Here is a 93,983-nt window from a genome sequence, read left to right on the forward strand (position 1 = left end):
AACGGCGGGGGCAACGGCGGCCAGGGCGGCTTCAACGGCGGCAACGGCGGCTGGCCGGGCGGCGGTTCGGGCAAGGGCCCGGGCGGCGGCAACGGTCACCGCGAGCGCGGCACGGGCGCCAACCCCGACACCGCCAACCCCGACACCGGCAACCCCGGCAGCGGCGAGGATCCCGGCGCCTTCGGCCCGGGCGGCGCGGGCGGCCCCGGAGCGGGCGGCATGGGCGGCGCGGGCGGCATGGGCGGTCTGCTCGGCGGCACCAAGGTGAGCGAGGAGGCCTCCGCCCTGCTCAAGGAGAACGCCGACCAGTACACCTGGGCGGCCGCCACCAGCGGCTCGCAGAACGCCGCCAGCTACCAACTCGCCACCGGGAAGCCGGTGATGGCCCTCGGCGGCTTCAACGGCACCGACCCCTCGCTCAGCCTGGCCGGCTTCCAGAAGTACGTCCAGGAGGGCAAGGTGCACTGGTTCATCGCCGGCGGCTCCCACCGCGGCTTCGGCGGGGCCGAGAGCGGACGGGGCGACACCGGGGAGAAGGAGTCGGAGACCTCCCAGATCGAGAGCTGGGTGACGAGCCACTTCACCGCGAAGACGGTCGGCTCCACCACCTTCTACGACCTGACGGCCCCGACGTCCTGACCGTCCGACCTCCTGACCGTCCCACCCCAGGGGGCGCACCGCAGCCGGCGGTGCGCCCCCTTCGCGTTGCCCCTGGCCAGCTCCCGCCGGCCCCCGTCAGCTCCCGTCAGGCGGACGGGCAGTGCGTCCCGGCGGCGGGCAGCGTGCCGTCCACCAGGAACGCGGCCACCGCGTCCCGCACGCACCCGCTCTTGTCGTAGCCGGTGTGCCCGTCGCCGTCCCGGGTGAGCAGGACGGCGTCGGCGAGGGCGGAGGCCATCCGCTGCGCCCACGGGTACGGCGTGACCGGGTCGGCGGTGGAGCCGACCACCAGGATCGGGGCGCTGCCCTCGGCCCGGATCCGGGCGGGCCGTTCGGCGGTGCGGTACGGCCAGGAGCGGCAGTCCGGGGCGAACAGCGCCGCCGAGGTGTCGTGCCGGCTCATCAGCGGGGCGCGGGCGGCGAGTTCGGCGCGGTCGGTGCGCAGGTCCCCGGCGCCGGGGGCCATCAGGGCGTCCGCGCAGCTGATGGCGACGAAGGCGTCCGCCGCGGTGGAGTATCCGCCGTCCTCGGCGCGGCCGTTGGCGCCGTCGGCGAGGGCGAGCAGTTCGGCGGCGTCGCCGCGGGTGATCGCCGGGTCGAGGGCCTGGCGCAGCCGCTCCCAGGAGCGGTGGCCGTCGTAGAGGGTGTCGAGGGTGCCGTTCCAGGCCAGGGTGGCGGTGAGGCGGCGGCCGTCGGCGGCGGGCAGCGGGTGCGCGCGCAGGCCGTCCAGGAAGTCGGCGAGCCGCTGCGGGGCGGCGGCGCGGTCGCGGCCGAGCGGGCAGCCGTCGCGGCCCGCGCAGTCGGCGGCGAAGTCCCGCAGCGCGGTCTCGGTGGCGGCGGCGGCCTCGACGTTCATCCGGACCGGGTCGAGGCTGCGCTCGAAGGCGCCGTCCAGGGCGAGGCGGCCGGTGCGGGCGGGGAACTCCTCGGCGTAGAGGGCGCCCAGGTAGGTGCCGTAGGAGCTGCCGAGGAAGTCGAGCCGCCGTTCGCCCAGGGCGCCGCGCAGCACGTCCAGGTCGCGGGCGGTGTCGCGGGTGGAGAGGTGGGGCAGCAGCGTGGCGTACCGGGCCTGGCAGGCGTCGGCGAGCACCCGGCCGCGGTCGTAGCCGGGGTCGTCGGTGCTGGTCCACTCGTCCCGGGTGCGGTCGTCGAGGCAGTGCACGGGGGTGGTGCGGCCGGCGCCGCGCGGGTCGAAGCCGACCAGGTCGAAGTGGTCGGAGAGGGTGCCGCGGTAGTCCTCCCAGCCCCAGACGACCCGGTCCACGCCGGAGTTGCCCGGCCCGCCGGGGTTGAGCACCAGTGCCCCGATCCGCCGGTCGGCCTCGGTGGCGCGGATCCGGGAGACGGCGACGTCGATCGTCTCGCCGCCCGGATCGGCGTAGTCCAGCGGGACCTTGAGTCCGGTGCACTGCGCGACCGGCTCCCCGGCCGGGCGCTCGGGCCGGTCCGGGCAGTCCTTCCAGTCCAGCGGCTGGAGGTACAGGGCCGCGAGCGCGGGGGCGGCCGTGCCGGGCACCAGGTCCTGGGGCCCGGCCGCGGCCGCGGTGCCGGGCCGGCGGGCGCCCGGGTCCGACGGCCCGGTGCAGCCCGCGGCGAGCACGAGGAGGGCGACGGTGAGCAGGGCGCGGAGCGGGCGCCGTGGGTTCGACGAGTGCACCGCCCACGAATACCACCCGGCGCCCGCTGCCGTCACACCAGCACCTGCCGTAACGATTCCTCAGCCGCCGCACTGCTGCAGCATGGCCTGCTTGTCGGCCGCGGTGACGGGGAGCTGGTACTTCAGGGAGACCTGGGCGAAGCGGACGGCGTAGGAGCAGCGGACGGCGGTGTTGGCGGGGAGCCAGGTGGCCGGGCCGGAGTCGCCCTTGGAGCCGTTCTGCGAGCCGTCGGCGGGGATCAGGTTGAGCGGGTCGTTGGCGATCTGGACGCGCTTGGCCTTGTCCCACTTGGCGGCGCCCAGCTGCCAGTCGTAGGACAGCGGCATCACGTGGTCGATCTGGATCTTCGTGGCCTGCTGCTTGGTCCACTGGACGTTCTTGCCGGTGTACGGGTCGTAGATGGTCATCGCGGTGACGACGCAGTTCGATCCGTCCTTGCGCTCGACGGCGGTGCCGTCGCGGGCGAGCAGGTCGTTGCGGGTGTCGCAGTTGTTGTGGCCGAGCGGGACGCCGTCGACGTTGTCCGTCCAGGCGGGGCCGAACTCGTTGCGGTCGTAGCCGTCCTTGGGGCCGGCGGCGGCGGTGGCGACCTTGGCTATCACGTCCCGGCCCGCCTTCTGCTCCTCCGGCGTGGTCAGCGGGGCCAGGCCGGGCTTGGTGCCGTCCGGGTTCTGCAGCGGGCTGGTGCCCAGGCCCCCGGCGGGCGCGGCGGAGTCGCCGCTCTTGTGGTCACGGCCGCCGAGCAGCCAGCCGGCCAGCGCGAGCGCGCATATCAGGAACACGGTGGCGGCGGACAGGGCGGTGCGGCGGGCGGGCACGGATAACTCCCGGGATCTGGGGCGGGTTGACGGCGAACCAGCAGATCAGCCACCCCGAGAGCAGGTCAAGGCGACGCCACGCGAACCCCGCCGACCATGTCGAAGCTCACACCCCGGGCGTCAGCCGCCGATGGCGGACATCGGGCGGTCGGGCCGGACGAAGCCGGCGGAGTTGACGGCGTGTCCGGGCCCCTTCCCGGCCACCGAGGCCCGCCAGGCCGCCTCGATCCGGTCGTCGTCGGCACCGCCGCGCAGCAGCGCGCGCAGATCGGACTCCTCCGTCGCGAACAGGCAGTTGCGCAACTGACCGTCGGCGGTGAGCCGGACCCGGTCGCAGCCCCCGCAGAACGGGCGGGTCACGGAGGCGATCACCCCGATGACGGCGTCCGTGCCCGCGACCCGCCACTCCTCCGCCGGGGCGTTGCCCCGCCGCCCCACGGGCAGCAGGTCGAAGCGCTCCCCGAGCCGCTCCAGGACCTCCGCGGCGGTGACCATCGCCGAACGGTCCCAGGCGCCCTGCGCGTCCAACGGCATCGACTCGATGAACCGCATCCGGTACCCGTGCTCCACCGCGAAGGCCGCCAGCTCCGGGATCTCGTCCTCGTTCACCCCGCGCACCGGCACCGCGTTCACCTTCACCGGCCCCAGCCCCGCCGCCCGCGCCGCCGCCAGGCCCGCGAACACGTCCGCGATCCGGTCCCGCCGCGTGATCCGCGCGAACCGCTCCGGGCGCAGCGTGTCGAGGCTGACGTTCACCCGCTCCAGCCCCGCCGCCCGCAGCGCCACCGCCGTGCGGGCCAGCCCGATCCCGTTCGTCGTCAGCGACACCTCCGGCCCCAGCGCGGCGATCCGCCCCACCAGTTCCGGCAGGCCCCGCCGCAACAGCGGCTCCCCGCCGGTCAGCCGCACCGAGGCGATCCCCAGCCGCCCGACCGCGATCCGCACCAGCCGCACCACCTCGTCGTCGCCCAGCGTCTGCGCCCTCGGCAGCCAGTCCAGGCCCTCGGCCGGCATGCAGTAGGTGCAGCGCAGGTTGCAGCGGTCGGTCAGCGAGACCCGCAGGTCGGTGTGGACCCGGCCGAAACGGTCCAGCAGCGGGCGCGGTGCGGTGTTCATCGACCCAGTACAGGGGCCGGCGGGCCGCAGGACCAGCGGCCGAACCGCCGGGGGGCGGCCACCACCTGCGGGTTCCCCTTGTGCATTCGTACAACTGTGGGTTCGTACGGCTGCGCGGCGGCGGCACCGGCGGGCAGGCTGGGCCCATGCAGACCACCGAAGACCCGACCGGGCCCGTTGCCGCGCTGGTGCTCGCCGCCGGGGGCGGGCGACGCCTCGGCGGGCGGCCCAAGGCCCTGATCCGGTACGCGGGCCGCCCGCTGGTCGAGCACGCGGTGGCGGTGGTGCGGGCGGGCGGCTGCGCGGACGTCACGGTGGTGCTGGGCGCGGCCGGCGAACGCGTCCGCTCGACGGCGCACCTGCCGGGCTGCCGGCTGGTGGCCAACCCGGACTGGGCGGGCGGCATGGGCTCCTCGCTGCGCGCCGGGCTGGCCGCGCTGGCGCCGGAGGTGTCGGCGGTGCTGGTGATGCTGGTGGACACCCCGGGCGTCACCGCGGCCGCGGTGGCCCGACTGCTGGCCGCGCACCGGGCCGGCGCGGAACTGGCCGCGGCGGCCTACGGAGGACGGCGCGGGCACCCGGTGCTGATCGGCGCCCGGCACTTCGCGGAGGCGGCCGCCGGCGCGTCCGGCGACGCCGGGGCCCGCACCCTGCTGGCCGCGCACCCGGGCGCGGTCACGCTGGTCGAGTGCGCCGACGTCGCCGTCCCGGACGACCTGGACACCCCCGCCGACCTGGCCCGCTGGTCCGCCGGCTGACCGCACCCCGCCGACCGGGGTGTCCGAAGCACCCGTGGTGGGAACCGGCCGGGCGCACACCCCTGATCCGACCCTGAGGATTGCCCCATTCCGTGCCAAGGACCCAACGTTTCGGGGAGCATGGAAACCGTTCCACCACCCGACTCGAACGGACGGAGCCCGCGATGGCCGGACTGCCCGAAGACTTCACCGGACACGACCCCGCGAGGCCAGGGCACGGGGCGGGCGGTGGCGCCCGGGCGATCCGCTGCCCCGCCTGCCGCCGCGAGCACCTCTACGAGCCGCCGTCGCTGCCCTGTCCGTGCGGCGCCTCGCTGAAGGTGCCGCTGCTGCGCGGCGGGGTGCCGGTGCAGGTGCGGTTCCGCTCCTGGGAGGACTCCTGGCTGAGCATGCGCTGTCCGCACTGCGGCCGCTCCGACCAGTGGCCGCAGCCCGAGTTCACCTGCAACTGCGGCGCCACCGTCCGGCTGCCGGTGGACCGCACCACCCGGCTCGGCGGCGGCACGGCCGGCCCGCTCGCCACCCCCGGCCCGCAGTCCTCCCGCCCGTACCCGGCCCACCCGATGGGCGCCCCGGTGCCCGCCCCGCCCGGCGGCTCCGGCGGCCAGCCCAAGCCCTTCCGCCACCGCGCGCCGTTCCGCCCGCACCCGGTGCGCACCTCGCAGGACGCGGTCTTCACCGCCGCCCGCTACCTGGAGTGGCTCGGTTTCGACGACCTGGAGCTGACCGAGGCCCAGGAGCGCGACGGGGTGACCCTGCTGGGCAGCCGGATGGTCGCCCAGGTGGACACCTGGACCGAGCCGGCCGACGTGAAGTCGGTCGAGTGCCTGTGGCTGCAGACCCTGCACGCCGAGGAGATGGCCGCCGCCATGTTCACCCTGGCCGGCTACTCGCACCAGGCCACCGTGCGCGGCGAACAGCTGCTGGTCGCCCTGTTCAGCCTGGACCTGGCGGGGGTGCCGCAGCCCGCCAACGGCGCCGCCGAGGCCCTGATGGAAACCGGCTGGACGTCCTGACCGACCGGAGGCCGCCGGGGCGCGTCCGCCAGGGCGTGCCTTGTGGATCAGGCCAGGCCCTAGATCATTTCCCCCGCGAATGCAAGAACCTCCGCTCGTGATCTGGTGCACAAGCTCACCCCCGTGTTGAATTGCCGCCACAGCGCGGGCCCTTGCGCTGCCGTCGCCGTGCCGCCGACAGTCGACGGCGGCGACGCCGGGCAGGGCCGCGCCCCGCTGGATGGCGCACACAAGGAGGTGGCGTTGTCAGAGCACGGATGGGGCCCGAACGGCCCGAACGGGCGGGGGCGGGCGGCAGCGGAGGAGCCGGGCGACACCGTGTGGCGACTGAGGTCCCGGGGGTGCTGGCAGGAGGCGGCCGAACTGCTGCGCCCGGCCGCCGAACAGGACCCGACAGCGGCCCTGGCACGGGCCGAACTCCTCATCGAGCAGTGCCTGTTCACCGCCGCGCAGTGGACCCAGGCGGAACAGGCGCTGCGCCTCGCGGAGGCCGTGGTGGCCAGCACCGAACAGCGCGCGGCCGCGGCCTGCGCCCGCGGCTTCCTGGCGTACGTGGCCAGCGTGCTCGGCCCCCGGGACCGACTGGACGAGGCACAGGCCGCGCTCGGACGCACCTCGGCACTGCTGCCGCCGGACGCGCCGGGCCGCCCGCTGCTGGACTTCCGGCGCGGACTGGTCGCCGAGAACCTGCTGCGCGACCGCGGCGCCGCCTGGATCGCCTACCGCCGGGCGCACGACGGCGCGGGCGAACGCGGGGACGAACTGCTGCGCTCGTACACCTGGCGCCACCTGGCGGCACTGGCCCTGGCCCGCGGGGACCGCGACCACGCCCGCGAGGGCTTCGACGCCTCGCTGCGGCTGCGCGAGCAACTCGGCTTCACGGTGGGGGTGGCGCCGGCGCTCGCGGCGCTCGCCGAGGTGTCCGAGCCGGCCGAGGCCGCCCGGCTGCGCGCCGAGGCGGCCCGGCTCGTCCACGCCCTGGGCGGCGTGCCGGTCTGGCTCGCGCGCCAGTTGGGCACCACCCGCACGCCGGGGCCTGCCCCGGAAGGGGCCCGCACGCCGGGGCTCCCCCCGGACGGGGCCCACACGCCGGGGCCTCCCCCGGACGGGCGCATCACCCGCGAGACCTGGGGGACGATCAGCTAAGGTGAGCCTAACCTGGCCGGGGTGAGCAGTACCCCGGCCGGGTTCGCCTTGCCGTTCCCCGGGCACCGCCATGCCCCGGTCCGGCCGGGCCCGGGCGGACCACCACCCCGACCGGGCACCGCCGGGCGGTCCATGGGCGGTCCCCGGTCGACCCGATGGGGCCCGCCCATGACCGCGAGCAGCACCCGGCCCGGCCCCACGCCGTGCGCCCCCCGCACCACCGAGGCGCACGCCCTCACTCCCACGCCGCCCGCCGACGCCCCCGGCGCGACCTCGTACCACCGGCTCACCGCGCTCGCCCCCGTCCTGCGGGTGCGCTGCGCCCCGCCCCGCCGCGGCGACGGCTGGATCCCCGCCGCCGACCTGACCACCCGGCCCGAGGCGGTCCGCGAGCTGATCGCCCACGACGCCCGGCAGGGCCTGGCCCGCTACGGGCGGCCGCTGCGCCCGGACGTGGCGGCCGGATTCGGCCTGCACCGCGTCGTGTGGCCGCTCTCGCTGCTGTTCACGCTGCCGTGGTTCCTGGAGCGCCGGGTCCTGCTGCTCGGCCCGGAGGACGTCTCGGTGCGCCGCGGTGCCGACCGGGTGGAGCTGACGGTCCGCCCGGAGGCGTTCGCCTGTCTGCCCGACGACCCGGCGGGCGGCGTGCCGCAGGCCCGTACGGTGCCGGACGCGAACGCGTTGGCCACCGAACTGCGGTGCGCGCTGGGCGGGTTCCTGGAACCGGTGCTGGCCGCCTTCCGGCCCGAGGTGCGGCGCGGGCCACGGGTGCTGTGGGCGATGGCCACGGACGCGGCGGTGGAGGGGCTCTGGTACGCCGGCGGGCTGCTCGGGGAGCAGGAGCGGGCACGCGCCGAGCTGTCCGCGCTGCTGGAGCCCCCGCAGGCGGGCGGCGCGGCGGCGGCACCGGCGTGCGCGCCCGGCGTGACCGGCGGCCCCGCTCCGGCCCCGTCGCCCTTCACCCCGGGTGCCGGTTTCGCCGTGCCGGCGGCCGGGTGCGGGGATGCTTCGGGCACCGACCGGGCCCGGGCCAGCTGCTGCCTCGTGTACACCGCCCAACCGGAGGACATCTGCGGCGGCTGCCCCCGCGTCATGCGGGGTTGACGAAAACACGTGCGAGGCCGGATCCGGAAAGCCCGGAATTCCGGGAATAACCCGCTTCAAATGCATAAGAAAATGCGATTGTCGCGGGGTCAGAAATCCCTCTACTCAGCGCATTGGCACCGAATCGGCCATTCCCCCGCCGAGCATCCGCCATGATGGTCCCCGCCATCACGACGCAGGAACGCGACGCAGGAAAGCGAGGCTGGTTCCGGCGATGAAATTGTCCGACATACCGCTCGGCTGGGCCGTCACCGGAGGTGCGGGGCTGCTGGTCAGCGCGCTCCTGGTGGCCCTGGTCCGGAGCCGGGGATCCGCCGCCGCCGGAGGGCCGGATTCCTGGGAACGTTCCGAGGAACGGCGCCGCCGCAAGGAATCCCTGTACGGCGGCGCCTCGTACACGCTGCTGTTCTGCTGCGCCGGTGTCGCCGCCGCGCTGTCCTTCCACGGGCTGGTCGGCTTCGGGGTGCAGAACCTCGGGCTGTCCGGCGGCTGGGAGTACCTCGTGCCGTTCGGCCTCGACGGCGCCGCGATGTTCTGCTCGGTGCTCGCCGTCCGCGAGGCCAGCCACGGCGACGCCGCGCTCGGCTCCCGGCTGCTGGTCTGGCTGTTCGCCGGCGCCTCGGCCTGGTTCAACTGGGTGCACGCCCCGCGCGGCTTCGGCCACGCCGGCGCCCCGCAGTTCTTCTCCGGCATGTCCCTCTCGGCGGCCATCCTGTTCGACCGGGCGCTCAAGCAGACCCGCCGGGCCGCGCTGCGCGAGCAGGGACTCGTCCCCCGCCCGCTGCCGCAGATCCGCATCGTGCGCTGGCTGCGCGCCCCGCGCGAGACCTACGCGGCCTGGTCGCTGATGCTCCTGGAAGGCGTCCGCAGCCTCGACGAGGCGGTGGACGAGGTCCGCGAGGACAAGCGGGAGAGGGCCGTGGAGCGGGAGCGCCGCAGGCTGGCCGGCCGCCGCGAGCGGGCGGAGATCCGGGCGATCAGCCGCAGCAACAGCGCCTGGCGCGGTCGCGGCGGCGGCGCACGGCAGTTGGAGTCCGGTTCGGAACCCGCCATAGCCGGCGGGCCCGCGGCGGAGCGGCCCGCCGGGCCGCGCGAGGTCGAGGCCGCCGAGGGCGCGGTGGTGCCCGCCGAGGGCACGGTGGCGCAGCCGGGCCTGCCCGCCCGCCCGGAGCGGCGCACCATCGACCTGACCGTCGACGAGGACACCGTGACGCTGCCCCGGCTGGACTCGCTGGAGCGCAAACTGAAGGACCTGGAGCAGCAGTTCGGGTGACCGGACCTAGGTTGCGGGCGTGCCGCTGAGCTCGAACCACATCCGCTTGCCGGAGCCGCGCGGCTCCACGCCCCAGGCGTCCGCCAGCGCCTCGACGAGCATCAGCCCGCGCCCGGAGGAGGCCTGCTCCCCCGGGGTCCGGCGGGTCGGCCACAGGTCCGACTCGTCCTCCACCTCGACCCGCAGCCGGGCCCGGCCGCCGTCCGAGGCCGGCTCCCGGTAGAGCCGGGCGGTGAACATGGCGTCCCGGTCGGTGTGCCGGATGGCGTTGGTGACCAGTTCGGAGGAGAGCAGTTCGGCGGTGTCGATGAACTCGGCGACGCCCCAGCGGCGCAGCGCGTCGCGCAGTTCGGCCCGGACCTCGGAGATCCGCGCCAGGTCGGCCTGGCCGATCCGGCGGCGCAGCTGCTGGGCGGCCAGGCCGCCGGCCGGACCGTCCCAGCGCAGGAGCAGCAGCGCTATGTCGTCCTCGCGCTCGCTGGAGTCGGCGGCCTGGGAGGCGATCCGGTCGGCCAGGTCCTCCAGCGGGTCGCGGGCCGCCTCCTCGGCGGGCGGCAGCGGACGGGCGAGCGCCCGGGTGAGCCGGGCGATGCCCTCGTCCAGGTCCATGCCGCGCGCCTCGACCAGGCCGTCGGTACAGAGCAGCACCGTCTCGCCCGGGTCCAGGCTGAACCGGGTGACCCGGTACTCCTGGTCCGGGTCGATGCCCAGCGGCAGCCCGCCGGCCACCGGCACCACGGCGGCGGTGCCGTCCGCCCGGCGCACCACCGGGTCGAGGTGGCCGGCCCGGACGGCGTAGACCACGCCGTAGTCCACGTTGACCTCGGCGTAGGCGCAGGTCGCGAAGTGGTCGGTGTCCAGATCGGCGAGGAAGCGGGAGGCGCGGGCCATCACCGCGGCCGGCGGGTGCCCCTCGGCCGCGTAGGCGCGCAGCGCGATCCGCAGCTGGCCCATGATCCCGGCGGCGTGCACGTCGTGGCCCTGGACGTCCCCGATCACCAGGCCGACGTGCCCGCCCGGCAGCGGCACCACGTCGTACCAGTCACCGCCGATCTGCAGGCCGGAGCCGGCCGCCAGGTAGCGCACGGCGGTCGTCACCCCCGGCACCGACGGCACGGTGCGCGGCAGCATCACCCGCTGGAGGCCGGCCGCCAGTTCGTGCTCGGCGTCGTGCAGCCGGGCCCTGGCCAGGGACTGGGCGACCAGCCCGCCCAGGGTGGACAGCAGGGTGCGCTCGTCCGCGTCCAGCTCGCGCTCGTCGTCGAAGCTGACCACGCAGACGCCGATCGCCCGCCCGCTGGCCACCAGCGGCAGGAACGCCCAGGAGCCGCGCCCGGTACGGCTGGTCGGCTCCCAGACCTCGGGGTAGGACGCGCGGAACTCCTCGCGGGTCGGGATGAACACCGGCGCCCGGTGGCGCACCGCCTCGGCGGCCGGGTGCCCGGCCGGCAGCACCGTGCGGTCCCAGACCGCCAGCGCCTCGGTCCGGTAGCCGGAGGCGCCGAGCACCTGCGCCCGGCCGGCCTCGAAGGAGGCCAGCACCAGGCCGTCCGGCGGCAGTCCGGGCAGCGGCAGTCCGGTGAACACCCGGGCCACGTCGCGGACGGTGACGGCTTCGGAGAGGGCGCGGGCCGCCTCCTTGATGAACCGGGAGCGCTCCTCGCGCAGCAGGGCCATCCGGTCGGCGCGGTCGCGCTTGTGCAGTTCGACGGTGGCGTCCCAGACGAAGCCCACCATCCGCGAGGCCCGGCCGAAGGCGTCCGCGAGCACCCGGCCGCGGAAGCGCACCGCGCGCATGGTGCCGTTGGGCCCGACGGTGCGGTAGTAGGCGCCGCACTGGCCCAGTTCGGCCACCGCGCGCTCGACCCGGCGGCGTACCACCGGCGCGTCCTCGGGGTGCAGCAGGGCCAGGAAGGAACCGGCGGTGCGGTCGAAGCGGCCCTGGTCCATGCTGTCCAGGCCGATGATCGCGCAGGCCCGGTGGTCGCCCTCCAGGACGTCGCGGCGGATGTCCCAGTCGAAGGAGCCGATGCCGTTGGCGGCCATCGCGGGCTCCAGCCAGTCCGGCATGGTGTCCGCGGAGGCGGGCGGCAGGCTGCCGGGGAGCACCGTCGCCAGCCGTCCGGCGGCGAGCGCGGGCGCCGGACGCGGCACGGGCCGGCGCACCGCCTGCGCGGGCGGCTTCGCCCGGCCCGGCCCGGCCGCGGTGGGGCCGGCGGGGGGCTGGTCGACCGTCACGGGAGCGGGACCGGCGGGGTTCGGACCGGTGGTGTGGGTGGAGGCTGCCTGCTGCGGTTCGGCGGTGGGCGCACCGGATGGAAGCGCCGGCCCCGGCGACTCGGGCTCAGTGGGCATGCTGCTCCTGCCGCTGCCGTGGCGGACCGCGCCGACCGTCCGGACGGGCCGCGTGGCGGTGTGATGGGTGGTGCTGGATCGGACGGTGTCGACGGGCGGGGTCGGTCGAGGTTCGGTCTCCCCGCTGCTTCCCGCACGTGGACACACATTCCCACCATCCTGTCCAATGTTGGGCCGAGCGGCAATGGTAACGGGCCGGAAATCTTCCGCTCCGCCTTCTGTTCTGGGCATGCTTCGAAGGCGAATGAATCGACGGCGAACGGTGCGGCGGGCCGCGTACCCCCACATGCCCCGCGCCCCGAGCGCCCCGGGCCCGTGCTCCGCGCTCCGCGCCCCGCGAGCGGCCGGGCTCAGGGCAGGGCGAGCTCGAACCAGGTGACCTTGCCGTCGCCCCGAAGCTGCACGCCCCACGCGTCCGCGAGCGACTCCACCAGCAGCAGGCCGCGCCCCGAGGTCGCGTACTCGGCGTCCGGATCGCGGCGCCGGCCGGGCAGCCGGGTCGTGCCGTCCTGCACCTCGATCCGCAGCCGGTGGTCCGACCCGAGCACCGCGTCGAACACCGCGCCCTTGCCGGTGTGCAGCAGCGCGTTGGTCACCAGCTCGGAGGAGAGCAGTTCGGCGGTGTCCGACAGCTCCGGCACCCCCCAGTGGCTGAGCGCCGTCCGCAGCCGCCGGCGGACCGAGCCGACCGCGACCAGGTCGGCCGGGTCGAGCGTCAGGTGCAGCCGGCGGTGCAGGGCGCAGCCGGGGGCCGAGGTGCCCGGCAGGGTCGTCCCGGTGCCGCCGGCCGCGCCCGGGGCGGGCCCGGACCGGTAGGCGTCACCCGAACTCGTCCGCTGCCGCGGGAATCGCGACTGACCGTCCATCAACACATGCCCCCGCCCTCGAATCCGAGCCCCCGCCTCCGGATCCCCCGCCGGCCGGGTGGCCCCCACGTTCTGACCACCCATCCTCATGCCCAGTTGACGGCGTTTGCAACAGTGTGCGTCCGATCACGTGGGGTGAAAGGGGCACGGGGAGGTTCACGTGATCCAACTGCCCGCGCCGGACAGGTTTGCGAAGCGCAGAGCCTGTTTTCGAGTCCGCCCCCGCCCGATCCCGCGCACACCCGGCGCCCGGGCGCCGGCCCGCGCCGCCCTCCCACTCCCCGTCGCACCCCGCCGCGCGCCGGGCCCCGTCCTGCTCCGCGCGCCCGGCGCACCCCGGCCGCGCGCCCTCCCCTCCAGGGCTCCGCCCCCGCCCCTCCAGGGCTCCGCCCCCGCCGCTCCGGGGCTTCACCCCCGCCACGCGCCCGGCGGGCCGAACCCCTGCGGACCGGCAACGCTGGACACGGCGGCCCGGTCCGGGTTCAATGGCCCGAGATGTTTGAACGACGTTCTAACATCGCCCCCGAAAGCCGACCCCCTCCCCCGGCGACCGCGAGCGAGGAACCGTGCGACTGACCCCCACCGAGCGGGACCGGCTGCTGATCTTCACAGCAGCCGAACTGGCCCGCGCCCGCCGCGCCCGGGGCGTACGCCTCAACATCCCCGAGGCCACCGCCCTGATCGCAGACACCGTCTGCGAGGCCGCCCGCGACGGCCGGCGCCTGGCCGAGGCCATCGAGGCCGGCCGCAGCGTGCTCACCGCCGCCGACGTGCTGCCCGGCGTGCCGGACGTCGTCACCGTCGTCCAGGTCGAGGCCGTCTTCGACGACGGCACCCGCCTGGCCGTCGTCAACGACCCGTTCCGGGGCGCCGGCTCGCTCGGCGACGAGGCCCCCGGCGGCGCGCTGATCGGCGACGGCGCCGGCTACGACCCGGTCGAGGAGACGGTGCTGCTGCCCGTCCACAACACCTCCCAGGTGCCGATCTCGGTCACCTCGCACTTCCACTTCTTCGAGGCCAACCCGCGCCTCGCCTTCGACCGCGCCGCCGCCTACGGCACCCACCTGGCCGTCCCGGCCGGCTCCTCGGTGCGCTTCGACCCGGGCGCCACCGTCCAGGTCGGCCTGGTGCCGATCGGCGGCGAGCGCGTCGCGATCGGCTTCGCCGGCCTGGTCGACGGCCCGCTGGACGCGCCCGGCGCGAAGGAGGCCGCCCTGGCCAAGGCCCGCGCGACCGGCTACCTGACCACCTTCGACGACGCGGAGGTGCCGTCATGACGTCCATCACCCCCCACGACTACATCTCGGTGCACGGCCCCCGGGCCGGCGACCGGATCCGGCTCGGCGACTCCGGCCTGATCGTCCGCGTCGAGTCCGACTCCCAGGCCCCCGGCGAGGAGTTCCTGGCCGGCTTCGGCAAGACCGCCCGCGACGGACTGCACCTCAAGGCCGCCGCCGTCCGCGACACCTGCGACGTGGTGATCAGCAACGTCCTGGTGATCGACGCCATCCAGGGCATCCGCAAGACCTCGATCGGCCTGATCGGCGGCCGGATCGCCTCGATCGGCCGCGCCGGCAACCCCGACACCCTCGACGGCGTGGACGTCGTCGTCGGCACCGGCACCACCATCGTCTCCGGCGAGGGCATGATCGCCACCGCCGGCTCCATCGACACCCACGTCCACCTGCTCTCGCCGCGGATCATGGAGGCCTCCCTCGCCTCCGGCGTCACCACGATCATCGGCCAGGAGTTCGGCCCGGTCTGGGGCGTCGGCGTCAACTCCCCCTGGGCCCTGCGCCACGCCTTCAACGCCTTCGACGCCTGGCCCGTCAACATCGGCTTCCTGGGCCGCGGTTCGTCCTCCGACGCGGCCCCGCTCGTCGAGGCCCTGGCCGAGGGCGGCGCCTCCGGCTTCAAGGTCCACGAGGACATGGGCGCCCACACCCGCGCCCTGGACACCGCGCTGCGCGTCGCCGAGGAGTACGACGTCCAGGTCGCCCTGCACACCGACGGCCTGAACGAGTGCCTGTCGGTGGAGGACACGCTCAAGGTGCTGGAGGGGCGGACGATCCACGCCTTCCACATCGAGGGCTGCGGCGGCGGACACGTCCCCAACGTGCTGAAGATGGCGGGCGTGCCCAACGTCATCGGCTCCTCCACCAACCCCACCCTGCCGTTCGGCCGCGACGCGCTCGGCGAGCACTTCGACATGATCGTCTCCGCCCACGACCTCAAGACCGACCTGCCCGGCGACGCCGCCATGGCCCGCGACCGCATCCGCGCCGGCACCATGGGCGCCGAGGACGTCCTGCACGACCTCGGCGTCATCGGCATCACCTCCTCCGACGCCCAGGGCATGGGCCGCGCCGGCGAGACCGTCCGCCGCACCTTCGCCATGGCCGGCAAGATGAAGGCCGAACTCGGCCCCCTGGACGGTGGCTACGGCACCACCGAGAGCGGCGACGACAACGAGCGCGTCCTGCGCTACATCGCCAAGCTCACCATCAACCCCGCCATCGCCCACGGTCTCTCCCACGAGGTCGGCTCCATCGAGGTCGGCAAACTCGCCGACATCGTGCTGTGGCGCCCCGACCACTTCGGTGCCAAGCCGCAGCTGGTCCTGAAGGCCGGCTTCCCCGCCTACGGCGTGGTCGGCGACCCCAACGCCTCCACCGACACCTGCGAACCCCTCGTCCTCGGACCGCAGTTCGGCGCCCACGGCGCCACCGCCGCCGACATCTCGGTCGCCTTCGTCGCCCAGGCCGCCGCCGACGGCGCCTACCTCGACCGCCCCGCCGACGGGCTGCCCACCCGCCGCCGCCGCGTCGGCGTCCGCAACACCCGCGGCATCGGCCCGCGCGACATGGTCCGCAACGCCCGGGTCGGCCGCGTCGACGTCACCCAGACCGGCCTGGTCTCGCTGGACGGCGAACCGCTGCGCTCCGAACCCGCGGACAGCGTCTCGCTCAGCCGCCTCTACTTCCTCTGACACTTCCGCCGAACGCCTCCGCCGAACGCCTCCCCCTAGGACTCCCGGATGACCACCCCCACGCCCGCCTCCCTCGGCTACCGGATGCCCGCCGAGTGGCACCCGCACGACCGCACCTGGATGGCCTTCCCCACCGCCAACCCCACCTTCGACACCCCCGAGAACCTGCACGCGGGCCGCGAGGCCTGGGCCGCCGTCGCCAACACCATCGTCCGGTACGAGCCGGTCACCCTGGTCGTCAACACCGGCGAGACCGCGGACGCCCGCCGGTACGTCTCCGAGCAGGTCGAGATCGTCGAGCGCCCGCTCGACGACGCCTGGATGCGCGACATCGGCCCGTCCTTCCTGATCGACGGCAAGGGCTCGCTGGCCGCCACCGACTGGATCTTCAACGGCTGGGGCGCCCAGTCCTGGGCCCGCTGGGACCACGACCAGCACATCGCCGAGCACATCAGCGAACTGACGGGCGTCCAGCGCTTCGCCTCCCGGCTGATCAACGAGGGCGGCGGCATCCACGTCGACGGCGAGGGCACCGTCCTGGTCACCGAGACCGTCCAACTCGGCGAGGGCCGCAACGCGGACTGGACCAAGGAGGAGGTCGAGGCCGAGCTGCACGCCTTCCTCGGCACCACCAAGGCGATCTGGCTGCCGCGCGGACTCACCCGCGACTACGACGAGTTCGGCACCCGCGGGCACATCGACATCGTCGCCTCCTTCGTGCGCCCCGGCGTCGTCGTCGCCCACGTCCAGCCGGACCCCGCCCACCCGGACCACGCGGTCTGCCAGGAGCTCGTCGCCATCCTGCGCGCCGCCACCGACGCCCGGGGCCGGGCGCTGGAGGTCGTCGAACTGGCCGCCCCCACCGTCCTGCTGGACGAGGACGGCGAACCGGTCGACTACTCCTACATCAACCACTACGTGGCCAACGGCGCCGTGATCCTGTGCGCCTTCGACGACCCGCGCGACCAGGAGGCCGCCGCCGTCCTCGGCCGCGCCTACCCGGGCCGCACCGTCGAACTCGTCGACGCCCGCGAGATCTTCGCCAACGGCGGCGGCATCCACTGCATCACGCAGCAGCAGCCGAAGTCCGTCTGATCCCAGGCCACTTGAGGTACCTGGGCCACCTTGGGCACCTGGGCCACCCGGCTGCCGGGGCGGGGGCACCTCCCCCGCCCCGGCAGCCTTCCGACCTCCGCACCACCGAGGGAGCGCACCGCACATGGCCGACCCCCGCCCGCGCCGGCCGGCGCGCCCCCGCGAGGAGGTCTTCGCCACCGCCCGGGCCGCGATCGCCGAACACGGGCTCGCCAAACTCACCATGGCCGGGCTCGGCAAACAGCTCCAGATGAGCGCCGGACACCTGCTCTACTACTTCGGCAGCAAGGACCAGCTGCTGCTGGAAACCCTCCGCTGGAGCGAGGACCAGCTCGGGGCCCGGCGCCGCGACGCCCTCGCCGACCGCTCGCGCGACCCCTGGCAGCGGCTCGACGCCTACCTGCGCCTCTACCTGCCCGACGGGGCGGGCGATCCGCGCTGGATCCTGTGGGTCGAGGTGTGGGGGCGCTCCCCCGCCAGCGCCGAGATCCGCCAGGGGCAACAGGAGATCGAGGCGCCCTGGCAGGCCGACCTGGTCGCCCTCATCGAGGAGGGCACCGCCACCGGCCACTTCACCCCCGGGCCCGCCGCCGACCGGGCCACCCAGATCCGCGCCCTCCTCGACGGCCTGGCCGTCCCCCTCGCCATCGGCCTCCCCGGCACCCACCGCCCCGCCGCCCTCACCCAGGCCACCGCCGTCACCGCGATCCTCCTGCGCACCTGACCAGGGGCTGCGGCGGCGAGGGAGAAAATATACCGACCGGTCTATAGATTTCCCTCGGTGACGCGACGGCGCGATGCGCGCGCGTGATGCGTGGCGTGTGGGGCGCGTGGCGTGTGGGGCGCGTGAGTGCGCGCGGTGCACAGGAAGTCGGCCCGGTCGACTTCCTGCGCGATCCACTCCCGTCGGCGCGGTCGGCGCGGTCGCGACCAGGGAAAAATATGTCGGTCGGTCTACATATTCACTACCCGCAAGCGCGAGCAGCGCGCGAGAAGTCGGGCCCGCCGACTTCTCGCGCGGCCGGGAAATCTGTCGGTCGGTCTACATATTTCGCCGCGGGAGGGGCCCGGATCAGGCTAGGGCTTGCTCAGGTAGGTGAGGACGGCGCGGACGCGGCGGTCGGTGTCGTCGTCGTCGGTCATGCCGCCCTCACCGTCGTCCTGCCGATCGCCCTCATCGGCGTCAACCGATCCCGGGCGTCTGCCCGCCCTGGTACGCCGCGGTGCAGGTCGTCTGGGTGCTGCCCGCCCTCCGGGCCGCAGTCACCGTCCGCGGCTCCGCGCCGCGCGCCGCCTTCCCCCCGGGTGCGCCGAACGGGTGCGCTGACCGGGTGCGCTGACCGGGTGTCGGGCGCGGCACCGGCGGGCCGGCGGCGCTCCAGCCGCCCCGCGGTCGTCATGCGGTCGTCATTCGGTCCAGACGGCGGCGGCCGTGCGGTCGTCGGCGTAGCCCTTGGCACGGACCTGGACCTGGCGGAGGAAGTCGACGGTGCCGGGCGGGTGCGGGTGGGCCCAGTGGGTGGACAGGAAGTGGGCGACGGCCGGCTCGTCGGCGATCGGGCTGGCCAGGCCGGGGGTGCAGAGCAGCAGCACGTCGCCCGGGGTGGCGGGGACCAGCCGGAAGCGGAACGGCCTCGGCTCCTCCGGCGGCTGCCGGCCGTCCGGGTGGTGCAGCAGGCGGGCCGCGTAGGCGTCGATCCAGTGGCCGGAGCGCAGCAGGTAGAGCCCGCCCGGGCCGACCCCGAAGGCCGCCCGGTGGCCGACCGCCGGGTCGAGCGACAGCAGCAGGCAGTGCAGCGAGGCCGGGGACGGCGTGCCGTCCTCCTCGTTCCCGGGCACGAGCGCGCGCAGCGGGGCGACGGCGCCGGTGGCGAGCCGCTGGAGGCCGTAGCGCAGCCGGTCCCGGGCGCCGTCGCGCAGGTCGGCGGCCAGGCCCTCGCGGCTGCGGCCGACCGCGGCGGCCAGATGGCGGCAGGCCTCGCGGGTGCTGGTGGCGACGGCCCCCGGGGCGAGCGCCTCGTCCGCGGCGGTGCCGGTCCGGTCGATGCCGGCGAGCACGGCGAGCAGCAGCCCGTCCGGGCCGTCCCCGAACCTGGTGATCAGCAGCGCGTCCCGCCGCGACTCGCCCCGGTAGCGGGCGGAGTCGCCGCGGACGGAGACGGCGCGCAGAACGGACGGGCCGTACTGGGCGCCCTCCAGGACGGTGTCCGGCACGAGCGCCCCGAGGACGCCCGGGTCCGCCTCCGGGACGGCGGTCGGCTCCGGCCCGTAGGTCGGCGGGCGCTCGCCGATGTGCGGCACGGTGGGGGCGCCGTCGGAGAGCGGCGAGCGGACGGCCGGGCGCGGGTCGGGGACGGTGGCGTCGGGTTCCTCGGTGGCCTCGGCTTCGGGCTCGGGCTCGGGCTCGGGTTCCTCAGTGGCGGCCTCCGGTTCGGCCTCGGGTTGCGGTTCGGGTTCCGGTTCCGGTTCCGGTTGCGGCGCGGGCTCGGGGGCGGGCTTGTCCAGGGAGACCGGTGTGGGGAGGGTGTTGGCTTCGCTTTCCTGGACGTCAGGGGCGAAGACCCGCTCCTCGTCCGCCCGCTGGGGTCCGATGACGCCGATCGCGGTGTCGAACCAGTCGTCGATGCTGTCCCGTTCCAGCACCTCGGCCGCTGCCGGCACCACTGCCGACTCCGGCTCCGGCTCCGCTGCCGACTCCGACGCCGGCTCCACGCCCAGCACCGGCTCCACGCCCAGCACCGGCCCCGCGTCCAGCACCGACTCCGGTTCGGCCGTGCGCTGCTGGCCGATGAGGCCGACCGCCGTGTCGAACCAGTCGTCGACGCTGCCGTCGCCGGGGTCCGCGTGCGGGGTGTCGGGGAGGGTGCCCGCCGGGCCGTCGTAGACCGTGTCCCACCAGCCGTCGTCCGGCCGGTGCGACTGTGCGGGGGCACCCTGCTTGCTCATCTGGCGGCTCCTGGTCGGTCCGTGGTCGCGCCGCCCCCGGCGGGGCCGGACTCGACGTCATTGTCTCCAAGTGCAACGACGCTGTCCGGGTTTCGGCGACAACCGGTCAGCGCCGGGCCGTTCCCGGCCACCGCGCCCACCTCGGGTTTCACCGGGGAATCCGGCCCCGCGTCCACCCCCGGGTTCACCCCCGCGTTCGGTCCCGTTCCGTCCGTGCTTGCCGGATGTGCCCGGAGCAGGGCGTTTCCGGGGTGTTCGGGTCCGGGAGCGGCCGAAAATGGGGGTGGAGGAGGGGCATCGCTTCACTCGTTCGGCTGATTAAATGTGCGCATGACCGCGTCGGCCCCCAGCTCACCTCGACCGGGGAGGGCCGCACCGGCGGGCCGCCCGGTGGGTGTGCTGTGGGTCCTGCTGCTGGTCGCGCTGCTCACGACGCTGCCGTGCGCCGGTCAGTCGAAGGCGGTCGGCGCGCACGCCGCTCCGACGCCGACCACCGTCACCGCCGCCGTCACCGCCGTCACCGTCACGACGGTCGCCAGTCACGTCCCGCACGCCGGCCCCGCCGCCAAGGCCTCCGACCAGCGCCAGCGCGCCGGGGAGCAGCGGCACTGGACGTGGTGCACCGCCGACGGCGGGCAGCCGCGCCGTGACAACGGCTGCTCCAGCCACCCGTACTGCGCGCAGGACGCCCAGCTGCCGAACCCGCCGCCGCATCCGCAGCCGGCCGCGTCACCGCTCGCTCCGGCAGCCGAGGCGCTGCCCAGGGTGGTGCCCGCCGGGCTGCTGGACGGTCCGCATCCGGCACCCGATCTACACGAGCTGCAAGTACACCGGTCCTGAGCGGAACCCACCGCCCGGCATCCGCCGGCGGATCCGCCCCTCCCCTTCTTTCAGCTGACCGCCGCGCCTCCAGCAGTGCGCGGCGGGGACAAGGACAACCACCATGGGTTCCGCCTCGAAGCAGTCCAGCAAGCAGTCCGGCAAGCCCGGCCCGACCGACCGCCGCGCCCGGATAGCCGAGCTGCGCGCCGGCGAGCAGCGCCGCGACCGCCGCAACAAGGTCATCGCCTCGGTCGCGGCCGGTGTGCTGGTGATCGGCGCGATCGCCACCGGCACCTGGATCGTCATGGACGCCAACCAGAGCAAGAAGAAGGAGCAGGCCGCCGCCAACGCGGACATCCCGGGCGTGCAGACCTTCGGCGAGCTGAGCCGCACCCACGTCAAGGACAAGGTCAGCTACCCGATGACCCCGCCGGTCGGCGGCGACCACAACGCGATCTGGCTGGACTGCATGGGCCACGTCTACGACCAGCCGGTCGAGAACGAGCGCGCCGTCCACTCGCTGGAGCACGGCGCGGTCTGGGTGACGTACAACGGCAAGGCGACGCCGGACGACATCAAGACCCTGTCCGACAAGGTCAAGACCACCCCGTACTCGCTGATGAGCCCGTACCCGGACGAGAAGGGCACCATCACCCTGAACGCCTGGAGCACCCAGCTGATCGTGGAGAGCGCCAGCGACCCGCGGGTGAACCAGTTCTTCACCAAGTACGTCCAGGGCAAGCAGACCCAGGAGCCGGGCGCCTCCTGCACCATGGGGCAGATGTGACCGCCGACGCGGCGCAGCCCGAGGACGGCTCCGAGCACGCCGCCGAGGAGTTCGCGGACGAGGCCGGGGCGCCGCGCCCGGCCCGTCGGCGGCTGTGGTGGCCGGCCGCGCTGGCCGCCGCCCTCGCGTTGGCCCTCGGGGTGCCCGCCCTGGTGGCGAGCGGGACGTCGGCGTCCGGGTCGGCCTCGGTGGCCGTCCCGGCGGACGACTCGCCCGAGGCCGGGTTCGCCCGCGACATGGCGACCCACCACCAGCAGGCGGTGGACCTGTCGTTCATCGTCCGGGACCGCACCGGCGACGACGCGACCCGCACCCTCGCCTTCGACATCATCAACACCCAGGCCAACCAGCGCGGGATGATGATGGGCTGGATCGACCAGTGGGGGCTGCCGCAGCACTCGGCGGCCAAGCCGATGGCGTGGATGAAGATGGGCCACGACTACCAGGCCCACGACGGTTCGCTGATGCCCGGCATGGCCACCAACACCCAACTGGCGAAGCTGCGTTCGCTCAGCGGGCGGGACGCCGAGGTGTACTACCTGCAGCTGATGATCCAGCACCACAAGGGCGGCGTCGAAATGGCCCAGGGCTATGTGGACCTGGCGAAGAACGACGCCGAGAAGCGGCTCGCCCAGTCGATGGTGGTCGCACAGACCTCGGAGGTGCAGCTGATGACCGACATGCTCACGGAGCGCGGCGCCGCCCCCGGCGTGCCCGAGTCCTGACCCACCCCACTGCGCGTGTCCTCGGACGGCCGGGGCGCGGTCGACGGTCCCGTACCGTGCGTACCGTGCCCCGGCCGTCCCGCGTCCGCGACAAGCCCCTGGAGTTCCCGATGACCCCCGCCGCACCCTGGCTGATCGCCGGACTGGGCAACCCCGGCCCGTGGTTCCGGCTGACCCGGCACAACGCCGGCTTCCTGACCGTGGAGCGGCTGGCCGAACGGTACGGCGCGCGGTTCCGGCGGCGCGGGATCGGCGCCCTGGTGGCGGAGATCGAGGTCGACGGCCACCGGGTGGTGCTGGCCAAGCCGCAGTGGTTCGTCAACCTGTCCGGCCGGCCGGTGTCCGGCCTGCTGCGGCGTTACGGCGTCCCGGTCGAGCACCTGGTGGTCGTGCAGGACGACCTGGACTTCGCGTTCGGCACCGGACGGCTCAAGCGCGGCGGCGGCCCCGGCGGCCACAACGGCGTGCGCTCGGTGGGCGAGGTGCTCGGCACCCCCGACTTCGTGCGGCTGCGCTTCGGCATCGGGCGCCCGCCGAAGGGGCAGAGCGTCGGCGACTTCGTGCTGAAGAAGTTCTCGGACCGCGAACAGGCCGCCCTGCCAGGGGTGTTGGACCGGTGTGCGGACGCGCTGGACACACTGGTGCGACGCGGCCTCAACCGGGCCCAGGACGCGCTGAACGTCCGCTCGGAGGCTTAGGGGAAGGGGCCCCGGCTTCAGGCCTGGCGGACCGGCCGGGTCAGGGCCACGGCCGCCACCGCGACCGCCGCGAGAGCGAGCAGTACCGTCCGGCCGCCGGACGCCGGGCCCGCCAGATGGACTCCGAGGACGGGCAGCGCGGTGCCGAGCGCCGTCCCGAGGCTGCGGGCCATGTTCACCATGCCGCCGCCGACCGCCGAGCACTGCGCCGGGATCGCCCGCATCACCAGCGCGTTGTTGGCGGGCAGCAGCAGTCCCAGCCCGTAGCCGGCGAGCAGCAGCGGCACCGCCACGGCCGCCCCGGAGACCGGCAGCAGGGCGAACAGCAGCAGCCCCGCGCCCGCGAGCACCGCGCCCGCGCGGCAGCGGGCGACGTCCGACCAGCCGCGCGGCAGCAGCGCGCCGCCGACGGTCGCGGCGAGCGCGAACGCGGCGGGCAGCAGGGTGATCACCAGGCCGGCCCGGGCCACCGGCACGCCCGCGCCGGTGAGCAGCACCGGGCCGAGCACGAGCGGGCAGAACAGCAGCAGGTAGCCGATCAGCGAAACCACCAGCCCGGACCGCACCCCGGGGGTGTTGACCAGGCCGGGCGCCAGGATCGGCCGGGCGGCCCGCCGTTCCTGACGGACCAGCGCGAGCGCGAGGACGGCGGCGGCGAGCAGCAGGGCGGCGGCGGCCCAGCCGGGCAGCGGCAGTCCGGAGGCGGTGGACAGGGCGAGCAGCAGCGCGGTGGTGGAGCCGGTGAGCAGCAGCAGGCCGGGCAGGTCGAAGCGGGCTCCGGACGCGGTGGCGGGCACAGTGGCGGGAGGGCTCGCGGCGGCACTCGCGCGGGGGGCGCCCCCGGCGCGGGGAGCGGGCAGGCTCGCGGCGGCCCCTGCGGGCGGGGTCCCGGGATCGGCGGTGAGCGGGCCCCCGGTACCGGCGATGAGCTGCTTCCCGGCACCGGCACCGGCGGCGGGCGGGGGCCCCGTGCGGGTACGGGGCAGCAGGAACCATCCGGCCAGGATGCCCAGCACCCCGATCGGCACGTTGATCCAGAACACCCACCGCCAGGAGGCGTGCTCCACCAGCAGCCCGCCGAGGCTGGGGCCCAGCGCCAGACCGAGCCCCTGGGCCGCTGCCTGGATGCCGAGCGCGCGCCGCATCGCGTGCTCCGGGACGCCGCGCGCCACCAGGGCGACGCTGTTGGCCTGCATCATCGCGCCGCCGACGGCCTGGACGGCCCGGCAGGCGACCAGCACGCCGAGGCTTCCGGCGTATCCGGCGCCGAGCGAGGCCAGGGCGAAGACGGCGAAGCCGCCGAGGTACATGGTCTTGCGGCCGATGAGGTCGGAGAGCCAGCCGACCGGGGCGAGCAGGGCGACCAGCACCAGGAGGTAGGCGAGGGCGACCCATTCGACGGCCGCGAAGCCGGCGTTGAAGTGCCGGCCGAGGGCCGGGAAGACGAGGGCGGTGACGCTGGCGGTGAGCTGGCCGAGGAAGGCCCCGAGGCAGACGGTGCCGACGGCCAGCCAGTGGGCGTGACGCCAGCCGGCTATGCCGCGGGGCCGGGGCCGCTCGGTGAGCAGCCGCGCGGCAAGGGCGGTGGCGTTCATGGCACAAATATATCGGACGCAGATATGTTCTTTCTACGAGCTGCTCGCTTTCCGACGGGAGCCCGCAGAGTTCCACCGAGCTCCACGAGGCCCCGCAGAGTTCCGGGAGGCCCCCGCTCGACGGTGGACAACCCGCCGGACCGGCCCGTACCAGGCGATACGCTGTCCGCCATGCCGTCGTCACCACACGTCCCCGACCCCGCCACCGAAACCCCCGAAACGGCGGTCGACCACGCCCGGCGGCTCACCGACACCGTCACCCGCCTGCGCCGCGCCCTGCGCAGCAGCATCCGCACCGACTACCCGTGGGAGTCCCTGCCCATGGCGCAGGTCGAACTCCTCCAGACCCTCGCCGCCGCCCCCCTGCGGGTCGGCGAACTCGCCGCCCGGCAGCGGCTCGCCCCCAACACCGTCAGCGGGCTGATCGGCAAGCTCCTCGACGCCGGATTCGTCGACCGCCAGGCCGACCCCGGCGACCGTCGCACCGCCCGCATCGCCCTCACCCCGGCCGGCCGGCGCCAGCTCGACGACTGGCAGCGCGCCCACGAGCGCCGCATCGCCACCGCCCTCGACACCCTCGATCCCACCGACCGCGACGCCGTCGTCCACGCCCTGCCCGCCCTCGAACAGCTCGCCCGCGCCCTCGCCGAGACCGGCCAGGGCCCCGACCAGGCCTGAACCCCGGCCGGGCCCAAACCGGGGCCGAGCCGGGGCCGAACCCCGGCCAGCACCCCCGGATGCCTGCAAAACCGCTGGTCACCTACCCGTACGGACCACTACCGTCCCCGGCATGAGCACAGCACAGGTACAGATCGAGCCCTGGACGGACGCCGACCTCGCACTGCTGCGCCGGGTCAACACCCCGGAGATGAAGAAGCACGTCGGCGGCCCCGAGACCGAGGAGCAACTCCTCGTCCGGCACCGACGCTACCTGGACTTCGTCCCGTCCGGCCTGGGCTGCATGTACCGGATCGTGCTGCTCCCCGAGGGCGAGGCCGTCGGAACCGTCGGCTACGGCACCCGCACCTGGGAGGGCGAGACCGTCCACGAGATGGGGTGGAACGTCCTGCCCGGCCACCAGGGACGGGGCATCGCCGTCGCCGCCACCCGCGCCGCCGTCGCGGCCGCCCGCCGCGAGGCCGCCCACCGCCACCTGCACGCCTTCCCCTCGGTGGACAACCCGGCCTCCAACGCGGTCTGTGCGAAGGCCGGGTTCAGCCTCGTCGGCGAGACGGACTTCGAGTTCCCGCCCGGGCGGTTCATGCGCAGCCACAACTGGCGGGTGGACCTGCGGGCGGCGGGCTGAGCCGCGCCGCCGCCCGGGCGGACGTGTCAGAACAGCGTGCCGCTCTCCAGCTCCAGCAGCCGGCGCTTGCAGTCCACGCCCGCCGCGAAGCCGGTCAGCGAGCCGTTGGCGCCCATGACGCGGTGGCAGGGGCGGACGATGAGCAGCGGATTGGCGCCCACCGCGCCGCCGACCGCCCGCACCGCGCGCGGCGACTCCCCCGCCAGATCGGCGAGTTGGCCGTAGGTGACGGTCTCGCCGTACGGGATCTCGTCCAGGGCGGCCCAGATCCGCCGGCGGAACTCGGTGCCCGCCGGGGCGAGCGGGAGGTCGAAGGAGGTGCGCTCGCCCGCGAAGTAGGCGGTCAGCTGGGCGACCGGCTCGGCGAGCGCCTCCGGGTCGAGGACCCAGTCGTCGGCGGGCTCGGCCAGCGCGTACTTCTGCCCGGGCGCGGTGACGGTGGCCAGCGCCGCCGCGCCGCCGCCCTCGGGCAGGACGCCGGACAGCAGCAGCCGGCCGAACGGGCTCTCCATGGTGGTGTAGACGGTGGTGCTCATGCCTCTGCCTTCTCCGTTCCAGTGCTGGCGCTCGTGGGCCCGGCCCACAGCCGGTGCACGGCGTAGGAGCGCCACGGGGCCCACGCCTCGGCCGCGCGGGCGGCGTTCTTCGGGTCGCCGGGGGCGCCGAGCCGGACGAGGCCGTGCTTGACGCCCACATCGCCCGGGAGGAAGACGTCCGGGTCGGCGAGGGCCCGCATCCTCAGGTAGCCGACGGTCCAGGGACCGATGCCGGGCAGGGCCAGCAACCGGGCCGCGGACTCCTCCCGGTCCACCCCGCCGTCGAGTCGCACCGCCCTCTCGGCCAAGGCCGCGCACAGGCCGGTGAGCGCGCGGCGGCGGGCGGCGGGCATCGCGAAGTCCTCCGGGTCGGCGGTGGCCAGCACCGCCGCCGGCGGGAACAGCAGCCGCAGGCCGCCGCTCGGCTCGGGCAGCGCGGTGCCGTACTTCTCGGTCAGCCGGCCGGCCAGCGTACGGGCGGCGCCGACCGTGATCTGCTGGCCGAGCACGGCGCGGACGGCCAGCTCGTGCGGGTCCACGTGGCCGGGCGAGCGCAGGCCGGGGCGTTCACGGACCAGGGGGCCGAGCACGGGGTCGGCGCCGAGCTGCTCGTCGACCGCGTCCGGGTCGGCGTCCAGGTCGAACAGGCCGCGCAGGCGCTGGACGGCGGTCGGGAGGTCGCGCAGGTCCCCGAGCAGCAGGCGGCAGTCGAGCCAGCCGCGGGTGCGCGGTTCGCCCGGCGCCAGCCCGTCGACTTCGGCGATGCCGTGCCCGTACGGGAGCGCCAGGGTGCGCCGGTACGTGCGGACGCCGGGGCGCGGACCGGGGACGACCTCCTCCACGCCGGGGACGGCGCGCAGGGCGAGGAAGTCGATCAGGTGGTCGCTGTCGAGCGCGCCGCGGTAGGCCAGGCGCAGGGTGAGGCCGCCGGCCGGGGTCGCGACGCGGCGGCCGGCCACGACCTCGGCGCGCAGACCGCTGGGGGTGCGGTCGTAGACCTCGCGGACGGTGTCGTTGAACTGCCGCACCGAGGCGAAGCCGGCGGCGAACGCGATGTCGGTGACCGGGAGTTCGGTCGTCTGCAGCAGCAGGCGGGCGGTCTGGGCGCGGCGGGCGCGGGCCAGCGCGATCGGTCCGGCGCCCAGTTCGGCGATGAGCTGGCGCTGGAGCTGGCGGGAGCTGTAGCCGAGGCGGCTGGCCAGGCCCGCGACGCCCTCGCGGTCCACCACGCCGTCGCCGATCAGGCGCATCGCGCGACCGACCAGGTCGGCGCGGTGGTTCCACTCCGGGGAGCCCGGCACGGAGTCGGGGCGGCAGCGGCGGCAGGCGCGGAAGCCGGCCCCCTGGGCGGCTGCGGCGCTGGGGTAGAAGACGCAGTTGACGCGCTTGGGGGTCACGGCGGGGCAGCTCGGTCGGCAGTAGATGCCGGTGGACGTGACGGCCGTGAAGAAGACGCCGTCGAAGCGGGCGTCTCGGCTGTCCACGGCTCGGTACCGGATGTCGTCGTCGATCACGCTGTCCAGTCTGCGGCACTGGGGCGGGGGGTGACTGGCGGAAATCGGACATGGCCGTTGGGGGCCATCCCCCTCCCCCCTCCCCTCCCCCCACCCCACCCTCCGCCCACCTCCGCCCACCCATCCCGAGCACCGGCCCGGAGGGCCCACGCCGGGGGCCCTCACAGCCCGCACAGGGGCCCATGCCGGGAGACCCGCACTGGCGAGCCCGCCCCGGGTCCACGCCGGGGGAAGACCGCGCCGCAGTGCCCGGCGCACGCGCGCGTTGCTCGCGGTCTGGCCGCCGGCCAGGGCGGCTCGCCGCCCTCGGTGACCCGGGTTTCACCGTGGACGACGCCACCGCAGTGGCCCTGAAGCACTTCCGGCTGCCGGCCCGCCCGGCCTCCGCCGAGCCGGGTGGCCCGGGCGGAGGCCGACCGCGGCCTCCTGTTTTCCTGGTCGGCTTTCCTGGTCGGCTTTCCTGGTCAGCGCTTCACGGGGCCTCCCGCGGCGCGCATCGACTTGGAGAGCGACTTCCACTTCTTCGCCCGGGCCGAGGCCAGTCGGGCGTCCGAGCGGGAGGCGATCCACTCGTTCTCGCGCTGGAGCTTGAGGTAGCTGTCCATCCGGCGCTGCGGCAGGGTGCCGTCGGCGAGCGCCGCCTGCACCGCGCAGCCGGGCTCGGTGTGGTGGCCGCAGTCATGGAAGCGGCAGTCCTCGGCCAGTCCGGCGATGTCGGCGAAGGCCAGGTCCACGCCCTCGCCACCGTAGAGGCCGACCTCGCGCAGCCCGGGGGTGTCGATGAGCACACCCCCGCCGGGCAGCGGGATCAGTTCACGGGTGGTCGTGGTGTGGCGGCCCTTCTGGTCGACCGATCGGGCCTCCTGGACGGCCATCGCCGTGACGCCGGCGAGCGCGTTGGTGAGCGTGGACTTGCCGACGCCGGACTGGCCGATCACGGCCGTGGTGCCGGGCGCGCAGGCGCGCAGCACGTCCATGCCCTCGCCCGTCCCGGCGCTGACCACGAGCACGGTGACACCGGGCGCGACCGCCTCGACGTCGGCGCGGATGAACTCGGCGTCGTCCACCAGGTCGGCCTTGGTGAGGACGACCAGGGGGTCGGCGCCGGACTCCCAGGCCAGGGCGAGGAAGCGCTCTATCCGGCCGAGGTCCGGATCGGCGGCGAGCGAGGCGGCGATCAGGACGGTGTCGACGTTGGCGGCGAGCACCTGGCCGTCGGAGCGCTTGCCGGCCACCTTGCGGATGATCGCGGTCGAGCGGGGCAGCAGTGCGGTGACGGCGGCCATCGGCTGGGCGTGGAGGTCCACGGCGGCCCAGTCGCCGGTGCACGGGCAGTTGATCATGTCGGCGTCGCCGACCGGGCGGGTGTCGAGCCGGACGGTGCGCGGCTCGCCCGTCTCCGGATCGGCGAGCACGGCGTCGCACTGGCCGCGGTCGACCCGGACGATCCGGGCCGGAATCAGCCCGGCCTCGGCGAGCGGGGTGAAGAGTTCGGCGAGCTCGGGCGTCCAGCCGTAGCCGGACAGCGGCAGCTCGTCAGAGAGGGAGCCAGAGGTGGAGGGGGACGACGAAGTGGAGGCAGCGTTGAACAACGCGGTGGGCCCTTCGGGAGGAGATGATCCCGGCGGGCTGCGGCTGGCGCGGAAAGGGTCAGCCGGCGGCCGGGAAGAGGAGGTGAACGCGAGTACTGCCCAAGGCAGCTATCGGGGCGACAACGACCACGGGGTTCACCTCCTGCTCTCTACTCCTCGGGCGGCCGTGAAGGCCCCCGATCTGGACGGGAGAAACGCTAGCGGGTCGGGGTGGCGGGGCCAACTGATTTTTGACCTGCGGAAACGCGGTGAAGGGATCCACAAGGGGCCAGCATTGGACCTACAGAAGTGCGGGCCCTCGCTCAGGAACCCGCCGGAGCCGGCTACCCTCCGGAGCCGACTACCCGCCGTACCGGTGCTTGAGGTTCGGGTCGTCCAGCCACCAGGGCCGCATCCCGGCCTCCTCCTCGGCCGGCAGCCCCGCCGCCTGCGCCCGCGCCGCGGCCTCCTCGAAACGGGCGTCGAGTTCGGCGTCCACCGCCTTGATCTCCTCCCGCCCCTGCACCACCATCCGCCGCACCAGCGCGGCCAGGAACGGCAGCCCGACCAGGTCGCCCAGCACCCAGAGCATGTTGCCGCCCCAGGTCTGGTCCTGCGCCAGGCTCGGCCCCCACGGCCGCCCGAGCGCCACGTAGTAGTGCTCGGCGACCAGGTGGCCGCCGTAGATCAGCACCAGCCCGAGCCCCGCGTCGAAGATCACCTCGGCGAAGGTGATGAACAGCCCGACCAGGTGCGGGTACTCGCGCCCGACCGGGTCGATCTGCAGCCGCGGCCAGAAGTACGCCAGGCCGAGCAGCACCAGCGCCAGGTGCAGCAGCACGTTCCCGAACGCGCTGGACACCGACTCCTCGTACCAGGGCGTGAAGTAGAGCAGCCACGGCGGGGCCATCAGCAGCGCGGTGGAGACGGCCGGGAACATCAGCACCTTGGACGGCCGGCTGCGCAGCGCCCGCAGGATGCGCTCGCGCCGGGCCGGCGGCGCGGCCGCGACCAGCAGCGAGACCGGCGCACCGAGGGCGAGCAGCAGCGGGACGAGCATCAGCAGCAGCACGACCTGGACGGCCCGGTCGGTGAACAGGATCCGCTCGTACACGCCGAGGCCGGAGCAGGTGCACCAGATCCACAGCAGCAGCCCGCCCAGGAAGGCGGCGGTGCGGGACGGTTGCCAGCGCTCGCCGCCCGCCCGGTGGACGGTGCGCACCGCGGCCAGGTACCAGCCGCCGAGCAGCACGGAGAGGGCGAGCACGAGCGGTTCGGCCGTCCACGAGGTGGCCAGGTCGGACCACTGCCAGGGCGGCGGTCCGCTGTAGGCGAGCATTCGCACCGCGCCGTCCATCCGTCCGCCCACCTCGTTCGCGCCCTGCCGCCGCCCGCGCCGTCCGGCGGTCCGTCGGACGCCGCGGACCGGACCGCGGCGCCCGGCCATGATGGCCTCCCGGCCGGGGCCCGCCGCGCCCGGGGCCCGCCTCTATACCTGCACCTGAACAAAGCTTTACCGAGCCCGGAAAAAGCTTTGCCCAGGCAAAGTTCAGGCCTCGACGGCCCCCGGACCGCAACCGGCGCAGGGGCGTGTTCGTCTGGCAGGATGCACCGTCGGCGATACCGGCCACGCGGGTGATGACAAGGGGACGACAAGGGTGCAAAGCACTGCACGCGGCGAGGGCCGCCGGCTGGCGGCGCGCCACCGCAACATCGAGCTGGGCCTGCTGGCGCTCGCGGTGGCCGTCTGTCTGGCGGGGCACGTCGACGCCGATCTGGCGCTGACCGGCAAGATGCCGCCCGGGCTGCTGGTCCACGGCCTGGCGCTGGGCGGCCTGGCCGGGGCGGCGCACCTGGCGGTGCGGCGGTTCGCCCCGTACGCGGATCCGCTGATCCTGCCGCTGGGCGTCTTCCTGACCGGCTTCGGGCTGATGCTGCTGGACCGGCTGGACATCTCCTACGCGGCGGCGCACGCGAGGAAGGGCGACTACCAGAAGCTCCCGGCCGCGCCCTCGCAGCTGATGTGGGTGTTCATCTCGGTCGCGGTGGCGATCGCGCTGATCGTGCTGATCAAGCACCACAGGTTCTTCCAGCGGTACGTGTACCTGCTGATGACGGGGGCGCTGATCCTGCTGGCGGCGCCCGCGTTCTTCCCGGGCCGGGCGGAGGACTTCGGCGCCAAGCGCTGGATCCGCCTGTTCGGGCTCTCCTTCGAGCCGGACGAGTTCGTGAAGGTCGCGATCACGATCTTCTTCGCCGGCTACCTGATGGCCTCCCGGGACGCGCTCGCGCTGGCCGGCCGGAAGATCTGGGGGATGACCCTGCCGCGCGGGCGGCACGTCGGCCCGGTGCTGGCGATCTGGGTGGTCAGCCTGCTGGTGCTGGTCTTCGAGCGCGACCTCGGCACCTCGCTGATCTTCTTCGGCGTCTTCGTCGTGATGCTGTACGCGGCGACCGAGCGCACCAGCTGGGTGGTGCTCGGCCTGCTGATGGCGGTCGGCGGCGCGGCCGTGGTCGGCACCGTGGAGCCGCACGTGCACGGGCGCGTCGAGGCCTGGCTGCACCCGCTCGACATCTACAAGGAGCACCACGACCCGGCGATCATCTCCGACCAGCCCGCCGAGGCGCTGTTCAGCCTGGGCACCGGGCACCTGACCGGGACGGGCCTGGGCTCGGGGCGGCCGTGGCTGATCGGCTTCGCCGGGCGCAGCGACTTCGTCTTCACCACGATCGGCGAGGAGCTGGGCCTGGCCGGGGTGACGGCGGTGCTGCTGGTGTACCTGCTGCTGGTCCAGCGCGGGCTGCGGACGGCGGTCGGGTTGACCGACCCGTTCGGCAAGCTGCTGGCGACGGGACTGTCGACGGCGCTGGCGCTGCAGGTGTTCGTGGTGGTCGGCGGGGTGAGCGGGCTGGTGCCGCTGACCGGCAAGGCGCTGCCGTTCCTGGCGGCGGGCGGCTCGTCGCTGCTGGCGAACTGGCTGATCGTGGCGCTGCTGATCAAGCTGAGCGACTCGGCCGGGCGCACGGCGCTGGAGCCGGCGCCGCCGAGCCCCGATCCGCTCCCGGCGCAGGCCGGGCCGGCGGGTCGGTCGGCGGCCCCGGGTGGTCCGGCCGCGATGGATCCGAGCCCGAACCCGAACCCGACCGCGCCGAGCGGCCCGAACCCGACGGCCCCGGAGCTGACGCTCCCACGCCCGGCCGCCCCGGGCCCGGATCCGGATCCGGACCGGACCGAGGTCAACCCGGCCGCCCCGCACCCTCCGGCCGAGCAGTCCCCGTACGGGTACCACCCGGCCCCGCCGTCCCCCTTCCCGCCGAACCCGGCGACCGCCTGACCCACCGCCTGACCCACCGCCGGGCCCCGGGCCGCCCTCTGGGCAACGGGCGACGGCGAACCGGCGAACCGGCACCAGGAGACGACGAACGGACGTCAGGAGACGACGAACGGCACAGGGCCTCCCCCGCATCCCGTGGGGGAGGCCCTGTGCCGTTCGTCGTGGTGCCGGAACCCTGCCCCTACTGCCGCTCCCACGGCGGCCGGGGCGGGTAGTCGGGCGCCCGCCGCTCCGGCGGCGGCCCGGACGGCCGGTCGCTGTCCGGCGGGGGCGGGCCGGGCCGGTGGTGGGGCCCGCCGCGGGCGGTGAGGCGGCCGCGGACGTTGTCGGCGGCCAGGACGTCGGCCCAGCGCTCCGGGTACTCGGAGGGGACGTCGACGTCGTCGCCGTCCTCCTCGCCCCACTCCTCCTCGGCGCCTTCGGCGAGGCCGAGTTCGCGGGCGCGCCGGGCCCGTTCGGCGGCGCGCCGGGCGGCGACCTCGCGGACCACGGCGGCGGCGGCCTCCTCCTGGGCGCGCTCGTTCTCGGCGCGGGCGTCGGCGGTCTCCAGGGTGGGCCAGCGGCGGTCTATGGCGGCGTTCATGGCGGCGCCGATGAGGACGGCCAGGGCGACCACGAAGATCCACAGCAGTACGGCCACCGGCGCGGCCAGCGAGCCGTACACCGAGGGGACCTCGACCGAGCTGACCAGGTAGATCCGCAGGGCGACGCTGCAGACGACCAGCACCACGAGGGCGACCAGGGCGCCGGGGACGTCCTCGCGCCAGGGGGTGGAGACGGGGACGGCCAGGTGGTAGAGGGTGGTGAGGGAGACGATCAGCAGCACGATGGCGACCGGCCAGTAGGCGGCGCCGACCAGTCCGGCGACGCCGGGCACGGCGTTCTCGATGAGTCCGGGTCCGGCCATCAGCAGCGGCAGCACCAGGGAGCTGATGACGAGGGCGCCGAAGTAGAGGCCGAGGGACATCAGCCGGGTCTTGACGATGCCTCGCTTGCCGTCGAGCCCGTACATGACGGTGATGGTGTCGATGAAGATGTAGAGCGCTCTGGAGCCGGACCACAGCGACAGCAGGAAGCCGATCGAGACGAGGTCGGGCCGGGAGTGGGCGAAGACCTGGTCCAGCAGCGGCACCACGACCTCCTTGACGGACGAGTCCGACAGGACCGTCCCGGAGGCCGAGACGATGTCGTGCTTGAGCCGGTCGATGGTGCCGGCGCCGAGGAACTCGTCGAGGTAGCCGAGGGTGCCGGCCAGGCCGAGGAGCAGCGGTGGGATCGACAGCAGGGTGAAGAAGGCCGCCTCCGCGGCGAGTCCGGTGACCCGGTACTCGACGCAGGTGTTGGTGGTGTCCTTGACCAGCTCCCACGCCGTGCGGCGCCAGGCGGCCTGTTTGGCCGCGCGTCGGGAGCCCTTGCCCCGGCGCCGGGAGGGCCGTTCGGGGTTCGGTCTGCTCGTCTCGCCTGCTGCTTGCACGGGTCTAACGGTATCGGGCCGGGGCCGCGCGGTTGATCTCCCCCGGGGTACGGGCGCGTGGACGGACGTCGGGGCGGGGAGCGGCGGGGATCCCCGGCAGTCTCACATGTCGAAACCTCAGCGTCCGCCATCCGGATGTTAGTGGACCGCGAGTCCCGCGCCGTGCCAATCTCTTGCCATGCCGAGCGCCGGAACCACCCTAGTTGGTCGACTCCACGTCGATCTCCTTCGCGTGTCCAGCGCCATCTGTCCGGCGATCTGAGCCCACCCCGCCGCACCACCGCACCCGGCGCCACCCACCTCGCAGTCCCCGCTGGAGCGGACGCGCGGGCGCCCGGCCGGCCACGGTCACTGCTCTCCCCGGCCCTGGGAATACCCGCAGGTCACAGCAGCACCGCACCGCCACGCACCCCCAGCGACCCACCCGGCGTCAGAGCCATCTGCCCCGAAGGACTTCACCATGGCCACCACCCCCGAGACCGCCGAGCCCACGGCCGACCGCGCCGCCGCGCGCCGCCCCGCCGCGCCTCGCAAGGTGACCCGTCACCGCGGCGAGGGCCAGTGGGGCATGGGCCACTTCACCCCTCTGAACGCCAACGAGCAGTTCAAGAAGGACGACGACGGTCTCAACGTACGGACACGTATTGAGACGATCTACGCCCACCGGGGCTTCGACTCGATCGACCCCGCCGACCTGCGCGGCCGGATGCGCTGGTGGGGCCTGTACACCCAGCGCAGGGAGGGCATCGACGGCGGCAGGACCGCGATCCTGGAGCCGCACGAGCTCGACGCCGAGTACTTCATGCTGCGCGTGCGGGTCGACGGCGGCCGGCTGACCGTCGCCCAGCTGAAGGCGATCGCCGAGGTCTCCGAGCAGTACGCCCGCAACACCGCCGACCTGACCGACCGCCAGAACGTCCAGTACCACTGGATCCGGATCGAGGACGTCCCGGCGATCTGGCAGAAGCTGGAGGCCGTCGGCCTGTCCACCACCGAGGCCTGCGGCGACACCCCGCGCGTCATCCTCGGCTCCCCGGTGGCCGGCATCGCCGAGGACGAGATCATCGACGGCACCCCCGCCATCGAGGAGATCCAGCGGCGCTTCATCGGCAACAAGGACTTCTCCAACCTTCCGCGCAAGTTCAAGTCCGCCGTCTCCGGTTCCCCGCTGCTGGACGTCGCGCACGAGATCAACGACATCGCCTTCGTCGGCGTGGTCCACCCCGAGCACGGCCCCGGCTTCGACCTGTGGGTCGGCGGCGGGCTGTCCACCAACCCCAAGCTGGGCGTGCGCCTGGGCGCCTGGGTCCCGCTGGACGAGGTGGCCGACGTCTACGGCGGCGTCATCGGCATCTTCCGCGACTACGGCTACCGCCGGCTGCGCAACCGCGCCCGGCTGAAGTTCCTGGTCGCCGACTGGGGCGTGGAGAAGTTCCGCCAGGTACTGGAGGACGAGTACCTCGCGTACCGGCTGGTCGACGGCCCCGCGCCGCAGGAGCCCAGCGGCCGCTGGCGCGACCACGTCGGCGTCCACCGGCAGAAGGACGGCCGGTACTACATCGGCTTCGCGCCGCGCGTCGGCCGGGTCGACGGCCGGCTGCTCGGCCAGATCGCCGACCTCGCCGCCGCGCACGGCAGCGACCGGCTGCGCACCACCGCCGAACAGAAGATGCTGGTCCTCGACATCGCCGAGGACCAGGTCGACTCGGTGGTGGCCGGCCTGGAAGCGCTGGACCTGCGGGTCACCCCGTCGCCGTTCCGCCGCGGCACCATGGCGTGCACCGGCATCGAGTACTGCAAGCTCGCCATCGTCGAGACCAAGGAGCGCGGCCGCACGCTCATCGACGAGCTGGAGAAGCGCCTGCCGGACTTCGCCGAACCGCTGACCATCAACATCAACGGCTGCCCGAACGCCTGCGCCCGCATCCAGGTCGCCGACATCGGCCTCAAGGGCCAGCTCGTCCCGGACGGCAACGGCGAGCAGGTCGAGGGCTACCAGGTGCACCTGGGCGGCGCGCTCGGCCTGGAGGCCGGGTTCGGCCGCAAGGTCCGCGGCCTCAAGGTCACCAAGGACGACCTGCCCGACTACGTCGAGCGCGTCCTGACCCGCTACCAGGCCGACCGTATCGAGGGCGAGCGCTTCGCCCAGTGGGCGGCCCGGGCCGGCGAGGAGCAGCTGTCGTGAGTGAGCGTGCCGCGCCGTTCTTCTGCCCGTACTGCGGGGACGAGGACCTGCGCCCCTCCGAGGCCGGGCACGGCGCCTGGGAGTGCCACGGGTGCCGTCGCGCCTTCCAGCTGAAGTTCCTCGGCCTGCTGTCCCCGACCGCCTCGACCGCCTCGACCGCCTCGACCGCGGCCAACTCGGCTTCGGCCGCCACGACTTCGGCCAACTCGACTGCGAACGACGGGGGTTCGTCCGGTGACCAGCGCGACGACTGACCACGAGGAGATAGCCGTCCGGGCCGGCCGCGAGCTGGAGGAGGCGACGCCCCAGGAGATCCTGGCCTGGGCCGCCGACACCTTCGGCCGCCGCTTCTGCGTCACCTCCTCGATGGAGGACGCGGTCGTCGCCCACCTCGCCTCCTCGGTGTTCCCCGGCGTGGACGTGGTGTTCCTGGACACCGGCTACCACTTCCCGGAGACCATCGGCACCCGGGACGCGGTGGCCGCGACCATGCCGGTCAACGTCATCACCCTCAGGCCGCTGCGCACCGTGGCCGAGCAGGACGCCGAGCACGGGCCGCACCTGCACGACCGCGACCCGGACCTGTGCTGCTCGCTGCGCAAGGTCGAGCCGCTCAACCGCGGCCTCGGCGGCTACGACGCCTGGGCGACCGGGCTGCGCCGCGACGAGTCCCCGAGCCGGGCGGACACCCCGGTGGTGTCCTGGGACGCCCGGCGCCGCAAGGTCAAGATCGCCCCGATCGCCCGGTGGACGCAGGAGGACGTGGACGCCTACGTCACCGCCCACGGGGTGCTGCTCAACCCGCTGCTGTGGGAGGGCTACACCTCGATCGGCTGCTCGCCGCTGTCCTGCACCCGCAAGCCCGCCGAGGGCGAGGACGCCCGGGCCGGGCGCTGGTCCGGCTCCGGCAAGACCGAGTGCGGCATCCACCTCTGACCCACCCCCCACTACCGACGAAGGACTTGAGACTGTGACAGCTCACACCCGGGCCGCCGACGGAGCCGCGGAGGCGGCCCCCGCGGCCGCCCCCTGCGAGCGCGGCGCCACCGTGTGGCTGACCGGGCTGCCGAGCGCGGGCAAGACCACGCTCGCCTTCGCGCTGGCCGGACGGCTGCGCGCCGAGGGCCACCGGGTCGAGGTCCTGGACGGCGACGAGATCCGCGAGTTCCTCTCCAAGGGCCTCGGCTTCACCCGCGAGGACCGGCACACCAACGTGACCCGGATCGGCTTCGTCGCCGAGAAGCTCGCCGCCCACGGCGTCAAGGTGCTCGCCCCGGTGATCGCCCCGTTCGCCGACTCGCGCGCCGCGGTGCGCGAGCGGCACGCGGCGGCCGGCACCGAGTTCCTGGAGGTCCACGTCGCCACCCCGGTCGAGCTGTGCGCCGAACGCGACGTCAAGGGCCTGTACGCCAAGCAGGCCGCCGGGCAGCTGGCCGGCCTCACCGGCGTGGACGACCCGTACGAGGCGCCGGAGAAGCCGGAGCTGCGGATCCAGACGCAGGGCCGCGCGGTCGCCGAGTCCGCCGCCGAGCTGCACGCCTTCCTGACCGAGAGGGGTCTCGCATGACCACCGCGACCGACGGCCCGGTCCGCACCGCCGACGCCCAGAACCAGCCGGCCAGGGGCCCTTTCGCGCTGTCCCACCTGGACGCGCTGGAGGCCGAGTCGGTGCACGTCTTCCGCGAGGTCGCGGGGGAGTTCGAGCGCCCGGTGATCCTCTTCTCGGGCGGCAAGGACTCCATCGTCATGCTGCACCTGGCACTCAAGGCCTTCCACCCGGCCGCCGTGCCGTTCTCGCTGCTGCACGTCGACACCGGCCACAACTTCCCCGAGGTGATCGCCTACCGCGACCGCGTCGTGGCCGAGCACGGCCTGCGCCTGCACGTCGCCCACGTCCAGGACTTCATCGACGACGGCCGGCTGCGCGAGCGCCCGGACGGCACCCGCAACCCGCTGCAGACCGTCCCGCTGCTCGACGCCATCGAGACGAACCGCTTCGACGCGGTGTTCGGCGGCGGGCGGCGCGACGAGGAGAAGGCCCGCGCCAAGGAGCGGGTGTTCTCCCTGCGCGACGAGTTCGGCGCCTGGGACCCGCGCCGCCAGCGCCCCGAGCTGTGGTCGCTGTACAACGGCCGGCACGCCGTCGGCGAGCACGTGCGCGTCTTCCCGCTGTCCAACTGGACCGAGCTGGACGTCTGGCAGTACATCGAGCGCGAGGGCATCGACCTCCCGGAGATCTACTACGCCCACGAGCGGGACGTCTTCTCCCGCGGCGGCATGTGGCTGACCGCCGGCGAGTGGGGCGGCCCCAAGGAGAACGAGCCCGTCGAGCGGCGGCTGATCCGCTACCGCACCGTCGGCGACATGTCCTGCACCGGCGCCGTCGACTCGGACGCCACCGACATCCAGGCCGTGATCGCCGAGATCGCCGCCAGCCGCCTCACCGAGCGCGGCGCGACGCGGGCCGACGACAAGCTGTCCGAGGCCGCGATGGAAGACCGCAAGCGCGAGGGGTACTTCTAACGATGACCAGCACCACCCAGGAAGCAACCGCCACGTCGCTGCTGCGCTTCGCCACCGCCGGATCCGTCGACGACGGCAAGTCCACCCTGGTCGGCCGCCTGCTGCACGACTCCAAGTCCGTGCTCGCCGACCAGCTGGAGGCCGTCGAACGCGTCTCGCTGGGCCGCGGCCAGGAAGCGCCCGACCTCGCGCTGCTCACCGACGGCCTGCGCGCCGAACGCGAGCAGGGCATCACCATCGACGTGGCCTACCGCTACTTCGCCACCCCCCGGCGGCGGTTCATCCTCGCCGACACCCCCGGGCACGTGCAGTACACCCGCAACATGGTGACCGGCGCCTCCACCGCCGAACTGGCCGTGGTACTGGTCGACGCCCGCAACGGCGTCGTCGAGCAGACCCGCCGGCACGCCGCCGTCGCCGCGCTGCTGCGGGTGCCGCACGTGGTGCTGGCCGTCAACAAGATGGACCTGGTCGACTACGCCGAGCCCGTCTTCGCCGCCATCGCCGAGGAGTTCACCGCCTACGCCGCCTCGCTCGGCGTGGGCGACGTGGTGGCCGTGCCGATCTCCGCCCTCGCCGGGGACAACGTCGTCGAGCCGTCCGCGCACATGGACTGGTACGGCGGCCCGACCCTGCTGGAGCACCTGGAGACCGTCCCGGTCGGCAGCGACCCGGGCGCCGAGCCGGCCCGCTTCCCGGTCCAGTACGTGATCCGCCCGCAGAGCGAGGAGCACCCCGACTACCGCGGCTACGCCGGGCAGTTGGCCTCCGGCGTGCTGCGGGTCGGCGACCCGGTGACGGTACTGCCCTCGGGCCACACCACCACCGTCGCCGGGATCGACGCGCTCGGCCGCGAGACGGACCTCGCCTGGGCACCCCAGTCGGTCACCATCCGGCTCGCCGACGACCTCGACGTCTCCCGCGGCGACCTGATCGCGGCCGGCGTGATCCCCGCGCCCACCAGGGACATCGAGGCCACCGTCAGCCACCTCTACGAGCGCCCGCTGCGCGCCGGCGACAAGGTCCTGCTCAAGCACACCACCCGCACCGTGCGCGCGCTGGTCAAGGACATCACCTACCGCATCGCTCTGCCGACCAAGGCGGGCGACACCCTCGAACAGCGCTCCGGCGCCGAGGGGTTGAACGTCAACGACCTCGGCCACGTGGTGCTGCGCACCGCCGAGCCGCTGGCACTCGACGCCTACTCCGACAACCGCCGCACCGGCTCGTTCCTGCTGATCGACCCGGCCGACGGCACCACCCTCACCGCCGGCATGGCGGGCGAGGCCTTCGCGACCGTACGCGCCACCGAACCCGCTGAGGAGGACTGGGTCTGATGCCCAGCGAGGCGTTCTCGGACATGGACAAGGAAGGCGGCCGCATCGGCAGCGGCGTCCTCGGCAGCGGCCAGGGCGGCCTGACCCGATGTGCGGGCCGACAGCGCTGAGTTGCGACCCCCGGCCGCCCCGACGGGCGACCGCCACGTCCCCGAGACCGCCTCCTGACGGTCCGTCGATGAACAGGACTTCACCATGGCACCGAACCCGGCCCTCTCGCATACCCGTGCCCGCCCCGACGCCGGCCGGATCAGACGCTCCGCGGTGGCCGCGGTGGCCGGCCTGACCGCCGTGACCCTGCTGTCCGCGTGCAGCTACGGCTCCAAGGCGGACGACAAGAAGGCGGGCGCCGACTCCGCCGCCAGTTCGGCCGGCGCCTCCGGCGCGAAGCTGTCCGCGGACACCGTGAAGATCGGGTACTTCGCGAACCTGACCCACGGCACCGCCCTGGTCGGCCTCCAGGAGGGGCTGTTCCAGAAGGAGTTGGGCGCCACCCAGATCAAGACCCAGGTCTTCAACGCGGGCCCGTCCGAGATCGAGGCGCTCAACGCCGGCTCCATCGACATCGGCTGGATCGGCCCCTCCCCCGCGATCAACGGCTACACCAAGTCCGACGGCCAGTCCCTGAAGATCATCGGCGGCTCGGCCTCCGGCGGGGTCAAGCTGGTGGTCAACCCGGACAAGATCTCCTCGCTGGACGACCTCAGGGGCAAGAAGATCGCCACCCCGCAGCTGGGCAACACCCAGGACGTGGCGCTGCTCAACTACCTGGCCGGCAAGGGCTTCAAGGTCGACGCGGCGTCCGGCGCCGGCGACGTCTCGGTGGTGCGCACCGACAACAAGGTCACCCCCGACGCCTACCGGCAGGGCTCCATCGACGGCGCCTGGGTGCCCGAGCCCACCGCCTCCAAGCTGGTCACCCTCGGCGCGAAGGTCCTGCTCAACGAGAAGGACGTCTGGCCGGACAAGAAGTTCGTGATCACCAACATCATCGTCTCGCAGAATTTCCTCAAGGAGCACCCGGACGTGGTGGAGGCCGTGCTGCGCGGCTCGGTGAACACCAACGCCTTCATCAAGGCCAACCCGGACAAGGCCAAGGCCGACGCCAACGACGCGATCAAGAAGGAGGCCGGCAACGCGCTGGAGCCGGCCATCCTCGACCCGGCCTGGGCCGACATCGACTTCCTCGACGACCCGCTGGCGAACACCCTCCAGGCCGAGGCCGACCACGCCGTCACCGCCGGGCTGCTCAAGAAGCCCAACCTGAACGGCATCTACGACCTCACCCTGCTCGACAAGGTGCTCGCGGCCAAGGGCCAGGGCCCCGTGGCGGACGCCGGACTCGGCGCCAAGTAGCGCCACCGGCTCCGAAACGGCACCGAGCGGTGCCGAGTAACGCCGAGCCGCGCCGAGTCCGCCCCCGACTCCGCGGTCCGGACCCCCGCCCGCCCGGTCGATCCGCGATCGATGCCCACCGGGACGGGCGGGGCCGGGCCCCGGCCCCGCTCCGCCAGCCCTCAGCCAGACCACTCACGCAGGAGGTGCCCGGATGACACCGGCACTGACCACCTCGGCGGACACCGCCGGCGCCGACGCCGGCGGCGCCGCGCCCGCCGTCCGGATCTCGCACGTGCACAAGTCCTTCGGCCGCCCGGGCACGCAGACCCACGTCCTGGACGACATCACCCTCGACGTCGCGCCCGGCGAGTTCGTCACCCTGCTCGGCGCCTCGGGCTGCGGCAAGTCCACCCTGCTCAACCTGGTCGCCGGCCTCGACCAGCCCACCGCCGGCGCCATCGAGGTGCCGGGCGGCCGTCCCGCGCTGATGTTCCAGGAGCACGCGCTGTTCCCCTGGCTCACCGCCGGCCGCAACATCGAACTCGCCCTCAAGCTGGCCGGCGTCCCCCGCCCCGAGCGCCGCGCCGAAGCCGAGCGCCTGCTCGAACTCGTCCGCCTCAAGGGCTCGTACGGCAAGCGCGTGCACGAGCTGTCCGGCGGCATGCGCCAGCGCGTCGCGATGGCCCGCGCGCTCGCCCAGGGCAGCCAGGTGCTGCTGATGGACGAGCCGTTCGCCGCGCTCGACGCCATCACCCGCGACGTGCTGCACGACGAGATCACCCGGATCTGGGCCGAGCGGCAGCTGTCCGTCCTGTTCGTCACCCACAACGTGCGCGAGGCCGTGCGCCTGGCCCAGCGCGTCGTCCTGCTCTCCTCCCGCCCCGGCCGGGTCGCCCGCGAGTGGCGGATCGACCTGCCGCAGCCGCGCCGCATCGAGTCCACCGGCGTCGCCGACCTGTCCATCGAGATCACCGAAGAACTGCGTGGGGAGATCCGTCGCCATGGCCAGCACTGACAGCACCCCGGTCCTGGAGAAGACCGACAAGGCCGACAGGACCGACAGGGCCGCCGCCACGGACACCGCCGGTGTCGGCGCCGGCCTGGACGCCCTCGACGCCGTCTCCGCCCAGCGCGGCTCGCTCGGCGAGGCGCTGCGGACCAAGGCCCTGCCGCCACTGATCGGCGTCCTCGTGGTGCTCGCCCTGTGGCAGGGCGCCTACAGCCTGCACCTCACCTCCGCCTACAAGCTGCCCAGCCCGACCGACGTGTGGCACTCCGCCCAGGAGCTCTGGTACCAGGGCACGCTGTTCTCGATCATCTGGACCAGCGTCTGGCGCGGCCTGTCCGGCTTCCTGCTCGCCGTCGTCATCGGCACCCCGATCGGGCTGGTCGTCGCCCGCGTCCGGCCGGTGCGCACCGCCATCGGCCCGGTCCTCCAGGGCCTGCAGTCGCTGCCCTCGGTCGCCTGGGTGCCGGCCGCGGTCATCTGGCTCGGCATCAACGACCAGATGATGTACGCGGTGATCCTGCTCGGCGCCGTCCCCTCCATCGCCAACGGCCTGGTCGCCGGCATCGACCAGGTGCCGCCGCTGTTCCTGCGCGCCGGACGCACCATCGGCGCCACCGGCCTCACCGGCGCTCGGCACGTGCTGATCCCCGCCGCGCTGCCCGGCTACCTGGCCGGCCTCAAGCAGGGCTGGGCGTTCTCCTGGCGCTCCCTGATGGCCGCCGAACTCGTCGCCTCCTCCCCCGACCTCGGCCGGGGCCTGGGCCGGTTCCTGGAGGACCAGCGCGAGTTCTCCGACATGTCCGGGGTGCTGCTCGGCATCATCCTGATCCTGTTCGTCGGCATCGCCATCGAACTGCTCGTCTTCACCCCGGTCGAGCGCCGGGTGCTGCGCAACCGCGGCCTGCTGGCCGCCGTCAAGTAAGGCCGACGCCGATGCCCGCCCTCCTGCTGATCGCCCACGGCAGCCGCGACCCGCGGCACGCCGCGACCGTGGCCGCACTGGTCCAGGAGGTGCGGGCGCTGCGCCCCGGGCTGGACGTCGCCACCGCCTACCTGGACCACTGCGCGCCGCGCATCCCGCAGGTCGTCGGGCGGCTCGACGACGCGGTGGCCGTCCCGCTGCTGCTCAACCGGGCCTACCACGCCAAGCACGACGTCCCGGCCGCCCTGCGCACGGCCGGCGCGGCCCTGCCCGTCGCCGCCGTCCTGGGCCCGTCGCCGCTGCTGCTCGCCGCCCTGGACCGCCGCCTCGCCGAGGCCGGGGTGGACGTGCGCTCGGCCGCCGTCCGGGCCCGCACCGGCGTGGTGCTCGCGGCGGCCGGCTCCTCCGACCCGGCCGTCGACGCCGCCACCCGCGCGGTGGCCGCCGCGTGGCGCCGCAGCCGCGGCTGGGCCGCCGTCGAGGTGGCCTACGCCTCCGCCACCGGCCCGCGCGTGCCCGACGCCCTGGCCGCCCTGCGCGCCGCGGGCGCCGCCCGCACCGCCGTCTCCCCCTACCTGCTGGCCCCGGGCCTCCTGCCCGACCGCATCGCCGAGGCCGCCGCCGGAGCGGACGCCGTCGCCGCCGTCCTGGGCCCCGCCCCCGAACTGGCCGTCCTCCTCCTGGAGCGCTACGACGAGGCGCGTGCGGCCGCCACGATGCCCCGGACGCTCACCGCCTGACCACGGGGCCGGCTCACCCGTGATCGAGGACGCTGTGCTCGCTCAGGTCGGCGGCGTGCCGCGCCACCGTGCGGTAGTCCGCATCGTCGTGGAGGACCGTGAGGCCGTGGTGCGCGGCCGTCGCCGCGATCATGAGGTCGACCGCGGAGGCACTACGGTGCTGCCCGGCGAGGGCCGTGCGCCGCTGAAACCGTGTCGATCCAGCGCCCAGCGTTCTTCGGTACCGAGACGTCCGGGTACAGGTCGGCGAACATCTCGGTGATCTCGTCGTACTCCCGGCCGCTGCGCGCGTTGTGCAGAAACTCCGCGCGCTGCGGGTAGCACGACGCGATCGACCCTGCGTCGATCGCGTCGTACCAGACGGCCAGGAGCTTGGGCTCGCCCAACAACCGGACGAGTCCGGAGGTGTCGAGGAGATAGATCACCGGGCGTCCTTCTCCGCTCGGTGCATCCGCTCTGCGTCCTCGACGGCTCCCCAGTGCCGAGCCCGCTCGAAATGCCGGCTGATCCGGGCAGCACGTTCCTGCCGCTCGGCGTAGAAGCGCAGTGCCAGGTTGACGGCGTCCTTCTTGGTCCGAACTCCGGCGAGCGTCATTGCTCGTTCCAGCGCGTCGTCATCGATGTCGATCTGTGTCACGGACATCCGGATACCTCCGTCGATCGATGGTGGTGATGTACGTAGCACTGCACATGACCAACATCAACGGAGATTCGCCCGGGTCGGACCGCCGCGGGGTGACGGTGTCCGTCGGACAGACCGGCCCACGACGAAACGGCCCGGCCCCCTCGGTGCGAGGGGGCCGGGCCGTCGGGCGGTCGCCGGGGATCAGTCGATGGCGCGGCGCTGGCGGCCGGTGCCGTAGTTGGAGCCGGACTTGGCGCCGCTGCCGGGCTTGGCGCGGCCGGAGGAGCGGCCGATGAAGCCGGCCGCCTGGGGGCGGTCGCCCTGGGCGGCGGCGCCCATGCGCTGCTTGGGGCGGGGGCGGCGCGGGTTGCCGTTCATGTCGACGTCGGCGGGCAGCGCGGAGCGCTTGCCGGGGCGGCGGCGCGGGTTGCCGGACTTGGCGTCGGCCTTGGCGGCGGGGGCCTCGGCGGGCGCGGGGACGGCGACGGCGACCGCGACGCCGCTGGGGGTGCGGGCACCGGTGATCTTGGCGAGGTCGGCGTCGCCGGGGCGGACCTTGGTGACGGTGGGGCGGATGCCCGCGACCGTCATCAGCCGGTTGACCTCGCGGCGCTGCTCGGGCAGGACGAGGGTGACGACGGTGCCGGACTCGCCGGCCCGGGCGGTGCGTCCGCCGCGGTGCAGGTAGTCCTTGTGGTCGACCGGCGGGTCGACGTTGACGACCAGGTCGAGGCCTTCGATGTGGATGCCTCGGGCGGCGACGTTGGTGGCGATCAGCGCGGTGACGTGGCCGTCGCGGAACTGGTCGAGGACCCGGTTGCGCTGCGGCTGGGACTTGCCGCCGTGCAGGGCCGCGGCCCGGACGCCGGTGGCGAGCAGCTGCTTGGTGAGGCGGTCGGCGCCGTGCTTGGTGTGCACGAACATGATCACGCGCCCGTCGCGGGAGGCGATGTGCGCGGTGGTGGACGCCTTGTCGGCCTGGTCCAGCTGGAGGACGTGGTGGTCCATGGTGGTGACCGCGCCGGCCGACGGGTCGACCGAGTGGGTGACCGGGTCGGTGAGGAAGCGCTTGACCAGGCGGTCGACGTTGCGGTCCAGGGTCGCGGAGAACAGCATCCGCTGCCCGCCCTCGGCGACCTGCTCCAGCAGCTTGCTGACCTGCGGGAGGAAGCCCATGTCGGCCATCTGGTCGGCCTCGTCGAGGACGGTGATGGCGACGTCGGACAGGTTGACGTCACCGCGGCCGATCAGGTCGTCGAGCCGGCCGGGGGTGGCGACCAGGACCTCGGTGCCACGGCGGACGGCGTTGGCCTGGCGGTTGATCGACATGCCGCCGACGACGGTGGTGATCCGCAGGTTGACGGCGGTCGCGTAGGGGGTGAGCGCGTCGGTGACCTGCTGGGCGAGCTCGCGGGTGGGCACCAGGACGAGCGCCAGCGGGTAGCGGGCGACGGCGCGGCGCCCGGCGGTGCGGGCGAGCAGCGGCAGGCCGAAGGCGAGGGTCTTGCCGGAGCCGGTACGGCCGCGGCCGAGCACGTCGCGGCCGGCGATCGAGTCGGGCAGCGTGGCGCCCTGGATCGGGAACGGCGCGGTGACGCCTTCGCGGGTGAGCGTGCTGAGGATGCCCTTGGGCAGGTCCAGTTCGGCGAAGGTGTCCGCCGGGGGCCGGGCCGGGGTGCCCTCGACGACGGTGAAGTCGGCGGCCTCGGGCACGGCGGCGGCGCGGGTGTTCTTGGGGGCGCCGGTGCGGCCGCGCGGCTTGCGGGCGCGCTCGGCGTCGCCGGTGGCGCGCGGGTTCTCGCCACGGCGGGCGCGGTCGCCGGCGCCGGTGCGACCGGCGTTCTCGCCGCGGCCGGCGCCGGCGCTGCGGCGCGGGTTCTCGCCGCGGCGGGCCTGGTCGGTGGTGCGGGCGGCGCGGTCACGCGGCGGGCGGGCAGGGGTGGTCACGAAGTCTCCGTACGTCGGTCGGCAGCCCCGGGTGGGGGCTGGTCGGCCGTCGGTAGGAAACTCGCCGCCCCGGCCGTACGGCGGCATGCGCGGGGGCCCGCACCGTGTGGTACGGGCCCCCGCTTCGCGAGATCGCGAGTCAGCGTGGAGGCTGACGTCAGCCGATGACGCGGATGTTCTCGGCCTGCGGGCCCTTCTGGCCCTGGGTCACGTCGAACTCGACGGCCTGGCCCTCAACGAGCTCACGGAAGCCGTTGGCCTGGATGTTCGAGTAGTGCGCGAACACATCCGGGCCGCCCTCGGCCTGCTCGATGAAGCCGAAGCCCTTTTCGCTGTTGAACCACTTCACGGTGCCGGTAGCCATAACCGTCTCCTCAAAAAACTGGGGCATCAGGGATTCACACCGCGTGAACCCCGGAGTAGCCGCGATCCCCATCCGGAGACTGAAACACCGGACAAAACAAATGCGCCTGTTGGTTGGACCAGCAGGCGCACACATGCGTTCATGGGAACCAAAACTGCAACTGAGTCGACTGTAGCACGGCGACACCCCGATTGACCGGGGACTTTTGTGCTCAACAGATCACGTTTGACGGCCAGGGAAAGGGGGCAAGCGGCGCCCCGCCGAAGCGGGACGCCGCCTGTTTGGCGCGTCGGTCGGGCGTCGCCCGTGTCCGAACGAGGCGATCAGTGCCGTCCGGCCGGCTCCGGCACGCCGTACGCGTCCGCCGCCGGCGCCGGGCCGGCACCGAGGCTTGCGCCGTGGCCGTGCTCGGGGTCGGCGCCGTGGCCGGGCCACCAGGCCCGGTTTCCGATCAGCGCGGTGAGCGCCGGGGTGAAGAACATCGCCATCACGAAGGCCGCCAGCACGATGCCGAAGGCCATCGCGAAGCCGAACTCCATCATGAAGGTGTTGCCGGCGAGCATGAACGTCCCGAACGAGGCCGCCAGGATGAAGCCGGCCGCGGCGACGGTCGGGCCGGCGTGGCGCAGCGCCTCGCGGGCCGCCTCGCGCGGGCTGCGGCCCGCGCGGGCCTCCTCGCGCAGACGGGCGATGATCAGGATGTTGTAGTCCGTCCCGATCGCCACCACGAAGAGGTAGATGAGGATCGGCATCATGAACATCAGGCCGGTCTCGTTGCCGATCTTCTGGAAGATCAGCGTGGTGGCGCCCAGCGTGGCGCTGAAGCCGAGGCCGACCGAGGCCATCAGATACCAGGGGGCGACCACGCTGCGCAGCTGGAGGGCCAGGATGAGCAGGATCAGCAGCCCGGCGATCGGGAAGACCAGCTTGTAGTCGTGGGTCATCGCCAGGTTGATGTCCTTGAACACCGAGGTGAGGCCGCCGACCTTGGCCTCGCTGCCGGCCGGGGCCTGCGCGTGGGCGACGGTGCGCAGCTCGGTCACCGCGTCGATCGCCTCGTTGCTGGTCGGGGCGTCCTTGAGCATGACGGTGAACTGGGCGGTGGCGCCGTCGGCGCTGATGCTCTTGGCGTCGGCGCTCGGCAGGTAGACCTTGGACACCCCGCCGACGCCCTGCAGCTTGTCGGCGTAGGCCGGGAAGGAGGCCGGGTCGAGCTTCTTGCCGTCGGCGCTGCTCAGGTAGACCTGGCTCGGGTCGGCGGCGCCGGCGGAGAAGCCCTTGGCCATCTTGTCCTGGACGACCATCGACTCCTTGTCCTTGGGCATGGAGCTGCCGGCCATGTCGAAGAGGCCGTTGTAGCCGAGCGCGCCCACGGACAGGGCGACCAGTACGCCGCCGGAGGCGACGGCGGCCAGCGCCGGGCGCTTCTGGACGACCCGGCCGAGCGCGGTGAAGCGCGCGGTGCTCGGCTCGTCCGTCCACTTCTTGCCGGGCCAGAAGACGGCGCGGGCGGGGATGACCGCGAGCAGCGCGGGGGCCAGGGTGAGCGAGGCCAGGGCGGTGACCACGACCGCGATCGCCAGCGCGGGGCCGAGCGCCTGGAACATGCCGAGGCTGGAGAGGATCAGCGCGGCGAAGGCGATGGTGACGGCGCCGGCGGCGGAGGCGATCGCCTCGCCGACCCGGCCGACCGCGGTGGCCACGGCGGCGTTGCGGTCGTCGCCGGCCCGCAGCCGCTCGCGGTAGCGGAAGGCGAGGAACAGGAAGTAGTCGGTGCCGACGCCGAGCACGACGACGATCAGGATCGCCATCAGGATGGGTGTGCTCTTGAGGTTGAAGATGTCGGTCGCGTAGTTGATCAGGCCGATGGAGGCGGGCAGCGCGATCATCAGCGAGACCAGGACCGGCAGCAGGCCGGCCAGGATGCCGCGGAAGATGATGCCGACGATCACGATGACCAGGAGCACCGTGGCCATGGTGATGATGCCCTCGGCCGAGCCGGAGGCTTCCTTCTGGTCGAGCGCCTGGGCGGCGGGGCCGCCGAGCTGGAACTTCAGGTCGGTGCCGGAGGCCAGTGCCTTGCCGTCGTCGCGGAGGGCCTTGGCGATGTCCGCGGTGCCGTTCTGGTCCTGCTGCTTCGACTTGTCGACGGCGATCATGGCCATCGCGTACTTGTGGTCCGGGGATATGCCCAGCTGGTCGGACGGCGGGATGATCTTCTCGACGCCGTCGATCTTCTTGGCCGTCAGGTCCTGGACGAGCTTGCCCATCGCGGCCTTGTCCGCGTCGGTGAACGCGGCGCCGTCGTTGCGCTCGAAGAGTGCGAGCGCGCCCGGGGTGAAGGCGGCCGGGAAGGCGCGCTCCTGCACCTGTGCGGCCTGGATGGACTCGTAGTGCTTGGGGAGGAACGCGGCTTCGTCGGTCTGCGAGCTGACCTTCGGCGCGGTCATGAGGACGGCGATCATTCCGATCACCCACGCGATGATCACCCACCACGCGCGGCGTACGACGAATTGTCCTAGTCGGTGGAACATGCTCGATGCCTCCTGGGCATGGTTCACCGCAGCCCTTGGGGGACGGGACGCCGGGCGACGGCTGGACCGGTGGGAGACGCGCGGCGGCGCTCCCTAGCCGGTCGGCAGGTAAGTGGATTTGGGCGTCATCCTACGAGTACTTGCTTGCCGCCCGGCAAGGAGCCCCCGTGGTCCAACCCCCGTCAGGCCGCTCCGAAGCGGCCCCGACCCAGTTTCTCCCGGGCGCACGCCCCTTGACCTCGTGCTCCGGGTGGAGACAGCTCCCCCTCAGGGTGGATCTCTCCCCTACCCCCTGGGAGGAGATGTCAGGGTAGGAGGGTAGGGAAAACCCCACCCCGGTCCGTCATGATGATCACCGTCCGGAGGCCTCCGGATGAACGCCGCCCCAACGGAGCACCGCCATGATCCCCTTCGACGAAGGCCGCGCCCGGCTGCTGCTCGCCCACGCCTGCGAGTCCGCCGGACTGCCCGGCCCCGGCGACGCCCGGCTGCTCGCGCTCGGCGAGAACGCCGTCTTCGACCTCGGCGACCCGGCCGTCGTCGCCAAGGTCGGCCGCGGCCCCGAACTGTACGAACGGGCGCGGCACGAACTCGCCGTCGCCCACTGGCTCGCCGCCCAGGACGTCCCGGTGGTCCGCCCGTACGACGCGGTGGAAGCCGAGCCCCAGCTCGCCCACGGGCACCCCGTCACCTTCTGGCACCGGCTCGCCCCCGCCGTCCGCCCCGCCCGCCCCGCCGACCTCGCCCCGCTGCTGCGCGCCCTGCACCGGCTGCCGCTGCCGCCCTTCCCGCTCGCCCACCGCGACCTGCTGGCCCCCGTCGAACGCTGGCTGGCCTCCGCCGAGGGCCACGTCGACCCGGCCGACGTCGCCTTCCTGCGCCACCGCCGCGACGGCTTCGCCGCCGCCCTGCCCGACCTCGCCCCGCACCTGCACCCCGGTGTGATCCACGGCGACGCGCTGCCCCGCAACGTCCACGTCGGCCCGGACGGGCCCGTCCTGCTCGACCTGGAGAACGTCTCGCACGACCTGCGCGAACACGACCTGGTGGTCCTCGCGCTCAGCCACGACCGGTACGGCGTGCCCGGCGAGGAGTACCGGGCCTTCGTCGAGGCGTACGGCTGGGACGTGCGCGCCTGGCCCGGCTTCGCGGTGCTGCGCGGGGCCCGGGAGACCGCCAGCGCCTCCTGGGTCGCCCAGCAGGTGCCCGGCAATCCGGCCGCGCTGGCGGAGTTCCGGCGCCGGGTCGCCTCGCTGCGGGAGGGTGCCACCGAGGTGCGCTGGTACCCGTTCTGAGGCGTCGGGCTCCCGGGGCGTCGGGCTTCCGAAGTGGCGGGCTCCTGAAGTGCCGGGCCTTGAAGTGCCGGGACGCCCCCGTCACGGCCCCCGGGATACCCGGCGGGCCGCGGGGGCGCCAACCCGGGCGCGTGTGAGAAGACTCCTACGGCGCTCCGGTCCGCTCCGCAACCGGGGCACGTACGCTCGGCGTCCTATCGGACAGTCATCCTGACCGAGGGATCGGCACCCGTCCTCTGCACCCCTCTGCACCACAGGAGCCGCCGCCATGCCCCACTCCGCCACCCGCCGGCCCTCCCCTCCGACCCGTACGGCCCTCACGGCCCGCCGCCGGCTGGTCGCAGGCTGCGTCGTGGCGGCCGCCACCCTGGGCCTGGCCGCGTGCGGCACCGCCAGCGGAGCCCTCCAGCCGACGGCCGGCGTCAGCACCCAGCCCCCGATCACCATCGCGCCGACCGACTCCCGGCCGACCGACGGCCCCGTCGCCACCGTCGCGCCCGCCCCCGGCTCCGACAGCGCACCCGCCTCCGCCGCCCCGCCGGCCGTCCCGAAGCCGCGCACGCCCAAGGCGTCGGCCGGGACGACCGCCGCGCCCCACAGCGGCACGCCGAGCACCCCGGTCACCACCACGCCCGTAGCGACCACGCCCTCGGGCACCCCCGCGCCGCCGCCCGCCCCGGTCAAGCCGGGCACCGTCATCGGCTCCACCGCCTCCGGCGGCCACACCGTGGCGCTCACCTTCGACGACGGCCCCGGCCCCGCCACCGGCCAGATCCTCGACCTGCTCGCCCAGTACCACGCCAAGGCCACCTTCTGCGAGATCGGCCAGAACGCCGCCGCCAACCCGGCCCTGGTCAAGCGCGTCCTCGCGGCCGGCCACCGGCTCTGCGACCACAGCGTCCACCACCCGCAGCCGTTCGCGAAGCTCCCCCACGACAAGGCCGCCTACGAGATCTCCGCCGCCAGGGACATGATCGTCAAGGCCGGCGGCCCCGGCACCCGGGTCAGCTGGTTCCGCGCCCCCGGCGGCGGCTTCAACGCCGACAACGAGCAGATCACCGCGAGCCTCGGCATGTCCTCGCTCGGCTGGTCCGTCGACCCGCGCGACTGGTCCCGCCCGGGCGTGCCGGCCATCGTCTCCACCGTGCAGAAGCAGCTCAAGCCCGGCGGCGTGATCCTGATGCACGACGGCGGCGGCGACCGCACCCAGACCGTGGCCGCGCTCAAGCAGCTGCTGCCCTGGCTGGTCGCCCAGGGCTACACCTTCGACTGGCCGGCCGGCTAGGCCCCGCCCGGCCCGCCGGCCTCACCGGGGGCGGTCACCTCATCGGCCACCGCGGGTCGACCACGGCCTGCGGGTCCTTGCCGCGGCGCAGCCACGCCTGCAAGCCCTCGGCCCACTCCCGGTACCAGCCGATCTGGCGCTCGTGCAGCTCGGCCGGCGCGACGTCGCCGACCTCGGCCCGGTAGCGCTCGGCGAGGGCGACGGCGACCCGGACGGCCGCCAGCGCGTCGCTGCCCGCCTCGTGCGCGTCCGTCAGCTCGACGCCGTACACCTCGCAGACCCGCTGCAGGGTGCGCGAGCCCTTGCGGTACTTGTCCACCGCCCGGTCGACGACCAGCGCGTCCAGCACCGGCCCGACCGGGGCGCCGAGGCGCTCGGCGAGCGGCACCAGCCCGTACCGGCGCAGCTCGGCGTCGAGCAGCGACAGGTCGAACGGCGCGTTGAACGCGACCACCGGGCGCCCTGCGGCGAGCCGCTCGCAGAGCGCGCCGGCTATCTCCTCCACCGCCTCCTTGGCCGGCCGGCCCTTGCCGCGGGCCAGGTCGTCGCCGATGCCGTGGATCGCCTCCGCCTCGGCCGGGATCGGGACCCCGGGGTCGAGCAGCCAGTGCGCGGCCCCCACCCGGCGGGCCCCGACGGTGTCCACGAGCGCGGCCGTGACGATGCGGTCCACGGCCGGGTCGGTGCCCGTGGTCTCCAGGTCGAAGCCGACCAGTGGCTGCTGCCACCAGCTCATAAGGGGGTGTCCTTCCGTCCTGCCTCTCGAAACAGCCCCCATCATCACCCGCCCCACCGACATCCCGGCCGCCGGGGCGGTCGGGGTGCGGGCCGGTACGGCGGCGGACGGCCCCCTCGGTTTCGGCAGGTCGCCCCAACGGCGGGCGCCCGCGCCCCGGTTGGGCGACGGGCGCACGAACCGGGGCGTCAGGTGGCGGTGAGGAGGGTGCGGCCGAGCCAGTCGGTGGTGTCGTGGGCGCCGGGGAGGACGTAGAAGTAGCCGCCGCCGGTGGGGCGGAGGTGGCGGGCGAGGGGTTCGGTGTTGAGGCGGGTCTGGACGGCTTCGAACTGGCGGGCCACGTCCTGCTGGTAGCAGCAGAAGGCGAGGCCGAGGTCGGGTTCGCCGTCGGAATCGAGGCCGCGGTCGTAGTTGAAGGCGCGGCGCAGGATGCGGCTGTCGCGGGTGCCGTCGGTGCGGGGGTTGGCGAGGCGGATGTGGGAGTCGAGGGGGATGACGGCGCCGTCGGGGTCGTTGCGGTAGTCGGGGGTGTCGGTCTCGCCGGCCGCCCCGAGCGGGGCGCCGTCGTTCTTGCGCCGGCCGATCAGGCGTTCCTGCTGCTTGAGCGGCACCTCGTCCCAGCCGGCGACGAGGGTGCGGATGGCGCGGATGACCTGGTAGCTGCCGCCGGCGGCCCAGCGCGGTTCGTCGCCGCCCTCGCCGACCCAGACGAGGGCGTCCAGCTCGCGGGCGTTCGTGGTGTCGGGGTTCTCGATGCCGTCCTTGAAGCCGAGCAGGTTGCGGGCGGCGCCGGTGGGGCGGGAGCGGTTCTGGAAGCCGTCGAGCTGCCAGCGCGGGCGGATCAGGCCGTTGGTGCTGCGCAGCAGGTCGCGGATGGTGTGCTGGACGGTGTCGCGGTTCTCGGCGCAGATCTGGAGCGAGAGGTCGCCGTGGCATTCGGCGGGGCGCAGCGCGTCGACGGGGAAGGCCCGCATGGCGGTGAGCCGGCGGGGGCGGTGGCGGGTGAGGCCGTAGCGGGTGTCGAAGAGGGAGGCGCCGACGGCGACGGTGACGGTGAGGTCGTCGGCGGGCAGGTCGGGGCCGAGGGTGCCGCTGTCGGAGGGGGCGGCGGCGGGGCCGAGGTCGGGCGGGGTGCCGCCGGCGGTGAGGAAGCGGATGCGGTCGGTGAGGGTGCGCAGGAGGGTTTCGAGGGCCTTGCGGTCGCGGGCCTTGACGTCGAGGGCGAGGAAGGTGCCGTAGCCGGGGGGCGGGTTGGTGATGCCGGCCTGGTGGAGGCCGTGGAAGTCGATGCGCCGGGTGGCGGTGCGGGGCGCGGCCTGGGCGGGGCGGGCGCCGGTGAGGGTGAGGGCTCCGGCGGTGGTGGCGCCGAGGGCGGTGCGCAGCAGGCCGCGGCGGGTGGCGCGGGGGTGTTCGGAGCCGGTGGAGTGCGGGCTGTCGATCATGGACGGGACGCTAACAAGCGGTCGGGCCCGGTGCTCGGGTGAGCGCCGCGCCCGACCGCCGGTCACCATCCGTCCGGCCTACTCGCGTCACCCGGGCGAGCGTCACCGGGCGCCACGCCCCGACCAACGGGCCGGCCCCGGTTCAGGCGGCGGGCTCGCGGACCAGGTAGACGTCGATCGGGTCCTCGTGGTCGAGGACGAAGCCGTGGCGTTCGTAGAGGCTGCGGGCGGGGCTGCCCTGGAGGACGTCGAGGCGCACGGGCTCGCCGGCGGCGTCGGCCTGGGCGAGGAGGTGGCGCAGGACGGCGGTGCCGAGGCCGCGGCCCTGGTGGGCGGGGGCGAGGTAGAAGTGCTCGATCCAGCGGCCGCCCTGCTCGGCGGGGCGGACGGTGACGGAGCCGGCGAAGGCGCCGTCGACGAGGATGACGGAGCTGTGGCGGCTGGAGAAGCCCGCCCGCAGGCGCCGGCGGACCCGGTCGTCGTCGTAGCGGCCGAGGCGTTCGAGGTCGGCGCGCAGGACGACGGCCTTGAGTTCGGCGACGGGTTCGACGTCGGCGGCGGTGGCGGGGCGCAGGGTCCAGGCGGGGAGGCTGTTCACGGCCCGCAGTGTGGCAGCGGCCGCACCGGCCTGGCCAGCGGGTTTCAGGGGCCGGACGCCGGGGCGGGGCGTGCCGAGGGGGCCGGGCGGTGGCCCGGCCCCCTGCTCCGGTGGGAAGGCGGGAAGGCCTCAGCGGGTGCCGAGGTCCAGGGCGGGGAAGGAGTAGTCGTCCCAGAGGGCGCGTTCGTCGTCGTGCGGGGCGTACTGGACGCTGGGGTTCAGGTCCCAGATCCGGGTGGCCCGCGCGTCGGCGGTGTAGGACGGCCAGCCCGGGTCGCCCTCGCGGGCGAAGGAGGCCCAGGCGTCGGCCATCCGCTCGGACAGCCGGGTGAGTTCGGGCCGCTGGGCGGCGACGGTCTGCGCGCCGCGCGGGATCGCGCCGAGGTCCAGGCCGCCGAAGACGAAGGGCAGTTCCAGGGTGTGCATGGCGCCCAGGTTCTGGGCGGCGGGCAGGCCGGGGACGTAGGGCACGTGCCAGTCGAACTGGTAGACGTGGGTGGGCCGCCAGCGGGACTGGGCCTCGGCCAGGCGCAGGGTGGGGATCCGCTCGGTCTGGTCGGTGAGCATCGCGTTCACCACCCGGCCCTCGGTGGCCCCGGGGCGGTCGGCGGCGTACCGGTCGTACATCTGCTGTTTGCGGTCGGCGAGCACGGGGGGCAGGTTGCGGTAGGCGCTCAGCGGGAGGTCCGGCAGCGTGGGGTCGAACAGCGCCCAGTAGTCGGTCTCGTTCTCGGTGGTGCCGGTCATCACGTCGACGTCGCGGGCGCTGCCGGCGGCGATCCGTTCGACGACCGGGCCGGGCACCAGCGCCCCGTCGATGGAGGGGCCGAAGAAGACCGCGGAGGACAGTCCGGAGAGCCCGTGCTGGACCTGTTCCTGGAGTTCGAGGACCTGTTGGGTGCTCAGCCGGTCGAGGTCCGCGACGGTGTGGATGCCGCCGGTGGCGAAGACCTTTCCGGCGGTGGCCCGCGCGGCGGCCGCGGTGTGCACCAGGTAGCCGGGGCCGCTCTCGACGATGGCGCGCCGGAAGAGGCGCTCGGGGTGGTCGCCGGCCAGCAGGGCGCTGATCGAGATCGCGCCGGCCGACTGGCCGAAGACGGTGACGTTGCCCGGGTCGCCGCCGAAGGCGCCGATGTGCCGGCGCACCCAGGTCAGCGCGGCGCTCTCGTCGCGCAGCCCGTTGTTGCCCGAGCCGGCGTAGGACGGGTCGAGCGCGCCGAGTTCCGTCCAGCCCAGGATGCCGAGCCGGTAGTCCAGGTTCACCACGACGGCGTCGCCGCGCTCGGCCAGCAGGCCGCCGTCGAAGACGGGCTGGGCGGCGGCGCCGAGTTCGTCCGCGCCGCCGTGCAGGAAGACCATGACGGGTTTGCGGGCGCCGCCGTGGTGCGCCGACCACACGTTGAGGTACAGGCAGTCCTCGGTGCCGCCGCCCGCGCTCAGGTCCTGCGGGCAGCCGGGGCGGGCCTGGGTGGCGCGCAGTGTTCCGGGCCAGGGTGCGGCGGGCTGCGGCGGGCGGAACCGGCGCTCGCCGGTGGGCGGCGCCGCGTACGGGACGCCCAGGTAGGCGCACCGGCCGTCCTGGGCCACCCCTTGCAGGCGGCCGGCGGAGGTCGCCGTACGGCAGCCGCCCGCCTCCCGGGCCTCGGCGGGGACGGCCGGCAGCAGGCCCAGCAGGGCTGCCGCCACGCCGGCCAGCGCGAACGGCCAGCGCCGGCGGGCGGTTCGGCGGGCATTCCCCGGCAGCCTTCCGCCAGGCCCCGTCCCAAGCCCCGCCCCGGGCCCTTCGCGCAGCCTTCCGCGCGCTGCCCCCCGTCCTGTCCCGCGCTTTGTTCCGTACACCACGGCGCACTCCCCTCGACGTCGTCGCGTCGCTCGTGCGGCCGCGACCCCGCCTCCAGCTTGTGCGGCGCGGCCCGGGGGTGTCGCCGCCGCACGGATGGAGTTCCGGGTCTCCACCCGGGGGTGGAGAGAGGGATCCGATGGTTCGTCAGAGGTGGGGGGAGGGTTCAGGACACCGGCCGGGAGTCGCCCCAGGCGCCCTCGAACTCCTCGCGGTAGACCTCCAGCAGGCCCTGTTCGCTGCCGCCGGGCTGCTGGCCGGCGCCGCCGCGCAGCACCAGGGCCGGGGACTCCATGCCCCGGGCGCGGCGCAGGTAGGGCTGGATGACGCCGAGGTCGCGGCTCTGGCGGCGGCCGCCGACCTGGCCGGTCGGGCGGGGGCCCTCGACGAGGTAGGCGGTGAAGCGCGGGGTCTCGTCGAAGACCCGGATCTCGAAGCCGCCCTGGTCGCGCAGCCGGGCCCGCACCCGGCGCACGTGCATGATGTTCATCTCGATGGAGCGCGACAACTCGCCGCGTCCGAGGCCGAGTTCGCGTTCACGGCGGCGGACGGCGCTGCTCGCCGGGTTGAGGAAGAGCAGACGGACCCGGCAGCCGTCGCCGGCCAGGCGCACCAGCCGCTTGCCGGTGTAGTTCTGGCAGAGCATGCCGAGGCCGATGCCGAGCGCGTCCAGACGCCGGGCGCCGTCCAGCAGGTCCTCGACGGGCAGGTCGCGCTGGAGGCGGACGCGGTCGGCGTGCACGGCGACGACGTCCGCGTACCGGCCGGCCACCAGCGACTCGACGACGTCGGCGGGCACGCCGCCGGCGCCGCCGTCGAGGACGGCGAGCAGGCGGGCGGCGGCGCGTTCGGTCTGGGCGAGGACGGTCTGGGTGAGCACCCGGTTGCGGGAGACCACGTGCCGGGCCACTTCCAGTTCGTCCAGGGCGAGTTCGATCTCGCGCCGGTCGGACAGGTAGGGCTCGAAGCAGGGCCAGTGCTGGACCATCAGCTCGCGCAGCTGGGGCAGGGTGAGGAAGACCAGCGGGTCGTCGTCCGCCGGGTCGAGCAGGTAGCCCTTGCGGCGGCTGACCTCGCGGACGGCGCCGGCCCGGTGCGCCCACTCCTCGCCGGCGGGGCCGGCGGCGGCGGTGACCCAGTCCTCGCCGTGGGCGGGGGCGTAGATGGGGTGCAGCACCTCGTCGACGAGGGAGCGCAGCCGCTGCTCGACGAGGTTGAGCCAGACGTAGGCGCGGCCGGACAGGCGGACCCGCTGGTAGGCGTCCTCCCATTCGGCGGCGGACCAGGCGAGGGCGGGGACCTCGACCGGGCCGCCCTGGGCGGGCACCAGGGGACGGCCGGACAGGGTGGGGCGCATGACGACCGTGGGCGCCTCGCTGCGGGCGCCGCCCCGGTCGGGGCCGTCGGGCCCCGGGCCGCGGCCGCCGGCGGGGAACACCATGCGCCACCTCACCTGGTTTGCTGCTCTACGCTCCGCCCCTGCGCGGCTGATGGAACGCCACCGGCCCGGGGACGGCCGGACGATCAAGGGTACTGCCCGCCGCGAGCGGTGTGCAGCCGGATGGCCCACGGGGCCCGGCACCACCACCAGGCCCACCCTTCACAGACCCACGCCCGTCGCAGGCCCCGCCCATCGCAGGCCCGCCCGCCACAAGCCCGCCCGCCACCGGCCCGCACTTATCACAGGAATGCCGACTGGACACCCGTTCGGGCGAACCGGCAGCACATGTCCCGGCCGCCGGGGGAAGGCTCGGGGAGTATGCGCACTGTGCCGTGCGTCACGGCGCGCGAGCGCCGCACATGCCCGACCGCCCGGCCGGGAAGAGAGCGTCCGGGTCCGGGCGCGTTATCGGACTACACGTCAGTTTCCGTTGAATGCAAGGAAGTTGAGGACTCATGCAGGTCTGGCCCGGTAAGCCCTACCCCCTCGGCGCCACCTACGACGGGGCCGGCACCAACTTCGCGGTGTTCTCCGAGAGTGCCGACCGGATCGAGCTGTGCCTGATCGACGAGGACGGCTCGGAGACGGCCGTCGAACTGCGCGAGACGGACGCCTTCGTCCGGCACGCGTACCTCCCCGGCGTCCAGCCCGGCCAGCGCTACGGCTTCCGCGTCCACGGCCCGTACAACCCCGGCCTCGGCCAGCGGCACAACAGCGCCAAACTGCTGCTGGACCCGTACGCCAAGGCGATGAGCGGGCACATCGACTGGGACGAGGCCGTCTACGGCTACCACTTCGGCGCGCCCGAGCGCCGCAACGACCTCGACTCCGCCCCGCACACCATGCACTCGGTCGTGATCAACCCGTACTTCGACTGGGGCACCGACCACCCGCCGCGCACCGACTACCACCGCACCGTCATCTACGAGGCGCACGTCAAGGGCCTCACCCGGCTGCACCCCGGCATCCCCGAGGAGATCCGCGGCACCTACGCGGGCCTGGCCCACCCGGCGGTGATCGAGCACCTGGCCAAGCTCGGCGTCACCGCGATCGAGCTGATGCCGGTGCACCAGTTCGTCCGCGACCACCGGCTGCGCGACCTGGGCCTGACCAACTACTGGGGCTACAACACCATCGGGTTCTTCGCCCCGCACTCCTCCTACGCCTCCAGCGGCGACCGGGGCCAGCAGGTGCAGGAGTTCAAGTCGATGGTCAAGGCCCTGCACGCGGCCGGGATCGAGGTGATCCTGGACGTCGTCTACAACCACACCGCCGAGGGCAACCACCTCGGACCGACGCTGTCCCTGCGCGGGCTGGACAACGTCTCCTACTACCGCCTCGCCCAGGACCAGCGGTTCTACGAGGACACCACCGGCACCGGCAACAGCCTGCTGATGCGCAGCCCGCACGTGCTCCAGCTGATCATGGACTCACTGCGCTACTGGGTCACCGAGATGCACGTCGACGGCTTCCGCTTCGACCTCGCCGCCACCCTGGCCCGGCAGTTCCACGAGGTCGACCGGCTCTCCTCCTTCTTCGACCTCGTCCAGCAGGACCCGGTGGTCTCCCAGGCCAAGCTGATCGCCGAACCCTGGGACCTCGGCGAGGGCGGCTACCAGGTCGGCAACTTCCCGCCGCTGTGGACCGAGTGGAACGGCATGTACCGGGACACCGTGCGCGACCTGTGGCGCGGCGAGACCGCCGCCCTCGCCGAGTTCGGCTCCCGGCTCACCGGCTCCTCCGACCTCTACCAGGACGACGGCCGCCGCCCCATCGCCTCCATCAACTTCGTGACCTGCCACGACGGTTTCACCCTGCGCGACCTCGTCTCCTACAACGACAAGCACAACGAGGCCAACGGCGAGGACAACCGCGACGGCGAGTCCTTCAACCGCTCCTGGAACTGCGGCGTCGAGGGCCCCGGCACCGACCCGGCCGTCGAGGAGCTCAGAGCCCGCCAGCAGCGCAACTTCATCGCCACCCTGATGCTCTCCCAGGGCGTGCCGATGCTCTCCCACGGCGACGAACTCGGCCGCACCCAGCAGGGCAACAACAACGCCTACTGCCAGGACAACGAACTCACCTGGCTGCACTGGCCGGACGGCGACGGGCCCGAGGCGCGGCTGCTGGAGTTCACCCAGGGGATGATCTGGCTGCGCCGCGACCACCCGGTGTTCCGGCGGCGGCGCTTCTTCCACGGGCGGCCGGTCCCCGGGCGCCCCGGGCCGGGGACGCTCGCCGCCGGCGGCCACCTCTCCGGCGGTCACCCCTCGGGCGGTCACCCCTCCGGCGGTCACCCCTCCGGCGGCCATGACTCGGGCGGCCACGACGACCTCACCGACATCGCCTGGTTCACCCCCGGCGGGGAGGAGATGACCAAGCGCAACTGGGGCGCCAGCTACGCCAAGTCGCTGACCGTCTTCCTCAACGGTTACGCCATCTCCGAGCCGGACCGGCGCGGCGGGCGGATCGTCGACGACTCCTTCCTGCTGATGTTCAACGCGCACTTCGAGCCGCTGGAGTTCACCCTGCCCGCCGACCACGGGCAGGAGTGGCAGGTCGTGGTCGACACCGCACAGGCCCGGCTGCCCGCCCCGGGCACGGGCGCGCGGGTCAAGGCCGGTGACGCGCTGTGGCTCACCGACCGCTCGCTGATGGTGCTCCAGCGGCCGGCCTGACACCCCGCGCTCACCTGTTCGGACCAGCAGCGGGTCTTGGCGGCGGGCTCCCCCGGGTACTCATGGACCTATGACCTCCGCCGCCGAGCCCGCACCGCCCCGCCCGGCCGCCACCTCCCCCTCATCCGCCACCGCTACCGCCCCCACGGCCAGCTACCGCCTCCAGCTGCAACCCGGCTTCACCCTCCACGACGCCGCCGCCGCCGTCCCCTACCTCGCCGCCCTCGGCGTCTCCCACCTGCACCTGTCCCCGCTGCTGGAGGCCGCCCCCGGCTCCACCCACGGCTACGACACCGTCGACCACGGCCGGGTCAGCGAGCAGCTCGGCGGCGAGGGCGCCCTGCGCGCGCTGGCCGACGCCGCCCACCGGCACGGCCTGCGGCTGCTCGTCGACGTGGTGCCCAACCACATGGCGGTGCCCGTCCCCGAGCGGCTCAACCAGCCGCTGTGGCAGGTGCTGCGCGACGGCCCCGACTCGCCGTACGCGCGCTGGTTCGACATCGACTGGGCGGCCCAGCCCGGCCCCGCCGACGCCCCCGCGCGCGGCCGGGTGCTGCTGCCGCTGCTCGGCGACCGGCTCGGCGCCGTGCTGGACCAGCTGGCGGTGGACGGCGAGGTGCTGCGCTACCACGACCACGAGCTGCCGCTGCGGCCCGGCACCTCGGGGCTGCCGCTGGACGAGCTGCTCGCCCGCCAGTGGTACCGGCTCGCCTGGTGGCGGCTGGCCCGCACCGAACTGAACTACCGGCGCTTCTTCACCGTCAACGAGCTGATCGCCGTCCGGGTCGAGGAGCCCGAGGTGTTCGCCGCCACCCACGCCACCCTGCTGCGGCTGCACGCCGACGGCGTCGTCGACGGCTTCCGGATCGACCACCCCGACGGGCTCGCCGACCCGCGCGGCTACCTGCGCCGCCTCGCCGGCGCCACCGGCGGGGCGTACACCGTCGTCGAGAAGATCCTCACCGGCGACGAGCGGCTGCCCGCGGACTGGCCGGTCGCCGGGACCACCGGCTACGACGCGCTGCGCCGCATCGACGGCGTGCTCACCGACCACGCGGGCGCCTGCCGGCTGGCCGGGGCGTACGCGGCGTTCCTGACCGGCTCCGCGCCGGGCGGCGAGTCCTGCACCGACCCCCACCCGGCGGTCGCCGTCGCCCGGCGCGGGCGGGCCGACATGACCGCGCCGCACGGCGAGCTGGCCGCCGAGGTCGACCGGCTGGTGCGGATCGCGCTGCGGATCGGCGCCGCCGAGCCCGCGCACGCCGACCACGCGCCCTGGCGGCTGCGCGCGGCGCTGCGGCGGCTGTTCACCGGCTACCCGGCGTACCGGCCGTACGCCCGGCCCGGGGAGCCGGTGCCGCCGGCCTCGGCCGAGCAGGTGCGCGCGGCGCTGGGCGGCTCGGCCGACCCGACGGACCGGCTGGTCGCCGCCCTGGCCCTCGGGGAGCTGGGGAGCGGGCCGCACAAGGACGAGTTCTGCGAGCGCTTCGCGCAGACCGCCGCCGCCGTCGCCGCCAAGGGCGTCGAGGACACCGCCTTCTACCGGTGGAACGCGCTGCCCGGCCTCAACGAGGTCGGCGGCGAGCCCGGCCGGCCGGGGCTGTCGCCGGCCCGGTTCCACGACTGGTGCCGCTACCTGGAGCGCGCCTGGCCGCACAGCATGACCGTGCTGTCCACCCACGACACCAAGCGCAGCGCCGACGCCCGCGCCCGGCTCGCCGTGCTCGCCGAGCGGCCCGAGGCCTGGGCCGCCGAGGCCGCCGCCTGGTCCACCGCCGCCGGGCCCGGCCCAGGCGCCGGCCCCGACGGCGAAGGCGACCACGACCACGACCACGGTGCCCGCGACGGCGACTGGCTGCTCTGGCACACCCTCGTCGCCGCCTGGCCGATCGACCCCGACCGACTCGTCGCCGCCCTCCTCAAGGCCGCCCGCGAGGCCAAGCTGCACACCTCCTGGACCACCCCCGACACCCGCTTCGAGCAGGCGCTCACCGCGCGCGCCCGCGCCGTCCACACCAACCCCGGGCTGCTGCCCCGGATCGAGGGCCTGGTGCACGCCCTCGCCCCCTACGCCCGCGCCAACACCCTCGCCGCCGCGCTGCTGCACCTCACCGTCCCGGGCGTGCCCGACCTCTACCAGGGCAGCGAGGAGCCGCTGTACACCCTCGTCGACCCGGACAACCGGGGCGTGGTGGACCTCGGCGCGCTCGCCGTCCGGCTCACCGACGCGGCCGCCCCGCGCCCCGGTGACCTCGCCCGCGAGAAGCTGCACCTCACCAGGGCGGCGCTGCACCTGCGGCGCGAGCGCCCGCTCGGGCCCTACCGGCCGCTGAGCGCCGCCGGCCCCGCCGCCGACCACCTGCTGGCCTTCGCCCGCGGCGCCGACGTGGTCACCGCCGTCACCCGGCTCCCGTACGGGCTGGAACGCGCCGGCGGCTGGCGCGGCACCGTCCTGGAGCTGCCCGAGGGCGGGCCCTGGACGGACCTGCTGACGCTGCGGACCCACCCGGCGGGCCCGGTGCCCGTCACGCGGCTGCTGGCGGACCGGCCGGTGGCCCTGCTGACGAGGAGGAGCTGAGCGTGCGGACCTACGAGGTGTGGGCGCCCCTGGCCACCGACCGGGTCGAGGTCGAGGTCGACGGCGCCGCCCATCCGCTGGCCCGGTGCCCGGAGCGCCCGGGCTGGTGGACCGGCGGCGCTCCGGCCGGCGACTACGCCTTCCGCCTCGACGACGGGCCGCCACTGCCCGACCCGCGCTCCCCCTGGCAGCCGCACGGCCCCGACGGCCCCAGCCGCCCGGTCGACCACGCCGCGTTCCGCTGGTCGCAGACCGGCTGGCGCGGCCGCGCGTTGCCCGGCGCCGTGCTGTACGAGCTGCACATCGGCACCTTCACCCCCCGCGGCACCTTCGACTCCGCCGCCGAACACCTCGACCACCTCGTCGAGTTGGGCGTCGACTTCGTCGAACTGATGCCGGTCTGCCCGTTCCCCGGCCGACACGGCTGGGGCTACGACGGGGTCTCGCCGTGGGCCGTGCACGAGCCGTACGGCGGGCCCGAGGGGCTGAAGCGCTTCGTCGACGCCGCCCACCGCAAGGGCCTCGGCGTGGTGCTGGACGTCGTCCACAACCACCTCGGCCCCTCCGGCAACTACCTTCCCGCGTACGGCCCGTACTTCACCGACCGGCACCACACGCCGTGGGGGGCGGCGGTCAACCTGGACGCCCCCGGCTCCGACGAGGTGCGCCGCTACCTGACCGGCAGCGCGCTCGGCTGGCTGCGCGACTACCGGATCGACGGCCTGCGGCTGGACGCCGTGCACGCCCTCGCGGACGACCGGGCCGTCCACTTCCTGGAGGAACTGTCCCACGAGGTCGAGAAGTTGGCCGTCGCGACCAACCGCCCGCTGTTCCTGATCGCCGAATCCGACCTCAACACCCCGCACACCACCGCCCCGCGCGCGGCCGGCGGCCAGGGCCTCACCGCGCAGTGGAGCGACGACTTCCACCACGCCCTGCACTGCGCGCTCACCGGCGAATCCCAGGGCTACTACGGCGACTTCGCCCGCCACCCGCTCGCCGCCCTCAGCAAGACGCTCACCCGTGGCTTCTTCCACGACGGCACCTGGTCCGGCTTCCGCGGCCGCGGCCACGGCCGCCCCTTCCCGCCGGACGGCGGACACCGGCTGCTCGGCTACCTCCAGACCCACGACCAGATCGGCAACCGGGCCCTCGGGGACCGCATCTCCACCTGCCTCACCGCCGGCCGGCTCGCCTGCGGCGCCGCGCTGGTGCTCACCTCGCCGTTCACCCCGATGCTGTTCATGGGCGAGGAGTGGGGCGCGGCCACCCCCTGGCAGTACTTCACCGACCACACCGACCCGCAGCTCGCCGAGGCCGTCCGGCAGGGCCGGCGCCGGGAGTTCACCGACCACGGCTGGGCCGCCGAGTCCGTCCCCGACCCGCAGGAGCCCGCCACCGTCCTGCGCTCCGTCCTCGACTGGACCGAGCCCCGGCGCGCCCCGCACGCCGAACTCCTCACCTGGCACCGGACGTTGATCCGGCTGCGCCGCGACCGGCCGGAGCTGTCCGACCCCGACCTCGGCGCGGTGCGGGTGGCGTACGACGAGGCGGCGCGCTGGCTGGTCGTGCACCGGGGGCCGTACCGGATCGCCGTGAACCTCGGCCCCACCGAGGCCGCCCTGCCACTGGACGGGACCGGGCGCGAACTGGTAGCGGCCTTCGGGGCGGCGGCGCTGGACGGGACGGCGGTACGGCTGGGGGCGGACGCGGTGGCGGTGGTCGCGGTGGCGACCGTCGCGCGCTGACCCACCCCGCGCGTCACCACAGGAACGTCACCAGAGGAACGTCACCAGAGGAAGGTGCCGATCCGCTCCCGCAGCGAGGCCGCGTCCAAGCCGTAGGCGGTCAGGTGCTCCGGGATCGAGCCGTAGTGCCGGTGCTCCTCGCGCGGCACGCCCAGGCCCAGCACCCGGTGCGGGCGGTCGGCCAGCGCGGCGTGCGCCTCGTTCGCCGAGGTGCCCGCCAGGTACGGCTCCACCAGCACCACGTCCGCCCGCTCCCCCACCGCCGCCCGCAGCCCGGCCGCGTCGAAGGGGCGCACCGTCGCCGCGTACAGCACGGTGGCGTCCAGGCCCTCGGTGGCCGCGAGCACCGCGTCCAGCATCGGCCCGACCGCGATGACCACCCCGCGCGAGCCCTGCCGCACGGTGGTGAACCGGCCCGCCTCGACCGGCAGGGCCTGCGCGTTCCGGTGCTCCGAGAGGCGGACGTAGACGTTGCGGTCGCCGTCCGCGACGGCGTGGCGCAGCAGCCTCTCGGCCTCGTCCGGGTGGCCCGGCACGTGGACCGTCCAGTCCGGCAGGGTGTCCAGCAGGGCGACGTCGCCCGGGGACATGTGGGTGCGGCCCCCGGCCGGCCAGTCGTAGGAGCCGGCCGCGCTCACCAGGACGGCGCCGACGCCCTGGTGGACGAGGTCCAACTTGACCTGCTCGAAGGGACGTTCGACGAGGAAGCTGGCGAAGGTGTGGGCGATCGGGCGCATCCCGGTCAGCGCCAGGCCGCCGGCCGCGCCGATCAGCAGTTGCTCGCGGATGCCGACGTTGACCACCCGGTCCGGGTGGCGCTGCTGGGCCGGGGCGAAGGCGGCCGCACTGATGTCGGCGAGCACCACGGCCAGCCGGGGGTCCTCGTCCAGCAGGCGGCTGGTGACGTCGATGAAGCGGTCGCGCATGGTGTCCATCGGTGAAGTGCCTTTCGGTTCATGCTGGTTGGCGCTTGCGTGCTGGTTGGCGCTTGCGTGGGGGTTCTCTGGCTCAGCAGTCCTCGGTCTCAGGAGTCCTCGGGCTCAGGAGTCCTTGGGCTCGACCCGGGCGACCACCACGTGCGGGCGGCCCGGGTGCTCGGCGGTGTAGGCGCGGTACAGCGCCTCGTGGTCGCGGCCGTCCACCGTCACGGCGGACCAGCCCTCGGCCGCGAACCGGGCCGCGATCCCGCCGTGCCAGCCGTGCGTGGCCGAGGAGTTGTCGATCACCACCGCGTGCAGCCGCTCCAGCCCGTACGCACCGGCGAAGGCCACCGCCTCGTGGTTGGAGCCCTCGTCGAACTCGGCGTCGCCGACCAGCACCCACACCGCCGGGTCGGTCAGGCCCTGCGCCCGCAGCCCGAGCGCCGTGCCGACGCCCAGCGGCAGGCCGTGCCCGAGCGAGCCGGAGGCGATCTCCACCCCGGGGACGAGCATCCGGTCCGGGTGGTGGCCGAGCGGAGAGTCGTAGCCGCCGAAGCTCGGCAGCACCCCGGGGTCGATGAAGCCCTTGGCCGCGAGCACCGCGTAGTACGCCATCGGGCCGTGGCCCTTGGAGAGCAGGAAGCGGTCCCGGTCCTGCGCCTCGGCCCGCTCCGGACTCACCCGCAGGACCCGGTCGTACAGCACCCAGAGCGCGTCCAGGGTGGAGGTGGCGGCCGGGCCGTGCTTCTCGTCGCCGGTCATCAGGCCCATCAGCGCCGACAGGTCCTCGAAACGGGCGGTTTCCGCGAGGTCCGCGGTTGCGTTCGTCGTCATGACCACGATGGTGCAACTTAAAGTCGACTTGAGGTCAAGCGGCTAGAGTGGGTGCCCATGACCGCGACCCCGGACCACGGCCGATCACCCGGCCCGCACCGCGACGACCTGCTCACCATCGGCCAGCTCGGCCGCCGCAGCGGCCTCGCCGCCTCCGCCCTGCGCTACTACGAGAGCCTCGGCCTCATCCACGCCACCCGCACCGCCGGCGGCCAGCGCCGCTACCCCCGCGGCACGCTGCGCCGGATCGCCTTCGTCCGCGCCGCCCAGCGCGTCGGCCTCTCCCTCGACGAGGCCCGCGTCGCCCTCGACCGGCTCCCCGAGCGCCCCGCTCCCAGCGGCGCCGAGTGGGACCGGGTCGCCGAATCCTGGCAGAGCCGCATCGACGAGCAGATCGCCGAGCTCCAGCGCCTCAAGGCCAAGCTGACCGGCTGCATCGGCTGCGGCTGCCTCTCCCTCTCCCGCTGCTCCCTCTACAACGCCGCCGACCGCGCCGCCGACACCGGCCCCGGCGCCCGCTACCTCCTCACCCGCGACCCGGCCGGCGGCCCGGAACCCCTCTCCCCCACCGCCACCGACGTCTGCGGGCCCCAGTGAACCGCTCCGGCGCGGGGCGCGGGCCGCTTCCCGCTCCCGGCCCACCCCGGGCGCCGGGGCCGGCCGGCCCCGACCGCTGAAAAGCCTTTGCCGCGGCGACGCCGGTCCGCCTACCGTGCGCCCATGCTGCCGGTGGTGGAGACGGAAGAACAGTGGGACGCGATCGTGCGCGACGAGACGGTGATGCGCCCCGGAGCCGAGGCGCTCTGCGCCGAACTCGGCCTCGCCGGGCTGCCGTTGGCGCGCTTCGCGGAAGGGTCCGTCCCGGTCTACGCGGTGGGCGACGCGCACGTCCTCAAGCTGTTCCCCGCCGCCAGCGCCGAGGACGGCGTCACCGAGGAGCGCGTCCTCACCCGCCTCCAGGGCGCCCTGCCGATCCCCACCCCCGACGTACGGGCCGCCGGCGCCCACGTCAACGGCTGGCGCTACGTGCTGATGTCACGACTGTCCGGCGAGGGCCTGGCCCCCGCCTGGCCGCGGATCCCGCAGGCCGACCGGGAGCGGATCGCCCACGACTGCGGCCGGGCGCTGGCCGCCCTGCACGCCCTCGACCCCGGACCGCTCGCCGACACCCTCGGCCCCGGCGACTGGGGCGCCTTCCTGGACCGGCAGCGGGCCGGGGCGGTGGCCCGCCAGCGCGAACGCGGCCTGCCCGAAGCCTGGTTGGAGCAGATCCCGGACTTCCTGGCCGCCGCGCCGCTGCCCCGGACGCCGCAACGCGCCCTGCTGCACACCGAGTTCATGCGCGAGCACCTGCTCGTCGACCCGGCCGACGGCTGGCGCCTCACCGGCCTGCTCGACTTCGAACCCGCCATGGTCGGCGACCCGGCCTACGACCTCGTCGCCGTCGGCCTGTTCACCACCCGCGCCGACCGCCGCCTGCTCGGCCGCCTCCTGGCCGGTTACGGGCGCGGCTTCGAGCCGGGCCTGCTGATGGCGTACACGCTGCTCCACGTGTACAGCCACCTACCGTGGTACCTGAGGGAGTTGAAGCCCTCCGCGCGGACGCTGGACGCCCTCGCGGAGGAGTGGTTCGGGGTCGCCTGACGGGTCTTGCGGATCAGGGCCGGGGGTCGGTGCGCAGCAGGCTGTAGAGGACCATGTCCCGCCATTGGCCGTCCCGGAAGCCCCTGCTGCGCTGGACGCCCTCGCGGACGAAGCCGCACTTCTCCAGCGCGCGCTGCTCGGCGAGGTTGGCATCCTCGGTGTCCGCCTCCAGCCGCATCACCGGGGTGTGGGCGAACAGGTAGTCCACCAGCAGCCGTTGGGCCTGCGTGCCGATGCCCCGGCCGCGCGCCTCCGGGCGGAGCACGATGCCGACGTTCCAGTACGGCGCCACGTCCACCTGGCCCACCTGCCGCCAGGCGACGAACCCGGCGAACTCGTCCCCGGACAGCACCGCGAGCATCGACTGCTCGGGCGCCAGCAGGCCGTGCTCCGCCCAGCGGCGCCGGAACCGCCCGGGGTCGCGCCACCCGTACCACTGGAACGGGCCCACCGCCTGGGGGTCGTTCAGCAGTACTTCGAGCGGGTCGAGGTCGGCTTGGCCGATCGGTCTGAGGGACACCGGTGCATCGTTCATGCAGACCCCAACGGTCCGTGACCTGGCCCGGGTTCCCCGCGGCGCGCGCCTTCAGGTGGTGATCGACCGGGCGAGCCGGAAGCCGACGTCGTCGATCCGCAGGGTGGGGTGGCTGCGGCGGCGGACGGAGGCGCGGCAGCTCCAGTGCTCGTCGAACCAGCCGCCGCCGCGCAGCACCCGGTAGCCGCCGTACACCTCGGCGTCGTACACGTCCCAGCACCACTCCCACACGTTGCCGAGCAGGTCGTACAGGCCGAAGCCGTTGGGGCGCAGACCGCCCACCTGGTGCGGGCGCGCGCCCGAGGTGCCGCGGTGCCAGGCGATCTCGTCGAGCGGCCCGTAGCGGGGGCCGTCCGTCCCGGCGCGGCAGGCGTGCTCCCATTCGGCCTCGGTGGGCAGCCGGTAGCCGTCGGCGGCGCGGTCCCAGGTGACGGACTCGCCGTCCTGGTGGTACGCGGGGGTGAGGCCGTGGCGCCGGGACAGTTCGTTGCAGTAGTGGACGGCGTCGTACCAGGAGACGCTGTCGGCGGGGAGCCGGTCGCCGGCCCCGGCGCCGTACTGCTCGCGGGTGACCGGACAGGCCGCCAGCTCGTAGGGGGCGAGCTCGACGCTCCAACTCCGTTGCGTGCGACGGTCCGACAGCGTGACGCGGCCGGACGGAACGGTGATCATGCCGGTGCTCGCGTCCATGATCCGCGATCCTAGACGGTGAGATGATCGATGTCCCTCCCACGCTTCACACCTGACGAGCCGGAGTCGTGTCGCCATGAGTTCCGTTCCGCCCGATCCCTCGACGCTGCACCCGATGGCCGGACAGCCGCGCGTGGTGCTCCTCAAGCCACTGGTGACGTCCCCGCTGATCGACGTCGGCGACTACTCCTACTACGACGACCCGGACGACGCGACCGCCTTCGAGACGCGCAACGTGCTCTACCACTACGGCCCGGAGCGGCTGGTGATCGGGAAGTTCTGCGCGCTGGGTACGGGGGTCCGGTTCCTCATGAACGGGGCGAACCACCGCATGGACGGCCCCTCGACCTTCCCGTTCCCCATCATGGGCGGAAGCTGGGCCGAGCACTTCGACCTGATCACCGGCCTCGCCGGCCGGGGGGACACCGTGGTCGGCAACGACGTCTGGATCGGCTACGGCGCCATGGTGATGCCCGGGGTGCGCATCGGCCACGGCGCGATCGTCGCCTCCGGCGCCGTCGTCGTCGACGACGTCCCCGACTACGGGATCGTCGGCGGCAACCCGGCCAAGCTCATCCGCACCCGCTACAGCGGGCCGGACATCGCCCGCCTGCTCGCCCTCGCCTGGTGGGACTGGCCGACCGAGCACCTCACCCGGCACCTGCGCACCGTCATGTCCGGCACCGTCGACGACCTCGAAGCGGCCGCGCCGGGCAGGTGACGCCCCGGAGCCGACCGCCAGGCCCCCTGGCGCCTGCCGCGCGGCGGCCCGAGGATGGTGCCCGTCCGTACGGAGGCACGCGAAAGGCGGCAACGACGATGGCAGGCACGAAGGTCAGCACGGTGGTGGAGGCTCCGGCCGAGCGGGTGTGGGAGCTGCTCGGGGACTTCCACAACCTCGGCGGCTGGCACCCGAACCTGCCGGCCAGCAGCCTCGGCAACGAGCTGACGGGCAACGCGATCGGGTCGGTCCGGGTGTTCGAGATCGACGGCGTGGCACTGCACGAGACGCTGCTCGCCTACGACGAGGAGGCCCGCAGCTACACCTACAGCTTCCCCGAAGGGGCATTCGAGCTGTACGGCTACCGGGCGACGCTGCGGGTCACCCCGGTCACCGCGCTCGACGCCAGCTTCGTCGAGTGGGGCGCCACGTACGACGTCGACGCCGAGCACCGCAAGGACTCCGCCGACCGCCTCCACGGGGTGTTCGCGGCCGGCCTGGCGGCACTGCGCGAGCGCTTCGCCGCCTGACGGCGGCGGGCGGCCCTCCCGTACGACGGACCGCACTCCCGTACGGCGGGCCGCCTACCGCCCCATCGCCACGTAGAGCGTGACTGGCGACCAGCCCGGCAGCGACTGGGTTGAGGGCCCGGACCAAGTCGACGTCTGTCGAGCGGCGTTCGGCGAGATCACGGCAACCGCCGTGTCTCTGGACCAGTCGCTCAACCTCATCACACAGAGGAGAGACACGCTCAAGTGACCCACTTCCCTGTCGCCTCCGCACTCCCCGTGCAGTGGAAGAAGTCAAGCGCCAGCAGCCCGAACGACAACTGCGTCGAAGTAGCCGACGGCGTCACCGGCATCGTCCCGGTCCGCGACAGCAAGGACCCCCACGGCCCGGCCCTCGGCTTCGGCCCCGAGGCCCGGCGGGCATTCGTCGCGGGCGTTCGGTCCAACGGCTTCCCGACAGCTCTCTAACCTCCGCTGTCCTGGGCGGCCCCGCGCCGAGCACGGGGCCGCCCCCCGGCTTGACGGCCGCACCCGGTCCACGTCACCGCGCTAAGTGCAGGGACTCGCAACCGACTTCACGGAAGGGGCAGTCATGGCACTACGTTTCACCGGGATCGACCCGGACACCCCCAACGGCGGATCTCCGACGGTGTGGCTCGAAGACGAGAAAGCGGAGATCGTCGTCCAGGGATGGCTCCCGGACGCGGACACCCTCCGCACCATCAGCGAGACCGAGTGGGTACCTGATCACCCCATCGGCGTCCCCGACCATGAGGGCGTCGTCCGTATCCCCGTCCGGATGATCCCGGCCTTGCGGAAGGTGTGCGATGACGCAGAACGTGCCGGACTTTGGCGCACTGCTGAGGAGCGCTGAGCGTTCGGCGGTCCACCTGGAGATGCGGGACTCCTATGGTTCACCGGCGACGGCGACTGGGCCGGCCACCACTTCAACGAGGACCCGGCCACGGTGAAGATGGTCTCCGCCTCCTTCGAGGCGGTTTGGGAGCGCGCTGTCCCGCACGCGCAGTACACCGTCTGAATCACCACCGGCACCGGGTAGTTCGCACATGTCGTCGTCCCCGTACTCCAGCGTTGTCGAGGCCCGCAAGGCGCTCGACAACCGGCTGATCGAGATCCGCAGGGACGCCGGGCTGACTGGCGACGAGTTGTCTGCCCGGTGCGGGTGGCATCCTGCCAAGACCAGCCGGATCCAGAGTGGCAAGTCCGCTCCGTCCGAGGACGATCTCCGCGCCTGGTGCGCTGCCTGCAATGCCGAGAACCAGATCCCCGACCTCATCGCCACGGCCCGCGCCGTCGAGTCGATGTACACCGAGTGGCGTCGCATGGAGCGCACCGGGTTGCGGGCCGCACAGGAGTCCGTCGCCGCGCTCTACCAGCGCACCAGGCTCTTCCGCGTGTACGCAAGCCGGGTCATTCCCGGCATGGCACAAACGCCCGAGTACACGGCTGCCGTACTGCGCTCGATCCAACGCGATCGTGTCCCCATCGATGACGTCGAGGAGGCCGTGGAGGCGCGACTGGAGCGTCAACGCATGCTGTTCTCCGGCCGCCAGCGGTTCGGGCTGCTGGTCGAGGAATACGTTCTCCACACCGCCGTGTGCAGTAGCGAGACCATGTCGGCTCAGCTCGGCCATCTGGTCACCGCCGCCTCCACCCCGACGGATCATGGGCGGTGCTGGAGAGTCGGAACGACGGCACCGCGCACGCCTTCCAGGGCGGCCCGCGCGCCTCTGGTCCGAGCTGGAGGCCGCAGCCTCGACATGGCTGTCCAACGGGCGCCCAGGGCTGGAACGTTACGGGCTCACGGTGACCCCGGAGACGAACACGGTCTGGCTGGACGACCCCGGCAACACCGTCGGCACTCTCGGCGAGTGATCACCACCCCGGCCCTCGGACCTCCGTTCGGCAGTCCCTGGCCACGAAGCCGTCCACCCCGTCTAGCGGAGCATCACGTACCCCCAGCAGAGCAGCGACAGCGCCCCCATGGCCCGGCCGAGCGCGACCGCCACCCGGCCGCACTCGGCGCCGCGCGCCCGCTGGAAGGCGGCGATCAGCGCGGTGATCGCCGCGGCCGGCAGGAGCAGCGCGAACAGGAGCCAGGCCCAACCACCGAACGTCGCCACCATCAAGGCGCACAGGATCGCCAGCGGCACCCACACGGCCGCGACGGTGAACCCGGCAGCCGCACAGGCGACCCGGAACGGGTTCCGCCGGCGGTAGAAGACCGGCACGGCGCACACGGCGGCGCTGAGCAGCCCGACCAGCTGCGGGACGTACGGCCAGGTGGCGCCGAGCGCCACCACCAGCGTCAGCGGCAGTAGGAAAACGGCTGCCGCCAACGCGGCCAGCAGGCGCGCGCTTGTCGGCACCACCACCATGACTCCCCCTAGCAGCAAACCTGAACGCGTTCAAATGTAGCGCCCCCGGCCGCGCGCCCGTCAACCGGGGCCTACGCGGGCCACCGACGGTACCTCCCAGCCGCCTCCCAGCGACCTGTCAGCCTCTCATCGACTTCTCATCCGGCACCCCTAGCCTCCGCCAGATGAACGTCTCCCTGCTCGGCGGCTGGTTCCCCTGGACCGTCCAGGCCGCGGCCCTCGTCCTGTTCCTGGCCGCCCTCGGCTGGCGGGACCGGGCCTGGCGGCTGAAGTGGGGCCCGATCGCCCTCGGGACGGCGCTGCTGCTCACCGCCCTCGCCGCCGTCGGGGTGCTCACGCTCGCCGGGATCACCGATCCGATCCCGTTCGGGGTGTGGCTGTGGGGCGGGGTCGCGGTCGCGGCGGTCAGCGTGCTCGGGTTCGGCTGGCGCGGCGCCCGCTGGTGGCGCCGGGCGCTGGCGCCGCCGGCCGCGCTGCTCGCCCTGTTCTGCGCCGCCAACAGCGTGAACATCGCCACCGGCTACTACCCGACCCTCGACGACGCGATCGGCGAACTGGGCGGGCAGCCGCTGCCGGAGCAGATCACGCTCGCCGAACTCGGCTCCCTGCACGGGAAGACGAGGACCGGCCGCATCGTCCAGGTGGACATCCCGAGCACGGCCAGCGGCTTCACCCACCGCCAGGAGCTCGTCTACCTGCCGCCCGCGTGGTTCCGCAGCCAGAACCGGCCGAAGCTGCCGGCGCTGGAGCTGATCGGCGGCGAGTTCGCCGCGCCCGACAACTGGATCCGCTCCGGCAACGCGGTGAAGACCGCGGACGACTTCGCCGCCAAGCACAACGGCTTCGCGCCGATCCTCGTCTTCGTCGACGCGACCGGCGGCTTCCGGATCGACACCGAGTGCGTCGACGGCCCGCACGGCAACTCCGAGAGCCATCTGCTCAAGGACGTCCCGCCGTTCGTCCAGAAGACCTTCAACGCCGCCACCGACCCGCACAGGTGGGGCGTGGCCGGCTGGTCCATGGGCGGCACCTGCGCCGTCGACCTCACCGTCGAACACCCCGACGTCTTCACCCACTTCGGCGACTTCTCCGGCGACAAGGGCCCCGCCACCGGCGACAGGGACCACACCGTCCAGGAGCTGTACGGCGGCGACGCGACCGCCTGGGCCGCCCACGACCCGCTGACCGTCCTCGCCCACCACCCCAAGTACCAGGGCGTCTCCGGCTACTTCGGGCAGGGCGACGAGGAGCACGGCCAGATCGAGTCCGCCAGGGCCCTCAACGACGCCGCCCGGAAGGACGGCATCCGCACCACCACCGCCGTCGGCTCCGGCAAGCACACCTGGCAGACCGGGGCCGCCACCTTCGCCCAGGCCCTCCCCTGGCTCGCCCAGCAGCTCGGCGTCCCCGGCACCCACGCCTGATCCGCCACCGGTCCGGTCCGGGGCCGGGAGCGTGCCGGGGCGTGCCGGTCACCCGGAGGGAGGGCGGCGGATCCGGTCGGGGGAAAGCCTTGGCATCGGCCGTCCGCCGCGACCGGCCGCGGGCCCGCACGGGCGGGCGGGCCGGGGCTGCGACCGACCGGCGAACCCCCGCCCGACAGGGGGAATCCGCGACCGCGCGCCGTCCCGCCGACCGGTCGGGCGCCGAAGGCCCGCCATACCTTCCGACACGCCCGCACACACCTTCACCACCAACGCCCCCGCAACGGCCGGGTAAGGCGGCCTACCCGCCGGTATCCCGCTTTGCTCCCGGCGGCCCGGTGGCATAAGTTTCGACCGCCGTCGACGCAGCCGAGCCCGACCGCCCCTCGGAACAGAGGAGCGCAGCGGGCCGGCGGCCGGACGGCAGAACGTACGGGGGAAGGGAACAGCCATGCCGAGTGCCCGCATCCGCGAGGCGACCGGGCAGCGGGAACGGGCGGACGGCGCCGCGCGCACACGGCCCGGCACCACCGCGGGCCCGGCCCCGGCCCGCTCGGGCCGCTCGGGCCGCTGACCCGGCGCCGCGCCCCAGCCACCACCACAGAACCACCACAGACGGCCCCGCGCACCGCCGAGGCGGCGCCCGGGGCGGACGGCAGGTCGGCCCGTCCGGCACAGGGGACCGGACGGACCGACCGCCGCACCAGCACGAGGACCAGAGGGTCCGAGGGTCAGAGGCCGAGGCTGCTGAGCGCGGTGGTCCAGTCGGTCACGATGGCGCTGCGGGCGTCGTCGAGGCCGACCTTGCCCTTGCAGACCGCGTTCTTCAGCTTGGTCTCGACGCCGTCCTTGCCGGTCGCGGTCTGGCTGCCGTAGCGGGGCTCGGGCCAGAGGTTGCGCGGGTCGCGCGGGGCGCCGCCGAGCTCCAGCGGGACGAAGTGGTCCTCCTCGTAGTCGGACAGGTTGGTGTCCGCGTAGCCGTACTGCGCGATCTGCTGCGCCTTCAGCGCGTTGGTGTAGCTGGTCGGCGGGCGGACGGTGGAGGTCCAGCCGGAGACGCAGATGGTCTGGCCGATGGTGGCCTGGGTGACGTCCGGGTTGTAGGCGCCCGGCGTGCAGGACGGGTCGGGCAGCGGCAGGTAGGCCTGCGAACAACTCGCCGCGAGCGGACGGATCTTGACGGGCGAGCCCTTGGCGGGGGCGGCCTGCGCGGTGCCGGCCGCGAGCCCGGCGGCGGCGAGGACGGCCGCCGCGGCGACGACGGTGAGACGCTGACGGAGCATCATGTGGGGGATCTCCTGGGCCTTGCCCGGCCTCGCGCCGGGCGACTGTGCCCATGACAGCACCACCAATGCGACCACCGTCAGTCCCAGGACGTGAACGCCCGGTGATCGCGCCTCCACAAACACCGCGGGCGCCCGGCGCGATCCGGGGAGCGGGCTCAGGGCGTGCCCGACAGCAGCCGTGCCAGCAGCGCGGCCGACCCCTCCGGCAGGCTGCCGTGCACCAGTTCGGTGCGGTGCACCAGCCGCGGGGCGGCGATCGGCGCGGACGCGACGCCGGGCGCCCCGGCGAGGACGGACGCCGGGAGCAGGCTGAGCCCGTGCCCGGTGGCGACCAGGGCGAGCAGCCCGTGCACGTCGGTGCCCCGGTAGCGGGTGGCGGGGCGGAAGCCGTCGACACCGGCGGCGGCGCGCAGCCGGGCGGCGGTCGGGGTGAGGTCGGGGGCGTCGAGCCAGCGGGCGGCGGAGAGGTCGGCGAGCGCGACGCCGGTGCGGCCCGCGAGGGGGTGGCCGACCGGGAGGGCGACGGCGACGGGCTGCTCGTCGACGGCGACGGTGGTGAGCGGGCCGACGTCGGGCAGTGGCAGCGGGTCGCTGGGGGCGGCGAGGCCGTCGATCAGGGCGAGGTCGACCTCGCCGGTGGCGACCTGGGCGGGCAGCGCGTCCTGGGCGAGGACCCGGACGACGAGGTCGGCCGCCGGGTGGGCCCGGCGCACCTCGCCGAGTGCGCGCCCCAGGGTCGCTCCGACTGCCAGCGGGGTGGCTCCGAGCACCAGCCGGGCACTCGGGGCACCGGCCAGGCGTGCGACGTCGGCACGCGCCGCCTCCAGCCGGACCAGCAGGGGCGCCGCGTGCTCCAGCAACCGCAGGCCGGCCTCGGTCGGGCCGACCGGGCGGCGGCTGAGCAGGCCGGTCCCGAGGTCGGCCTCCAGGGCGGCGATCTGCTGGGAGACCGCGGACTGGGTGTAGCCGAGTTCCCGCGCGGCCTCGGAGAAGGAGCCGAGGCGGGTGACGGTGACGAAGGTGCGCAGCTGCTGCGGATCCACGGCAGTCATCAACTCTTCTGATCGAGGGGTAAGAAATCATCGTTGGCGCTGATCTCGGGTGCGGGGTCAGGATAGTCCCATGACCTACCTCACCCCGCGGATCGCCCTGGTCGGCGACCGCTCCCCCGCCGTCCGCTCGCACGCCCGCATCCCCGGCCTGCTCGACGCCCTCGCCGAGCGCGAGCAGCTCGTCCTGGACGCCTACTGGATCCCCACCGAGGACGCCGGGGCTCCCGGCGCCCTGGACGGCTTCGACGCAGTCTGGCTGCTCCCCGGCAGCCCCTACCGCAGCGAGGCGGGCGCGCTGGCCGCCGTCCGGACGGCCCGCGAGCGCGGCATCCCCTTCCTCGGCACCTGCGCCGGGTTCCAGCACGCGGTGCTGGAGTACGCCCGCAACGTCTGCGGCCTCGGCGGGGCCGTCCACGGCGAGGAGCACCCGGAGCGGGACGAGCAGGTGATCGTGCCGCTGGCCTGCTCCCTGGTCGGCCACGAGGGGGCGGTCGCGATCACCCCCGGCACGCTCGCCGAGCGCGTCCTCGGCACCACCCGCACCCTGGAGCGCTACCACTGCGCGTACGGCCTCAACGCCGACTACCTGGACCGACTGCGCGCGCACGGGCTGCGGTTCAGCGGCGCGGACGGCGCGGGCGAGGTGCGCGTCCTGGAACTGCCGGACCACCCGTTCTTCCTCGCCTCGCTCTTCCAGCCGGAGCTGTCCGGCGACGGCACCCGGGCGCACGCCATGATCCGCGCGCTGGCCGGCGCCGTCGTCGCCCACGCGGCGGGCTCACCGACCGCGACCGACCCGACCCCTGCCGACCGAACCGCCGCCGTACCGACCGCCACCGTCCCGGGCACCGACCCGAGCACCACCACCCTGGAGGCCACCGCATGACCGCCACCGAGATCGCCGGGGTGCGGATCCCCGACAGCCGCCTCGCCGCCGAGGCCACCGAGCTGGTCCGGGACGCCACCACCGAGCTGCTGTACCACCACTCCCGCCGGGTCTACCTGTTCGGCGCCCTCCAGGGCCGCCGCCGGGGGCTCGACTTCGATCCCGAACTCCTGTACCTGGCCGCGATGTTCCACGATCTCGGCCTGGGCCCCGAGCACCACGCCTCCGGTCGGCGCTTCGAGGTGGACAGCGCCGAGGCCGCCGCCGCGTTCCTGCGCGGGCACGGGGTGGACGAGCGGCGGGTGCGCCTGGTGTGGGAGGCGATCGCCCTGCACACCACGCCCGGCATCCCGGAGTTCCTGGAGCCGGAGATCGCGCTGACCACCGCCGGCGTGGAGTTGGACGTACTCGGCATCGGGTACGCGGACCTCGCCGCCGCCGACCGGGACGCCGTGGTCGCCGCCCATCCGCGCCCGGACTTCAAGCGCGGCATCCTGCGCGCCTTCCACGACGGCGTCGCGCCCAAGCCGGAGACCGCCTTCGGCAACGTCAAGGCGGACGTCCTCGCCCACTTCGACCCGGACTTCGAGCGGACCGACTTCGCCGCCGTGATCGAGAACTCCGCCTGGCCGGAGTGACCCCGCCCAGAACCCGCCCCCACCCCCATCCCCACAGGGCACGTCACATCGGCAGCGAGCGCAACCGCACCGGCCCCTCCGGCCACCCGGCGCCCTCCGCCAACGGCGCCCACATGGTGCGCAGCGGCATCACCGCCAACCGTCCCTCGGGCTGCTCCACCGTCACCTCCTCCGCGACCTCGCGGAATCCGAGCCCCCGGTAGAACGTGGCCAGCGGCGGGCGGCAGAACAGCAGCGCGTGGCGGTGGCCGAGGGTGCGGGCGTGGCCGAGGGCGGCCCGGACCACGGCCCGCGCGAGGCCGGCGCCGCGCCGGTCGGGGGCGACGGCGACGCCGCCGACGCCGATCGCCGCCAGGTCGGTGCCGCCGACGGTGAGCGGGAGCGGCACCAGGCCGGTGTGCGCGACGAGCCGGCCGTCGGCGGCCCGGATGCCGAAGTGGATGTCCTTGGGCAGCCAGGTCAGTCCGGTGTAGGCGACGCCGTACGGGTCGTCGCCGGGGCCGAGGATCTCGTCATGGTCGGCGCGGGTGTACTGCGGCAGCCGGACGACGGTCGGCGGCTCGGGAGAGAAACGATCATCCATCCGACCATGATCCCTTCCCGGGAAGGCGAATTCCAGGCTGTTCCCGGCCACTGCGGCCCGCTCGCCACCCCGGGCCGGACGGGGTGTGCGAGCATGCCCCCATGCGCCAGCCCACCCAGCAGCGGCCCCGACTCCGGCGCCCCACCGGCCGGTTGGACCCCACCCGTCACCAGCACCACCAGTCCACCGACCAGCCCGACGCCGCCCACCAAGCCGACGCCGCCCACCAGCCCCACGCCACCCACCACGCCGGCGCGGCCCACCGGACCCACCCCGCCGACCAGTTGGACTCCGCCCTCGCCGCGGTACCGCTGCCGGGCCCGCCGCTGCGCCTGCCCGGCCCGGTCGTCGCGCTCGGGCCGACCGTCCTGGTGCTGCTGGTGCTCGTCCCGCTCGCCGCGGGCGACCCCGACATCGGGCCGACCACCTCGGCACCGGTCAACGCGGGCCTGGTGGCGGCCGGCGCGCTCGCCCTCGCCGTCCGCCTGCGGTACCCGGCGGCCGTCGCCGCCGTCACCCTGCTGGGCGGCCAACTCCCGCTCGCCGTCGCCCTCTACGGGCTGGCCACGCGGCGCGGCGCCACCCGGGTGCCGGCCGTCCTGGCCGTGCTGGCCGGGGTGCGCCTGCTCCTCCCCATGGACCTCGGGGACGTCAGCAGCCTCTCCGCCCTCGCCAACCTGGCCGAGGACCCGCTGGTCTTCGGCGCCGTCCCGCTCGCCCTCGGCCTCACCGCCCACCATCGCGCCCGCGCCGTCGCCGCGCTCGCCGAACGCAACCGGCTGCTGGAGGCGGCCCGCCGGTACGCCGAGGAGCGCGCCGCCGCCGCCGAACGCGCCCGGCTCGCCCGGGAGATGCACGACGTGGTCTCCAACCGCGTCTCCCTCATCACCCTGCACGCCGGCGCCTGCCAGGTCGCGGCCGCCGACGACCCGACCGCCGTCCGGGAGACCCTCGGCCTGATCCGCACTCTCGGCCTCCAGGCCCTCACCGAGCTGCGCGGCCTGCTCGGCGTCCTCACCCCGGCCTCCGACCAGGGCCCCTCACTGCACGGACTGCCCGCCCTGGTCGAGGAGTCCCGCCAGGCCGGACTCGCCGTCGACCTCACCCTCACCGGCCCCGCCGAAGGACTGCCCGCACCCGGACCGGCCGTGCAGTACGCCACCTACCGGATCGTCCAGGAAGCCCTGACCAACGCCCACAAGCACGCCCCGGCCGCCGAGGTCGCCGTCACCGTCGAGGTCCACCCGGACGGGCTGCGCCTCGACATCGTCAACTCCCCCGCCACGGCGGCCGACCCGGACGGACTCCGGCTGCCCTCCGGCGGCCACGGCCTGGACGGCATGCGCACCCGCGCCGACGACCTCGGCGGCACCCTGCACGCCGGCCCCACCACCGAGGGCGGCTTCGCCGTCCGGGCCCGTCTGCCGCTGACCGCCGCCTGAACCTCAGGCAGCGGCGGCGCGCTTCACCAGCTCCGCCCACACCTCGTCGACCCGCGCCACGAGCGCCTCCAGCGGCCCGCCGTTGTCGATCACCACGTCGGCGATCGCCAGCCGGTCCGCCCGCGAGGCCTGCGCGGCCATCCGGGCCCGGGCCTCGTCCTCGGCCATCCCGCGCAGCCGCACCAGCCGCTCCACCCGCACGTCGTCGGCCGCGTCGACCACCACGACCAGGTCGTACAGCGGGGCGAGGCCGTTCTCCGCGAGCAGCGGCACGTCGTGCACCACCACCGCGTCCGGCGCGGCCGCGGCCTCCAGTTCGGCGGACCGGGCGCGCACCAGCGGGTGGACGATCGCGTTCAGCGCCTGGAGCCGCGCCGGGTCGGCGAACACGATCGCGCCGAGGGCCGGGCGGTCGAGCGCGCCGTCCTCGCGCAGCACCTGCGGCCCGAACTCGGCGGCCACGGCCGCCAGACCGTCCGTCCCGGGCGCGACCACCTCGCGGGCGATCACGTCGGAGTCCACGATCACCGCGCCGTGGGCGGCGAAGAGCCGGGACACCTCGCTCTTGCCGGCGCCGATGCCACCCGTCAGTCCGATCTTCAGCATGGCGTCAGGCTACCGGCGCCCGGACCGCCGGGACCAGCGGCCGACCATCGCGCAACCAGCACCGGTCCGGCCCCGCCTCCCGGCACCGTCAGCCCAGCTCCAGGCTCTCGCCCTCCCCGAGCACGGTCAGCTCCGCGCCCGTGCCCGGCCCGTCCGGCCCGAGCAGCCGGGTGGCGATCATGTGCCCGATCGGGCTCAGCGTCGCCTCGTGCACCGGCACCGCCACCCGCGGGGCGGCCTCCCGGACGTAGTCGACGACCTCACCGGCCTTGCTCCACGGCGCCGCGAGCGGCAGCAGCAGGGTGTCCACCGAGTGCGGCGGCACGGTGAAGGCGTCGCCGGGGTGGAACAGCCGGCCGTCGAAGAGGAAGCCGATGTTCTTCACCCGCGGGATGTCCCGGTGGATGACCGCGTGCCACTCGCCGTGCACGCTCACCCCGACCCCGCCGACCTCGAAGGCGTCGCCCTCGCCGACCACGGCGACGCGCTGCGCCACGCCGTCCAGTTGGGCGGCGACCGCGCTGTTGGTCCACACCCGAAGGGCCGGGTCGGCCTCCAGGGCGGCGCGCAGCCGGGCCTCCTCGAAGTGGTCCATGTGCTCGTGGGTGATCAGGACGGCGTCGGCCCCGGTCAGCGCGGCGGGGTCGGTGAACGCCCCGGGGTCGACGACGACGGTCGTCCCGTCGTGCTCCAGGCGTACGCAGGCGTGTCCGAACTTGGTGATCCTCATGCGGCAGACCATACAGCATGACTGTACAGTTTTGCTGCGGAGACTCCCGGTAGGCTTCTCCCATGAACAGTCCGGCTCCCGAAACCCTCGAACTCGCCGCCGAGCTGCGCGCCGCCATCGGCGACCTGGTCCGCTCCCTGCGCCCGGACGACGAGCTGCCGCAGAACCAGGCCGGCGTCCTCGGCGTCCTCGTCCGCGACGAACTCGCCTGCACCGTCGCCGAACTCGCCGAGCACCAGCGCGTCCGCCACCAGTCGATGGCCCGCACCGTCGCCCTGCTGACCGAGGCCGGGCTCGTCACCCAGCAGCCTCACCCCACCGACGGCCGGAAACTGCTGGTCACCGCGACCGGAGCGGGCCGCGCCGCCCTGCTGGAGCAGCGCGCCCGCCGGGAGCAGCGGATCGCCACCGCCATCGAGGCCCGCCTCACCCCGGAGGAGCGGCTGACCCTGAGGGCGGGCGTCGACCTACTGCGCCGACTGCGCTGAACCCACCAGGTCCCTGGCCTCCGGCCGCGGAGCCGGAACTGCCGTCGCGCCGACGGTCGGCAGTTCGACGTGCTCGCTCAGCCCGAAGCGCCGGTGCAGGCGCCGCAGCGGGGCGGGCGCCCACCAGTTGAACTCGCCGAACAGGCTCATCGCGGCGGGCACCAGCAGGCAGCGCACCAGGGTGGCGTCCACCGCGACGGCGACGGCCAGCGCGATGCCCATCTGCTTGACCATGAGCATGTCCCCGAGGGCGAACCCGGCGAACACGATCACCATCAGCAGCGCCGCCGAGGTGATGATCCGGCCACTGCGCTGGACCCCGAGCTCCACCGCCCTGGTGCAGCTGTGTCCCTTGTCCCGCAGTTCCTTGATCCGGGCGAGCAGGAACACCTCGTAGTCCATGGACAGCCCGAACGCGAAGGCGAAGACCAGCACCGGGATGAAGGTCTCCAGCCCGCCGGTGGGGCTGAAGCCGAGCAGCCCACTGAAGTACCCGTCCTGGAACACCAGGGTGAGCGCGCCGAGCGAGGCGCCCAGCGACAGCAGGTTCATCAGCAGCGCCTTGACCGGCATCACCACCGAGCCGGTCATCAGGAAGAGCAGCACCAGCGTGCCGACCGCGACCAGCCCGAGTGCCCAGGGGCCCCGCGACATCAGCTCGTCCTTGAAGTCGACGACCGAGGCCGCGCCGCCGGTGACATAGGTCTTCAGCCCGCCGCGGTCGGCCCGCAGCTCCTGGACGACCTGCTTGGCCTGGTGGCCCTGCGGGTCGCCGTGGACGAGCACGTCGACGGTGGACACCGAGTCGCTCACCGGGGTCACCGCCCGCACCCCGGCGACCCCGGGCAGCTTGGCGACGACGTCGTCCGCGTACGCCTGGGCGACGGGCGCGCCGCCCTCGACGACGACGGTGATCGGCGCGGCCGCGGCCTGCGGGAAGCGCTGGTCGACGGCGTCGGCGACCTGCCGCCCGGCCGAGGAGGCGGGCAGCACGGCGGCGCCGGAGTTGCGCATGTCGGCGTGCAGGAAGGGCGCGCCGGCGGCCATCAACAGGGCGACGCAGGCGAGCGCGACCGGCACCGCCCGCTTGCCGACCCGGCGGACGGTCCGGCTGAAGAAGCCCTCGTCGGGGACGGGCGCGGCGGGCGCCTTGATCCGGGAGCCGGCGAAGCCGAGCAGCGCGGGGATCAGGGTCAGCGCGGCGGCGACCGCGATCACCACCACGCTCACCCCGGCGGCGGCGACCGCGCCGAGCACCGGGCTGGTGAAGACGAACAGGCCGGAGAGCGCGACGGCGACGGTGAGGCCGGAGAAGGCGACGGTGCGCCCGGCGGTCGCGGCGGTGCGTTCGACGGCGGCGGCGATGCCCGCGCCGTGCCCGCGTTCCTCCCGGAAGCGGTTCACCATGAGCAGCGCGTAGTCGATCGAGAGCCCGAGCCCGAGCACGGTGGCGATCGGCAGCACGCTGGTGTCGATGTCCATGATCCGGCTGAAACCGAACATGGCCAGCAGCGCGCCGCCCACCGAGGCGACCGCGCCGATCACCGGCAGGCTGGCCGCGGCGAGGCCGCCGAAGACCAGCACCATGACGATCAGGGTGAGCGGCAGCGTCACCATCTCGCCGAAGCGGGTGTCCTGTTCGGTCTGCTTCTTGACCTCGTCCTGGAGCACCAGGTCCCCGCCGACGGTGACGTGGGCGCCGGCCTCGCCGTTCAGCGCGGCGAGGCGCTGGGTGACGGCGTCGGTCTGGGCGGAGGTGCTGGTGTCGGCCATCCGTACGGTGACCAGGCTCGCGGTGCCGTCGGCGGAGCGCAGTGCGGCGGGCGCCGGGCCGGTGCCGTAGGCGTCGAGCGCGGAGGAGACGCCGGGGAGGGCGGCGAGGTCGGCGGTGGCCTTGGTGACGGCGGCCCGTACGGCCGGGTCGTCGACCGGCTTCCCGTCCACGACGGCGGTGACGGTGCCGCGGGCCGGGTCGGTCGCGGCGACCACCGCGTTGCCCCGGTCGGCTTCGGCGGTGGCGGAGGAGGCACCGGCCACTGTTCCTTCGAAGACCCGGCCGCCGATCAGCACGCCCACGACCAGGACGGCGGCCCAGAGGCCGAGCACCCAGCGGCGGTGGCGGAAGCAGAACCGGCCGAGGGCGGCGAGCCGCCCGGGGACCGCGGGGTCGCCGGCAGCGGTGGGAGCGTTGCGCATCAAGGAGGCCTTTCGGGCAGCTCCCCTCAATGTAGGTGCAACCCGATGTTCGACCTATAGACGGACAATGAGCCACATCTCACAAAATTCCTTCACATAAACCACAAATAAGTGAAGGCGAAAAACGAAAGAACGTGAAGTAAAAGACCCCGACCAAAGGCGGAAAACGAAATGGGCCCCACCCGGATTTCTCCGGGTGGGGCCCACCGTTCAGCTATGCGCCAGGCACTGGCAGCGGGTCAGAGCTTCAGCTCTGGCCGCCCGCCAGCTTCTCGCGCAGGGCCGCCAGGGCCTCGTCCGAGGCGAGAGCGCCGGAGCCCTCGTCGCTGCTGGACGAGTAGGAGCCACCGGCAGCGGCGGCGACGGCGTCGCCACCCTCGGCAGCGGCCTCGGCGTCGGCCTCACGGCTCTTGATGACCTGGGCCTGGTGCTGCTCGAAGCGGGACTGCGCCTCGGCGTACTGGCGCTCCCACTCCTCACGCTGCTTCTCGAAGCCGGCCAGCCAGTCGTTCGCCTCGGGGTCGAAGCCCTCCGGGTAGATGTAGTTGCCCTGGTCGTCGTACGAGGCGGCCATGCCGTACAGGGTCGGGTCGAACTCGACCTCGGCCGGGTTGGCACCCAGCGCCTCGTTGGCCTGCTTGAGCGACAGGCTGATGCGGCGACGCTCGAGGTCGATGTCGATGACCTTGACGAAGATCTCGTCGCCGACCTGGACGACCTGCTCCGGGATCTCCACGTGGCGCTCGGCCAGCTCGGAGATGTGGACCAGACCCTCGATGCCCTCGTCCACGCGGACGAACGCACCGAACGGAACCAGCTTGGTGACCTTACCCGGAACGACCTGGCCGATCTGGTGGGTACGGGCGAACTGCTGCCACGGGTCCTCCTGGGTCGCCTTCAGCGACAGGGAGACGCGCTCGCGGTCCATGTCAACGTCGAGAACCTCGACGGTGACCTCCTGGCCGACCTCGACAACCTCGGACGGGTGGTCGATGTGCTTCCAGGACAGCTCGGAGACGTGCACCAGGCCGTCGACGCCACCCAGGTCCACGAAGGCACCGAAGTTGACGATCGAGGAGACGACGCCGGAGCGCACCTGGCCCTTCTGCAGGGTGGTGAGGAAGGTCTGGCGGACCTCGCTCTGGGTCTGCTCCAGCCAGGCACGGCGGGACAGGACCACGTTGTTGCGGTTCTTGTCCAGCTCGATGATCTTGGCCTCGAGCTCCTTGCCCACGTAGGGCTGGAGGTCGCGGACGCGGCGCATCTCGACGAGCGAGGCCGGCAGGAAGCCACGGAGGCCGATGTCGAGGATGAGACCACCCTTGACGACCTCGATGACGGTACCGGTGACGATGCCGTCCTCTTCCTTGATCTTCTCGATCGTGCCCCAGGCACGCTCGTACTGAGCGCGCTTCTTGGACAGGATGAGACGACCCTCCTTGTCCTCCTTCTGGAGAACCAGGGCCTCGATGTTGTCACCGACGGCGACGACCTCGTGCGGGTCGACGTCGTGCTTGATCGAGAGCTCGCGGGACGGGATGACGCCCTCGGTCTTGTAACCGATGTCGAGGAGGACCTCGTCACGGTCGACCTTCACGATGACGCCCTCGACGATGTCGCCATCGTTGAAGTACTTGATGGTCTCGTCGATGGCGGCGAGGAACGCCTCGGCGTCGCCGATGTCGTTGACCGCGACCTGCGGGGTGGTGCTGAGGGAGGAGTCGGTGGGGCTCGTCATTAGGAAAAGGGCTCCGGTACGGACATGAAAGTCGTAGGTAATGCCACGCGGAGGGCCCGTATCGCTCCCACCGAAAGCCGGACAGCCAAGAACACGGCGCACCGGCATTCCCGCACAGCGAGAAATCCGGCGTCCGTCTTGCGACCGTGGGGTCTTCGACAGATGCGAGCGCGACCTGCTCCGTCTGAGGCGCGCAGGCCCGCAGCGCAACTTGTAGCATACGGGGACGGCCAGGCACGGTCAACGCCAAGAGCGGCAAGACGGTGGAGCCCGGTGTGGATCAGGCCATATCCTCCGATTGCGCACCTTGCGGTGGCGCCCGAAGGGGGCCCTTCCCCGGATGCCACCACCAGGATCGGGTCCTTGACGGGCCCGGTCTCGGCAGCGGCGCTTCCGCACTCCACACCCTACGCGATGGGCATTATCACCGTGGCCACCACCCCCCAGTCCGACCTGCATGATCTTGACGGCGACGGCGACGACGCGGTACGGCGCGCGGCCGGCACCGGGGAGAGCAGCCGGGCCAGCCGGCACTGGTGGGACCGCAACGCCGACGAGTACCAGGACGAGCACGGGGAGTTCCTCGGCGACGACCGCTTCACCTGGTGCCCCGAAGGCCTCGACGAGGCCGACGCCCACCTCCTCGGCGAGGTCGCGGACAAGGACGTGCTGGAGATCGGTGCCGGCGCCGCCCAGTGCTCGCGCTGGCTGGCCGGCCGCGGCGCCCGCCCCGTCGCCCTGGACATCTCCCACCGCCAACTCCAGCACTCCCGCCGGATCGACCTCGGCCGCGGCGCCACCCCCGTCGCCGTCGTCCAGGCCGACGCCGCCGTCCTGCCCTTCGCCGACGCCTCCTTCGACCTCGCCTGCTCCGCCTACGGCGCCGTCCCGTTCAGCGCCGACACCGCCGCCCTGATGCGGGAGGTGCACCGGGTGCTGCGCCCCGGCGGCCGCTGGGTGTTCTCCGTCACCCACCCGATCCGCTGGGCCTTCCCCGACGAGCCCGGCGTCGAGGGCCTCACCGCCGCCTCCTCCTACTTCGACCGCACCCCCTACGTCGAGGAGGACGAGCACGGCCGTGCCAGCTACGTCGAGCACCACCGCACCATCGGCGACCGGGTCCGCGAACTCGTCGGCGCCGGCTTCCGGTTGACCGACCTGGTCGAGCCCGAGTGGCCGGTCGGCCTGGAGCAGGAGTGGGGCGGCTGGTCCCCGCTGCGCGGGCGGCTGATCCCCGGCACCGCGATCTTCGTCGCCGAGCGGGGCTGACGCCTTGCCGAACGCCGCCTTGCCCAACCCCGCCTCGCCGAACCCCGCCTGGCGCGAACTGCCCGTCCGCAGCGCCCTGCCCGCACTGCACGACGCGCTGGACGGGCCGGGCACCGCCGTCCTCGCCGCCCCGCCCGGCACCGGCAAGACGACGCTGGTGCCGCTCGCGCTCGCCGGTCTGCTCGATCCCGGGCGTCCGACGCTTCGCGTGCTGGTCGCCGAACCGCGCCGGCTCGCCGTCCGGGCCGCCGCCCGGCGGATGGCCTGGCTGCTGGGCGAGGCGGTCGGCGGGCAGGTCGGCTACACCGTGCGCGGGGACCGTCGCGTCGGGCCCTCCACCGTCGTCGAGGTGGTCACCACCGGCGTACTGCTGCAACGGCTCCAGCGCGACCAGGAGTTGCCCGGAGTGGACGTGGTCGTCCTGGACGAGTGCCACGAACGGCACCTGGACGCCGACACCGCGCTCGCCTTCCTCCTCGACGTCCGGGCGGCACTGCGGCCCGAACTGCGGCTGGTCTGCGCCTCGGCCACCTCCGACACCGAGGCCTGGGCCGAACTCCTCGGCGGCGCGCCGGTGGTGGAGGCGCACGGGGTCTCCCACCCGGTCGAGACGGTGTGGGCACCGCCGCCGCGCGCCGTCCGGCCCGCCCACGGCACCCGGGTCGACCCGGCGCTGCTCGACCACGTCGCCGCCACCGTCCGGCGGGCGCTCGCCGAGCAGGCGGGCGACGTGCTCTGCTTCCTGCCCGGCGTCGGCGAGATCAGCCGTGTCGCCGGGCAGTTGTCCACCGTGGCGGCGGACGTACTACAACTCCACGGCCGCGCCCCGCAGGCCGTCCAGGACGCCGCCCTCACCCCCTCGGACGGCCGCCGCGTCGTGCTCGCCACCGCCGTCGCCGAGTCCTCGCTCACCGTGCCCGGCGTGCGGATCGTGGTCGACGCCGGGCTCGCCCGCGAACCGCGCACCGACCACGCCCGCGGCCTGGCCGGCCTGGTCACCGTCCGCGCCTCGCTCGCCGCCGCCCGCCAGCGCGCCGGCCGTGCGGGCCGCGAGGCCCCCGGCACCGTGTACCGCTGCTGGAACGAGGCCGAGGACGCCCTCGCCGCCCGCTTCCCCACAGCGGAAATCGCCCTCGCCGACCTCACCGCGTTCGCTCTCCAGGCCGCCTGCTGGGGCGACCCGGACGCCACCGGCCTCGCCCTGCCCGACGCCCCGCCCGCCGGGGCGATGGCCGCCGCCCGGCAGACCCTCCAGGCCCTCGGCGCCGTCGACGCCGACGGCCGGGCCACCCCGCGCGGCGTCCGCCTCGCCCGCACCGGGCTGCACCCCCGGCTGGGGCGCGCGCTCGTCGACGGCGCCCCTGCCGTCGGCGCCCGTCGAGCGGCCGAGGTGGTCGCCCTGCTCTCCGAGGAACCGCCGCGCGCCCTCGGCGACGACCTCGGCGCGGTCTGGCGGGCGGTCCGCTCCGCCAACGACCCCTACGCCGGCCACTGGCGCGAGGAAGTCCGCCGCCTGCTGCGCGCCACCGGCTCCGAACCCGCCACTCAGCTGCCCGACACGACCGCCGCCGGCCTCGTCGTCGCCCTCGCCTTCCCCGAACGCATCGCCCGCGCCCGGGTCGAACGCCCCGCCCCCGGCGAGCGCAGCCCGTACCTGATGGCCTCCGGGACGGCGGCCGAACTCGCGCCCGGCACCGCGCTCGGCGCACTGCCGTGGCTCGCCATCGCAGTCGCCGACCGCCCGGCCGGCTCCCCGTCCGCCCGCATCCTGCACGCTGCGGCACTGGACGAGGACACCGCCCGGCTTGCCGGTGCCTCGCTGCTCGAATCCCGCGAGGAAGTCCACTGGGACACCCGCCGCGACGAGGTCGTCTCCCGCCGGGTCGAGTCGCTGGGCGCGATCGAACTCGCCGAGAAGCCGCTCAGCCGCCCCGACCGGGCCCTCGTCCGGGGCGCCATCCTCGAAGGCCTGGCCCGCGAGGGCATCAGCACCCTGCTGACGTTCCCCTCCGGCCTGCGCGAACGCCTCGCCTTCCTCCACACCGCCATGGGCGACCCCTGGCCGGACGTCTCCGACGCCGCGCTGCTGGAACGCGCCGACGAGTGGCTGGAGCCCGAACTCTCCCGCGCCCGTCGCCGCGCCGACCTCGCCCGCATCGATACGACTGCCGCCCTGCAACGCCTGCTCCCCTGGGCCACCGGCGAGGCAGGCCGCCTGGACGAGCTGGCCCCCGAACGCATCACCGTGCCGTCCGGCTCGAAGATACGGGTCGACTACAGCACCGAACGTCCGGTGCTGGCCGTCAAGTTGCAGGAACTCTTCGGCTGGACCAAGACCCCTGCCCTGGCCGCCGGCCGCGTCCCGCTGACCATTCACCTGCTCTCCCCCGCCGGCCGCCCCGCCGCCGTCACCGGCGACCTGGAGAGCTTCTGGCAGAACGGCTACCGCGCCGTCCGCGCAGAGCTGAGAGGCCGCTACCCCCGCCACCCCTGGCCCGAGGACCCGTCGACGGCAGAGCCCACCCGCCGCCTCAACCCGCGGAACTGACACTCCTCCTCGGCGGGGTCGGGATTCCCGGCTCGCGCTGCCGTCAGGAGATCGAGAAGCCCAGCTGGTTCACCACCGGCGTCATCGGCACGTAGAGCACCTGCGCGTAGCAGGTCGTCGAGTGTGCCGTCGATCCAGCCGGGCAACCGACCTCCGACCTTCCGGCCACGATCACGCCGCGAGCCTCCATGTCGCCGTTCGCGCCGGACGGGTTGGCGAGTGCGGGGCCGCCGCTGTCGCCCTTCGCGCCGATCGCCCGTCGGTCACCACCCTTCGACTCCGCGATGTCCACCGGCTTGATCTTCGTCCCCTCGTCGTTCGTCGTCTCGACATCGACCTTCTTGACCGCCACATCGCACTTCCACCCCGACCGGGCGCCGCTGAGGCAGACGAGGTCCCCCACGTTGTTGCGTCCGATCCCGTACGTGCGTCGCGACGAACCGCTGCTGTCCGACCAGGCACCGTCGTAGAACCGGCCGGTGCCGTTGCCGTTGATCGCGATCATGCCGACGTCCAAACCGTCGCCGATCGCGTACAGGTCGCCGATGTAGCCGCCGGTGCCGTTGTAGTACCGGCCGCCGCCGCAGTGTGCGGCGGTCAGCAGCACCCTCGTCCTGTCCTTCCAACCGCTGAACGCGGTCGAGCAGAACGAGGCCTTGCCGGTGTTGACCTCGGCGCCCGCGTAGTACGGCGCGCTGTCGGAGTGCCGGCTGCCGGACAGCGCTGCAGGGATGCCCTCGACGGTGGCCGTCACCGGCATCCCGGCGATCTCGGCGGCCGTCCGGGAGTACGCCTGCTCGGTCGTGGCGCCGCCGGTCGGCCGGGTCGCCTTCGTCGGCACGTACGTGATCGCGATGGCGGTGCCGTCCTCCTGCGGGCCGATCGACGTCCATACCTCGGGCGCCACAGCGGCGGTGAACCGGTCGATCGCGGCGCGCATCTCCGCGCGGGAGTAAGGGCTTTGGTGAACGTCGACGGTGTAGCCGGGGCCGGCGTTCGCGTCGAGCAGCGCCCGGACCTCGGTCGGGGCCTCGCCCTTCCAGTAGATGTCGGCGTGCTGGTTCGACGCGTCGATCACGGTCCCGGCGTAGCCGTCCGCCGCCGGAGCGCCGGACTCCACCCAGTCCTGCACCGGGTCCGTCATGCGGTGGAGCCTCTGCTGGGCTTGCGGGTCGCGGAGCACCGGCAGGCTGACCGACGGGACCGGCCCGTCCGGCGCGGCGTCGGCGGCGACGAGGGCGGAGGCGGTCACGGCGGACAGGGCCAGGAACAGCATGAGGCGGGAGCGGCGCATACGCGGTCCTTCGACGGGGCTGGCGGGCCGACACCCAGCGTAGGGACCGATCCGCGTTTCGCCTGGTCAGAAGGCGCGTTTCAGACTGCGGCAGGCGCACGCGGAAGACGATGCGCCCCCGGCGGCGGGTCACTGCTCCGGGAAGTCACCGGCCTGGACGAAGGAGAGGAAGGACGTCCAGGCCGAGGCCGGGAAGACGAGCACCGGCCCGTGCGGGTCCTTGGAGTCACGCACCGGGACGCCGCCCGGAAGGGATCCGAGGGCCACCTCGATGCACTCGCCCCCATCGTCCCCGCTATAGCTGCTCTTGCGCCACGCGACGGCCACCTCGATGCACTGTCCGCCGTTGCTGCTGTAGCTGCTCTTCCGCCAGACGGCTCTGGCGAGCTCGTTTCGCGTCATCCTTGTACCCTTCCAGCGCATCACGAATCAGCGTAGGCGAGTTACTCACCGGGAGTATCTCACTGCGAAGCCGACCATAGACGCGCCGGTGTGCAGCGACGACTTCCGAATCATTGCTCGGATGCGCTCGATCCAAGCTCTCCGAGGAGACATAGTTCTGCCCATTGGGCATCTCCAGCCCGATCAGGCCGCCTTCGCCATCGGCCGGGCACGGTCGTACAAGTCGCGCGCGTACCGGTTGCCCTGGTGGGGCTTGATCATGGCCATCATCGAGCGGAAGCGGTCGTCGGCCCGACCGGACTGGACAGCCGGGTAGTCATCGAGAGCTCGATGCCAGTCCGCACAGGCTTCTTCGAGGCGGCCGGCCTGCAACTTCCACTCTGCGAGCATGCCGGTCATCCGCACCCGATTGCGCACGTACACCGAGTACCGCAGGCGGTCGGACGCCTCCATCGCGGTGATGGCGCCAGGTTTGTCGCCGAGCTCCCAGCGGACCTTGGCCTCGTGGTAGGCGAGGGAGGACGGATCGTAGGAGCCGAACGCCTTCGCCTTGGACTCGGCCTGCTCCATCGCGACTTCCGCCATCCGCAGGTGGTACAAGGCTCCGGCCCTGTCTCCGGTCTGGGCGGTGGCGTGGGCCTGTTGGCCCGCGAGGAAGGCCCTCATCCGGGGGCCGGCCTGCGGGGAGGCAGCCGAGGCGGCATCCGCGAACCGCGTGGCGGCACTGCCATGGCCGAGGTCGACGGCCTGCACACTCATGCCGCGCAGAGTGGTGCAGTACGTGAGGTGATCGCCCGCATGCCCTGCCAGTTCCAGAGCCTTCATGTAGTAGCGCTGGGCCAGGGCATCGTGACGCTCGTCCATCGCCATGTAGCCGGTCAGGTAGCAGTGGTCGGCGGCGGCCGACAGCATCGCCTCGCGAACGTCCTCGGTGGCGTCCGCCTGTAGGTACGGGGCGATCGTGTTGACCAGGAACGAGGCGGCCATCGGTCGTGCCATCCGGCCACCGAACTGGTCGTCCAGGTCGCTGATCCGTTCGGTCATGGCGGCGACCGACTGGACCTCTGCCATGCCGATCCGCAGGTGCGGGTTGGTCCGCAGTTTCTCGAAACGGCCTACCAGGTCGGGCCAACCCGGAATGGTGAGAGCCACCGAGTACAAGCTGGCTGTGAGAACTCCGCGCCGGGATGGGTCCATATCGAGGCTCCCCAGATCGATCAGCCCTGACACCGTATCCGTCGACTCGTCAACGGTGGTAGGCCTGTCGCGAAATCCGGCCTCGAAAGCGGTGATCGGCCGCTTGAGTCTCCGTGCCAGCGCTTCCAAGACCACCGGCAGGGCCTTCGCCGCAGGCGAAGTGCCGCCGAGCCAGTGAGAAACAGCCGAGGCATCGTACTTGAGCCGCTGCCCAGCCTCGGTACCGGTCCGGTTGACGGCCCGCGCCAATTCGCCGTTGCCCCAGGCGGCTTCGGTCATCAACGAAGCGAGCTTTCGGTTCGGTTCGCGGTCGGTTCGCACGACAGTTCCCCCCTGCAGACGGGTTTCAAGGGTTTCAACTTCCCGGCTCGGCTCGGCCATAGCCGACCACAGGACAGGACGGTTGACTGTTCGTCATCAGTCAATCACCAGCAGTGGTGAAGTTAACCCCATTCCGCCCCTGAGGTGCACAACCATGCTCGTTTCCCGTCGGCCCCGCACGTTCGCCGCCCGCCTCGACTCGCGGACCGAATCCACCCCCGTCGCCCGGCAGTTGCTCCGCGCCTACCTCGCCGCCCTCCCCACCGGCGACCGCTACCGCGACACCGCCGAACTCCTCCTCGG

Annotated in this window: 83 protein-coding genes and 3 pseudogenes (1 of these 86 cut by a window edge); 49 read left to right on the forward strand and 37 right to left on the reverse strand. The window is 73.9% G+C overall.

All coding sequences use genetic code 11. The annotated features are described in order from the left end of the window. Positions 1-639: the end of a glycosyltransferase family 39 protein gene (locus tag AB0P03_RS21280; protein WP_363630230.1), read on the forward strand. The gene continues 1,878 nt to the left of window position 1, outside the view; only the last 639 of its 2,517 coding nucleotides appear in the window; the start codon falls outside the window, past its left edge; the stop codon is at positions 637-639. Between the two features lie 106 nt (positions 640-745). Here AB0P03_RS21280 and AB0P03_RS21285 read toward each other — a convergent pair whose 3' ends face one another. The 3 genes from AB0P03_RS21285 to moaA form a co-directional block, all read right to left on the reverse strand. Continuing rightward, on the reverse strand, positions 746-2,317 hold the full coding sequence (locus tag AB0P03_RS21285) for an alpha/beta hydrolase (RefSeq protein ID WP_363630232.1): 1,572 nt from the start codon (positions 2,315-2,317) through the stop codon (positions 746-748). Between the two features lie 60 nt (positions 2,318-2,377). Next, positions 2,378-3,136: an HNH endonuclease family protein gene (locus AB0P03_RS21290; RefSeq protein WP_363584072.1), complete on the reverse strand. Its 759-nt coding sequence runs from the start codon at positions 3,134-3,136 to the stop codon at positions 2,378-2,380. A 120-nt stretch (positions 3,137-3,256) separates the two neighbouring features. Continuing rightward, the gene (gene moaA / locus AB0P03_RS21295) at positions 3,257-4,252 is read right to left on the reverse strand and encodes a GTP 3',8-cyclase MoaA (RefSeq protein WP_363630234.1); all 996 of its coding nucleotides are present in this window, start codon (positions 4,250-4,252) and stop codon (positions 3,257-3,259) included. Positions 4,253-4,398: 146 nt separating this feature from the next. Here moaA and AB0P03_RS21300 point away from each other — a divergent pair, with 146 nt between their 5' ends. The 5 genes from AB0P03_RS21300 (at position 4,399) to AB0P03_RS21320 (ending at position 9,549) form a co-directional block, all read left to right on the forward strand. Beyond that, positions 4,399-5,010: an NTP transferase domain-containing protein gene (locus AB0P03_RS21300; protein ID WP_363584076.1), complete on the forward strand. Its 612-nt coding sequence runs from the start codon at positions 4,399-4,401 to the stop codon at positions 5,008-5,010. A gap of 164 nt (positions 5,011-5,174) precedes the next feature. Further along, positions 5,175-6,026 carry a hypothetical protein gene (locus tag AB0P03_RS21305; RefSeq protein WP_363584078.1) on the forward strand — a complete coding sequence of 284 codons (852 nt, stop codon included), beginning with the start codon at positions 5,175-5,177 and terminating at the stop codon, positions 6,024-6,026. A 318-nt stretch (positions 6,027-6,344) separates the two neighbouring features. Then, entirely contained in the window at positions 6,345-7,172 is an 828-nt protein-coding gene (locus AB0P03_RS21310; protein ID WP_363584200.1) for a hypothetical protein, read from the forward strand. Between the two features lie 168 nt (positions 7,173-7,340). Beyond that, on the forward strand, positions 7,341-8,276 hold the full coding sequence (locus tag AB0P03_RS21315) for a (2Fe-2S)-binding protein (RefSeq protein WP_363630236.1): 936 nt from the start codon (positions 7,341-7,343) through the stop codon (positions 8,274-8,276). Positions 8,277-8,490: 214 nt separating this feature from the next. Continuing rightward, on the forward strand, positions 8,491-9,549 hold the full coding sequence (locus AB0P03_RS21320; protein ID WP_350881565.1) for a DUF2637 domain-containing protein: 1,059 nt from the start codon (positions 8,491-8,493) through the stop codon (positions 9,547-9,549). Positions 9,550-9,555: 6 nt separating this feature from the next. On the opposite strand, the gene AB0P03_RS21325 is transcribed toward AB0P03_RS21320, so the two are convergent. Both AB0P03_RS21325 and AB0P03_RS21330 read right to left on the reverse strand, forming a co-directional pair. Then, positions 9,556-11,904, reverse strand: a complete 2,349-nt coding sequence (locus AB0P03_RS21325) for a SpoIIE family protein phosphatase (protein ID WP_363584082.1) — start codon at positions 11,902-11,904, stop codon at positions 9,556-9,558. Positions 11,905-12,254: 350 nt separating this feature from the next. After that, entirely contained in the window at positions 12,255-12,770 is a 516-nt protein-coding gene (locus AB0P03_RS21330; RefSeq protein WP_107452835.1) for an ATP-binding protein, read from the reverse strand. 566 nt (positions 12,771-13,336) lie between these two features. Here AB0P03_RS21330 and AB0P03_RS21335 point away from each other — a divergent pair. From AB0P03_RS21335 to AB0P03_RS21350, 4 genes are all read left to right on the forward strand, one after another. Beyond that, complete coding sequence (locus tag AB0P03_RS21335) at positions 13,337-14,047, forward strand: urease subunit gamma (protein WP_363584084.1); 711 nt, start codon at positions 13,337-13,339, stop codon at positions 14,045-14,047. After that, positions 14,044-15,759 carry an urease subunit alpha gene (locus AB0P03_RS21340; RefSeq protein ID WP_363584086.1) on the forward strand — a complete coding sequence of 572 codons (1,716 nt, stop codon included), beginning with the start codon at positions 14,044-14,046 and terminating at the stop codon, positions 15,757-15,759. The genes AB0P03_RS21335 and AB0P03_RS21340 overlap by 4 nt, the downstream gene beginning before the upstream one ends. 48 nt (positions 15,760-15,807) lie before the next feature. Beyond that, the gene (locus AB0P03_RS21345; protein ID WP_363630238.1) at positions 15,808-16,854 is read left to right on the forward strand and encodes an agmatine deiminase family protein; all 1,047 of its coding nucleotides are present in this window, start codon (positions 15,808-15,810) and stop codon (positions 16,852-16,854) included. 124 nt (positions 16,855-16,978) lie between these two features. Continuing rightward, complete coding sequence (locus AB0P03_RS21350; protein ID WP_350881577.1) at positions 16,979-17,578, forward strand: TetR/AcrR family transcriptional regulator; 600 nt, start codon at positions 16,979-16,981, stop codon at positions 17,576-17,578. 683 nt (positions 17,579-18,261) lie between these two features. Here AB0P03_RS21350 and AB0P03_RS21355 read toward each other — a convergent pair. After that, positions 18,262-19,800: a hypothetical protein gene (locus AB0P03_RS21355; RefSeq protein WP_363630239.1), complete on the reverse strand. Its 1,539-nt coding sequence runs from the start codon at positions 19,798-19,800 to the stop codon at positions 18,262-18,264. Positions 19,801-20,130: 330 nt separating this feature from the next. Here AB0P03_RS21355 and AB0P03_RS21360 point away from each other — a divergent pair, with 330 nt between their 5' ends. From AB0P03_RS21360 to pth, 4 genes are all read left to right on the forward strand, one after another. Then, the gene (locus AB0P03_RS21360) at positions 20,131-20,640 is read left to right on the forward strand and encodes a hypothetical protein (protein WP_363630241.1); all 510 of its coding nucleotides are present in this window, start codon (positions 20,131-20,133) and stop codon (positions 20,638-20,640) included. Positions 20,641-20,743: 103 nt separating this feature from the next. Then, on the forward strand, positions 20,744-21,409 hold the full coding sequence (locus tag AB0P03_RS21365) for a DUF3105 domain-containing protein (RefSeq protein ID WP_363584094.1): 666 nt from the start codon (positions 20,744-20,746) through the stop codon (positions 21,407-21,409). Positions 21,410-21,549: 140 nt separating this feature from the next. Further along, positions 21,550-22,134, forward strand: coding sequence for a DUF305 domain-containing protein (locus AB0P03_RS21370; protein ID WP_363619084.1), 585 nt, complete (start codon positions 21,550-21,552; stop codon positions 22,132-22,134). 110 nt (positions 22,135-22,244) lie between these two features. Next, entirely contained in the window at positions 22,245-22,832 is a 588-nt protein-coding gene (gene pth, locus AB0P03_RS21375) for an aminoacyl-tRNA hydrolase (RefSeq protein WP_363630300.1), read from the forward strand. A gap of 17 nt (positions 22,833-22,849) precedes the next feature. On the opposite strand, the gene AB0P03_RS21380 is transcribed toward pth, so the two are convergent. Next, on the reverse strand, positions 22,850-24,427 hold the full coding sequence (locus AB0P03_RS21380; protein ID WP_363584096.1) for an MFS transporter: 1,578 nt from the start codon (positions 24,425-24,427) through the stop codon (positions 22,850-22,852). 171 nt (positions 24,428-24,598) lie between these two features. Here AB0P03_RS21380 and AB0P03_RS21385 point away from each other — a divergent pair, with 171 nt between their 5' ends. Together AB0P03_RS21385 and AB0P03_RS21390 are read left to right on the forward strand one after the other, a co-directional pair. Continuing rightward, a complete protein-coding gene (locus tag AB0P03_RS21385; protein WP_363584097.1) occupies positions 24,599-25,105 on the forward strand; it encodes a MarR family transcriptional regulator in 507 nt (168 codons plus the stop codon). 112 nt (positions 25,106-25,217) lie between these two features. Continuing rightward, a complete protein-coding gene (locus AB0P03_RS21390; RefSeq protein ID WP_363630242.1) occupies positions 25,218-25,733 on the forward strand; it encodes a GNAT family N-acetyltransferase in 516 nt (171 codons plus the stop codon). 26 nt (positions 25,734-25,759) lie between these two features. On the opposite strand, the gene AB0P03_RS21395 is transcribed toward AB0P03_RS21390, so the two are convergent. From AB0P03_RS21395 to AB0P03_RS21410, 4 genes are all read right to left on the reverse strand, one after another. Further along, the gene (locus AB0P03_RS21395; RefSeq protein WP_363584101.1) at positions 25,760-26,269 is read right to left on the reverse strand and encodes a methylated-DNA--[protein]-cysteine S-methyltransferase; all 510 of its coding nucleotides are present in this window, start codon (positions 26,267-26,269) and stop codon (positions 25,760-25,762) included. After that, complete coding sequence (locus AB0P03_RS21400) at positions 26,266-27,783, reverse strand: AlkA N-terminal domain-containing protein (protein ID WP_363630244.1); 1,518 nt, start codon at positions 27,781-27,783, stop codon at positions 26,266-26,268. Before AB0P03_RS21400 ends, AB0P03_RS21395 begins: the two co-directional genes overlap by 4 nt. A gap of 464 nt (positions 27,784-28,247) precedes the next feature. Beyond that, positions 28,248-29,375 (reverse strand): ribosome small subunit-dependent GTPase A, encoded by a 1,128-nt coding sequence (rsgA, locus tag AB0P03_RS21405; RefSeq protein WP_363584105.1) that lies wholly within the window; start codon positions 29,373-29,375, stop codon positions 28,248-28,250. Between the two features lie 340 nt (positions 29,376-29,715). Further along, positions 29,716-30,801, reverse strand: a complete 1,086-nt coding sequence (locus AB0P03_RS21410) for a cytochrome c oxidase assembly protein (RefSeq protein WP_363630246.1) — start codon at positions 30,799-30,801, stop codon at positions 29,716-29,718. A gap of 211 nt (positions 30,802-31,012) precedes the next feature. Here AB0P03_RS21410 and AB0P03_RS21415 point away from each other — a divergent pair, with 211 nt between their 5' ends. Further along, positions 31,013-32,689 (forward strand): FtsW/RodA/SpoVE family cell cycle protein, encoded by a 1,677-nt coding sequence (locus tag AB0P03_RS21415; protein WP_363630247.1) that lies wholly within the window; start codon positions 31,013-31,015, stop codon positions 32,687-32,689. 181 nt (positions 32,690-32,870) lie between these two features. Here AB0P03_RS21415 and AB0P03_RS21420 read toward each other — a convergent pair whose 3' ends face one another. After that, complete coding sequence (locus AB0P03_RS21420; RefSeq protein ID WP_363584111.1) at positions 32,871-34,163, reverse strand: YihY/virulence factor BrkB family protein; 1,293 nt, start codon at positions 34,161-34,163, stop codon at positions 32,871-32,873. Between the two features lie 178 nt (positions 34,164-34,341). Between AB0P03_RS21420 and AB0P03_RS21425 the strand changes: the two genes are divergently transcribed. From AB0P03_RS21425 to AB0P03_RS21475, 11 genes are all read left to right on the forward strand, one after another. Beyond that, positions 34,342-34,425 (forward strand): putative leader peptide, encoded by an 84-nt coding sequence (locus AB0P03_RS21425; protein ID WP_347878562.1) that lies wholly within the window; start codon positions 34,342-34,344, stop codon positions 34,423-34,425. A 198-nt stretch (positions 34,426-34,623) separates the two neighbouring features. Next, positions 34,624-36,348 carry a nitrite/sulfite reductase gene (locus tag AB0P03_RS21430; protein WP_363630248.1) on the forward strand — a complete coding sequence of 575 codons (1,725 nt, stop codon included), beginning with the start codon at positions 34,624-34,626 and terminating at the stop codon, positions 36,346-36,348. After that, on the forward strand, positions 36,345-36,602 hold the full coding sequence (locus AB0P03_RS21435; protein ID WP_363630305.1) for a hypothetical protein: 258 nt from the start codon (positions 36,345-36,347) through the stop codon (positions 36,600-36,602). Before AB0P03_RS21430 ends, AB0P03_RS21435 begins: the two co-directional genes overlap by 4 nt. Beyond that, positions 36,583-37,284 (forward strand): phosphoadenylyl-sulfate reductase, encoded by a 702-nt coding sequence (locus tag AB0P03_RS21440; protein WP_363630249.1) that lies wholly within the window; start codon positions 36,583-36,585, stop codon positions 37,282-37,284. The genes AB0P03_RS21435 and AB0P03_RS21440 overlap by 20 nt, the downstream gene beginning before the upstream one ends. A gap of 34 nt (positions 37,285-37,318) precedes the next feature. Next, positions 37,319-37,915 (forward strand): adenylyl-sulfate kinase, encoded by a 597-nt coding sequence (gene cysC / locus AB0P03_RS21445; RefSeq protein WP_363630250.1) that lies wholly within the window; start codon positions 37,319-37,321, stop codon positions 37,913-37,915. Further along, entirely contained in the window at positions 37,912-38,871 is a 960-nt protein-coding gene (cysD, locus tag AB0P03_RS21450) for a sulfate adenylyltransferase subunit CysD (RefSeq protein ID WP_363630251.1), read from the forward strand. Before cysC ends, cysD begins: the two co-directional genes overlap by 4 nt. 2 nt (positions 38,872-38,873) lie before the next feature. Then, positions 38,874-40,208, forward strand: coding sequence for a GTP-binding protein (locus AB0P03_RS21455; RefSeq protein ID WP_363630252.1), 1,335 nt, complete (start codon positions 38,874-38,876; stop codon positions 40,206-40,208). Positions 40,209-40,403: 195 nt separating this feature from the next. Next, positions 40,404-41,564 carry an aliphatic sulfonate ABC transporter substrate-binding protein gene (locus AB0P03_RS21460; RefSeq protein WP_363630254.1) on the forward strand — a complete coding sequence of 387 codons (1,161 nt, stop codon included), beginning with the start codon at positions 40,404-40,406 and terminating at the stop codon, positions 41,562-41,564. 193 nt (positions 41,565-41,757) lie between these two features. Further along, complete coding sequence (locus AB0P03_RS21465; RefSeq protein WP_363630256.1) at positions 41,758-42,561, forward strand: ABC transporter ATP-binding protein; 804 nt, start codon at positions 41,758-41,760, stop codon at positions 42,559-42,561. Then, the gene (locus AB0P03_RS21470) at positions 42,548-43,477 is read left to right on the forward strand and encodes an ABC transporter permease (protein ID WP_363630257.1); all 930 of its coding nucleotides are present in this window, start codon (positions 42,548-42,550) and stop codon (positions 43,475-43,477) included. The genes AB0P03_RS21465 and AB0P03_RS21470 overlap by 14 nt, the downstream gene beginning before the upstream one ends. Positions 43,478-43,488: 11 nt before the next feature. Continuing rightward, a complete protein-coding gene (locus AB0P03_RS21475) occupies positions 43,489-44,217 on the forward strand; it encodes a sirohydrochlorin chelatase (RefSeq protein ID WP_363630258.1) in 729 nt (242 codons plus the stop codon). Between the two features lie 13 nt (positions 44,218-44,230). Here AB0P03_RS21475 and AB0P03_RS21480 read toward each other — a convergent pair. The 5 genes and pseudogenes from AB0P03_RS21480 to AB0P03_RS21500 form a co-directional block, all read right to left on the reverse strand. Continuing rightward, positions 44,231-44,642 (reverse strand): annotated as a pseudogene (locus tag AB0P03_RS21480) (PIN domain-containing protein). Continuing rightward, a complete protein-coding gene (locus AB0P03_RS21485) occupies positions 44,639-44,860 on the reverse strand; it encodes a type II toxin-antitoxin system VapB family antitoxin (RefSeq protein ID WP_350881630.1) in 222 nt (73 codons plus the stop codon). The pseudogene AB0P03_RS21480 and the gene AB0P03_RS21485 overlap by 4 nt, the downstream one beginning before the upstream one ends. A gap of 183 nt (positions 44,861-45,043) precedes the next feature. Then, complete coding sequence (locus AB0P03_RS21490) at positions 45,044-46,555, reverse strand: DEAD/DEAH box helicase (RefSeq protein WP_363630302.1); 1,512 nt, start codon at positions 46,553-46,555, stop codon at positions 45,044-45,046. Between the two features lie 391 nt (positions 46,556-46,946). Next, positions 46,947-47,153, reverse strand: coding sequence for a cold-shock protein (locus AB0P03_RS21495; RefSeq protein ID WP_350881634.1), 207 nt, complete (start codon positions 47,151-47,153; stop codon positions 46,947-46,949). A 323-nt stretch (positions 47,154-47,476) separates the two neighbouring features. After that, positions 47,477-49,618: an MMPL family transporter gene (locus AB0P03_RS21500; protein ID WP_363630304.1), complete on the reverse strand. Its 2,142-nt coding sequence runs from the start codon at positions 49,616-49,618 to the stop codon at positions 47,477-47,479. A gap of 470 nt (positions 49,619-50,088) precedes the next feature. Between AB0P03_RS21500 and AB0P03_RS21505 the strand changes: the two genes are divergently transcribed. Both AB0P03_RS21505 and AB0P03_RS21510 read left to right on the forward strand, forming a co-directional pair. After that, positions 50,089-50,982, forward strand: coding sequence for an aminoglycoside phosphotransferase family protein (locus AB0P03_RS21505; protein WP_363584134.1), 894 nt, complete (start codon positions 50,089-50,091; stop codon positions 50,980-50,982). A 268-nt stretch (positions 50,983-51,250) separates the two neighbouring features. Then, positions 51,251-52,267, forward strand: a complete 1,017-nt coding sequence (locus AB0P03_RS21510; RefSeq protein ID WP_363630260.1) for a polysaccharide deacetylase family protein — start codon at positions 51,251-51,253, stop codon at positions 52,265-52,267. Positions 52,268-52,301: 34 nt separating this feature from the next. Here the strand turns inward: AB0P03_RS21510 and AB0P03_RS21515 are convergent, their stop codons facing one another. The 5 genes from AB0P03_RS21515 to AB0P03_RS21535 all read right to left on the reverse strand — a co-directional run bounded on the left by AB0P03_RS21515 (position 52,302) and on the right by AB0P03_RS21535 (position 58,240). Next, positions 52,302-53,003 (reverse strand): exonuclease domain-containing protein, encoded by a 702-nt coding sequence (locus AB0P03_RS21515; protein WP_363584138.1) that lies wholly within the window; start codon positions 53,001-53,003, stop codon positions 52,302-52,304. 188 nt (positions 53,004-53,191) lie between these two features. Next, entirely contained in the window at positions 53,192-54,445 is a 1,254-nt protein-coding gene (gene efeB / locus AB0P03_RS21520; protein WP_363584140.1) for an iron uptake transporter deferrochelatase/peroxidase subunit, read from the reverse strand. A 142-nt stretch (positions 54,446-54,587) separates the two neighbouring features. Then, positions 54,588-55,043 carry a GNAT family N-acetyltransferase gene (locus AB0P03_RS21525; protein WP_363584142.1) on the reverse strand — a complete coding sequence of 152 codons (456 nt, stop codon included), beginning with the start codon at positions 55,041-55,043 and terminating at the stop codon, positions 54,588-54,590. 129 nt (positions 55,044-55,172) lie between these two features. Then, a complete protein-coding gene (locus AB0P03_RS21530) occupies positions 55,173-56,729 on the reverse strand; it encodes a carboxylesterase family protein (RefSeq protein WP_363630262.1) in 1,557 nt (518 codons plus the stop codon). Positions 56,730-57,049: 320 nt separating this feature from the next. Next, complete coding sequence (locus AB0P03_RS21535) at positions 57,050-58,240, reverse strand: SAV2148 family HEPN domain-containing protein (RefSeq protein WP_350881759.1); 1,191 nt, start codon at positions 58,238-58,240, stop codon at positions 57,050-57,052. Between the two features lie 539 nt (positions 58,241-58,779). On the opposite strand from AB0P03_RS21535, the gene glgX reads away from it, so the two are divergent. The 3 genes from glgX to treZ all read left to right on the forward strand — a co-directional run bounded on the left by glgX (position 58,780) and on the right by treZ (position 65,328). Beyond that, entirely contained in the window at positions 58,780-61,002 is a 2,223-nt protein-coding gene (gene glgX / locus AB0P03_RS21540; RefSeq protein ID WP_363630263.1) for a glycogen debranching protein GlgX, read from the forward strand. 70 nt (positions 61,003-61,072) lie between these two features. Then, on the forward strand, positions 61,073-63,580 hold the full coding sequence (gene treY / locus AB0P03_RS21545) for a malto-oligosyltrehalose synthase (RefSeq protein ID WP_363630265.1): 2,508 nt from the start codon (positions 61,073-61,075) through the stop codon (positions 63,578-63,580). A 2-nt stretch (positions 63,581-63,582) separates the two neighbouring features. Further along, the gene (gene treZ / locus AB0P03_RS21550; protein ID WP_363630266.1) at positions 63,583-65,328 is read left to right on the forward strand and encodes a malto-oligosyltrehalose trehalohydrolase; all 1,746 of its coding nucleotides are present in this window, start codon (positions 63,583-63,585) and stop codon (positions 65,326-65,328) included. A gap of 41 nt (positions 65,329-65,369) precedes the next feature. Here treZ and AB0P03_RS21555 read toward each other — a convergent pair whose 3' ends face one another. Continuing rightward, positions 65,370-66,263: a transketolase C-terminal domain-containing protein gene (locus AB0P03_RS21555; protein WP_363584151.1), complete on the reverse strand. Its 894-nt coding sequence runs from the start codon at positions 66,261-66,263 to the stop codon at positions 65,370-65,372. A gap of 105 nt (positions 66,264-66,368) precedes the next feature. After that, positions 66,369-67,082 (reverse strand): transketolase, encoded by a 714-nt coding sequence (locus AB0P03_RS21560; RefSeq protein WP_363630268.1) that lies wholly within the window; start codon positions 67,080-67,082, stop codon positions 66,369-66,371. Between the two features lie 57 nt (positions 67,083-67,139). Here AB0P03_RS21560 and soxR point away from each other — a divergent pair, with 57 nt between their 5' ends. Both soxR and AB0P03_RS21570 read left to right on the forward strand, forming a co-directional pair. Then, positions 67,140-67,679 carry a redox-sensitive transcriptional activator SoxR gene (gene soxR, locus AB0P03_RS21565; RefSeq protein WP_363618980.1) on the forward strand — a complete coding sequence of 180 codons (540 nt, stop codon included), beginning with the start codon at positions 67,140-67,142 and terminating at the stop codon, positions 67,677-67,679. A gap of 123 nt (positions 67,680-67,802) precedes the next feature. Then, a complete protein-coding gene (locus AB0P03_RS21570; RefSeq protein WP_363630270.1) occupies positions 67,803-68,726 on the forward strand; it encodes an aminoglycoside phosphotransferase family protein in 924 nt (307 codons plus the stop codon). 13 nt (positions 68,727-68,739) lie between these two features. Here the strand turns inward: AB0P03_RS21570 and AB0P03_RS21575 are convergent, their stop codons facing one another. Beyond that, the gene (locus AB0P03_RS21575) at positions 68,740-69,246 is read right to left on the reverse strand and encodes a GNAT family protein (protein ID WP_363584158.1); all 507 of its coding nucleotides are present in this window, start codon (positions 69,244-69,246) and stop codon (positions 68,740-68,742) included. Between the two features lie 66 nt (positions 69,247-69,312). Then, on the reverse strand, positions 69,313-69,951 hold the full coding sequence (locus tag AB0P03_RS21580; protein WP_363630272.1) for an SUMF1/EgtB/PvdO family nonheme iron enzyme: 639 nt from the start codon (positions 69,949-69,951) through the stop codon (positions 69,313-69,315). A 76-nt stretch (positions 69,952-70,027) separates the two neighbouring features. Here AB0P03_RS21580 and AB0P03_RS21585 point away from each other — a divergent pair, with 76 nt between their 5' ends. From AB0P03_RS21585 to AB0P03_RS21610, 6 genes and pseudogenes are all read left to right on the forward strand, one after another. Beyond that, positions 70,028-70,672: a CatB-related O-acetyltransferase gene (locus AB0P03_RS21585; RefSeq protein ID WP_363618977.1), complete on the forward strand. Its 645-nt coding sequence runs from the start codon at positions 70,028-70,030 to the stop codon at positions 70,670-70,672. Between the two features lie 98 nt (positions 70,673-70,770). Then, positions 70,771-71,202, forward strand: a complete 432-nt coding sequence (locus AB0P03_RS21590) for an SRPBCC family protein (RefSeq protein ID WP_363618976.1) — start codon at positions 70,771-70,773, stop codon at positions 71,200-71,202. A 225-nt stretch (positions 71,203-71,427) separates the two neighbouring features. Then, on the forward strand, positions 71,428-71,649 hold the full coding sequence (locus AB0P03_RS21595) for a DUF397 domain-containing protein (protein ID WP_363630273.1): 222 nt from the start codon (positions 71,428-71,430) through the stop codon (positions 71,647-71,649). Positions 71,650-71,773: 124 nt separating this feature from the next. Then, positions 71,774-72,055 (forward strand): hypothetical protein, encoded by a 282-nt coding sequence (locus AB0P03_RS21600; RefSeq protein WP_363630275.1) that lies wholly within the window; start codon positions 71,774-71,776, stop codon positions 72,053-72,055. 90 nt (positions 72,056-72,145) lie between these two features. Beyond that, a pseudogene (locus AB0P03_RS21605) lies at positions 72,146-72,220 on the forward strand (hypothetical protein); the annotation flags it as partial. A gap of 28 nt (positions 72,221-72,248) precedes the next feature. Beyond that, positions 72,249-72,851 (forward strand): annotated as a pseudogene (locus AB0P03_RS21610) (Scr1 family TA system antitoxin-like transcriptional regulator); the annotation flags it as partial. A gap of 288 nt (positions 72,852-73,139) precedes the next feature. Here the strand turns inward: AB0P03_RS21610 and AB0P03_RS21615 are convergent. Beyond that, positions 73,140-73,574 (reverse strand): hypothetical protein, encoded by a 435-nt coding sequence (locus AB0P03_RS21615; RefSeq protein WP_363630306.1) that lies wholly within the window; start codon positions 73,572-73,574, stop codon positions 73,140-73,142. Positions 73,575-73,744: 170 nt separating this feature from the next. Between AB0P03_RS21615 and AB0P03_RS21620 the strand changes: the two genes are divergently transcribed. Together AB0P03_RS21620 and AB0P03_RS21625 are read left to right on the forward strand one after the other, a co-directional pair. Further along, entirely contained in the window at positions 73,745-75,004 is a 1,260-nt protein-coding gene (locus AB0P03_RS21620; RefSeq protein WP_363630277.1) for an alpha/beta hydrolase-fold protein, read from the forward strand. Between the two features lie 451 nt (positions 75,005-75,455). Further along, a complete protein-coding gene (locus AB0P03_RS21625) occupies positions 75,456-75,578 on the forward strand; it encodes a hypothetical protein (RefSeq protein WP_363630279.1) in 123 nt (40 codons plus the stop codon). 157 nt (positions 75,579-75,735) lie between these two features. Here AB0P03_RS21625 and AB0P03_RS21630 read toward each other — a convergent pair whose 3' ends face one another. Then, positions 75,736-76,290 carry a hypothetical protein gene (locus AB0P03_RS21630; RefSeq protein ID WP_363630281.1) on the reverse strand — a complete coding sequence of 185 codons (555 nt, stop codon included), beginning with the start codon at positions 76,288-76,290 and terminating at the stop codon, positions 75,736-75,738. A gap of 155 nt (positions 76,291-76,445) precedes the next feature. After that, positions 76,446-77,342 (reverse strand): LysR family transcriptional regulator, encoded by an 897-nt coding sequence (locus tag AB0P03_RS21635; protein WP_363630283.1) that lies wholly within the window; start codon positions 77,340-77,342, stop codon positions 76,446-76,448. A gap of 70 nt (positions 77,343-77,412) precedes the next feature. Between AB0P03_RS21635 and AB0P03_RS21640 the strand changes: the two genes are divergently transcribed. Together AB0P03_RS21640 and AB0P03_RS21645 are read left to right on the forward strand one after the other, a co-directional pair. Beyond that, positions 77,413-78,228, forward strand: a complete 816-nt coding sequence (locus AB0P03_RS21640) for a hypothetical protein (RefSeq protein ID WP_363630285.1) — start codon at positions 77,413-77,415, stop codon at positions 78,226-78,228. Then, the gene (locus AB0P03_RS21645; RefSeq protein ID WP_363630287.1) at positions 78,225-78,866 is read left to right on the forward strand and encodes an HD domain-containing protein; all 642 of its coding nucleotides are present in this window, start codon (positions 78,225-78,227) and stop codon (positions 78,864-78,866) included. The genes AB0P03_RS21640 and AB0P03_RS21645 overlap by 4 nt, the downstream gene beginning before the upstream one ends. A 43-nt stretch (positions 78,867-78,909) precedes the next feature. Here AB0P03_RS21645 and AB0P03_RS21650 read toward each other — a convergent pair whose 3' ends face one another. After that, positions 78,910-79,449, reverse strand: coding sequence for a GNAT family N-acetyltransferase (locus tag AB0P03_RS21650; RefSeq protein ID WP_363584179.1), 540 nt, complete (start codon positions 79,447-79,449; stop codon positions 78,910-78,912). A gap of 101 nt (positions 79,450-79,550) precedes the next feature. On the opposite strand from AB0P03_RS21650, the gene AB0P03_RS21655 reads away from it, so the two are divergent. Further along, a complete protein-coding gene (locus tag AB0P03_RS21655) occupies positions 79,551-80,891 on the forward strand; it encodes a histidine kinase (protein ID WP_363630289.1) in 1,341 nt (446 codons plus the stop codon). Between the two features lie 3 nt (positions 80,892-80,894). Here AB0P03_RS21655 and coaE read toward each other — a convergent pair whose 3' ends face one another. Together coaE and AB0P03_RS21665 are read right to left on the reverse strand one after the other, a co-directional pair. Continuing rightward, positions 80,895-81,497 (reverse strand): dephospho-CoA kinase, encoded by a 603-nt coding sequence (coaE, locus tag AB0P03_RS21660; RefSeq protein ID WP_363584183.1) that lies wholly within the window; start codon positions 81,495-81,497, stop codon positions 80,895-80,897. Positions 81,498-81,585: 88 nt separating this feature from the next. Beyond that, positions 81,586-82,227: an MBL fold metallo-hydrolase gene (locus AB0P03_RS21665; protein WP_363584185.1), complete on the reverse strand. Its 642-nt coding sequence runs from the start codon at positions 82,225-82,227 to the stop codon at positions 81,586-81,588. 62 nt (positions 82,228-82,289) lie between these two features. On the opposite strand from AB0P03_RS21665, the gene AB0P03_RS21670 reads away from it, so the two are divergent. Next, positions 82,290-82,715, forward strand: a complete 426-nt coding sequence (locus AB0P03_RS21670; RefSeq protein ID WP_363630291.1) for a MarR family transcriptional regulator — start codon at positions 82,290-82,292, stop codon at positions 82,713-82,715. Here the strand turns inward: AB0P03_RS21670 and AB0P03_RS21675 are convergent. Then, positions 82,695-84,911, reverse strand: coding sequence for an MMPL family transporter (locus tag AB0P03_RS21675; protein WP_363584189.1), 2,217 nt, complete (start codon positions 84,909-84,911; stop codon positions 82,695-82,697). The two genes, AB0P03_RS21670 and AB0P03_RS21675, sit on opposite strands and share 21 nt — an antisense overlap. A gap of 247 nt (positions 84,912-85,158) precedes the next feature. Further along, a complete protein-coding gene (rpsA, locus tag AB0P03_RS21680; RefSeq protein ID WP_063347134.1) occupies positions 85,159-86,649 on the reverse strand; it encodes a 30S ribosomal protein S1 in 1,491 nt (496 codons plus the stop codon). A 414-nt stretch (positions 86,650-87,063) separates the two neighbouring features. Here rpsA and AB0P03_RS21685 point away from each other — a divergent pair, with 414 nt between their 5' ends. Together AB0P03_RS21685 and hrpB are read left to right on the forward strand one after the other, a co-directional pair. After that, on the forward strand, positions 87,064-87,918 hold the full coding sequence (locus AB0P03_RS21685) for a class I SAM-dependent methyltransferase (protein WP_363584190.1): 855 nt from the start codon (positions 87,064-87,066) through the stop codon (positions 87,916-87,918). 4 nt (positions 87,919-87,922) lie between these two features. Then, a complete protein-coding gene (gene hrpB / locus AB0P03_RS21690) occupies positions 87,923-90,466 on the forward strand; it encodes an ATP-dependent helicase HrpB (RefSeq protein ID WP_363630293.1) in 2,544 nt (847 codons plus the stop codon). Positions 90,467-90,509: 43 nt separating this feature from the next. Here hrpB and AB0P03_RS21695 read toward each other — a convergent pair whose 3' ends face one another. From AB0P03_RS21695 to AB0P03_RS21705, 3 genes are all read right to left on the reverse strand, one after another. Further along, a complete protein-coding gene (locus tag AB0P03_RS21695) occupies positions 90,510-91,760 on the reverse strand; it encodes a hypothetical protein (RefSeq protein WP_363630295.1) in 1,251 nt (416 codons plus the stop codon). A 129-nt stretch (positions 91,761-91,889) separates the two neighbouring features. After that, complete coding sequence (locus tag AB0P03_RS21700) at positions 91,890-92,162, reverse strand: DUF397 domain-containing protein (protein ID WP_363630297.1); 273 nt, start codon at positions 92,160-92,162, stop codon at positions 91,890-91,892. Positions 92,163-92,345: 183 nt separating this feature from the next. Next, positions 92,346-93,638: a tetratricopeptide repeat protein gene (locus AB0P03_RS21705; protein WP_363584210.1), complete on the reverse strand. Its 1,293-nt coding sequence runs from the start codon at positions 93,636-93,638 to the stop codon at positions 92,346-92,348. Between the last annotated feature and the right edge of the window lie 345 nt (positions 93,639-93,983).

The organism is Kitasatospora sp. NPDC088779, from assembly GCF_040685395.1.
Lineage (GTDB): Bacteria > Actinomycetota > Actinomycetes > Streptomycetales > Streptomycetaceae > Kitasatospora.

Coding starts and splice junctions, on each gene's coding strand:
- AB0P03_RS21645 (WP_363630287.1), top strand. CDS start 78,225: ATGACCGCCACCGAGATCGCCGGGGTGCGGATCCCCGACAGCCGCCTC.
- AB0P03_RS21585 (WP_363618977.1), top strand. CDS start 70,028: ATGAGTTCCGTTCCGCCCGATCCCTCGACGCTGCACCCGATGGCCGGA.
- AB0P03_RS21455 (WP_363630252.1), top strand. CDS start 38,874: ATGACCAGCACCACCCAGGAAGCAACCGCCACGTCGCTGCTGCGCTTC.
- AB0P03_RS21510 (WP_363630260.1), top strand. CDS start 51,251: ATGCCCCACTCCGCCACCCGCCGGCCCTCCCCTCCGACCCGTACGGCC.
- AB0P03_RS21360 (WP_363630241.1), top strand. CDS start 20,131: ATGACCGCGTCGGCCCCCAGCTCACCTCGACCGGGGAGGGCCGCACCG.
- AB0P03_RS21425 (WP_347878562.1), top strand. CDS start 34,342: ATGCCGAGCGCCGGAACCACCCTAGTTGGTCGACTCCACGTCGATCTC.
- soxR (WP_363618980.1), top strand. CDS start 67,140: ATGACCGCGACCCCGGACCACGGCCGATCACCCGGCCCGCACCGCGAC.
- cysD (WP_363630251.1), top strand. CDS start 37,912: ATGACCACCGCGACCGACGGCCCGGTCCGCACCGCCGACGCCCAGAAC.
- AB0P03_RS21685 (WP_363584190.1), top strand. CDS start 87,064: ATGGGCATTATCACCGTGGCCACCACCCCCCAGTCCGACCTGCATGAT.
- AB0P03_RS21390 (WP_363630242.1), top strand. CDS start 25,218: ATGAGCACAGCACAGGTACAGATCGAGCCCTGGACGGACGCCGACCTC.
- AB0P03_RS21330 (WP_107452835.1), bottom strand. CDS start 12,770: ATGGACGGTCAGTCGCGATTCCCGCGGCAGCGGACGAGTTCGGGTGAC.
- AB0P03_RS21700 (WP_363630297.1), bottom strand. CDS start 92,162: ATGACGCGAAACGAGCTCGCCAGAGCCGTCTGGCGGAAGAGCAGCTAC.
- AB0P03_RS21305 (WP_363584078.1), top strand. CDS start 5,175: ATGGCCGGACTGCCCGAAGACTTCACCGGACACGACCCCGCGAGGCCA.
- AB0P03_RS21465 (WP_363630256.1), top strand. CDS start 41,758: ATGACACCGGCACTGACCACCTCGGCGGACACCGCCGGCGCCGACGCC.
- coaE (WP_363584183.1), bottom strand. CDS start 81,497: ATGCTGAAGATCGGACTGACGGGTGGCATCGGCGCCGGCAAGAGCGAG.
- AB0P03_RS21485 (WP_350881630.1), bottom strand. CDS start 44,860: ATGTCCGTGACACAGATCGACATCGATGACGACGCGCTGGAACGAGCA.
- AB0P03_RS21665 (WP_363584185.1), bottom strand. CDS start 82,227: ATGAGGATCACCAAGTTCGGACACGCCTGCGTACGCCTGGAGCACGAC.
- AB0P03_RS21365 (WP_363584094.1), top strand. CDS start 20,744: ATGGGTTCCGCCTCGAAGCAGTCCAGCAAGCAGTCCGGCAAGCCCGGC.
- AB0P03_RS21670 (WP_363630291.1), top strand. CDS start 82,290: ATGAACAGTCCGGCTCCCGAAACCCTCGAACTCGCCGCCGAGCTGCGC.
- rpsA (WP_063347134.1), bottom strand. CDS start 86,649: ATGACGAGCCCCACCGACTCCTCCCTCAGCACCACCCCGCAGGTCGCG.
- AB0P03_RS21460 (WP_363630254.1), top strand. CDS start 40,404: ATGGCACCGAACCCGGCCCTCTCGCATACCCGTGCCCGCCCCGACGCC.
- AB0P03_RS21470 (WP_363630257.1), top strand. CDS start 42,548: ATGGCCAGCACTGACAGCACCCCGGTCCTGGAGAAGACCGACAAGGCC.
- glgX (WP_363630263.1), top strand. CDS start 58,780: ATGCAGGTCTGGCCCGGTAAGCCCTACCCCCTCGGCGCCACCTACGAC.
- AB0P03_RS21320 (WP_350881565.1), top strand. CDS start 8,491: ATGAAATTGTCCGACATACCGCTCGGCTGGGCCGTCACCGGAGGTGCG.
- AB0P03_RS21505 (WP_363584134.1), top strand. CDS start 50,089: ATGATCCCCTTCGACGAAGGCCGCGCCCGGCTGCTGCTCGCCCACGCC.
- AB0P03_RS21655 (WP_363630289.1), top strand. CDS start 79,551: ATGCGCCAGCCCACCCAGCAGCGGCCCCGACTCCGGCGCCCCACCGGC.
- AB0P03_RS21325 (WP_363584082.1), bottom strand. CDS start 11,904: ATGCCCACTGAGCCCGAGTCGCCGGGGCCGGCGCTTCCATCCGGTGCG.
- AB0P03_RS21590 (WP_363618976.1), top strand. CDS start 70,771: ATGGCAGGCACGAAGGTCAGCACGGTGGTGGAGGCTCCGGCCGAGCGG.
- AB0P03_RS21300 (WP_363584076.1), top strand. CDS start 4,399: ATGCAGACCACCGAAGACCCGACCGGGCCCGTTGCCGCGCTGGTGCTC.
- AB0P03_RS21620 (WP_363630277.1), top strand. CDS start 73,745: ATGAACGTCTCCCTGCTCGGCGGCTGGTTCCCCTGGACCGTCCAGGCC.
- AB0P03_RS21410 (WP_363630246.1), bottom strand. CDS start 30,801: ATGGCCGGGCGCCGCGGTCCGGTCCGCGGCGTCCGACGGACCGCCGGA.
- AB0P03_RS21675 (WP_363584189.1), bottom strand. CDS start 84,911: ATGCGCAACGCTCCCACCGCTGCCGGCGACCCCGCGGTCCCCGGGCGG.
- AB0P03_RS21350 (WP_350881577.1), top strand. CDS start 16,979: ATGGCCGACCCCCGCCCGCGCCGGCCGGCGCGCCCCCGCGAGGAGGTC.
- efeB (WP_363584140.1), bottom strand. CDS start 54,445: ATGATCGACAGCCCGCACTCCACCGGCTCCGAACACCCCCGCGCCACC.
- AB0P03_RS21635 (WP_363630283.1), bottom strand. CDS start 77,342: ATGACTGCCGTGGATCCGCAGCAGCTGCGCACCTTCGTCACCGTCACC.
- AB0P03_RS21345 (WP_363630238.1), top strand. CDS start 15,808: ATGACCACCCCCACGCCCGCCTCCCTCGGCTACCGGATGCCCGCCGAG.
- AB0P03_RS21340 (WP_363584086.1), top strand. CDS start 14,044: ATGACGTCCATCACCCCCCACGACTACATCTCGGTGCACGGCCCCCGG.
- AB0P03_RS21570 (WP_363630270.1), top strand. CDS start 67,803: ATGCTGCCGGTGGTGGAGACGGAAGAACAGTGGGACGCGATCGTGCGC.
- AB0P03_RS21650 (WP_363584179.1), bottom strand. CDS start 79,449: ATGGATGATCGTTTCTCTCCCGAGCCGCCGACCGTCGTCCGGCTGCCG.
- AB0P03_RS21625 (WP_363630279.1), top strand. CDS start 75,456: ATGCCGAGTGCCCGCATCCGCGAGGCGACCGGGCAGCGGGAACGGGCG.
- AB0P03_RS21500 (WP_363630304.1), bottom strand. CDS start 49,618: ATGATCGCCGTCCTCATGACCGCGCCGAAGGTCAGCTCGCAGACCGAC.
- AB0P03_RS21630 (WP_363630281.1), bottom strand. CDS start 76,290: ATGATGCTCCGTCAGCGTCTCACCGTCGTCGCCGCGGCGGCCGTCCTC.
- AB0P03_RS21475 (WP_363630258.1), top strand. CDS start 43,489: ATGCCCGCCCTCCTGCTGATCGCCCACGGCAGCCGCGACCCGCGGCAC.
- AB0P03_RS21640 (WP_363630285.1), top strand. CDS start 77,413: ATGACCTACCTCACCCCGCGGATCGCCCTGGTCGGCGACCGCTCCCCC.
- treY (WP_363630265.1), top strand. CDS start 61,073: ATGACCTCCGCCGCCGAGCCCGCACCGCCCCGCCCGGCCGCCACCTCC.
- AB0P03_RS21355 (WP_363630239.1), bottom strand. CDS start 19,800: ATGAGCAAGCAGGGTGCCCCCGCACAGTCGCACCGGCCGGACGACGGC.
- AB0P03_RS21315 (WP_363630236.1), top strand. CDS start 7,341: ATGACCGCGAGCAGCACCCGGCCCGGCCCCACGCCGTGCGCCCCCCGC.
- AB0P03_RS21600 (WP_363630275.1), top strand. CDS start 71,774: ATGGCACTACGTTTCACCGGGATCGACCCGGACACCCCCAACGGCGGA.
- AB0P03_RS21385 (WP_363584097.1), top strand. CDS start 24,599: ATGCCGTCGTCACCACACGTCCCCGACCCCGCCACCGAAACCCCCGAA.
- AB0P03_RS21555 (WP_363584151.1), bottom strand. CDS start 66,263: ATGGACACCATGCGCGACCGCTTCATCGACGTCACCAGCCGCCTGCTG.
- AB0P03_RS21515 (WP_363584138.1), bottom strand. CDS start 53,003: ATGAGCTGGTGGCAGCAGCCACTGGTCGGCTTCGACCTGGAGACCACG.
- AB0P03_RS21380 (WP_363584096.1), bottom strand. CDS start 24,427: ATGAACGCCACCGCCCTTGCCGCGCGGCTGCTCACCGAGCGGCCCCGG.
- moaA (WP_363630234.1), bottom strand. CDS start 4,252: ATGAACACCGCACCGCGCCCGCTGCTGGACCGTTTCGGCCGGGTCCAC.
- AB0P03_RS21430 (WP_363630248.1), top strand. CDS start 34,624: ATGGCCACCACCCCCGAGACCGCCGAGCCCACGGCCGACCGCGCCGCC.
- AB0P03_RS21705 (WP_363584210.1), bottom strand. CDS start 93,638: ATGACCGAAGCCGCCTGGGGCAACGGCGAATTGGCGCGGGCCGTCAAC.
- AB0P03_RS21495 (WP_350881634.1), bottom strand. CDS start 47,153: ATGGCTACCGGCACCGTGAAGTGGTTCAACAGCGAAAAGGGCTTCGGC.
- pth (WP_363630300.1), top strand. CDS start 22,245: ATGACCCCCGCCGCACCCTGGCTGATCGCCGGACTGGGCAACCCCGGC.
- AB0P03_RS21695 (WP_363630295.1), bottom strand. CDS start 91,760: ATGCGCCGCTCCCGCCTCATGCTGTTCCTGGCCCTGTCCGCCGTGACC.
- AB0P03_RS21560 (WP_363630268.1), bottom strand. CDS start 67,082: ATGACGACGAACGCAACCGCGGACCTCGCGGAAACCGCCCGTTTCGAG.
- AB0P03_RS21535 (WP_350881759.1), bottom strand. CDS start 58,240: ATGCGCCCCACCCTGTCCGGCCGTCCCCTGGTGCCCGCCCAGGGCGGC.
- AB0P03_RS21395 (WP_363584101.1), bottom strand. CDS start 26,269: ATGAGCACCACCGTCTACACCACCATGGAGAGCCCGTTCGGCCGGCTG.
- AB0P03_RS21580 (WP_363630272.1), bottom strand. CDS start 69,951: ATGGACGCGAGCACCGGCATGATCACCGTTCCGTCCGGCCGCGTCACG.